Below are 104,790 nucleotides of genomic sequence, written 5' to 3'. Positions count from 1 at the left end.
AGCCCCAGCCGAATCGGCGACATCGTCAAAGCCGCACTCGTCCTCACGCACTTCGAACACGGCTACCTGAAATAAAAGTCGCTGAGATCACCTCAGTGAGAGATCAGCGGATCTGGCGCTTGTCGTAGGCCTTCACCGCGAGCACCACGCCACCGGCGGCGACCGCGATCTGGATGACCAGCTCGATCCAGTCGATCCCACGGGTGTCGGCCACTCCCAACACCGTCGCGATCGCGGTGCCGATGAACGCGGAGATGATGCCGATCACGATGGTGAGCCAGATCGGGATGGACTGACGTCCCGGGACCACCAGCCGGCCAAGCGCTCCGATCACGACACCGATGATGAGAGCGGAGATGATGCCTGTCACTTCCATGCTGCACGCTCCTGCGAGGCGGCCGTCGACTCGCGTCGGCCGAAGGCTGTGAGTCGATCACTACGCCCAACGATCTCGCGCTCGTCGCGGTTCCCTCGGCCGCTCCCGCGTTCTTCATGGTTTCCTCGCCGCCTGCCGCAGACATAGCGGCAGGCGTCGCCGGTCAGGGGGCCGGTCACAGTGCCGGTCAGGGTGCCGGTACGGGCTTTTTGAGCACCTCCGCCAGGAGTGAGAAGCTCTCGCCGCCCCGACCCGCGTCGATCGCCTGTCGGGCGACGGCGTGGGCGGCGCTCATCACGCCGGTGTCGAGGCCGCGGGCGCGGGCCGCGTGGATGACGTGTTCCATGGTGGCCGCGGCCGACACGATGGTGGACTCGTCGCCCGGGTGCTCACCGTTGTCGACCTGCTCCGCGAACTCGTCGATGATGTCGGGCAGCAGCGCGCCGATCCCCTTGGCGAGCGGGGCGAGGTCCCTGGCGGCGATGTTCTCCGCGGACGCCAGTGCGAAGGCGTGGACGAGACCGCTCATGGACGTCCAGAAGAGGTCGAGCAGGGCGAGGTCGTGCGCCGCCGCCCTTCCGGGATCCGCGCCCAGGTACACGGAGGTTCCGCCCAGGCTCGCCAGCGTCCGCCGATGGGCGCGGTGGATCTCCTCAGGTCCGCTGTACAGGACGACGGCCGCCGGTCCGCCGATGGTCTGCGTCGGGGTCATGATGGCACCGTCGAGATAGTCGACGCCGCGCTCGGCGGTCCACGTGGCCATCCGGCGCGCGTGCTCCGGGGTGTCGGCGGTGAGGTTGACCAGGGTGCGGCCCTTCAGCGCGTCGGCGGCCGGTTCGACGATCGCCCGTACGGCGTCGTAGTCGATCACACAGGCGATCGTGAGCGGGCTCGCCGCGACCGCGTCGGCGACCGTGTCGGCGCGGGTCGCGCCCCGGGCGACGAGGGCCTCGGCTTTCGCGGCCGTGCGGTTCCAGACGGTCGTGGGATGGCCGTTGTCCAGGAAGGCTCCGGCCAGCGCCTGGCCCATCGGTCCCAGGCCGAGGACCGTCACCGGTACGGGATGGTCGTAGGTCATCTTCTATTCCGATCCGAGGTCGTTCGATCTGGTGTCCGGGACCCTCGCGGGGTCCGTGCGGAGCAGGTCGATCAGGGCCGAGAGGTCGTCGCCGCCCCTGCCTGCGGCGACCCCCCGGTTGAGCAGCGCTCCCATGGGCTCCAGCAACTCGGTGCCGACGCCCTGGTCCCTGCCGGTCTCCAACAGGTTGACGAAGCCCGCCGCCTGCATCTCCAGGTTCGAGACGGTGGCCGAGTGGTCGTTCGCGTCGTACGCCTTCGCCATCTCGGGCAGGCTGGCGATCATGGCGTTGAGCCAGGAGACCACCATCGGCGTGAACTCCGTCGCCGGGACCTTCTCCGAGCCGGCCAGGGCGACGGCCTGGAGGAAGCCGCCGAACATCCCGTACATCGCGCTGAGCAGGGCGATGTCGTAGAGGGCCGCCCGGCCGGCGTCCTCGCCCAGGTAGCTGACGGCGCCCGTCGCCGACAGGGTCTCCTCGTGGGCGGCGAAGGCCCGGGGCGATCCGCTGCAGAGGATGAGCGATCCCGGACGCCCGATCATCGGGGGCACCGCCATGATGCCGCCGTCGAGGTAGTCGGCGCCTTGGGCGGAGGCCCAGCGGGCCAGCTCGCGCGCCTGGCGGGGGGTGCCGTTGGTGAGGTTCACCAGGGTCCGGCCCGCCAGGGCTTCGGACCCGGTGCCGGGGCTGCCGGTGGTTCCGGGGGCGTTCGCGAGGTCGGGCGGGCCTGGGGCGTGCGGAATGTCCGTGATATCGGACGCGCCAGGTGCAGCCGGTGCGCCGAGGGTGGCGCGTACGGCGGCGTCGTCCAGCACGCAGACCACGACGAGCGGGCTCGCGGCGATCGCCTCGGCGGCGGTGGCCGCCTCGGTCGCGCCCCGCTCCACGAGTTCCCCGCCTTTTCCGGCCGTACGGTTCCAGACGGTCGTGGGATGGCCGTTGTCCAGGAAGGCTCCGGCGAGCGCCTTTCCCATCGCCCCCAGGCCGATGACTGTCACCGGCGGACGGCCGTCGATATTCATTTATCCCCCTGTTTCATACGGTGTCGGCATGCGAAGGTCCCAGGCCCGGATTTTCGTTGTGACCCCGGGGCTGGGACGTTTTGATGCTGTCGCGCCGCTGAAACTTCCTCAAGTACCTACTATTTTGTCAGGTACTAACCTTTTTGTAAGTATGGGGAGCAGGATGAAGAAGCAGACCTACTCGTGCGGGCTCGACGCCGCCATCGACGTCGTGGGCGGCAAGTGGAAGGCGCTGATCCTGTGGGCGCTCCACTACAACCCGCTCCGGTTCGGGGAGCTGAGGCGGAGCGTGTCGGGCATCAGCGAGAAGATGCTGATCCAGCAGCTGCGGGAGATGGAGTCGTACGGCCTGGTGCACCGCGAGGTCTACCACCAGGTTCCGCCGAAGGTGGAGTACTCGCTCACCGAGTTCGGCCACTCGCTGAACGCCGCGCTCATCCCGCTCGGCGACTGGGGCGAGTCGCACATGGAGACCATCGAGGCCCTCCCCCGCCCCTGACCGTTTCCGCCGTTCCTTCTCGTCGGCACGCTCGCCGGGAGAGCCCCGACCCGCACGGGACGGGAGCTCACCGGAAGACTCCGGACGGAACGGGAGCTCACCCGGAGAGCCCGCGCGGGACAAGGATTCACCGCAGGAGCCGGGACCCGCACGGCGAGAACTCACCGGAAGGCTCCCGACAGAACGGGAGAGCCCGTACGGGACAAGGATTCACCGCAGGAGCCGGGACCCGCACGGGCGAGAACTCACGCCGAGACTCCCGCTCCGGCCGGGACGGGACGCTCGGCGTGCACCAGCAGGTCGCTGAGGACCTCGCCGAGGATCTCCACGCCGTTCCTGGTGAGCACCGACGCGGGGTGGAACTGCACCGAGACGAAGCCGGGGCCGCGCAACGCGTGGACCTCGTCGCTCGACGCCTCCCTGAACACCTCCACCGTGCCCTCGCGCTCCAGGCAGGGGAACCGGTCGGCGGAGCTGCGGGCCGCGAAGGTGTTGTAGAAGCCCACCAGCTCCGTCCGCCCCATGAACTCGATCTTCCGCTGCACCCCCTGGTTGGGGAACGGATTCCGCCTGATCTCCAGCCCGAGCAGCGTGCTGAGCACCTGGTGGCCGAGGCAGACCGACATGAAGGGGATGCCCAGCTCAAGGAGGCGCAGCGTCGTCTCCCTGAGATGAGCGATCTTGGGATCGGCGTAGTCCCTGGGGTCCCCCGGACCGGGGCCGACGATGACCAGATCGTGCTCCTCCAGCCGGTAGTCCTCGTCGAACCGGCGCACGCTGACCTCGCACCCCAGCGCGGCGAGCTGGTGCCTCGCCATCGCGGTGAAGGTGTCCTCGGCGTCGATCACCAGCACCCTGCGGCCGACCAGTCTCGGCACCAGGTGCCTCCTGCTGTCCGGTCCCTCGAACCAGAACCCGGCGAGCGGCGCGTTCCGCTCGATCAGCGCCCGCCGTACCTTCGGGTGGACGCTCATGTCCACCACCGGGGCGGAGGCGCCGATGCCGCCGCCCGGCGCGTGGCGCAGCGCCTCCAGCAGCCCTGCCGCCTTCGTCCGGGTCTCCTCCGCCTCGGAGGCCGGGTCGGAGTCGCGGACCAGCGTGGCTCCGACGGAGATCCGCATCCGGCCCGACGCGTCGATGTCGGCGGTACGGATGACGATCGCGGAGTCCAGCGCCCGCGCGCCGGTCTCGTCCCGGCCGATCAGCGCGACCATGCCCGCGTAGTAGTCCCGGCCCTCCGGCTCGTAGCGGCTGATCACCCGGCAGGCGCTCTCCAGCGGGCCGCCCGTGACCGTGGGCGCGAACATGGTCTCGCGCAGGATGTCCCGCACGTCCAGCGAGCTGCGCCCCTCGATCAGATACTCGGTGTGCGCCAGGCGCGCCATCTGCTTGAGGTACGGACCCACCGTGCGGCCACCGAGGTCGCACACCCGGCCCATCATCTTCAGCTCCTCGTCGAGCACCATGTAGAGCTCGTTCGCCTCCTTGCTGTCGGACAGGAAGCCGAGCACCCCGCACACCTCGGGGCCGTCCGCCGGATAGCGGTAGGTGCCGCTGATCGGATTCATCACCACGGTGCCCGCGTCGAGGGTGATGTGCCGCTCCGGCGAGGCGCCCACGAAGGTACGCCCGCCGGTGTGGATCACGAAGGTCCAGTGGCAGCCGGGGTCCCTGCCGACCAGCCGCCGGAAGAACGCGAGCGCCGTGCGGGTCGACCAGTTGGTGATCTCGGCGGAGAACGACCGCTTGATGACGAAGTTCGCGCCGGTCCCCCGGCCGATCTCCTCCGACAGCACCCGGCGCACGGTGGCCGCGTACTCCTCGTCGTCGGAGTCGAAGTCTCCCTCGCCCAGCTCGATCGGCCCGTCGGGGAGCCGGTCGAGGATCTCGCTCATCGGCAGTACGGCCTGGTCGACGACGGTCATCGCGAGCAGCGGGGCCTCGTCGTCGGGGAACGCGTACCCGCGCTCGCCGATCTGCCGGTACGGCAGCATCGCGAGCACCTCGTGCCGGGCACCGGCGCCCCGGGCGTCGTCGTCGGCGTTCTCAGGGGGAAGCGGGATGTCCGCGATGCGACTCACCTCGGTGGTCTCCCCGACGAGCAGGTCGAGCCGGTCCGCGCCGGTCGAGCCGGGACGGTGCAGCAGGGCGAACGGGGGTGCGTCCGGACCGAGGATCCGGTCGAGCAGGGTCGTCTCGTTCCTCGCGTCGGCTGTCGTTCCGGTCATCACTCCGGCCTCCGTCCGGGTCGTCGGTGCGGCCCCTGTCCGGGAGGGCGGAACGGTCCCCGTCCCGGTCCCCATGCCGGTCGCCGGCCCGGTCACCGTCCCGCTCCTTCCAGGGCCGCCTCGTGCAACGCCACCTCGTTCAACGCCACCTTGTCCGCGACCGCCTCGTCCAGCATCGCCAGCGCGGACCGGGTGGACAGCGTCACCGAGCATCGCGACGCCGCGTAGTCCAGCGCCTGCCGGTGGTACTCCCGCGAGAAGTCGGCCACCGCGTCCGCCACCACGAAGGTCTGGATGTCCTGGGAGAAACCCTCGTGAGCGGTCATCAGGATTCCGACGTGGGCGTACACCCCGCAGATCACCAACTGGTCGCGACCCCGCTCGCGCAACAGGTCGAGCAGGCCGGTGCGGCAGAACGCGCTGGGCCGCCACTTGGTGAGCACGACGTCGGGTCCGGCGGGGGCCACCCGGTCCAGGATCATCCGGTGCTCGGGGTCGGCGCTCATTCCCGAGCCCCAGAAGTCCTTGAGCAGGCCGCGCTGCTCGTCGGTCATCCCTCCCGGCTGCGCGGTGTAGACGACCGGCGCGCCGAGCGCGGCGAAGCGCGTCCGCAGGGCCACGACGTTCTCCACCAGGTCGGTCGTGGGGGCCTGGCCGCGCGGGAACGGGCTCAGGAAGTAGTTCTGCATGTCGTGGACGAGCAGCACCGCGCGATCGGGATCGACGGTCCAGCGCGCGATGTTCTCAGGCAGTTCGTCCTCGGTCGGCATGGGATAGGAGTCGATCGCCGGGATCGCCATGGTGTGCCTCCGTTCTTCGTGAAGTACCGGGTTCCGGCCTCGGTGGGCCGGGGTCGTGCTCATCGGGTTCGCCCGAGCGGGCCGGGGTCGTGCTCATCGGATTCGCCTGGACGGACCGAAGTCGTTCCCACCGGGTTCCGGCCTCGGCGGGTCGGGGCGTGCTCAGTTGCCGAGGGCGGCGCCGCCGTCGACCGTGAGGTCCTGCAGGGTGATGTGCGCGGCGCGGTCGGAGAGCAGGAAGAGCACCGCGTCGGCGACGTCGGCGGGTCGCGCCAGCCGTCCCATCGGGATGCCGACCCGGAAGGTCTCCGGCGCGCCCTCGATGGAGATCCGCAGCGCGTCGTCTCCGTTCCACAGCGAGGTCAGCATCGGTGTGTCGGTGGAGCCGGGGGCGACGACGTTGCACCGGATCCCGTGTTTGGCGAGTTCCAGCCCCAGGCACTTGGTGAAGCTGCTCGCCGCCGCCTTGGACGCCGCGTAGGCGGCCATGTTCCAGCGCGGGGTCCTCGCCGCGTTGGAGGCCAGCGTGACGATCGCCCCGGAGCCCCGGGGGATCATCCGGTTCGCCACCGCCCTGCTGACGTGGAACACGCCGGTCGCGTTGACCGCGAACGTGGTGTCCCAGTCGTCGTCGCTGAGCGAGGCCCCCGCGCCGACGCGCAGCACTCCGGCGGCGTTGACCAGGTAGTCGATCGGTCCCAGGTCGCGTTCCGCCCGCTCCACCATGGCGTCCACCTCGGCGCTGGAGGCGACGTCCGCGACGAAGCCCTGGACGCGGTGCCCGGCCTCGGCGAGTTCCTTGACGAGCGTGTTCAGTGCCTCGGCGTTCGCGTCCATCGCCGCGACGGCGATGCCCTCGGCGGCCAGCGCCCGCACCACCGCCTCGCCGATACCGCCTGCCGCCCCGGTGACCAGAGCTGTTTTATCGCGCATCGGTCGTGCCTCCTCATCTTCGTGCCGCACGGGTGAGCGTGGCGACCAGGTCGGGATCGATACCGAGACAGCGCACAGAGAAGGTTCCGAGTGCCTCAAGGTAGTCGGCTTCGAGTTCGTCCTCGTCGAGGCCGGTGGCCCTGCCGCCCTCCACCAGGGTCCGGCCCGCGACGATCACGGTGTCCACGTCCGCCGAGCCGCCGAGGGCGAGGAAGCTCTCCAGCGGGCGTGGGTTGAGCAGGTAGCGCCAGTCGTCGGCGGGGACGAGCAGCAGGTCGGCCTGCTTGCCGGCCTCCACGCTGCCGATCTCCCCCGCCCAGTCCAGCCCTTGGGCCGCTATCCGGGTGGCCATCGCCAGCGCGTCGGTCGGAAGCACCTCGGTCGGGTCGGCGTACATCTCGTTGTAGATCTGCCAGGTGACCCGCATCGCCTCGGCCATGCCGCCGATCGGCAGCGCGGCACCGTCTGTGGAGAGCGAGACGTCCAGCCCGGCGCGCCGGAACTCCGGAATCACCCGGGTCTCGGTGAGCGAGGACTCCCCGGCGGGGCCGTACTTCGCCGGCGAGTGGCTGATGTGCGCGTTCGCCGCGACGAGCATCTTGCGCTCGTCCTCGTCGGCGAACGCGCAGTGCACCGCCATGAACCGGTCGGAGAGCAGGCCGAGGTCGGCGAACCTGCGGACCGGGGTCGTGCCGTAGTAGCTCCGCATCACCTCGGCCTCGTTGCGCAGCGCGCCGACGTGCGTCGCGAACGGCACGTCGTACCTGGCGACGAGTTCGGCAAGACCGGCACCGAGCTCGTCGGTCATGGTGACCCCGTAGACCGAGGTCGGCCTCGCCCGTACCAGCCCGCTCGTGTCCTGCTCGCAGGCGCGCAGCAGGTCCTCGATCCGCCGCAGCACCACGTCGGCGTCGCGGGTCCTGCGGAACCGCGACTCGCCGGGGGCGCACACCGCGTCGCTCGCCCAGGTGCTGACCGAGCACCGCATGCCGAGGTGGCGGGCGGCCGAGGCGAGTGCCTCCGGCCGGTTGAACGAGCCCACGTCCCCGAGGGTGGTCGCGCCGGAGCGCAGCTGGGTCCACATCGAGTAGCGGGCGATCGCCTCGGCCTCCTCGGGGGTGAGCCGGTCGATCTGGTCGTGGAAGGAGTCGAAGACCATCGAGATCTGCCGGAGGTCGCCGCCCAGCGCCATGAAGACGGGCTTGTCGTCGCGGTCGGCGGCGGGTCGCAGCGCGCCCTTGAAGGGGAACCGCATCGCGAACAGGTCGTGCCAGTGCGCGTTGACGAAGCCGGGCAGGATCATCTTTCCCCTGGCGTCGATCGTGCGCAGGTTCTCGCGGTGCCGGGGCTCCAGCGCGGCCTCGACCTCCTCGGTGCTCCCCGCGGCGACGATCCGCTCGCCCTCGACGAGCACGGAGCCGTCGGGGACGACGCTCGCCTCGGCGTCGGCCGGGTAGAGGCAGCCGCCCCTGATCAGCAGCGCGCTCATCGGGCGGCCTCTTCCGTCTTCACCTGCCGGGCCTCCCAGGCCGCGTGCAGGTGCCGCTGCCAGGCGTCGACGGTCGGCTCGGCGGCGAGCTCGCCGAACTCCACTGCGATGCCCTGCCGGCGCCACCGGGTGACGAGCCGCATCATCTCCAGGGATCCCAGTCCGAGGAAGACGAGGTTGGCGTCGCCGGTGATCTCGCCGGGTTCGGTTCCGACGATCGTCGCGATGGACCGCCGCAGGTCGTCGGTCGTGGGCGGTGCCGAGATATCGCGTTGCATGTCTGGTTCACCTTTCCTGACGTGCGAGCGGACGCACGAGGGTCTTCTCGTGGTCGGGGATGTCCCGGGGGTCGGGGGTGGACGGCGCGGGCGCCCAGTCGCGGGTCAGGGCCGGGTCCTTCGCCGCGGCGGCGAGCACCTTCTTGTCGATCTTTCCGAGCGGGGTGAGCGGGAAGTCCTCGACGAACTCCACCCGGTCCGGCAGCTTGAACTCCGCCAGCCCGCGCTCGTGCAGCGCCCGCTTCAGCTCGGCCAGCGCCGGCTTCTCGCCCCGGTGGACGACGAACGCGTAGATCCGCTCGCCGAGGAACTCGTCGGGCACCGGTACGACCGCCGCCCTCGCGACCGAGGGGTGGGTGAGCAGATGCCCCTCCACCTCTCCGGCCGAGATCTTGTCTCCGCCGCGGATCACGACGTCCTTCAGCCGTCCCTCGATGACCAGGTTCCCCTCGGGGGTGAGGCTGGCCAGGTCGCCGGTGCGGTAGAAGCCGTCCTCGGTGAAGGCCCGCCGGTTGTGCTCCTCGGCGCGGTAGTAGCCGCGCAGGGTGTACGGGCCGCGGGTGAGCAGTTCACCGGTGACGCCCGGGGGCACCTCGGCGTCGTGCTCGTCGACGATCCGCACCTCGTCGGCCGGTGAGATCGGCCGCCCCTGGGTCTGTACGACGGACTCGGGGTCGTCGCCCTTCCTGGACATGGAGAGCAGTCCCTCGGCCATGCCGAACACCTGCTGGAGGCGGCAGCCCAGCTCGGGCTCGATCCGCGCGGCCAGTTCCGGCTGGAGCCTCGCCCCGCCGATCTGCAGCACGCGCAGGCTGGACAGGTCCGCCTCCCCCCACGCCGCCTCCTCCAGCCAGAGCTGCGCCACGGTGGGGACGACCGAGGTGACGGTGACCCGCTCCCGCTCGATCGCGCGGAAGCAGTCCTCGGCGACCGGGGTCTCGACGAGCACGACCGTGCCGCCTTGGCCGAGCGTGCCGACGACCCCCGGGCAGCCCCAGGTGAAGTTGAACTCCACCGGCAGCGCCGCCAGGTAGACGTCGTCCGCGCCGAGCTCACAGACTTCGGCCACCGCTCCTGTCTGGTAGACGTAGTCGTCGTGCGTACGCGGGATCAGCTTGGGCAGCGCGGTCGTCCCGCCGGAGAGCAGGAAGAACGCCACGTCCGAGGGGTCGCTGTCGGGAAGCGGGACCGGGTCGGCGTCCACCCGCGCGAGCGGAATCACCGTCGCACCGGCCGTGCCGGTCTCGGCGCCGCTCCCCGCGTCGCTCTCCTCGCCGTTTTCCGCGTTCAGGACGAAGATCTGGCGCAGGCTCGCCACCTCGTCGGCCATCCGCAGGGCGAGCGCGGTGTGGTCGAACCCGCGATAGACGCCGGGGACGACGTATCCGGACGCGCCGGACAGCTCGCATAGGTGCCTGATCTCGTTCGCCCGGTGCGACGCGAGGGAGAAGACGGGTTTGGCGCCCGCCCTGAAGAGCGCGAAGGCCACGATGACGAACTCGGGCACGTTGGGCAGTTGCAGGACGATCCGGTCGCCGGGCTCGACCCCGAGGCGGTGGAATCCCGCCGCCATCCGGTCGATCCGGTTCTCCAGGTCCCGGTAGGACAGGCGCAGATCTCCGGCGACCAGTGCCGTACGGTCTCCGAACGTGCGGGCCCAGGTCCGCGGGAGGTCGCCGAGGCGCTCTCCGCGCCAGAGGCCCTCACTCCGGTAAAGGGCGGCGAACTCCTCGGGCCACGGTGTGCATCCGTCAAGCATCTACCGGCCTCCGTTCTCCGGCTCGCGGTTCTCGGGCCCGTGGTCGCCGTCTCGCGGCTCGTGCCCCGGGCGTCTGTGGTCGTCGTTCTGGATCTCCTGGTCCTCGGGCTCGTGGTCGTCGTTCTGGAGCTCGTGGCTCTCGGCTCCACGGCTCGCTGCCTCGCTGCTCTCGGGCCCGTGGCTCTCTGCCTCCTGGTCGCCGGGCTCGTACGGGGCGATGATCTCCAGGACCACGCATCCGGCCTCCATGCCGGGGGCGCTGCCGATGAGCAGCACGTGGTCTCCGGGGACGACCTGTCCGCTCGTCCACAGGTGCTCCAGGCCGATGAACGGGTCGGCGGCGCCGGCGTGCCCGATCCTCCGGGTGAAGTCCCACAGGCCCCGGTCCGCGTCGATCTCCAGGGGGTCGAGGAACATCGCCTCCAGGGAATTCCGCGCGAAGGCGGTGTGGCAGACGCGGGTGACCTTCTCCATGGAGATCCCGGCCTCCTCGAGCGCCCGGTCGGCCGCCTCGGCGACGCACTCGCCGAAGTGCCCCATGGGGGGTGCGATGCCCGCCGCCCACTGCCTGCGCCAGTAGTCGCTGCGCTCCTCGAAGTTCAGCGAGCGGCCGATCGTGACGCCGGGCGGGAAGATGACCTCCCCGCCCCGGTGCAGTTCCTCCATCCCGGGGTTGGAGACCGTCCCGAAGGCGAGCACCCGGGCGAAGCCCCCGCGCCGCGAGACCACCGCGGCGGCGCCGCCGTCCGCGAGCAGGAACATCCTGGAGGCCCGCCACCGGTCCACTCCCGGAGCCGAGAAGTTGTCGCCCGCGGTCAGCAGCACAGCGTCCTTGCGGTCCCTGCCACGGTCGGCGATGAGCCGGTGCGCGGCCATCTCAAGGCTCGCGATCATGCCGAGGCAGCCCTGCCGGATCTCCAGGGCGGTGATCGGCCGGTCCAGCGTCCTGCGCAGCACGTAGTGCGGCGCCGACCAACCGTCCGGCCCTTGGTGGTAACTGTCGCTGTGCAGCAGCGCGCCGAAGTCGTCGGGGCCGTGGCCCGAGCGGCGCAGCGCGACCTGGGCCGCGCGGGCCGCCATCTCCGGTGCCGGCGTCTCGCCGGCCACCATCACGGCCTCCATCCCGGAGGCCTCGCGGTCGGCCCGGTCGTACCAGGACCTTCCGACCGCGTGCTCGGTGGTCACCACGGGGGGCAGGTACGTGCCCACCCCCGCGAGGTAGATGTCGTCGACCCTCATCGCGCGCTTCCCCCCACGGCGGAGAGCAGGTCGGCGGAGTCGTCAGCCAGGACGCCTCCCCCTGCGGCGGGGACCAGGCCCGCGTCCAGGCCCGCGTCCAGGCCTGCGTCGAGACCGGCGGAGGCGGCGAAGTCGGCCGCCAGGGCGCCTCTCCCGCCGGCGGGAACCAGGTAGCGCGCCACGCTGTCGAGCTTCTCGCAGGTCTCCTCGAACTCCCGCTCGGGAGTGGACTGCCCGACGATGCCGGCCCCGGCGCGCAGCCAGGTGCGGCCGTTCTGGCGGTAGGCGCTGCGCAGCACGAGCGCCGCGTCCATCTCGCCGTTGTGGTCGACGGTGAGCACGGCCCCGCTGTACAGGCCCCGCGACTCGGGCTCGTGCCTGCGGATCGTGGTGTACGCGGCCTCCTTGGGCACGCCGGACGCGGTCACCGCGGGGAAGACCGCGCCGAAGGCGTCCCACGCCCGAAGGCCGGGGGCGAGCTTGCCGGACACCTGGGAGGCGAGGTGCTGGACGCTGCCGCGTTCGCGGATCGCCATGAACTCCGGCACCTCGACCGAGCCGGGCACGCAGACGTCGACGAGCTCGTCGGTGCCGACCTTCACCGAGATGGCGTGCTCGTAGATCTCCTTGGCGGAGGCGAGCAGGTCGGCGCGCAGGCTCTCGTTCTCCACCAGGTCGGAGGTGAGCGCCCTCGTCCCGGCGAGCGGCTGGCTCACCACGCGGCCGTCCGCGGACACCTTGACCACGATCTCCGGGCTGAACCCCGTCGTCTCCACGCCACCGAGGTTGAGCAGGAACGACCGCGCGGGGTTGTTGCCCCGGCGTCCCGCGAGGTAGGTGGCGATCAGGTCGATGTCCTCGTCGACGTCGACGACCCGCGACAGGATGACCTTGTGCAGGTCGCCCTGGTTGATCTCCTCGACCGCGAGCCGTACCGCCGTCCGGTACGCGTCCTCGCCGCGTTCGCGCACGTCCAGCGGCTTCGGCTGGGCCTCGGAGGTCACCGCGGGGCTGGAGATCGTCTCCAGCAGCGCGGTCAGCGTCTCCTGGTCGGCGGCGCGGAGGTGGGCGTGGCCGTCCTCGATGCGGACCTCGGCCTTCGGCACCACGAGGTGCAGCAGCCGGTTGTCGCCGACGTGGTCGAGCCTGCCGTCCTTGGCGTAGGAGAGCTCGAAGGTCGCCCAGCCGTAGGCACGCCAGGCGGGGACCTTCACGATGTCGAGCAGCCGGGCCACCTGGTGCAGCGGCCGGTCGCTCCAGGGCAGGACGACGTCGGGCTCGTTCTCCTGGGTCAGCCGGGCACCGGTGCGGTCCAGCGTGACCTCGGCCCGCGCGCCTGCCGCGTAGGACCATTTGCCTCCGCTCTCGTACACGACGTACTCCGCGTACGGGCCGGAGGCGGCGAGCCTGGCCGCGACCCTCGGCGGCTCCTCTGAGAGGGGAACCTGCGTCTCGAAGTAGTGCAGCCACCTGTTGGAACTCATCTGCGGGCATCCTTTCCTGGCCGTGGGAAGCCGGCTCTTTTTGTTACCAGCAATTACGCTAAGCTGGTAACAAAATCAGGACAATGGGCCCGCGATAAGACATGCTTTTCAGGATGCGAAGACGGAATGGCGAGAAAGAAAACGGGAGAGACGAAACAGCGACCGGGAAGTCGACCGGGAAAAGGGCGGGAGGACCGGAGAAACGCGAGGTCGCGGCCGGTTCAGACCCAGCCGGCCCTGATCGGTCAGAGGCCGGTCAGATCCAGCCGACGGATGGCGTCCACCCGGTTCCCCGCGTTCAGCTTGGTGACCGTCTTGCCGAGATGGTCGCGCACGGTCCCGACCCCGGCCGGTCGGAGGCCGATCAGATCCAGCCGGCCTCGGTGGCGATACGGATGGCGTCCACCCGGTTCCTCGCGTTCAGCTTGGTGACCGTCTTGGTGAGATAGTTGCGCACGGTCCCGACGGACACGTGCATGATGGCCGCGATCTCCGGCGGCTCGGCGCCGCCCGCGGCCAGCCTCAGGACCTGGACCTCACGTCCGGACAGCGGGTTCTCCCCGACGTCCCACGCGGTCAGCGCGAGCTGCGGGTCGACGATGCGACGCCCCGCGGCCACCTCGCGGACCGCCTGGGCGAGGCGTTCCGAGGGCGTGTCCTTGAGCAGGAAGCCGGAGACCGAGACCGACAGGGCTCGGCGAAGGGTGCCGGGCCTTCCCAGGCCGGTCAGGATCAGCGTCCGGCAGGTGGGCAGCTTCGCGTGCAGCTCCTCCGCCGCGGAGAGACCGTCGAGCACGGGCAGGTCGACATCGATGATCGCGACATCGGGGCGTGTCTCGAGCGCGGTGGGCACGATCCTGTCCCCGCTGCCCACCTGTGCCACCACCGTGAGGTCGGGCTCGATGTCGAGGAGGGCCGCCAGCGCTCCGCGCACCATCGGTACGTCCTCGGCGAGGAGGATCTTCAGCACAGCGGCACTCCTGTCCGGACTTCGGCTTCAGGGCGAGAAACGACACCCGGACGCGACAGGGGCTCTCGATCTCGCGGGTGATCCCGCGATCGTCGTCACGGGGGGCTCGGTGACCAGTCTCTCGATCGACCTCGCGAGGCGACTCCCCTCCATGTACGCCTCACCACTGTTCGATCAAGCTTACTGGATCCACCGATCTTGATCCGAATAGTACCCAGTCAATTACGTTTGGCAATGCCAGCGGAATCTGACAGCTGCTTACTCTGACTTGTCAGTCAGAACGATCCGGCCGAATCACCCCCCGTCGCCGTCCGTTCCCTCCGCATCCCTCGGCATGTCCCCGGACAGGGCATCGGGCCCGTCCTCCCGCACGCTTCCGGGCATGTTCCTCGGCTTCTCCGCACGGAAGACGACGACCAGCCGGAACGTGCCGTCGACGACCTCGGCCGTCAGCCGCCCGCCGACGGCACGCAGCCGCTCCGTGAGGTCCCCCAGCCCGGAACCGTCGCGGACGTCGGGAAGCGTCCCCGGCGGCACCCCGTCGTTGGTCACGCACAGCCGCGTCCCGGCCTCGTCCACGGCCATCTCGACCACGCAGTGCCGCGCCCTGCTGTGCCGCAGCACGTTCGTGGCCGCCTCCCGCAAAACGACCGCGAGCACCGCGTCCAGATTCCCCGGGGCCACGTCCTCGGGGATCCTCACCTCGACGTCGATTCCGGCGGCGGCGAGCGTGGAGACCAACAGGTCCGACTCCGCGCTGAACGACATGTGCCGGTATCCACCGGCCACCGCCCGGACATCCGCGACCGCCCGCCGCGCGATCTCCAGCACCTCCGCCACCTCGCACTTCGCCCGCTCCGCCGACCCCGGCAGCAGCCGGTACGCCAGCTCGCTCTTGGCGATCATCACCGAGAGGTCGTTACCCAGCAGGTCGTGCAGATCCCGCGCCACCCGCAGCCGCTCCTGGGTCACCGCCATCCACGCCAGTTCCCTTCGCGCCCGGTCCACCCGCGCCACCAGGTCCGACAGCGAGCCGATGCCGAAGACCACCAGGCCGGTCAGCAGCGTGGAGATCACCAGGTACGCGGTCCACTCCACCGTGTCGCCCTGCAGCACGGACAGCAGCAGCACGCCGGCGCCGATCGCCGCGTACAGCACCCACCGCCAGAAGCTCGCCACCATCAGCAGCACCGCCCCCGCGAGGAAGCCGCCCATCGAACCCCACGGCGCGCCGATCCACAGCAGCGGCAGGAGCGTGGCGACGGTCTGCACCACCAGGGTCGCCCTCCTGAGCCACGCCGGCCACGAACGCGGCTCCCCCAGGGAGTCGACGATCTGCACGCCGACCAGCACGGCGACACAGGCGGTGAATCCCGCCAGTTCGAGCGGGCTCGTCGGCCGCGCCAGCACGTTGACCACGATGAGCAGGCCGTACCCCGACAGCACCAGCACGGCGATGAAGCGGGCCACCCGCAGATGCCACGCCCGCGCCGGGCCCCTGCCCGGTGGCCCGTCATCCCGCGCGTCCGGTCGCGCGGACTCGCCCTGCGGCGTGCCGGACATCCCCGGCGCCTGGGAAACCGCGGCCCTCGCGGTGACCGGCGCCACGGGGGCCTCCGCGGTCAGCCGGAACCACTCGTCGTCGACCGTGACCGACAGTCGTCCGCCCGCCGCCTCCAGCCGGCCCTTGAGATTCCCCAGCCCCGTACCGGCCTCGAACGAACGTGCCCTCGGCTCGGTACCGGCCTCGAACGAACGCGCCCCCAGCTCCGGCTCGACCCCGTCGTTGCAGACCCGAAGCCGCGCCCGGCCCTTCTCCACAGACGCCTCGATCTCACAGTGCTGCGCCTTGCTGTGCCGCAGCACGTTGGTGACCGCCTCCCGCAGCACGATCGCCAGCACCGTGTCCAGCGCCTCCGGCAGGCCCTCCTGTGAAACGTTCACCCGGGCCCGCATCTCGGCGACCGAAAGCATCGCCTTCGCCGACTCCGCCTCCGCCGTCAGCGACATGGGCAGATACCCGCCCGCGACCACCCGTACCTCCGCCAGCGCGCGGCGGGCGACCACCAGGACGTCGCGGAGTTCGCTGCGCGCCCGCTCGGCCGCCCCCGGCAGCAGCCGGTAGGCCAGTTCGCTCTTCAGTGTCATCGCCGAGACGTTGTAGCCCAGCAGGTCGTGCAGATCCCGCGCCACCCGCAGCCGTTCCCGCGCCACCGCCATCCGCGCGAACTCCCCCTGCGCCGCGTGGACCGCCCGCACCAGGGACGCCAGCGAGCTGACCCCGTACACCATCAGCCCGGTGAGCAGGGTGAAGTACACGCTGTAGACGACGTCCACCACCATCAGGTGCTGTTCCCTGAGCGCGAGCAGCACGCCGACACCGGCCGCGACGGCGAAGAAGAGTCCCCAGCGCCACGGCCCCGCCACCACCAGCAGCATGGACCCGGCGAGAAATCCCGCGATGGATCCCGCCTGCGGGCCGACCCATGTGAAAGGCAGGAAAGTAACAATGGCCTGTACCGAAAGTGTGAGAACACGGAGCGGTACGGGCCAGCTCAGAGCCTCCTGTGTCGAATGTGAAAGTTGCAGGAAAAGCGCGGCCAGCAGACAGCCGGCGAAGCCCGACAGTTCGGTGCTCGGCAGGCCACTTCCCCATACGAACATCAGTGCGTTGAACACGTAGCCGTACAGAACGGCGACGATGATCGCGCGTGCCACCCTGGGGGCGGCGAGTCCGCCCTCCCTGTGCCGCTTTCTCCGGGTTCTCCGAGATGAACCGGGCAGCGACCTGGCAAGTCCGCGCCAGCCCTGCGGGGAGTCGGCGTCAACCGTCATCGATCGTCTCCTTCGAAGCCCGACCGGTTTCCCGTCCACGTCATCCCGAGACCCTGAAGCAATCTATATCAGCTAAATAAGCTTAGATAGACCTATTTGCGTAGCTCTGGGTGAATCGACAGGGACTAGCAGTGGAAAACCATGCGTTGTCGCCGTACCGCATGATTCAAGCACGTCCGGCGAGAGGGCGGTGCTCACCGGACTCTCGCCGTACGCCCTCACCCATCCGTGAAACGACGGAAAAGGCGAACCCCCTGGATTACGAGAGTGCCGCCCTCGCCTGAACAACCCATTCGGCGTCATTCGCCGCGTATCGCCCGGAAAGCCGGCTCGGCTCGGGAACGAGACGGTGGCCGACGACGAACCCGCCGACACTCGACTCGACGCGCCAGTCGAGGCCGAAGACGCGTCCCGTCACCTCGATGTCGCCGCTGTCCAGCCTGCACGCCGCCAGTCCCATCGCCGTGCAGACCAGGGAGAGCGTCTGCGTCAGCGCCCCGACGTTCTTGAGGACCAGCGAGTAACTCAGCCCGTTGTACTTCCTCGACAGCCTGCGGAACCGCGCGGTGATGGTGATCAGTACGGGCGGCGTCGCGTCCAGGTTCGCCGCCACCTTGCCCGTCTCCAGCAACTCGTCCACGTCCGCCGGGTCGAACCCGATCGGCTCCAGCCGGTGCCGCAGCGGATCGTAGTGGTAGATGCCCCGGGGCACGTCGGCACACCTGTCCACCGTGGCGTAGAGCTCGAGCTCATAAGAGCTCCCGCTGCTCGGGTAGGGGCGATCGCTCGTCGCGGTCGTCGAGGACTCGTCGGGCGAGCCGACCAGCGAGCGGACCCGGGCCGTCCTGTACAGCAGCTCCCCCAGCTCACCGGCCGTCAGCTGCCGCTCACCGTAGTGCCGGGTGTGCCTGCTCGCCTCGACGACCGCGGTGAGCGGCGGATCCGCCGCGAGCAGCTCACCCCACTTCGGCCGGGGCAGCGCGACGGGAGCCGGCTCCGCGCCGACGGGAACCTCCGGAGGCCCCGGCTTCACGACGGGCTCGACGCTCCACTGATCCCCCATCGGGTACGTCGCCCCGAAGTCGTGATCGTGCCTGCCGAGGGTGGAACGGGTGTGGAACATGAGATCGACGGGAGTCCAGGCGACGAGGGCGGGGTCGACGTCCTCCTCGAACACCATCGGCTGGAAGGGGTCCTCCTCCACGGCCTGCACCACCATCCCCGCCGCCATCAGGTAGGCGACCACGGGCCAGGACTCCGGCCCGATCGCCGAGGGGGCGACCGGGCGGATCAGCGACCCGACACCGGCCATCGCGTCGGGCCGGTGCAGGATGACGCGGTGCAGCGAGAGCGGCGACTCGACGTGGTAGTTGTTGCCGTCGGTTCTGATCAGCGCGAACCTCGACAGGCGGATCGGGTGGAGCAGAGGGACCGCCGGCAGCAGGAACCGCGCCCGCTGGGTGAGCGGGATCACCGACAGCGTCGGCTGCTCGGGATCGAAGCCGAAGGAGCGCACCACCATGTGCTGGAGACCGTCGAGGATCGCCTCCAGCTCCCGCCGTTCGTCCTCCTCGCGGATGACGTTGTCGAGCAGGATGGGCCCCAGGCTCATCCGGCGCATCGCCTCCAGCACGGCGGGTCCGGGGGACGGCAGGATCACGTCCTCCCAGCGGCTGTGCACCACCACGCTTCCGTTGTGCGGCTCCGGTTCGATGTAGACGTCCTCCCGGAACGACCACTGGGGAAATATCTGGAGCGAACCGGCATCATTGCCTTGGCCGCCGACCATCCTGTTGACTCCTGATCCGTGTTGGGACGGGAAAATGGCTACATGAACAGGGGAATCGGGTTGAGATCCTCGTACGCCGTCGCCCTGTCAAGACGTCCGAGCCGGACGGGGACGTCGTACAACCGCCCGGGGCCGAACCTCGCCCAGAAATGCCGTAGACCGGGGACGACCACCTTGACGACCGGCATCCCGATGTCGGGACGCGTCTGGTCGAGGACGAGAACCTCCAGGCCCGCCCGCCCGGCCAGTGTGACGATGTGCTCGACGTCCTCCCGCAGGTCATCTCGGGGAATGTAGGCGTAATCACTCAGCGCCCGCGGCCCCCGATCCCCGCCCGGACGCAGATAGGGCTGGTTCTCCGTCGTCGCCCTGAGCCACCAGTCCTGGATGTGATGATCTGTCTCACCGTATCCCGTCCCGTCGGCGCGTGCCCCGGCGACGGCAGGAAGCAGTTGCCCGAGTTCGGTCAGCGCGCGCCGCGCGGCGATCCGGGGGTCGAAGTGGGCACCGAACCCGAGCATGATGTCCTCGGCCGGCTTGTCGACGCGCCGCGAGATCGCCGCCATCACGGGGATGCCCAGATCCGAGGTGACGTCGAGGACCCAGAACTCCCTGCCGATGCCCTCGTAGCGCGAGCGCAGGTCGGCGATCCACGGGTCGCCGAACGAGTCGAGGTCCACGGCGGGCTGACGCGTGCGGTTGTACCACCAGATGGCCACCGCGTCGCGCTCGACCAGTTCGAGGAACCCCTGGACGATCGCGTCCTCGACGCTGGAGCCCGCGGCGTTCCCGTTGGAGGTCGCGCGCAGCGAAGGATGACCGCCCCTGGTGAAGTAGAGCAGGTCGGTGGGGAGCAGGCGCTGCCGCTTCTCGGTGAGCGACCACACCGGGGTCCAGTCGACGACCTCCTCGTCGTCGAACGGCTCGGGGATGTGCTGGAAAGCCGAACTCTCGGCGTTCCAGCGGTGCCGGTCCTCGAACTGGCGCCGGTGGAAGTGCTGGCACTCGTCGGGGCGCACGGCCCGCTCACCCAGGCCGCGGAGGCTGCCGCGCACCGTCGGCTCGTCCCCGTGCCGCGATCCGCAGTGTCTCTCCACCGCCTCGCAGAGCGCGCCCACCCTCGCCTCGAGGTCGGTGCTCCCCTTGCCCCCGCTCTGCCGGCGCAGGCCGGCCCTCATCGCGGAGAGACTGTCGTCGGTGAGGGCGAGGTTCGGCCCGGAAAGGTAGCAGTGCAGGAAGGAGGGGCTGCGCGGGTCGCGCTGGATCACATCCGTGATCCCGGTGAGGGGGTCGGCCAGATGACGGTAGCGTTCCCAGACCAGTTCGGTCTCCAGCGCGCGATGCCCGTTGCCGCCCACCGCCGCCTTACTCCTGGACGCGACGGCGACGGGCCTGCCGACGCGTTCCGCGACCAGCCCGGGGTCTCCGCAGGAAGAGCACTGCGGGCGCCTCTCCACGGGGTGCCGCACCCCCTGCAGTGAGAAGGTGTCCAGCGTCCACACGGTGTCCTGGTGCTCGTCGCGCGATCCGGCCAGCCACTTGACCGCCTCCAGCGCCGCGAACCGTGCCCCGAGGGCGCGGGTGAGGGGCAGCGACGCCTCGGGCGGGCTGACGGCACCCGTCTCCGGCGTGCTCCGCAGCCGTGTCTCCCCGCGCCGGTGCGCACGCAACCGCGTGGTCAGGCAGGACAGGCAGGGTCCCCCCCTCGGGCGGAAGATCGGGCCGATCCACAGGTCGGCGCCGACCGGCTTGACGAGCAGCCAGGGCCGCCCGTCCGCCAGTCTCCGTTCGTTGAACCGTTCGAGCTCAGGGTCGAGATAGTCGTCGCAGAGCACGAGGAACAGGGTCGCGGACCCGTCACCGTCCTCCTCGACGGTGACGTCCATCGACCGCAGCGCCTCGGCCGTGGGTCTGGTGTCGACTCCCCCCAGGGAGACGAGGTGGGCGGACGACTCCGCCAGCCCCGACGCGGCCCGGTCCGCGTCCAGCCGCCCGAGGTCCCAGTACGCCTCGGCGGCGGCGTCGGCCCTCGGGGAGGGCTCCGGGCGGCGAGGCCCGACGAGATTCGCCTCCGCCAGCCGGCCGAGGAGCCGGCCGAGCTGCGCGGCCGGGATCCCGGGCGCCACCCGCCTGCGCACCTCGGCCAGGCTGTGATTACCGTCCAGCAGCGGCGCGAGCGCCTGAATCTGCTCACCGGACAGGGCGACCGTCCCCCGTGCCGAGGTGAGATAGACCGCCTCCCCCGGAACCGTCACCGCCCGCAGGTGGCGCTTGAATCCGATCAGCGGTGAGTACGCCCCGTTCTCAGTGAAGTGGTTCATCCGCAGTAGGTCCAAGCGGCAACGACGGGAGCGGGGTGGTCGAGGTCCTCGATGACGAGGTCTTCCAGGAGCGCGCGCTCCACGATCCCCGTACGCGGCTCGGCCGTCTCCTCGCCGCCGAGGAGGACGCCGAACCCCGCGAACGCGGTGCCTCCGAGGTCACCGGCGTGCCCGCCGGCGTTCTCGGACCCGGTCCAGGTCCTCATGAGGAACTCGGTGAAGCTCAGGTCCTGCTCGTTCACCCGGTCGGCCAGGGAAGCGTTCATGGTCGCCATCGCGGTCTCCTCGATCTGCGTGAGTTCGAATAAGGGAATTGTGCGCTCGACCTGGAGAGGGGAACAGTTTTCACGTCACCAAACGAACGTGAAAGTCTCACATCGCACTCGTGGCGCCGTGTGTAGGACTTCCCGCTCCCGCCGGTCTACGCTGACCGCATCCGGACCAGGAGACTGGAGGAGATCATGGAGCAGAAGCAAATCCGCCGGCCGCAGAAAAAGCTCATCCGGGTCCCCCGGCAGAAAAAGAAGCGCGCGGCCGACTCTCGCCACACCATCGACACCCGCACTCCCAGCGGGGTCTACCTGCCCTACTAGGGCACGGCCGCGAATATCCGGAAAACGAGCGACCTCTTGCCTCAAGAGCCATGCCAACCAAATGGCTTGACACTTTCCTACTAGGTTAGCTTAAGAGGAAAAATGTACCACGACCTGCAAATAAATCGACTGAGAGCGCTGGTCACCGTAGTCGATGTCGGCGGTTTCCGAAGGGCCGCCGAGGCCCTGCACATAACGCAGCCCGCCATCAGCCAGCAAATTCGCCAGCTCAGCGGCCTCATCAAGGGCCCCATATTCACCTCGACCGGCAGGAAACTGATGCTCAGCCCGCAGGGCGAGGAACTCCTCGGCTACGCCCGCCGTCTCGTCGCACTCAACGACGAGGCGGTGGGCCGTTTCATCCCCCCTCCGGGAAACCAGCGGCTGTCCATCGGGATCGTCAACCAGCTCGCGGAGGCGCTACCCGAGATCCTGCGGCTGCTCACCAAGGGCATGCCGCACACCCAGGTCAGCGTCCAGACGGGATTGAGCGAATCCCTGGAGAGCCGGGTGAGCACCGGCCAGCTGGATCTCGCGCTGCTCCTGCAGACGAGACCGCACCGGAGCGGCGCCACCAGCCAGGAGCTCGGCCACATGCGGATGGACTGGTTCGGGCGCCCGGCCCACGGTGAGGGCGCCGCGCTCCCGCTCACGCTCTTCACCGAGCCGTGCACGCTGCGCGCCCGCATCGTGGACGCGCTCGAGGAGTCGGCCGTCCCGTGGCGTGTCGGCTACGAGGGCGCCGAACTCGTCGGACTGCGCGCGGCCGCCAAGGCCGGCCTGGGTGTGGCATGCCTCGTCGCCAATGGCGACGAGCTCTGGGGCCTGCCCAAGGCGGCCAGGCTCACCCTTCCCTCCCCGCCCGGTCCCCTGCCGGTGACCATGGCCCTGTCCGCCGGCGCCGCGTCCTCGGGGTACGTCCCGATCGCCCGCAAGGCCTTCCAGCAGTCACTGCGCGACTACCCCTTCGCCGGCTGAGGCGACCGAACCCCTGCCCCCCACCGAACCGGCCGGGCCCGTCGGACCCGCTGACACCACCGAACCGACCAGGCCGACCGAGCCCCTCGCACCCACCGGCACCACCGAGCGGCCCTGAACCGGCCGGCCCTGACCCCGGTCGACCGAATCGGCCGACCTTGACCCAGTCGACCGAACCGGCCGTTCCCGTCCCTGGCCGACCGACCGGCCGGCCCCGTCCCCGAAGGTTCCCACCGGGTGACTCATCCTGAAGATGCCGGATGAATCACCCCGATGGCGCCGGGTGGCCTCACCCCGGCGGCGTCCCCTCGTCTCCTCCACCCGGGGTGAGGACCTCCACACTCAGGAAGCCTCGATGATCCCCGCCGCGCGGGTGGTCCCGTCCGCCGGGTCGATCAGCAGGCAGGAGCCCGTCGTACGGGAGTGCGCGTAGGGATCGACCGCGAGGGGCTCGGTGGTGCGCAGCACGACACTCGCGATCTCGTTCACGGCGAGGCTGTCCGCGCCCGGGGCGCAGGTGAGCTCCCCGAGCGCGGCGGAGGGCACGATGTCCTCGACGACCGCCTGGACCGTCCTGGTGGTGTGCTTGACCAGCACCCGTTCCCCGACGCGCAGGGCGCGCTCGTGCAGGTGGCAGGTGGTCACCCGAAGCTCCCAGGTGAGGGCGGGCGCCGCGTCCTCCGGCACGATGAGGGAACCCCTTGAGACGTCGATGTCGTCACGCAGGCGCACGGCGACCGACTGCGGCGCCCACGCCGTGTCGACCGGCTCGCCGAGCACGTCGATCGCCTCCACCGTGGACGTCTGCCCGCCGGGGAGCACCGTGACCCGCTCGCCGACCCGCAGGACGCCGTTGGAGATCTGGCCGGCGTAGGCGCGGCGGCCGTTCGCCCGTATCACGTACTGGACGGGAAGCCGGGCGGGCGTCCCCGAGGGGTCGGTGCCCACCCGCACGGTCTCCAGGAGCTCCATGATGGTGGGCCCGGTGTGCCAGTCCATGTTCGGCGAGGGGGTGACGATGTTGTCGCCGGTGAGCGCGGAGATCGGGATCGCGGTCACCTCGCCGATCCCGAGGCCGGAGGCGTACCGGGTGAACTCCTCGGCGATCGCCGCGAACACCTCCTCGTCCCAGCCGACGAGATCCATCTTGTTCACGGCCAGCACGACGTGGGGCACCCGCAGGAGCCCGGCGACGGCGGCGTGCCGCCTGGTCTGCGAGGCGACGCCGTTGCGGGCGTCGACGACGATGAGCACCAGCTCCGCGGTCGAGGCGCCGGTGACCATGTTGCGGGTGTACTGCACGTGTCCCGGCGTGTCGGCGAGGATGAAGCGCCTGCGCGCGGTGGCGAAGTAGCGGTACGCGACGTCGATGGTGATTCCCTGCTCGCGCTCGGCGCGCAGGCCGTCCGTGAGCAGGGCGAGGTCGGCGGTCTCCCGTCCCTGCTTGCGCGAGGCGCTCTCCACCGCCTCCAGCTGGTCGGCGAGGATCGACTTGGAGTCGTACAGCAGCCGGCCCACGAGGGTGGACTTCCCGTCGTCCACGGATCCGGCGGTGGCGAAGCGAAGCAGTGTGGTGGTCATCAGAAGTACCCCTCCCGTTTGCGGTCCTCCATGGCGGCCTCGCTCAGCTTGTCGTCGGCGCGGGTGGCCCCTCGCTCGGTCAGCCGTGAGGAGCGGATCTCCTCGATGACCTCCTCCAGGGTGGCGGCGCCGGAGTCGACGGCGCCCGTGCACGACATGTCGCCGACCGTGCGGTACCGCACGAGACGCCGCTCCAGGCGTTCGTCCCTCCTCGGGCCGCCCCACGCGCCGGGGGCGAGCCACATGCCCCGGCGTGAGAAGACCTCGCGCTCGTGCGCGAAGTAGATCGGCGGCAGCTCGATGCCCTCGGAGAGGATGTACTGCCACACGTCCAGCTCGGTCCAGTTCGACAGCGGGAAGACGCGGACGTGCTCGCCGGGCGAGTGGCGGCCGTTGTAGAGGTTCCACAGCTCGGGCCGCTGCCGTCGCGGGTCCCAGCCGCCGAAGTCGTCGCGCAGCGAGAACACCCGCTCCTTGGCGCGGGCCTTCTCCTCGTCCCGCCGCCCGCCGCCGAAGACCGCGTCGAAGCGGTTCTTCTCGATGGCTTCGAGCAGCGGCACCGTCTGCAGTGGGTTGCGTGAGCCGTCGGGCCGTTCGGCCAGCTCACCCCGGTCGATGTAGTCCTGGACCGAGGCGACCTTCAGCCGCAGCCCGTACTCGGCGACGACGCGGTCCCGGTAGGCGATGACCTCGGGGAAGTTGTGGCCGGTGTCGACGTGCAGCAGCGGGAACGGCACCGGCGCGGGGGCGAACGCCTTGCGCGCCAGGTGGAGCATGACGATGGAGTCCTTGCCCCCGGAGAAGAGGATGACCGGCCGGTCGAACTCCCCGGCCGTCTCCCTGAAGATGTGGGCGGCCTCCGACTCCAGCGCGGCCAGGTGGGACAGCTGGTAGGTGTGGCCGACGGTCTCGTCGACGGCGATCGTTGTCATCGTGATGTCCTCTCTCCTGCGGCGGCCGCGACGGTCACGAGGGCGGCGGCTTCGACGTCCTCGAAGGTGCCGGTTCCGTTCGCGGTCTCGGCGGCTTCGACGGGCCGGGCGCCGTTGACGCCCGCAGCGCTTCCCGGGCTTCCCGGGCTTCCGGGGCTTCCCACGGTTCCGGTGTCCGCGGTTCCTTCGGCGGCGGACGGCGTGGCCCGCGGGCGGCCCTCCGCCACCCAGTTCGCGACCGCCCTGGCCAGCACGGTCCTGGAGCGCCGGAACTCCTCGGCGTCGAGGTGCTCGTCCGGTGTGTGGTCGAGCGCGGCGTCCCCCGCGCCGTAGGCGACCATGGGCACTCCCCGCCAGGTGGTGGCGAGGGTGTTCATGTCACTGCTCCCCTTCTTCGCGAGGAACCTCGGGGCCACGCCCTCCTCCCTGAAGGCGCGCGAGAACGCCTTCACGAGCGGGCTGGTACGGGAGGTGATCACTCCTGGTGTGGCGCGGAGCACCTGTACGGCGACCGGCCCCGCGACCCGGTGGACGAGGTCGACGAGGTGTTCCAGGTCCAGGGTCGGCGGGACCCGCACGTCGATGACGGCCTCGCCCACCTGGACGTCCCCGCCGTTCCTGGCGTGGATGCCGAGCACGGCCACCAGCGCCTGGGGGTCGGCCGCGCCGATCTCGTCGCGGAGCCGGCTCAGCACGTCCACCAGCCGGTCGGCGGCGGTGGTGACCCCCTGCCCCGCGGTGTGCCCGACGCTGTGGCCGACCCGCAGCCGCACCTTGCACAGGCCGTAGTAGCCGATGGTGAGGGCCTTCTCGCCGCTGGGCTCGCCCACGATCACCGCGTCCGCCGGGTAGTGGTCCCTGGCGTGGAAGGCCCCCGCCGAGGTGACCTCCTCCTCGACCGCGCCGATGACGCGCACCTGCGCCCAGCTCGGCACGTCCATCTCCGCGAGGGTCTCCAGGTAGGCGACGAGGCTCGCCTTGGCGTCGACGCAGCCCCTGCCGCTGATCGTGAGCCCGTCCCAGCGCACCGGCCACCGGTGCGGCACGGTGTCGAGGTGTCCGAGCATGAGCAGCCGCCGGTCGCCCGAGCCGCGGGTGGCCACGAGGTTGCCGGCCGCGTCGATCTCCGCGTGGACGCCGCGCTCGGCGCACCACTCCACCAGGTATTCGGCGAGCTCCCGCTCGTCGGCCGACACCGAGGAGATCTCCACGGTTCGCGACAGGAGCGACAGGTCGGGTGCGGGTGGCCGGACGCGCCAGAAGCGCGTCCCCGACGCGGGGGACAGGGTGTGCGGCCCGGTTATCGCGACGTCGGCGCTCCCGTCGAGGGCGATCTCCGCCGCGCGTACCTTCTGCCGCATCCTGCCGCGCGCGAACCGTTCCCCCTCGCCGCGTACCACGTCGACGAGGCGGCTCGCCCGGTCCTCGGGATCGCCGAGCAGGCCGGGTGTGCCGGTGACGAGGCGCAGGTGGTCGGCGTCGAGGGCGTTGGCCAGCTCGGCGGCGAGGACGTCGGCGTCGACGTTGAGCGCGGAACCGCCCGCGCCGTCGGCGACGGGCGGCGAGAGGCACACCACGTCGAACGCGTCGAGCAGCGCCTGGACGCGGTCCACGGCCACGTCGGTCACGGTGCCGGCCCGGTGGTCGCGGACCACCGTCGTCCTGCCGTCCACCACGGCCCGCAGCGGCCGGTTGGCCAGGGCGCTCACCAGTGCCCCGTCCCGCGCGACCGAGGTGAAGACGGTGAGTCCGCGCGCGGTGAGCGCGTCGCGCACGCGCGGCAGCGTCACCCGCTCGTACGCGTCCACGATGTGCGGCATCTCCTCGGGAGGGCAGTAGCGCACCGCGCTGTCGCCTCGCAGGCTCAGCGTCCTGACGGGACGGCCGATGTCGGCGTAGTGCCGCGCGATGCCGGCCGCGCCGCCCGCGACGAGGAGCACGCGGGCGCCACGGCGGCGCAGCAGGGCCACCTCGTCGAAGAGCGCGTCGTGGCCGAGACTCGCGCTCCCTATCTTGACTACGTAGAGTGCCGCCTTGCGCGTGCTGGCGACGTGTCCGAGTACGGACATCTTTCGCTCCTCCTCAGCTTTCCGGCCCTTCAGCCGATGTCTTCGACCGGTGCTTCCGTCCGATGCCTTCGGCCGACTCTTCGGTCGGCGCCTCCGGCCGACGTCTTCCGTCGACGTGTCCTGTCGGCGTCTTCCATCGGCGTGTCCTGTCGGCGTGCTCCGTCGGCGTTCGGCCGGCGCCTTCAGCCGATGCCGCGGGTGTTGCCTCCGTCGGCCACGAAAACCGTGCCCGTGACGTACGAGGCCTGGTCGCTGGCGAGCATGGCGGCCAGCGCGCCGAAATCCGCCACGTTCCCGATCCTGCCGAGGGGGATCCGCTCGGCGACGCGGGCGATCTCCGTCTCCACGTCCGCGCCGAACTGCTCGTCGAGGATGGGGGTGCGGTGGAAACCCGGGGCGAGGATGTTGACCGTGACCCCGTTCGCGCCGAGCGCGTGCACCAGGCCCTTCATGTAGCCGAGCAGGCCCAGCCGGGCCACCGACGACAACCCGCTCTCGGGGTGGGGCTGGCGCACGGACTCGGAGGCGATCATCAGCATGCGCCCCCAGCCGCCCTCCTTGACGAAGGGCAGCGCCGCGAGGGTGATGCTCACGTGCGGCAGGAGGTTCCCGTCGATCGCCGCGCGGTAGTCGGCGACCTGGAAGCTGTCGACGGGTCCGAACGGGACCCCGCCGGTGTTGGTCACCACGACGTCGAGGCCGCCGAACGTGTCCGCGGTCCGCCGCACCCATTCGGCGGCGGCCCGCTCGTCGCACAGGTCCACCGGGGTGCTGAGCACCTCGCCCGTTCCCATCGCGTTGACCTCGACGTGGGCGAGGGCGAGCCTCGCGGGGTCACGACCGCAGATCGAGACGTTCGCTCCCTCCGCAGCGAGGGCCTTGGCGACGGCCAGCCCGAGCCCGCTGCTCGAAGCCGCCACCAGTGCCACGCGCCCTTTAAGCCGAAGGTCCATGAGATGGCTCCCTAATTCTCGTGCCTACCTGGTCGGCAGGATCGGGTACCCGTAGCGGGTGAGCAGCGGCAAGGCGGGCGCGGTCGCGGCGGCGATCTCCCGTGCGGACAGCCTGGTGCGCCAGCGCTCGTCGGAACGGATCACCGTGTCGCCCTTGGACAGCCGGTCGGGGTTGCCGGTCACCGTGTGGTTCTCCCCGAGCGAGACCAGGCCGGTCTCGTCGACCGGCGGCTCTCCCGCCAGCCCGGCGAAGCTCATGACCCGCGCCAGGACCTCTCGCGGCCGGGCGCAGAGGTCCTCGTGCACGACCCTCAGGTAGCGGTCGGGGGCGGCCGCTCCGACGAGTTCGGAGGCGGTGTTGAACGCGCTCCAGTACCCGCTGCTGCGGGCGGGGCTCATCGGGTCGATGTAGTCCTTGGCGTTCTTGTAGGAGAAGGCCGTCGCGCGGGGGTCTCGCACCATGTGCAGCACCCGGACGTCCAGGTCCGCGCGTCCCAGCAGCGCGGCGGCCTCGGCGGGATACTTCGAGCCGTCCACGATCAGGCGCTCGCCGCCTCGCTCCGCCAGCGTCCGGTAGATGGAGGCGGTGCGTCCGAGCGCCTCCTCGACCCCGGGCGCCGTCCTCGCCTTCCCCCTCGCCTCGGCGAGGCGGTCGCGGGTGTGGCGGGTACGCAGCAGGGAGCGCTGCAGGATCGTCATCCGGCGCGCGGCGCCGATCCCCGCCACATCGCCGTCCCCGAGGACCGGGGACCAGACGTCGCACGCGGTGAGGTCCCTGCCGCAGCCGCAGGTGGAGTTCGTCCCGGCGTTCAGCACGCCGTTCTGCCACAGGTAGTGCAGCTCGCCGGCGTGCAGGACGCCGGGAAGCTCGCCGAGGACGTTGCCGAGCAGGGTGCTGCCGCTGCGCATCCACCCGGTGATGTACAGGATCCGCGGGTCACCCACGGCGACCACCCCACGAGAGCGTGATCAGGTGCTGCGGCAGGTGCACGGCGAGGCCGACGCGGCTGCTCGCCTCGACGAGGTCGGCGCCGTCGCTCCCGGCGCCGCGTCGCAGCGTGATGGAGGAGACGCCCGGCAGCAGCAGGGTGAACGCGGCGCGGAAGTCTCCCATGAGCAGGGTGTCCTTCGGGATCATGCGTGTCCTCGACACGGTGATCCCGGCGACGGCGAGGCGGGCGAGCATGCCCGTCCGCACCATCTCCCAGTAGACGGCGGGGTGGGCGACGATGCCGTCGCACGAGCCCCCGGTCTCCTCCACCTCGGCGGCGGTCTGGGTGACCGCCTCCTCAAGGGCGAGGTCGGTCTCACGGTGGCGGGTGCCCGGCAGCCGGAGCAGCCCGGTGATCGCGCCGTCGCCGGTGCCGTGCAGCAGCGCCTCGTTCTCCGCCACCGACAGCCGGACGAGCACGCGGTAGTCGACGTACGGGGCGAGCAGGGCGGGCTTGTCGAGGATTCCCTCGGGGAGCGGAACGGAGACGGTGAGGTCGGTGAGCCGCGCCTCCTCCAGCCTCGGCGCGAAGGCCGCCTCGGGGGTGGCGGCGTAGGAGACGCCCGACTCGCTCACCGCTCCCCGAGGGGGCTCGTAGACGTAGGGCGCCGGGTCGCCGGCCACGGGCGCGGTCTTCAGCAGGTGGCGTACCGGATAGCGGGGACGGGAGGCGAAGAGCGGGAACGACGCGGGCAGGTGCGTGCCGAAGGACACCACCAGGTCCTCGCGCTCGTCGGTGTCGGCACGGTCGCGGGCCACGCCCACGGCCGCCGCGAACTCCTCGCCGGGGGTGCGCGCCACGGTTCCGAGGTCGAATTCAAGATCGGATGGAGCCGGGTGGGCACCGTTGCCGTTGACGGCAGGACTCTCTGCGATTCCTCGCATTACCCCTCCTTCTGGAGCTGTTCCGGAGACGCCCTGCGTCGGTGCTCCGGACGTTCGCCTGGTGTGCCGGCGATGAGGAAAAAGCCGGAAATAATCATCACTAGCGAGCTTAATCATCCGACATGGACATTTTCGGCCCCTAGCCAAGAAGCGATGCTTATGAGGTAATAGCCCGATAGTTATGAGATCGTCCTATAAGCGAGCACATTCATTCCGAACAAAAGCGCTTATTAGATGTTTTATGCGGAATCGGGTTACGGTTTATGCGAGAAATAACTCACATCAACCGACAGGGATGAGCCCATGCAGAAAGTTCTGAACGGTCCGGAGTGCCCCGAGTGCTCGGCCGAGGTGCCGATCGACGGGGACGCCCGGGTGAGCGAGATCGTCGAGTGCCTGGACTGCCGGAGCGAGCTGGAGATCGCCTCCGTCCAGCCGCCGACGCTCATGCTCGCACCGGACGTCGAAGAAGACTGGGGCGAGTGACACAGGGAGCTGTGCCGTGGATTCCGTAGCACCCCACCTCGCCGTCCTCGCCTCGCGAGTGCGGTTCGAGGAGAAGAACATCATGGCCGCGCTCGAACGGCGCGGCGCCAGGTTCGAACATCTGGATCCCAGGTCGCTGTTCGTCGCGAACGGCTCCCCCTGGAGCGGACCGAACCTCGTCCTCAACCGCGAGGTCGGGCACTTCCGCGCCCTGTACGCGGCGAGCGCCCTGGAGTCGGCGGGGGTGACGGTGCTCAACAGCGCCGCCGCCACGCATCTCAGCGGCGACAAGTGGCACACGTCGGCGGCCCTGCTGAAAAGCGGGCTGCCGACGCCCAGGACCGCGCTGGCGATGACGTCGGAGGCGGCGCTGGAGGCCCTGGACACGATCGGCTACCCGGCCGTGATCAAGCCACTCGTCGGCTCCTGGGGCCGGCTGGTGACCAGGGTCACCGACCGCGCCGTGGCGACGGCCGTGCTCGAACACGTCGCCGCACTGCCCTCGCCGCAGTCGCACGTGATCTACCTGCAGGAACAGGTGCCCAAGGCCGACCGCGACATCCGCGTGCTCGTCGTGGGCGGCGAGGCGCTCGGCGCGACCTACCGCAAGGGAGAGGAGTGGCGTACCAACGTGGCGAGGGGCGCGGTGAGCGAGTACTGCCCGCTCGGCCCCGACCACGTCAAGCTCGCGGTCGCCGCCGCGGAGGCGGTCGGCGCCGACATCGCGGGCGTCGACCTCATCGAGGACATGGACGGGCACCTCACCGTGCTCGAAGTCAACGACCGGGTGGAGTTCCGGGGCTTCCAGCAGGCCCACGGCTCCAGGGTCGACGTGGCGGACGCCATCGCGGCCCATCTCATCGCGAGGGGGGAGACATGACACGCGTCGCGGTCGTCGGGGCCGCCGGCTACATCGGCGGCGAGCTCCTGCGCATCCTGACCACCCATCCGAAGGTCGAGCTGGCCGCCGCCACCTCGCGGCGCCTGCAAGGCCGCCAGATCGACGGCGTCCACCCGAACCTGAGGGGAAGGACCCGGCTCACCTTCTGCCCCGAGGACCGGCTCGACCACTACGACGTGCTGTTCCTCGCCACCCCGCATCGGGAGACGATGCGCCGGATGCCGGAGTTCCTCGACATGGCCGACACGGTCATCGACCTGTCCGGCGACTTCCGGCTGCGGTCCACCGACACCTACGAGAGCTACTACGGGCTCCCGCACGAGGCCACCGACCTGCTCGGCACCTTCGTGCCCGGCATACCGGAGTTCCACCGGGACCGCCTGCGGACGGCCGACCGGATCAGCGTGCCCGGCTGCATGGCGAACGCCGGGATCCTCGCGCTCACCCCGCTGGCCGAGGCCGGGCTGATCAGGGACGAGATAACGGTCGACGCCAGGACCGGTTCCAGCGGTGCCGGCGCGACCGCGGGCTCGGAGAACCTGCACGCCGAACGCAGTGGCGCGCTCAGGGTCTTCGCCCCGACGCGACACCGGCACGAGGCGGAGATCTCCCAGGCGACCGGGCTCCCGGTCCGGATGACCGCGACCGGAGTGGAGGCCGTACGAGGAGTGCAGCTGGTCTGCAGGGCACGCCTCGCCGACGGCGTCACCGAGCGCGACATCCGCTCCGCCTACCGGGGACGCTACGGCGACGAGCCGTTCGTCCGGGTGGTCGCCCAGCGGCGCGGCCTGCACCGGTTCCCCGACGCGAAGATCCTGTCCGGTTCCAACTTCTGCGACGTCGGCTTCGCCCTGGACCCGGGGGCGTCCGACGTGACGGTGATCGCGGCCCTGGACAACCTGGTCAAGGGCGGTTCCGGGAACGCGGTGCAGTGCATGAACATCCGGCTCGGCCTGCCCGAGCCCCTCGGGCTCGACTTCACCGGCCTGCATCCGAACTGACCGAGGCGAAAGGAGTAGACATGAGCGGCATCTCCACCCTGCCGGGTGCGATCCGAGCCGGGCAGAAGGCCGATCCGGCCGCGATGACCGGCCGGATCAGGGAACACATCGTGAACATGTGCGCGAGTCCCGAGGGCGGGCACCTGGGGGGTTCCATGTCCCTCGTCGAGGTCCTCGCCACCCTGTACTTCCGGATCATGCGAATCGACCCCCGGGATCCGGGCTCGCCCGACCGCGACATGCTGCTGCTGAGCAAGGGGCACGCGGGCATCGCCCTGTACGCGACCCTCTGCGAGGCCGGCTTCTTCCCCTCAGAGCGGCTCACCGACTACGCGCGGCCGGGCAGCGCCTTCATGGCCCACCCCCACGCCGAGGTCCCCGGTGTGGAGATGCCGTCCGGCTCCCTCGGTCACGGCCTCGCGCTGGGGGTCGGGGTGGCGCTCGCGGCCAGGCTCGACGGCTCCGACCGCCGGTGCTTCGTGGTCATGGGCGACGGCGAGCTCCAGGAGGGCTCGGTCTGGGAGGCGGCGAGCGTGGCCGCGAGCCACGGGCTGGAGAACCTCACCGCCGTGGTCGACCGCAACCGCCTCCAGATCACCGGCGCGACGGATTTCGTCAACAACCTGGAACCCCTCGCCGACCGGTGGCGGGCCTTCGGCTGGCACGTCAGGGAGGCGGACGGCCACGACGTCGCCGCGCTGACCGAGGCGCTCACCGCGCCGCCCGAGCCGGGACGTCCCACCCTGATCATCGCCCACACCGTCAAAGGCAAGGGCCTGCCCTTCATCGAGGGCCAGGCACGCAGCCACTACGCCAAGCTGGGCGACCGCCAGCACCGCCGCGCGCTCTCCGCCCTGCGTGCCACCCCGGAAGGAGAACGGCGATGACCGCCACCACCCTCAAGACGCGCTCGTCCCGCGAGGTCTACCGCGACGTGCTCGTGGAACTCATGCCGGACGACGAGCGGCTGGTCTGCCTGGACAGCGACACCGGCCTGTTCGGCGGGGTCGACTTCGGCGAGGCGGCCGACAGGTACCTCAACCTGGGCATCGCCGAGCACACCCTCATGGGCGCCGCCGCCGGGCTCGCCAAGGAAGGACGCGTGCCCGTCGTGAACACGATGGCGGCGTTCGCCTCCACCCGGGCGCTGGAGGCCGTCAAGGTCGACATTGCGCTCAACAACCTGCCCGTCCGCATCGCCGCGACCCACTCCGGAGTGTCGGGCGGCCATCTCGGCCCCACCCACCACTCGCTGGAGGACCTGGCCGTGATGCGGAACCTGCCGAACATGACCGTCGTCGTCCCCGCGGACGAGGCCACCACGGACGAGCTGTTCCGCCAGGCCCTCGCCCTGCCGGGTCCCGTCTACTTCCGGCTGGGCCGCAACGCCACCCCCGACCTCCCGGAAGGGCCGCCCGTGCGAATCGGGCAGGCCCAGATCCTGCGGGAGGGCGGCGACGTCACGCTCGCCGCCTGCGGCCCGTACCCGGTGCTCGCCGCCCTCGACGCCGCGGACCTGCTGGAGCGGGACGGCATCGCGGCGTCGGTGATCCACGTACACACGGTCAAGCCGCTGGACACGGCGACGCTCGCCGCCGCGGCGGGCGCGACCGGCGTCGTGGTCACGGTCGAGGAGCACTGGCGCGCCGGCGGCTTCGGCGCCGCGGTCGCCGAGAACCTCTCGGAGATCCTGCCGGTCAGGGTGTGCCGGGTGGCGATGCCCGACGCGTTCGTCCCGGTCGCCGGGAGCCAGAAGTACCTCCTGGAGCGGGGCGGCATCACGCCCCAGGCCGTGGCCGCGCGGGCCAGGACCGCCCTGGGCAGAACGAGGAGGAGCCGATGAAGGAGGACTTCCGGCGCTCGGGCCAGTGGCGCGACGAGACCGTCCTCGACGACCTCCGGCGTTCCGTCGCGAACCACCCGGACAAGCCTGCGCTCGTCTGCTACCGGGACGGCGCCGCGGAGACGGTGACCTACGCCGAGCTCGCCCGGCGCGTCGACCGCCTCGCGGCGAGCCTGGTGCGGCTGGGCGTGGGACGCGGTGACGTGGTGACCCTGCAGCTGCCCAACTCCTGGCAGCTCGTCGCGTCGATCCTCGCGTGCGCGCGGATCGGCGCCGTGGCGGGCCCGGTCGTCCCCATCATGCGCAGGCGCGAGGTCGAGTTCATGACCCGGCTCACCGAGAGCCCGGTCTACATCGCGGCGACGGAGTTCCGCGGCTTCTCGTACGCGGACATGAGCGCCGAGGTCGCCCGCGCCGTCCCGAGCCTGCGCCACCGGGTGCTGCTCGGCGGCGGTGCCGGCAGCGGCGAGGGCGACGGCGGTAGGGGCGGGGCGCTGGACTTCGACCGCGACCTCCTCGGCCCCGAGCCCACCGCCGAGGAGATCGAGGCCCTCGACGCCCTCGAAGCCGGCCCGGACGACCCCGCCCAGGTCGTGTTCACCTCGGGCACGACCGGTGAGCCGAAAGGCGTCGTGCACAGCCACAACACCCTGTACTCGATGAACAGGGCACAGGCCGACGTGCTTCACCTCACCGGCGACGAGGTGACGGCGATGGGGTCCCCCACGACCCACCAGGCCGGTTACACCTGGAACTTCCTCATGCCGCTCATCCTCGGCGCGACGGCCGTGCAGGTGGACGCGTGGGACCCGGCCGTGATGCTGCGGATCCTGGAGGAGCGGAGGGTCACGTTCTTCATGGGCGCGCCCACGTTCCTCTCCGACCTCATCGAGGCGCAGCGCACCGGTCCGAGGGACCTGTCGGCGCTGCTCACGTTCGCCACCGGCAGCGCGCCGATCGCGCCGCTCCTGGTGGAGGACGCGCGGGAGGTCCTCGGCTGCCGGGTGTACGCCCTGTGGGGCATGAGCGAGAACGGCTGCGTGACGATCACCCGTCCCGAGGACCCGCCGATGCGCGCGGCCGAGAGCGACGGCACCCCCGTACCGGGGATGGAGGTCCGGATCGTCGGCCGAGGGGGCGAGCCGGTGGCCGCGGGACAGCCCGGCCTGCTCCAGGTCCGCGGCGCCGCCCAGTGCCTCGGCTACTTCCGCCGCCCCGAGGTGTACGCCGAGTCGCTCACCGAGGACGGCTGGTTCGACACCGGGGACCTGGCCCGCGAGGACGGCTACGGAGGCATCCGGATCACCGGCCGGGTCAAGGACGTCATCATGCGCGGCGCGGAGAACATCCCCGTCGTGGAGGTGGAGGCGGCCCTGCTGCGGCACCCCTCCGTCAAGGACGTCGCGGTCGTCGGCTACCCGGACCGGCGGCTGGGCGAGCGCGCCTGCGCGATCCTCGTCACGGCGGACTCCTCGGCGGCCTCCCCGCTCACCCTCGACGACATGCGCGGCCACCTCTCCGGCCTCGGCATGGCCAAGCAGTACTGGCCCGAGCGGCTGGAGATCGTGCCGTCGCTGCCGAGAACCCCCTCCGGGAAGATCCAGAAATTCGCCTTGCGCGACCGGCTCCGGGCTTAGGACACCACATGGACTTCGAATTCACCAGTGATCAGCAGGCGCTCGCCAAGCGGGTGCGGGAGTTCGCGGCCGACAGGATCGCCCCGTACCGCCGGGAGAGCGACGTGCGACGCGAATACCGTCCGGGGCTCCTCGCCGAGTTGGGCGAGGAGGGTCTGTTCGCGCTCCGGATGCCCGAGGAGTACGGAGGGCTCGGGCTCGACGCGACGAGCGCGGGCATCGCCCTTGAGGAACTGGCGGCGGCGGACCTGTCCGTCTGCTATCCCGTGCTCAACGCCGCCCTCATCGGCGGTGTCCTCGCGGCGAACTGCGCTCCGGAGCAGCTGGCGGGCTGGCTGCCGCCGATCTCCCGCGGTGAGTCGATCGTCGCGCTCTGCCTCACCGAGCCCGGCCACGGCACCGACGCCGCGGGCATCGAGATGCGCGCCGAGCCCGACGGCGACGGATGGGTGCTGAACGGCGAGAAGACCTCCATCATGATCGCCGCCTACGCCACGCACGGCCTCGTCTTCGCGCGTACGGGGGAGGCCGGAGCGCACGGCATCACCGCCTTCTACATCCGGCTCGACCAGGCCGGGGTGAACCGCGAGACCCTCCCCGACCTCGGCTGCCGGTCCGGCGGGCGCGGCAGGTTCGTCTTCGACGGCGTCCGCGTCGGCCCCGAGGACGTGGTCGGGCAGCCGGGACTCGGCTTCGCGGCGGTCATGCGCGGGTTCGGCGTCTCGCGGGCGTACATCTCGCTGATGGCGCTCGGGGTCGCCAAGGCCGCGCTCGACGAGGCCATCGCCCACGCGGGCGCCAGGGAGGCGTTCGGCCGGCCCATCGGCACCTTCCAGGCGGTCGCCTTCCCCCTGGTCGAGCACGCGACCATGCTGCACGCGGCGCGGCTGGTGTCCTTCGAGGCGCTGTGGCGCGCCGACAACGGCATGGACCCGCGGATCCCCTCCAACATGGCCAAGTGGTGGGCGCCGAAGGCGGCGATGGAGGCCGTCCACCAGTCCCTGCTGACCATGGGCCACCTCGGCTGGGCCGAGGACGGGCCGATCGCGCAGCGGCTCAGGGACGTCATCGGCCTCCAGCTCGCGGACGGCACCGCGGCGGCCACCAAGCTCGTCGTCGCGAGGAAGCTCCTCGGCCGGGAGAACGCGCCGTGACTCCCGGACGACACGACCGGTGGGGGCGGCCGGACCGCCCCCACCGGCATGATCGCGGGCGTCGCGGCGGGCCGGTGTCGTCCCACGGCTCCCGAGACGTGTTCCCGCTCCCGGCCCACGCCCGAGGTGACGCCACCTGACCCGGACATGCCTGACCTGCACGCGAGGTGACACCGCCTGACCCGGACGTGTCCCCCTGCCCCCGCGCGAAGTGACGCCGTCGGAGTCGGACGCGAGGTGACATCGGCGGACTCGGACATGCCTGACCTGCACGCGAAGTGATGCCGCCTGACCTGGGCGTATCGCCTTTCCCGGCCCACGCGCGAGGTGACGCGCCGGACGTACCCGGCAGGGGACCACGTGGTCCGCGCGGCTCAGCCGCTCTCGCTGTGGACCCGCTTCGTCTCGCGGTAGGTGCGCATCTTGGACCGCGTCCCGCACACCGCCATCGAGCACCAGCGGCTGCCCTTGTTTCGCGACCGGTCGTAGAAGATCCACTCGCATCGGTGCTCGCCGCACGCCTTGAGACGCTGCCAGGAGCCGTCGGCGACGGCGCCGGCGACGGCCGCGAGCACCCTGGCCAGGGCTCCGCGCACATCGGTGAGCGCGGGCCGCAGGCCGAGCTCCCCCGTCTCCCCTTCGAACCCCACGACGAGCGGGCAGTCACGCGCGATGTGCTCGATCGTGCGGCGGGCCTGGAGGTCGGGGGGGCCGCCGTTGTTCTCCCGCAGGAGCGCGCGCAACGCCTCCCGCAGGGTCACGGCGTCGCGGCGGTCGAGCTCGCCCGGCTCCACCCTCGGGTCACCGAGGCCGTTGCGCTCCAGCCAGATGGTGAGACCCTCCACGGTGGCCAGATAGTCAGGCCCGAACTCCACGTTCACGCTGTTGACGAACGCCTGCACCAGTGCGAGCGGGCCCGGTGCCACGGCCCTGTCTCCCGGTTGTCGCTTCATCCTGACAATTTTACTATTGAACTACCTTTGCCGGTAGTGCGCTACCGATGATTTAACGGCGATCCGACAGGACGCACGAAGCAGGATCCCCTCCTTTCCTCAACATGCGACGTTCGCATCCCGAAAAGGAGCTCTTATCACACCCCCGTTGCCCTACTCCTGTTACCGCCTTAGCGTAATTGCTGGTAACCGAGAAACGGCCAACCGCGAGTTCCGGAGCGCGAAGGGAAACGACGTGACAACCGAGGTCCACCCCGCCCGCATCGGCGGCAGGCAGATCACCGGCGACACGCGTCTCCCTGGAACGTCCCGAGGCCTCGGCACGGAAAGGACTCTCAGCGATGCGGTTCGATGACATCTGGATCTCCGGCACGGGCGGCACGCTCGGCGACCGGGTGCCCATAACCCGGGCCGTCGAGGACGGCTCGTACTCGGCCGAGGTCGCCGAGAGCACCGGAATGATCTCCGTCGCCCAGTCCTCGCAGGCTCCCCCCGAGATGGCCGTGACCGCCGGCAGGCAGGCGCTCAAGGAGGCCGCCGCCCACGGGACGGAGATCGGCCCCGACACCCTCTACCTGCACAGCCACAGCCACTTCCAGGGCATCGACATGTGGCCCGCGGCCTGCTGGATCGGCGGGGAGCTGCTGGGCACCCGGATGGCCGGGATGCCGATGACCGTCTCCGCGGCGTCGAACGGCTCCCTCGCCTGCCTGGAGATCGCGGCGAGCATGCTGGCGGGACGCCCCGAGCTCCCCTCCGCCCTCATCACTGTCGCGGACCGCTTCGCCCCTCCCACCGACCGCTGGTACCTCTCCCCCGGCATGGTCTTCGGTGACGGCGCCGTCTCGGCGGTGGTCACCCGGGGCCGTGGCCGGCTGAGGCTGCTGTCCTGCGCCTCGCAGACCGACACCGCCCTCGAAGGACTCTCGCGCGGCGACGAGCCGTTCCGTACGGCTCCCGAACCGCACCCCGACATGAGGCGCAGGACCCGGGAGTTCCTGACGCGCGGCGAGCTGTCGCTGCGCGACGTCCGCGCGAGGTCGGCGGCCGGGACCGCCGGCGTCGTCTCCACGGCACTGGCCGACGCCGGCCTGTCCATGGACGAGATCGACTGGCTCGTCACACCGTTCGTCGGGCGGACCCTGTTCAGGGAGAGCTTCGTACGACCCCTGAAGAGCATTCCCGGCAACACCCTGGCCGAACTCGGGCTCACGATCGGGCACCTCGGTCCCGCCGACCAGCTCTACGGCCTGCACCACCTGTTGAACGAGGACCTGCTGGAGCCGGGAGCACGGGTGCTCCTCATCGGCACCGGAATGGGATTCACCTTCTCCGCGGCGGTTCTCGCGGCGGACAACGCCTGACCACTCCACCGGAAGGAACCCCGCAATGACCATCACCCACACCCCCGACGTGCTGCCCTCCCTCATCGACTCCCTCGACTCCCGCGTCACCCCGGTCGACCGGCTCTTCTCGCCCGCGGCGCTGCGGGAGGAGATCCCGGTCTCCTCCACCGCCAGGGAGACCGTCCTCGGCGGCCGGTACGGGGTCACCCAGGTGCTGAACGGCGAGGACGACCGGCTCGTCGTGGTCGCCGGCCCGTGCTCCATCCACGACCCCTGCGCCGCCCTGACCTACGCCGAGCGGCTCTCCGAGCTCGCGCGGCAGGTGTCAGGCTCGCTCGTGGTCGTCATGCGGGTCTACATGGAGAAACCGCGGACCCGCCTCGGCTGGAAGGGTCTCATCAGCGACCCCCACCTCGACGGTTCGCACGACCTCAACAGCGGGCTGCGCCTGGCGCGAGGGCTGATGCTGGACATCCTGGAGACCGGCCTGCCGATCGGCTGCGAGTTCCTCGACCCGCTCACCCCCCGCTACTTCGCCGACGCCGTGTCCTGGGGCTCGATCGGTGCCCGCACCGTCCAGAGCCAGGTGCACCGGCAGCTCACCAGCGGGCTCAGCATGCCCGTCGGCATCAAGAACGCGACGAGCGGCCACGTGGAGGACGCGGTCGACGCCATCGTCGCCGCCTCGAAGGGACACGTGTTCCCGGGCATCGACGACGACGGCGTCGTCTCGATCGTCTCCACCAGCGGAAACCCCGACTGCCACGTCGTCCTGCGCGGCGGCAGCACGGCCCCCAACTACAGCCCCTCCGACGTGGCCGGCGCCCTCGCACTGCTGAAGAAGGCGGGCCTGCCCCAGCGCCTCTTCATCGACGCCAGCCACGGCAACAGCGGCAAGGACCACATGCGGCAGCCCCTCGTCGCCGCGGACATCGCGCACCGTATCGCCGGCGGGGAGACCGGCATCGCCGGGATCATGCTGGAGAGCTTCCTCGCCGCGGGCCGGCAGGACCTGATCCTGGGCCGGACGGACGCCCTCGCGTACGGGCAGAGCGTGACCGACGCCTGCGTGGACTGGGACCAGACCACCCGCATGATCCACGGACTCGCCGAGGCCGTCGAGGCCGGGCGTGCCCTGCGGCGGGCCGGTGCCGAGGGCATCTCCTCGCAGGTCGAGCTCGCCCTCCCCACCCCGCTGCCGGCTCTCGCCTGAGACCTCCGACCCGCTATTTCGAGAGGAACGATTCTCATGGAAACGACCAACTCGTCGCTTCCCCTAGCCCGTCCCGCCGGTGACGGCCCGCCCGGAGTTCCGCACCGGCACTCCATCCCGGTCCCGGAGAAGGCCCTGCCACACCGGGAGACGTTCGCGGTCGCGGCCCTGGCGGGCCTGCTCCACCGCTACACCGCCGAGACCGACCTGCTGATCGGGCGGGCGGGGCGGGGTCCCGCCGAGACCGTCCGGGTGCGGGTGTCCGGCGACACGACCGCAGCGGAGCTGCTGGCCGCGATCGCGGCCGGCACCGCGGAGCCCGCCACCGGCGAGCCCTGCCACGCCGTCGTCTCCACCGGCGACGCCCTCGCGAACGGCGCCCCCGCGGGTGACGTCTCCGCGAACGGCCTCTCCGCCGGTGCCGTCTCCGCGAACGGTGAGCAGCCGGGGCCGCGCGCCGCGCTGACCGTGTTCACCCGGGACGCCGACGGCCTCGACCTCGTGATGTCGCGGGCGGAGTTCGACGCGGACGCCGCCGCCCAGTACGCGCTGCACCTGGGACGGGTCCTCGACGCCCTCGCCGCCGACCCGGCCGTCACGCTGCGGGACATCCCCCTGCTCACCGAGGAGGAGTCCCGGCGCATCCTCGTCGACTGGAACCAGACCGACGAGCCCGTACCCGCCCTCTTCTTCCACGAGGTCGTCGCGGACATCGCGCGCCGGACGCCCGACACGGTCGCGGTGGCCTGGCCCGGTGGCCGGCTCACCTTCCGCGAGCTCGACGACCAGGCCAACCAGCTCGCCCACCGGCTCGCCGCACAGGGGGTCCGCCCCCGCGACCGGGTCGGGGTCTGCTTCCCACGCGGCGCCGAGAGCCTGATCGCGCAGCTCGCCTGCTTCAAGACGGCGGCGGCGGCGATCCTGCTGGACCCCGAGTTCCCCGACGACCGCGTCCGCTTCATGATCGAGGACGCCTCGGCCGTGGTGGTGCTCACCATGAGGGCCCACGAGTTCAAGGTGTCGGGGATCTGCCCGGTGCTCTCGCTCGACGGCACCGACTGGCGCGACGAGCCCACCACCCCCGTCAGCGAGCCGGTGAAGGCATCAGACCTCATCCACATCTGCTACACCTCCGGCTCCACGGGCGTGCCCAAGGCCGTGATGGTGCCGCACGGCGCGGCCCGCAACCTCATCTACAGCATGCGCGTGATCTGCGGTATCACCGAGGAGTCCCGAGGGACGTGGCTGGCGGCGCCCGGCTACGGCATGGTGGAGGTCGAGTGCTTCTCGGTCCTGGCCGCGGGCGCCACGGTCCACATCCCCGAGCCGTCGGTCGTGACCTCGCCCGAGTGGCTGCGCGACTGGCTCGTCTCCGAGCGGATCACCCACACCCTGCTCATGAAGGCGATGGCCGAACGGCTGTGGACGCTTCACTGGCCCGCCGAGACCGAGCTGGTCAACATCAGGATCTGCGGCGAGCGCGTGCAGTCGTGGCCCTCCGCCGACCTTCCCTTCCACGTGTTCAACCTGTACGGCTCCGCGGAGGCGACGGTGGTGGCCACGTGCGACATCACCCAGCTCGGCGTGGACCTCGGTGAGGAGGGACGCGCCCACCGCCTGCCCCCGATCGGGCGGCCGACGCCCAACGTCAAGGCGTACGTGCTCGGTGAGAACCTCGAGGTCCTCCCGCCGGGAGTCGTCGGTGAAATCTTCGTGGCCGGAGAGAGCCTGTCGGAGGGATATCTGGGCCGGCCGGAGGCCACCGCGGAGAAGTGGCTCGCCAACCCGATGGACCCGGTCCGCCACCCGGTGCTGTACCGGACGGGCGACGTGGCGCGCTACTGGACCGACGGGAGCATCGAGATCGTCGGCCGTACCGACAACCAGATCAAGGTCCGCGGCAACCGGGTGCACCTCGGCGAGATCGAGGCCGTCCTGGCCGCACAGCCGGGTGTCGGCCAGGCGGCGGTGCTGGCCAGGAAGGACGGTCAGGGAGACGTCCAGCTGGTCGCCTACATCGAGCCGCGCCCCGGGCCCGTCCCCGAGGTGCGGGACCTTCGAGCGGCGCTGCGCCAGACGCTTCCCTCGTTCATGGTGCCGGCGGCGTACGTGGTCGGCGGCCTCCCGACGACGACGAACGGCAAGATCGACCGGACCGCGCTCCCCGAGCCGCCCCGGTCCCGCCCGGACGTCGGCAGCCCCTACCAGGAGCCGCGCAACGACATCGAGCGGACCCTGCAGCAGATCTGGGCGAAGACGCTGGAGCTCGAAGGCATCGGCATCCTCGACAACTTCTTCGAGCTGGGCGGTGACTCCCTGCGCGCGGCCCGCCTGACCGACCGGATCCGCGAGGCCTTCGACGTCGACGCCGACATCGACGACCTGTTCGACGAGGCGAGCATCGAGCGGATGGCCTGCACCATCGCGGCGGCGCAGAAGGGCTGACCCCTGATTTTCATGGAACGGCGCCGACGAAGCCGCCGACTTCCGTGAAACTGCACCGCTGAAAAAGGACCGGCCCCGGCATTTGCCGGGGCCGGTCCTCGTGTCTAGGCCCCCGGAGCCCGCACATTCGTTCCGCCAACCTTTTTCTGCGACCCCGCTTATCGTTCACATCCTGAAAAGAATGCCTTATCGCAGGGCCGTTGTCCCGCCCTTAACGGCGACCTACCGTAATAGACAACAGTCACAAGAATGGCCGTAAAACCGGAGTCGAAACCCGTTTCCTATGCGGGAAAAACGTCGTCGGCGACAACGGCATAAAGGCATTTGATTCCGGAGGTGTCAAGCGCATGCAGGCCGTCGTCGTCTGGTGGGACCTACGGGAGTCGGACCAGACCGTCGAATCGCTCCGCGCGTTCCTGCGCGACGAGGCGGTGGACCGCTTCGCCGGGATTCCCGGGCTGCGCCTGAAGTTCTGGATCTCCGACCGGAGCAGCGACCGCTGGGGCGCCGTGCTGCTCTGGGAGTCGGCGGAGGCCGCGGCGGTCCCGCTGCCGGCCAGGGCCGCCGAACTGATCGGATTCCCGCCCGTCCAGCGCTCCGTCTTCGATGTGGAGGCCACCACCGAGGGCATCTTCGACGTCGCCGAACTGGCGGGCCGTGGCCTGGCCCTGGAGGGATGACGAGGACATGGCGAGGATTCTCATTGCCGGTGGTGGCATCGGCGGTCTCGCGGCGGCGTTGAGCGTCGCCGATCGGGGACACCGGGTGATCGTGCTGGAACGCCAACCCACGTTCGCCGAACTGGGCGCCGGCATCCAGCTGGCACCGAACGCCTTCCACGCGCTCCGCCACCTCGGTGTCGGCGAGGCCGTACGCGAGCGGGCGGTCTTCATCGACGAGTTGCGCTTCATGGACGGCACCACGGGCGAGCGGGTGGCCAGCATGCCGCTGACCGACGGCTACCGGCGCCGGTTCGGCGACCCGTACGCGGTGGTCCACCGAGGTGACCTGTACCAGTCGCTGCTCGACGCCTGCCGTGCGTCCGGCGACATCGAACTGCTCGGCAGCCGATGGGTCACCCGCTACGAACAGGACCCGACCGGCGTCACCGCCGTCACGGACACCGGAGAGCGCTTCACCGGCGCCGCCCTCATCGGGGCCGACGGCATCCGCTCGGCCGTCCGCCGTCAGCTCGTCGGGGACGGCAGGCCACGGATCTCCGGGCACACCATCTACCGTTCGGTCATCCCCATGGAGAAGGTCCCCGCGGAGTTGCGGTGGAACACCGTCACCCTCTGGGCGGGCCCGAAGTGGCACTTCGTCCACTACCCGATCGGCGGCGGAAGGTTCCTGAACCTCGCCGCCACCCGGGACGACGGCGCCCGCGAGGAACTGGCGGGCGAGCCCGCGGACAGGTCCCACGTACTGGGCGAGTTCCCCGGCCTGAGCGAGACGGCCCGCGCCCTGCTGGAGCTGGGCGAGGAGTGGCGGACCTGGGTCCTGTGCGACCGCGACCCGGTCGACCGCTGGACGGACGGGCGGGTCGCCCTGCTCGGCGACGCCGCGCACCCGATGCTGCAGTACGCCGCCCAGGGCGCGTGCATGGCGCTTGAGGACGCGGTGGTGATCGGCAGGCTGCTCGACTGCGACGAGGACGCCTTCACCCAGCGCCTGGAGAAGTACAACGCCGAGCGCCGCGAACGCACGGCCAGAACCCAGCTGGTGGCCCGCGCGATGGGGGAACGCCTCTATCACCCGGCGGGCGCCGAGGCACTGGCGCGGAACGCGATGCTGTCCTCCCTCACGGTGGACGACCTGCACGACAAGGTGGCCTGGCTGCACGGCGCCCGCCACTTCGGATCCGGCCTGGACTTCGGCTCGGGCTCCGATTTCGGCTCCGGTGACCTCGGCGTGTCCGGGGAGCACCTGGTGTCCGACGACCTCCGCGAACTCAGCCTCAGCAGTGAAGGAGTGGCCCGGTGAGCAGGTTGCGTTGGCTGACCGCGGGAGAATCGCACGGCCCCGCCCTCGTCGCGACCCTGGAAGGGCTGCCCGCCGGTGTGCCGGTCACCACCGGCATGCTGGCCGACGCGCTCGCCAGACGGCGGCTGGGTTACGGCCGGGGCGCGCGAATGCGGTTCGAGATGGACGAGGTGACCATCCTCGGCGGCGTACGGCACGGGCTGACCCTGGGCTCGCCGGTCTCGATCGTGGTGGGCAACACCGAGTGGGCCAAGTGGGAGCAGGTGATGGCGGCCGACCCCGTCGGCCCCGAGGTGCTGGAAGGGCTGGCGCGCAACGCCCCGCTGACCCGGCCCAGGCCCGGCCACGCCGACCTGGCGGGCATGCAGAAGTACGGCTTCGGCGAGGCCCGTCCGATCCTGGAGCGGGCGAGCGCGCGGGAGACGGCCGCGCGGGTGGCGCTGGGGGCGGTGGCCCGCTCCTACCTGCGGGAGACGGCCGGGATCGAGCTCGTCTCGCACGTGGTGGAACTCGCCTCGGCCAAGGCCCCCGACGGGGTCCTTCCCGTCCCCGCGGACGCCGGGAGGCTGGACGCCGACCCGGTGCGCTGCCTGGACGCGGACGCGAGCAAGGCGATGGTCGCCGAGATCGACCGGGCCCACCGGGACGGCGACACGCTGGGCGGCGTGGTCGAGGTCCTCGCGTACGGGGTCCCCGTGGGGCTCGGCTCCCACGTGCACTGGGACAGGCGCCTCGACGCGAGGCTGGCGTGCGCCCTGATGGGCATCCAGGCGATCAAGGGCGTCGAGGTCGGGGACGGCTTCGCGCTCGCCCGTACGCCGGGGTCGAGAGCACACGACGAGATCGTGCCGACCCCCGAGGGCGTGAGGCGGACCTCGGGCCGCTCCGGCGGGACCGAGGGCGGTCTGAGCACGGGCGAGGCGCTGCGGGTGCGCGCGGCGATGAAGCCGATCGCGACCGTGCCACGGGCCCTCGCCACCGTGGACGTCACCACCGGCGCCCCGGCGCGGGCCCACCACCAGCGGTCGGACGTGTGCGCGGTCCCGGCCGCGGGGATCGTCGCCGAGGCGATGGTCGCGCTGGTCCTGGCGGACGCGGTGGCGGAGAAGTTCGCCGGGGACTCGGTGGCCGAGACCCGCCGCAACGTCCGCGGTTACCTCGACCACCTGCCCATCAGCTGACGGGCAGGTGGTCGCCCACCCGCGTCATCGCCCCCTGGCTTCCAGACCTGCCACGATTCGACGGCGGCACGGCCAACGCTCCACGTGGGACAGCCCGGTGACGTCGCCGCCCTTCGGGCGTTCTCCGTACTCTTGGACGTCTGTTCCTCTAGGACCTCTATTCGCATTTCTCGACCGGGCTGACGGAGATCACCCGGCTCAACGTCACGCGCCGTAGCCCCCTCTCCTTGATGATCAGCTCGCCATCGGCGCTCCCGATCAGTTCCCCGCAGAGTCTTCCCGCCGGGCCGACGACCTCGACCATCGATTTGACGGCCTTGGCATCGGGCCCGAACCAGGTAAACCCCAGCGCGGTCACCAGCATGGCCAGCGCCAGAACGGTCAAGGCCGCCGCACCACGTATCCGCCAGCCGACGGCTCGCACCTCGTGCCGCGTCCACTCCTGGAGATCCTCGCCCGTCAGCAGGATCTCCGAACCGGGTGTCCCTGAGGCGGCCCTGATCGCGAGCATGGTCGCCGCGACCAGCGCCGCGAACGCGGCGGTCAACAGGATGGCGACCGTTACCTTGGCCCAGTCTTCCAGGCCGGTCACCGTGTCGCGGCCTTTAACCAGCAGCACGGCGCTCAGTAACGCGGTCAACCCGCTAAGCCCGATCCGCCAGCCCTCGGCCTGCTTCCGAACAATCGTGAGCTGCTCGAACCGTAGTGCCTGGGCGCGCTGCGCCCAGCGCTTTCGCTCGATGCTCATCCGATGTCAACCGACCAGTACGCCCCGCACCCGGTGTCCGGTACCTCGGGCGGCCGTTCCGGATGCGGATAACCGCATTCGCAGTAAACGGTGACCTTCGTGGCTCGCACCGGCGGCTTCCGCCGGAGGCCCCCCTTGGTCCCCTGTGGCGTCCCATGCGAGAACGTCGTCGAGGTCCGCGCCCCGCATCCTGGGCAGTTCCCCGTGACGACCAGCCCTTTGTCGATCTCCGCGACGGTGAAGGTGACCTGCCCGTCGAACTCGGCCTCCGTGAACGGGACAGGACGATGCTCAGCCATCAACGGACTCCTCGGGCAGGGTGAGCGAGAACAACGGCGCGTAGATCCTCAATCTGTCGGACAGCCACCCGACCGACTCTCCGGTCTCCCCCGCGACCCGCCGCAGATGCCCCTGATCGACGCGACCGCTCACCGCGGGCGCCTGCCCGTCCAAGTAGACGGTCAGCAACAGCAGGTCGTACCACCACACGATTCCTTCGGGGACGGCCTCGGCTGCGTAGTCGAGCCGCAGGCCGAGGGGGACCATCTTGCTGAGCCGCTGATGCGCATCGGTCAAGGTCATCCCGAGCCGCCCCGCGATCTGCACCAGCCGCAGCGCGTCGATCTCTGCCAGGTAGCCAATGTCGTCGAAGTACGCCGTTTCCACATCGGGGATCGTGAGCATGTCGGCGTCATACGGATCGGGATGCCAGTCGGCCAGTTCGGCGGACGCCTCCGGCTCGAGGTCGGGTATCGGGGCATCGAACTGGCGGTAGGGGTCCAGGAGTGCCAGGAACTCCCCGACGGTGACGCCGAGATCCATCGCGCCTTTGACGATGTGTCCCGCGCTCAGGCTCCAGTCCGGCCGGGCCCAGCTCCAGAGCGGAGTGATTAGGTAGGCCGAGAGCACCCAGGGTTGCAGGTCGTCACAACTGCGATCCGCCTCGGGAAGGGGCACATCGGGATAGGCCGCGGAGAAGGCACGCCGCGCATCGCCGATCGACCCATAGATCATCGTGGCGAGACGGATGATATCGACATGGGTGATCTCCGTCTCCGGAGCGGTGAAAGGAACGAGATCCTTGATCGGGCCAACCGGGCCTCGCCGCCAGTACCGGCCGGACAGCGCCCCGGCCACCGCCAGGCACGGCTCCCGGAGAACGAAATCCTGTCGCCGGGTCGAACCGCGAACCGCCCGCATCGTCGAGTTGATGAACCCGATCACGTCGGCGTCGAGTGTCAGGTCCAGCTCGGCAGGAATCTCCGGGAGCCGGAGGAGTCCTCGCTCCTCCAGCGAGGCGAGTGCCGACCTGGCCTCCTGGACGCTCATTCCGGCCACTCCCGCGACGTTCATAAGCTTGATCGGGGTCAACCGGTCTCCGACGTGTTGGAGGTGCCGCAGCGCCTCCGCCTCCACCCGCTCGAAGGTCTCCGGATAGCGGTCGCGGCCCGCCACCGCGACCCCGAGCGGTCCGAGCCGGTCGCACATCTGAAGGATCTGCGAGATGTCGCGCCCGAGTTCGCCCGCCGCATGCGCGATGTGGTCGGGCGAGAGCTCCCCCTCGATCCACGGCGCTCTGCCGTTGAGACGCCGCGAGACGAGCTTAGTCTCCGCCGTCGTGCATATCTCGTCACCCAACCTCGCCAGATCCAGTTCGGGCGCGGACCAGCCGGGGGGTGCGATCTCGGCGGCTCTCCGCAGAACCTCCTTCAACGGCTGGTCCAGGTGAGCGGACGCCCTCACGAGCCACCCGGCGACGATCGGCGCGTGGGAAAGGCCCAGCAGGGTCCATGCCGCCAACGCGCCAGCGAGCGGCGCGTCCTCCTCCTTGAACGTTCGGGACACAGGCGGACAGCAGCGAAGATGACGTAGGTCCAGACCGGTGATCGCGAACCTGCGCATTCGCCGCAGCAGATCCGACATCCGCTGTTTCGGATGCGCGGTCGCGAGAATGATCTCCTCCACGGGAACCGGGGTGTCGTAGGTGCTCCAGTTCAGCCTGCTCAGAAGGGCACCGTCGATGGGGCCCGCGACCGGAAACCCCTCGACGGACAGGGCGCTCGGGATGCGCCTGAAAGTACGCTGGCCGCCGACAAGGCGCTTCCAGACACCGGACCGCCAGGTCATGAACCAGCCCGCGTAGAAGGAGTGCCAGTTCTTCGGGTCGAACAGTTCCCTGTCCTCGGGCACACAACCGACTTGTGCCGCCGGGACCGTCGTGCCCTGCCCCCAGCCGCCACCGGCCTGGATCTCGGTCCCGCTCCTCACCAGGTGATCGAAGACCCGCTGGGCCACCTCCGGCGTCGATTCCGTGACATCCCACAACCAGGACAGCGACAGTCCCGGCCAGTCCATGAGCATCGGCAGTGACTTGTCAATCCTTTCGTTGACCCACTGCTCGTGCCAGGTGCGGAGCTTCTTACGATCGACGGTGAACTGCGGGCGGTGCTCGTCACGAAGGTTGACGACGAGTCCGTATATCTCCTCGTTGGTCCGCAGGCCGTCGGCCGCGAGCCCGCCTTCGCCGGACACCCACCACAGGTCACGGTCGTATTCGAGCGACTCGGCGGACTCGTCCTGGTAACGGAGCTTCCTGGGTGACCACTCCTCAGGGGCCGAGTCGTGCTCCGAGGCCACCACCCGATACTCGGCGATCCACAGCAGCCGGCGCAGCGTCTGCAGGACGGAGATCTTTTCCTCTTCCTCGTCGCCGGTCAGGTAAAGCCGGATCCGGGTGCCGCCGCCCAGCATCTCCTCCGACGGGGTCACCTGCATGAGGCTGCCGCTGCTGGCGATCTGAACGGTGAATCCCTCGGGGGAGGGAATACCCTGTTGATCCACCGGCCGGGTGACCAGCAGGATCTCATCCGCGATCATGAAATAGCTAAAGACGCCGACGCCGAACTGGCTGTTGGACACCATCCGCAGCGGCGGGTCAAGTTCCTGCCAGAGCGCGTGCTCGGCGCGGTACTCCTGTAGGTGGACGAAGCGCTCCCCTGCGTGGGCGAAGACCTGCTCCAGCACCTCCCGGCCCATGCCGACACCGTTGTCCTCACACTCGACGTACTCGCGGCCGTTCTCGAAGCCCTGCCGGAAGGTCACCGCTCCCTCCCACACCGCCGGTCGCCTGCCGCGTCTACGCAGCCCCTCGAGCCGGGTGTCGCGGTATCTGCAGGCGTCCAGGGCGTTCTGGTAGAGCTCGCGGATGGCCAGCGACGGGTCGTCGTAGAGCTGGCGACCCATCAGCAATTCCCGGATCTTGTCCTCGGAGAGCCTGAACCGGGTGAGCGGCACCTGGTAGACGGGAGCGCCGTCAGCGCTAGGCCGGTCGGCCCGCACCCCCTCATGGGTGATCCGTACCGGAAGCGCGTCCTCGACCGGCCCCAGATGGCCCAGACAGCGGAGGCGCCCGAGGATGTGCTGGGCCGCGACGGCCACCGCCTCGAACGCGGCGTGCTGGGCCGGGTGCTCGCAGATCAGGCTGAGGTCGAGAGCGCTCTTGCGCTGCTGGATGCGGAGAAGCCCGGCGGCGTTTTTGACCGAGGTGAGTGGCAACTCCAGCCCGGTGCCGATGTGATCGGCGATCACCGTCGGCATTCGCCGGGGGTCTGCGGCCAGCGTCCCCGCTAGCCAGAGCACTCCGACATGCCCGCGCCAGCTCTCCGGCAGCAGCCCGATCCTGTCTTCGAGCTTCGGGTCGACCGGCGCTGCGGCGATCGCACGCATGAGGGTTTCCATCAGCCGTCGGCACTCGCGCAGGCTGAGCTCCGAGACGGCACCGGACAGCAGGGACGCTCCCCGCTCGATGAACCGCTCTGACCGATCGCACTTCCACAGGCCGTCCACCTCTGTGAGCCAGCGATGGACCAGCCACATGACGAGCGTCTCCGCGGCCTCCTGTTGGCCACGGCGCGCGAGCCCTTCCGCGCGCCGGATCACCTGCGGATACATCTCATGAGTGAGTTCGAGGTCGGTGCGCTCGCCAGTCTCATAGCTGCGCTTGAAATCGCCGGGCCGAATGCCGGCCGCCAGCCACACTCCCTCGGCGAGCACCGTTTCCCGCAGAAAAGGGGCGGCGATCAACGCCGCTGCTTCTTCGGGCCTAACCGGCACATGTTCCCCGAAGAGCTGCGCGGTGAAGTCGATGACCCGCTCCGGATAGTTCGGGTCGAACCAGTGGTCCACCATTACGGTCTTCTCACGGAGGTGGTCGGCGACCTCGAGATGTTTTCTGGCGCAGTCCTCCGCGAGGGCCGCCACCTTCTCCCGCAACGACTCGGAGGCATCGGCGGCCAGGTTCCAGAGTTTGTTGCCGGCCGCGGCGCGACGCCACGCCGAAACCAGTTGATCGCCCTCACAGATCACCGTGTCGGCCGAATGGCGCGCCATAACCTTCGGATAGGCGTTCGGAAGCTGGACACGGTCGTCGCCGAGGCCGGTCGTCCGGCTCATCTCCTTTCTCACCTCGGCCAGCACCGCGCTGAGCGTCCGGGCCGGATTGCGCCGGTCGAGCACTTTGGCGAGTGTCCGAGTGAAGACGCTGCCATCCTCGCCGTAGCGGCAGAACTGTCCGGGCTCGCACCCCGCGACCATCACCTGGGAGCCACCGGCCGGATAGTGCAAGACGCCGCCCCAGGCCCCCTCGGACGGCCGCCCGGCCGGGTCGTCACGACAGGCGTCGACGAAAAAGACGACCAGCTTGGCACGGCACTTGCTGAGGTCGGGAATCACCGGCACGAGACTCTCCGGGACGAGCACGCCGTTCTCCCGGTACGCGTCGCTGGGAACCAGGTAGTCGACGCCGTTGATGCTGATGCCGTGGCCGGAGAAGTAAAGGAGCAGAACGCTTCGCTCCGGAGCCCCGGCGCACGCCTTCCTGATGGCGGCGCGAACGCGGCTTCCGCTCGGGTCCTGTCCGTCGTTACCGATCGAATCGATCGAGTAGGCAGAAGAAGCCAGCGCCGAGCGCATTTTCTGGATATCGTTCCGCACCACCTGGGAAATGGACGAGAAAGTCGTGTCATCGCATTCCGGGACACCGATGAGCAGCGCTCGACGTTCGGTCATCGAACCATCGTAATCAGCCGATCCGCGATATCGGCCTGCTTTCGCCGACAACCGGGGCGCGGAGCGCGGGCTCGACGACCACGCCCTCGGCGCTACCTTTCCCCATATCCAGAGTCGTTCCCGCGATCGTTTTCCGGGTGGGCGTCGTTCGAACGAACGCCGAGCCGGGACGGGGAACAACCGATTGCGCGCCCAAGGTGGACGGCGCGCCGCTCCCGGTGAGTACGCAGACGTTCAGAAGCCCGCGGCCGAGCGATGCCGTGCGCCACGACTCGGCAGACCTCGCCAGAACGGAGCCGCGGCGAGCATTGCGCGGATAGACGCCGCGGTCGCGGAACGGGCCATGAGGTAGTACCAGCTGTACCAAGGATCTCCAGTTCGCGGGATCGAAGCGATGACCTCCCTCGCGACATGCTTCAGAGGTCGGAAAGCACCCCCTCGAACAAGGAGTTCCAATGTTCACCCCCTCCTCTCCCCGATCCCGCTTCCTCGCCTGCGGGCTCGCCGCGCTGATCGCCGTAGGTGCCGCTGCCGCGCCGGTCGCCGCCTCGGCCTCGGCAGGGGCGTCGGTCTCCTCGGCCGCCGGTCTCGACGACGGCGTGCAGAAGGCGCTCGACGGGCTGGTCGGCAAGGAGTTTCCCGGCGCGCTCGCCTCGGTGCGCGGCCGCGAAGGGCGCGTCACCGACTACACCGCGGGCGTCGGGAACCTGGAGACCCGGGAGGAGGTGCCGGCCGACGGCCGGGTGCGCATCGGCAGCAATACCAAGCCGTTCGTCGCCACCGTCGTGCTGCAGCTCGTCGGCGAGGGCAGGATCAAGCTGGACGGGCCGATCGAGAAGTACTTGCCCGGGATGATCCGCGGCAAGGCCGGCGATGGGCGTAAGATCACCGTCCGCCAGCTTCTCCAGCACACCAGCGGCCTGCCCAACTACACCCGCTACATACACGGGGACTTTTCCAAGATCCAGCATCGCTATGTCGAGGCCAGGGACATGATCGACGTGGCGCTGCGCCACAAGGCGTCGTTCAGGCCGGGCAAGAGCTGGGAGTACAGCAACACCGGCTACCTGCTGCTCGGCCTGATCGTGCAGAAGGTCACCGGCCGGCCGATCGCCGAAGAGGTCACCAAGCGGGTCATCGACCGTGCCGGGTTGCGTGACACCTACTGGCCGGGCGTCGGCGACCAGACCGTCAAGGGCCCGCACCCCCGCGGTTACACGGTGAGCGAGCCCAAGGGTAAGTTCATCGACGTCACCACGATGGACCCGTCCTGGGGCGGCGCGGCCGGCCAGCTCATCGGCACCCCGGACGACCTCAACACCTTCTTCCTCGCCCTCCTGGACGGCAAACTGCTCAAGTCCGCGCAACTGGCGGAGATGAAGAAGACGGTGAAGGCCCCTGGGCTCCCCGAGGGCTGGCGGTACGGGCTCGGCGTGGTCAAGATGAAGCTGAGCTGCGGCGACACCGGATGGGGCCACGGCGGCGACATCGACGGCTACGAGACCCGCAACGCCGCCACCACAGACGGCCGGGCGTCCGCGCTCGCGGTGACCGCCCTGCCCAGCAGCGAGGCCGGAGCCATGAAGGTCATCAAGGCCCTCGACACCACCCTGTGCGGGTAACGGGCGGCCGCCCTCTCGCCTCCGCGCCGTCCTGACGGCACGCGGAGGCGTCGCCGTTCCGGTGACACGGGACGCGGAGGCGCCGGTGACACGGGGGACACGCAGGCCACGGGCGCGCTCGTCCGGACGTCAGCCGCGCTCGTAGGGGATCTTCTCGCCTGCCTCGATCGCGACCGGCAGCCGGTTCTCCTCCGGCGGCAGCGGGCAGGTGGCGAGGTCGGTGTAGGCGCACGGCAGGTTCGTGGCCCGGTTGAAGTCCACGGTCACCTGGTTGTCGACATCGGGCACCCCGAGCTGCAGGACGCGGTTGGCGGCGTAGGTGGTCACGCCGGAGGTCGCATCGGTGAACAGGGCGATCAAGCTGCCCGGCGCGTGACCGTTGAACACCGTCAGGCTCAGCGTCTGCCCGTCGAGTTTGAACTCGACCCGCCCTGGCGCGTCGTAGACGTGCCTCAGCCCTTCCACCGCCGCCCCGACGTCCGTCGGCCGGGGCTCGTCGAACGGCAGGTAGCGGCCGACGACCAACCATCGCGGGTCCGGAGGGAACACCGGAGTGCCGGCGAACGCGACACGCAGCGGGTGATCCGGGTGTCTGGGCCTGACGATGTCATGCCCGCCCCGCTTGGCCACCTCGATCACCGCTTCACCCCAGGCGGCATTGATCGAAGCGCGTTCGGGGATGTGGCCGAACACGTACCGGCCACGCACAGGCGTGCCGTCCACGACCAGCTCCTCCGCGTCGCCGAGGGTCACAACTACGCCCTCGCCGCCGGTCGACCACTCCCCTGGGGCATCCGGCAGGCGCTGCGGTTCAGGCGTCAGCCAGTGCAGGTTCGTGACGGCGAGGAACCCGTGGGGATCGGCCAGCGCTCTCTCGTGCCGGTGGTGCCAGTCCTGCCATTCCTGGACGTACGCGGCCAGGTCGATCAGTTTGGCTGTCATGGCTGCTCCTCAAGATGCGCGAGACGTTTCATACTATTCCTACCTTTTAGATTGGTTTATGTCCAGCGTTGACCTTCGGACGACCAGAACACACTCAACCATCAGGTCCATCCCCTCGCGAGGCGACCACTGGACACTCGCCCCCCTCGAAGGAAACAACGGCGCACCACCGTGTGAAGGCCACGGACCGGGCGGCTCGGAGCCCTGAAGGTGATCAATGCCGCCGACACCACCCGGTGCGGGTAACGGGCGAGGCCCACTCGCCGCCGCCCGCCTGACAGCACGCGGAGGCGTCACCGTTCCGGTAAGTGGTGGCCTGTGACCGGAGGAGATATCACTGGGGATCAGAATCCCTCGGTGGTCACCATGGGGCCACCTGTCAGGTAGTTGATCAGCGCGGTGCGAGTGGTGGACACGAATGCCTGAGGTATCCGGTCTGCCGGGTGCCAGGCGACGCGTGCGTGTTTGCGAGGTTCGGCGTTGACCGGGGTGCCGCTCCAGGTGTCGGCGACGAAGACAACGGTGACGAAGCCGTTCGGCGCCTCGACACCCCAGGAGCAGTGGATGAGACCGGCTACTCGCAGGTCGGCGGGGTCTACGACCAGTCCGGTCTCCTCTTTCAGCTCGCGGACCGCGGTTTGGGTGATCACTTCGCCCTTGCTCGCCTTGCCGACGGGAAGGTCCCAGCGATTGGGGGCGAACTTCGCTCTGGCCGCTCGCTGTATGAGGAGGACTCGTTGCCGCGTCTGGTCGTGGACGATGACGGCGGCGACGAGGAGGGTGTGTGCTTCGAGCGCGGGCGGCAGGGCGGCGCCGGGCGCGGGCATGAACATGATCCTTTCACGCGGCGGTGGCCTCGTGCCGGATGCGCGGATGAAGCTGGGCGAACGGGCGGGCTGAATGCGAACAGCGCATCCCTTTATGATCAAGGAATGCGCTGTTCGGAACCGCTGTGCGCCGCCAGGGACTCGAACCCCGGACCCGCTGATTAAGAGTCAGCTGCTCTAACCAACTGAGCTAGCGGCGCTTGAAGCCCTTGAACAATAGCGCACATCGGGCGTGGCGTTGAAATCGTGACGGCCGCCGGCCGAGGGCGGACGGCGGCCGACGATGATCACCGGTTAAGGTAGAACAACATTCGGTCCTGTCCTGGGAGCACACATGTGGTTCGCCTCACCGAGCGACGCCGGAGAGCGGCTCGACGCCGCCGACTACCTCCCCGACGACTCCATCTCGACCTCGGTCTTCCTGGCGGGCGCACTCGGCAAACCACTGCTCACCGAGGGGCCCGCGGGGGTGGGCAAGACCCAGCTGGCCAAGGCCGTGGCGGCGACGACCGGCGCCCGGCTCGTCAGGCTGCAGTGCTACGAAGGGCTGGACGAGGCCAGAGCGCTGTACGAGTGGAACTACAAGAAGCAACTGCTGCGCATCCAGGCCGGTCAGGGCGAGGACTGGGACGCCACGCACGACGACATCTTCACCGAGGAGTTCCTGCTGGAGCGGCCGTTGCTCGCGGCGATCCGCTCGGAGACGCCGACGGTCCTGCTGATCGACGAGATCGACAAGGCCGACGTCGAGGTGGAGGGGCTGCTGCTGGAGATCCTGTCCGACTACCAGGTGACGATCCCCGAACTCGGCACGATCACCGCCGTACGGAAGCCGTACGTGGTGCTGACCTCGAACGCGACCCGCGAGCTCTCCGAGGCGCTGAAGCGGCGCTGTCTCTATCTGCACCTGGAGTATCCGACGCCGGAGCGCGAGCGCGACATCGTGCTAGCCCAGGTGCCCGCGATCGAGGCGAGCCTCGCCGAGCAGCTCGCCCGCACGGTCGCCACCCTGCGCACCCTGGAGCTGAAGAAGTCGCCCTCGATCGCCGAGACGATCGACTGGGCCAACACCCTGCTCGCGCTGGGCAGGACCGAGCTGGACGAGGAGGCGATCGGAGCGACCCTCGGCGTCGTCCTCAAGCACGCCTCCGACCAGACGCGCGCCCGCAAGGAGCTCGCTCTGTGAAGGGCACGAGAAACGGCGCGGGAAACCCGCTCCACGGAGCGCGAGGCGCGAGAGGCTCGACTCACGGCGTGGGCGGCGCTCTTCGCGAGGCGGGGGGCCGAGGGTGAGCCTGCTCGACCGGCATGTGGGGTTCGTGCACGCGCTGCGCGAGGCCGGGCTGCCGGTGTCACCGGCCGAAGGACTGGACGCGGCCAGGGCGCTGGAGGTGATCGACCTGACCGAACGGGAGTCGGTGCGGGCCGCGTACGCCGCGACGTTGGTCAAGCGGCCCTCGCACCGGCCGGGCTTCGACACGCTGTTCGACCTGTGGTTCCCCGCCTCGACGACCGGCCTGCGCGCGCCGCGCGAGGCCGAGCCCGGCCTGCCGGCCCCGGAGAGCGCCGAGGTTCCCGAGCTGCGCGACCGGCTCGCCGAGCTGCTGCTGGGCGCCGAGGGCATGAACGAGTTCGTACGCGCGATGGTGGAGCGTTTCGGCCGCGTGCCCGCCGGTCCCGGCAGGCAGAACTGGTTCTCCTACCCGGTGATGCGGGCGCTCTCCCCCGAGACGCTCATGGCGCGGCTGCTCGCCGAGGTCCTCGCGGGCCGGGAACGCGGCGGGCTCGCCGAGAAGGTGGCCCGGCAGCGGATCACCGAGAACACCGAGCGCTTCAAGGAGGCCGTCTCAGGGGAGGTGCGCCGCCGGATCGCCGAGGACTCCGGGATCGAGCGGATCGCCCGCGCCTCCGTACGCCCTCCGCTTGAGCGGCTCGACTTCCTGCGGATCACCAAGGCCGACCTGGCGAGGCTCCGCAGGGAGGTGCATCCGCTCGCCCGCCGCCTCGCCGCCCGGCTCACGGTCAAGCACCGGCTCGGCCACCGTGGCCGCCTCGACTTCCGCAGGACCGTACGGGCCTCGCTGTCCAGCGGCGGGGTGCCATTGACCACCTTCAACAGGCCGCGCCGACCGCACAAGCCCGAGCTGGTCATCCTCTGCGACACCAGCGACTCGGTCGCCTCCTTCGCGCACTTCACCCTGCTGCTCACGTACGCGCTGCGCGAGCAGTTCACCAAGGTGCGCGCGTTCGGGTTCGTGGACACCGTGGACGAGATCACCCGGTTCTTCGTGCCGGGCGCGGACGTGGTGGAGGCGATGACCCGGCTCACGCAGGAGGCCGACATGGTGCGGTTCGGCCGGACCGACTACGGCCACGCGCTGGAGGTGTTCGCCGAGCGGTACGGCGACGCCGTCGGGCCGAAGACGTCCCTGCTGATCCTGGGTGACGCCCGGTCCAACTACCGGCCGCCCGCGCTGGAGACGCTGCGCCGCCTGGCCGACGGCGCCCGGCACTCCTACTGGCTCAATCCGGAGCCGACCAACCAGTGGGACAGCGGCGACTCGCTGGCGACGGCGTACGGCGGGATCGTGCCGATGTACGAGTGCCGGAACGTCGAGCAGCTCGCGGCCTTCATCGAGGACCTCGTCTGACGAACGGGCCGGGCGCGTTGAGGACCTTGTCCGAAGAACGAACCGGACGCGTTGAGGACCTTGCGCGAAGAACGGGCCGGGCGCGTTGAGGACCTTGTCCGAAAAGGCCGGACGCACTCGGGAACTCGTCCGGAGAACGGGCCGGGCGCGCTCAGCTCATCCGGCGCAGCACCCGGGCCGCGGTCCTGGCCAGGACCTCGACCTGGGCCTCGTCGAAATCGGCCCGGGGACCCTGCAGGATCCAGCGCGAGACGAGGCGGGGCTTGAGAAGGGTGATCCCCTCCGCGGTGACCGACCGTCTGATCTCCCCGCCGTGCACGGCGATGAGGGGTTCGATGGTGACGGGGATGCCCGACTCGCGGGAGAGCACCTCGGCCAGCGAATCGGCGACCTCCACGAGCGCCTTGGCCACCTTCGTGCCGTACTTCTCGCCCAGGAACAGCCGCTCGCCGTAGCGGGCGATCTCGGTGTCGGGGTCCCACGCCTCGTTGTCCACCACCCAGACGCCACCGGGGCCGATGACGAGGTGGTCGACCGATGCCTTTCCGGGAATCGCCCGGCCTTCGAGGATCTGGTAGCCCGCCCTGCGCAGCTTGCGGCGGAGCAGCCTGGCGGTGATGGTCTCGCCTCTGCGCTTGCCGCGCCAGACGGCGGTGGCGTCGTACTGCCTCCAGGTCCAGTACGTGTCCGCGCCCGCGACGAGCAGGCCGCCCAGCAGCCCGAGGATCACCGGGGACAGGCCGAACCGGTAGGCGAGCGCGACGCCCACCACCAGGCCCGCCGCGGCCTTGACCGCGCGCACCTTCCTGCGGTGGACGACTTCCTTGATCCAGAACTGCTCGTACATGACCTGCGGCGACAGGCCGTGGACCTGGTCAACCGGCGTCACGTAGATAGATCCGCCCGGCATAGCGAACCCCCATGGCTGAAACGGTCGGCAAGGAGAAGGGTGGGGGGACCTGCCACATTGAAGATCCTTAGACTATGAAATACCCAACCGGGGGCTCCAGCCATCCCTGAGCCGCGAAGGTGACGCAAGTAACACGTATTCGCCAGTCACCGGCGACGTAACCGACCAGTCGGTATGCTTTCCCACACCACACCATGGGGGACGCATGACTCAGGACCAGGAGCCGGTACGACAACGCCTGCTCAGCGAGGCCACCCGCCTGTTCGCCGAGCATGGCTTCGAGAGCACGTCGGTGCAGGAGGTCGTCTCGGCGGCCGGCGTCACCAAGGGCGCCATGTACCACTATTTCGACTCAAAGGACGACCTGCTCCACGAGATCTACGGGCGGGTGCTGCGCCTGCAGATGGAGCGTCTGACGCACTTCGCCGACGGCCCGGGGCCGGTGTCCGAGCGTCTGTACTCCGCCGCCGCGGACGTCGTGACGACCACGGTCGACAACCTGGACGACTTCAAGATCTTCTTCCGCTCGATGCACCTGCTCGCGCCCGACACCAGCAAGGTCGTACGCGCCGAGCGGCGCCGCTATCACGAGCGCTTCCGCGACCTGGTCACCGAGGGGCAGCGCGAGGGCGTCTTCAGGAGCGACATCCCCGCCGACATCGTCGTCGACTTCTTCTTCGGCTCCGTCCACCACCTGGGCACCTGGTACAGCGCGGAGGGCGCGCTCTCCGGCCCCGAGCTGGGGGCGCACTTCGCCGACCTGCTGCTCACCTCGCTGCGCCCGAACCAACGGACGCTCCCCGCCTGACCCCCGGTCAGACCGGCGCGGGCAGGTCCGCGAGAGCCGCCAGGGCGTCCCGGTGGGCACCGGGAGTGCCGAGCGCGACCTCGGCGGACTTGGCGCGCTTGAGATAGAGGTGCAGGGGGTGCTCCCAGGTCATCCCGATCCCGCCGTGCAGCTGCACGCTCTCCTCCGCGACGCGCACCGCCACCTCCGAGCACCACGACGCGGCCACCGCCACCGCCAGCTCGCGATCCCGGACCGCCTCCTGCCCGCCGGACGGTCCCGGGTCCGTGGCGAGCAGGTCGGCCGCGTTCCTCGCGGCGGCGCGGGCGCGCACCACGTCCAGCCAGAGATCGGCCATCCGGTGCTTGATCGCCTGGAAGGACCCCACCGGGCGGGCGAACTGCCGACGCTCCTTGATGTAGGCGAGCGTCGTGCTCAGACACCACTCGGCGACCCCGAGCTGCTCCGAGGCGAGCAGTCCCGCGCCGAAGCTCAGCACACTTCGCACGTCGAGCCGGCCGATCGCCTCACCGGCGGGAGTGTCGGAGAACGTGACGGTGGCGACCGGACGCGTCAGGTCGAGCGACGGCACCACCTCGATCCGGACATCCGCCGCCTCCACCTGGTAGAGCGCCGTTCCGACGGGCACGAGCAGCACGTCCGCCACCTCCGCGCCCGCCACCGCCCTCACCTCGCCGTTCAGGATCCCCCCGTCCGCGGTGACGGTCTCCGGCAGCGGCCGGTACGGCGAAGCCGCCAGCGACACCGCGAGCGCCGCCGTCGTCTCCCCCGAGGCGAGCTCCTGGATCAGATCCTCCTCGCCGACCTGCAGCAGGGCCTTGGTCGCGAGCACCGAACCGGTGAGGAACGGCAGCGGCGCCACCGCCCGCCCCAGCTCCTCCAGCACCACCGCGACCTCCCGCGCCGACGCCCCCGCCCCGCCGTAGATCTCGGGCACGAGCAGGCCCGCGACCCCGATCTCCCGCGACAGCGTCTTCCACAGGTCCACGTCGTACGGCGTCCCGGACTCGACCCGCCTCAACACGGCGGCGGCCCCGCAGCGGTCCGCGAGAAGATCCCGCACGGAGGCGCGCAGCTCCTCCTCGACCTCGGTGTACAGCAGCGTCACAGCTCACCACTCCTCATTCGCCACGCGGACCACTCGTACCTCGCGACCCGCTCCGCTCACCGCGCCGGGTTCACTCCCGTCACAACCGCTCACCGCTCCTCATGCACCACGCGACCCGCTCCGCTCACCGCGTCGAGCCCGTTCCCGTCATCGCGGAAGATCCTTCCAGGGCACGTCCTTGTCGACGCGGGGCTCCGAGGGAAGGCCGAGCACGCGCTCGGCGATGATGTTGCGCAGGATCTCCGAGGTGCCGCCCTCGATGGAGTTGCCCTTGGCGCGGAGGTAGCGGTATCCGGGCCCCCTGCCGAAGAAGTCGACGGTGTCGGAGCGCCGGAAGGTCCAGTCGTCGTAGACCAGGCCCTCCTCGCCGCGCAGTTCCACGTCCAACCCTGAGAGAGCCTGGTTGAGGTCGGCGAAGGCGAGCTTCATACCGGAGCCCTCGGGCCCCGGCTGCCCGGCGGAGAGCTGTTCGCGCAGGCGCGTCCCGGCCAGGCGCGTCACCTCCGCCTCCACCCACAGGCGCAGCAGCCGCTGGTGCAGGTCGTGGGTGCGCAGCTCGGGCCGGGAGCGCCAGGTCTCGGTGACCAGGCCGACCATGCCACCGCCCCGCCGGACCGGCGCGCCGCCGATCGCGACCCGCTCGTTCATCAGCGTGGTCTGCGCGACCCGCCAGCCGTCGCCGACCTCCCCCAGCCGCAGGTCGTCACCGAGCCGTACGCCGGTGAGGAAGACCTCGTTGAACTCGGCCTCGCCGGTGATCTGCCGCAGCGGCCTCACCTCGACCCCGGGAGCGTGCATGTCGCACACGAAGTACGTGAGTCCCCGGTGCTTGGGCACGTCCACGTCGGTCCTGGCGACCAGGATCGCCCACCGGGCGTGGTGGGCGCCGGAGGTCCACACCTTCTGCCCGTCCACCACCCACTCGTCGCCGTCCCGCACCGCGCGGGTGCCGAGCGTGGCCAGGTCGGAACCGGCACCGGGCTCGCTGAAGAGCTGGCACCAGATCTCCTCGCCCGTCCACAGCGGACGCAGGAACCGTGCGCGCTGCTCGTCGGTGCCGAACGTCAGGATCGTGGGCGCCGCCATCCCCAGCCCGATCGTCTGCACCCCGAGATCGAGCTGCGGTGTCCCCTCCAGTTCGCGCTCCACCACGTTCTGCAGCTCGCGTGCGGCTCCGAGCCCGCCGAGCCCTTCGGGGAAGTGCACCCAGGCGAGTCCGGCGTCGAACCTGGCCCTCAGGAACTCCAGCCGATCCCCGGCGGGGTCGTGCCCGGCCAGGAACGCGGCGGCGCGCTCCCTCACCGCCTTCTCGTCCAGCGCCACGAACGGCTCCCTTCGTCGATCTCCGTCGACCCGCGTCAATCTTGGCCGACTCGCGTCGGTTCGCGCACCCCACGCCCGGCCTTGGAACGCCTCACACCGCCCGCCGATCCACGTCGGTTCGTGCTCTCCCCAGCTCGGAGACACCACCCACCGCCCCTGGCGTGCGGGACGGCCGACGGGCGGCGCCGGATCACATGTGCTTCTTGAGCTCCCGGTAGGCGAGGGAGCGCTTGTGGACCTCGTCCGGGCCGTCGGCCAGCCTCAGCGAGCGCGCTCCGGCCCAGAGCGCGGCCAGCGGGAAGTCCTGACTCACGCCTCCGGCGCCGTGGGCCTGGACGGCCTTGTCCAGGATCCACTCCACGTCGCGCGGTGTGGCGATCTTGATGGCCTGGATCTCCGCGTGGGCGCCCCGGTTGCCCACGGTGTCCATCAGCCAGGCGGTCTTCAGCACGAGGAGGCGGAGCTGCTCGATCCTCACCCGTGACTCGGCGATCCAGTCCTGGACGACGCCCTGCTGGGCGATCGGCTTGCCGAACGTGCTCCGCGACAGGGTGCGGAGGCACATCATCTCGACGGCCCGCTCGGCCATCCCGATGAGCCGCATGCAGTGGTGGATGCGGCCGGGTCCGAGGCGGGCCTGGGCGATCGCGAAACCGCCGCCCTCCTCGCCGATCAGGTTGTCGACCGGCACCCTGGCGTCCTCGAACACGATCTCGGCGTGTCCGCCGTGGTCGGAGTCGGAGTAGCCGAAGACGTGCATCCCGCGCTTGATGTGCATGCCGGGCGTGTCGCGCGGCATCAGGATCATCGACTGCTGCCGGTGCGAGGACGCCTCGGGGTCGGTCTTGCCCATCACGATGAAGATCGCGCACTTGGGGTTCATCGCGCCGGAGGCGAACCACTTGCGGCCGTTGACGACGTACTCCGAGCCGTCCCGCACGATCGACAGCGCGATGTTGGTGGCGTCGGAGGAGGCGGTGTCGGGCTCGGTCATCGCGAACGCCGACCGGATCTCGCCGCGCAGCAGCGGCTCCAGCCACTCCTTGCGCTGCCACTCGTTGCCGAACATGGAGAGGACCTCCATGTTGCCGGTGTCGGGGGCGGCGCAGTTGGTCGCGGTGGGAGCGATCTTCGGCGAGCGGCCCATGATCTCGGCCAGCGGCGCGTACTGCAGGTTGCTCAGGCCCGCGCCGTGCTCACCGGGCAGGAAGAGGTTCCACAGGCCCCGCCTGCGCGCCTCCTCCTTGAGATCCTCCATCAGCGGCGGGCTGGCCCACCCGCTCTCGGCGGCCTGGGCCTCGAACGCCTCCTCCGCCGGATACACACACTCGTCCATGAAACCGAGCAGCCGTCCCCGCAGCTCCTCGGTCTTGGCGTCGAACGCGAAATCCATGGACCCTCCTCACAGTCTCCCGCGAGAGTACCGACCGGACGGTATGCCTGTCGACACACCCCCTACCCTTGAACCCCATGGACCCCGTCTTCTTCGCCACCCCCGAGGAGTTCCGCGCCTGGCTGGAGGCACACCACGAGACCGAGGCGGAACTGCTGGTGGGATTCCCCAAGAAGGGCTCAGGCCGCCCAGGGCTCACCTGGCCCCAGTCCGTCGAGCAGGCCCTGTGCTTCGGCTGGATCGACGGCGTACGCAAAGGCATCGACGCCGAGAGCTACAGCATCCGCTTCACCCCGCGCAAGGCGCGCAGTACGTGGAGCGCGGTCAACATCGCCAAGGTCGCCGAGCTGACCGAGCGCGGTCTCATGCGTCCGGCGGGGCTGCTCGCCTTCGAGCGGCGCACCGAGGACAACTCGGTGATCTACTCCCACGAGCAGGCCGAGACCGCCATGCTGGACGAGGAGCAGGAGCGCCGCTTCCGTGCGGAGAGCACGGCGTGGGAGTGGTTCCAGAGCCGGCCGCCCGGTTACCGCAAGACCGCGCTGCACTGGGTGACCACCGCGAAGCGGCCCGAGACGAGGGAGAGACGTCTCACGCTGTTGATCGAGGATTGCGCGGCGGGCCGCAGGCTGGCCCACCTCGAGCGCGGAGTGGTCCCCGGGAACACCTCCTGAGTGGACCTTCGGACAGGTCCACTGTGGGTTCTAGGGTCGTCCCCATGACCGCGAAGATGCCCGCGCCCGTCACCCTCGAAGGCGAGAACGTACGACTGGAGCCGCTGACCGGCGACCACGTGCCCGACCTGTTCCTGGCCGGTGGCGGTGACGACGAGGTGTGGCGCTGGATGCCCGCCCCGACCCCGCGCACCGAGGCCGCACTGGCGGAGATCGCCGCGCGGCTGGCCGGGACGCCGGACCACGTGCCGTTCGCGGTGATCCTGCGGGAGACCGGCCGCGCGGTCGGCTGGACCACTTACATCGACACCCCCGGGTACGCCGACAGCATCGAGATCGGCTGGACCTGGTACGGCAGGTCGGTGTGGCGCTCCGCGGTGAACACCGAGTGCAAGGTGCTGCTGATCGACCACGCCTTCGACAAGCTGGGCGTGAACCGGGTGCAGCTCAAGACCGACAACCTGAACGTCCGCTCGCAGAACGCGATCATGCGCATCGGCGGCGTCCCCGAGGGCGTCCTGCGCCGCCAGCGCCGTCGCACCGACGGCACCTGGCGCGACACCGCCTATTTCAGCATCCTCGACGACGAGTGGCCCGCCCACCGCGCCCGCCTCACCGGCCTGCCCCGCTGAACCGCGTCCCCGCGCCTATGCGGCTCCCTCGCCGAGCATGCCGCGCAGGAATTCCCGCACCCCCAGCCGGAGGTCGTCCAGGGCCGGTTCGGCTCCGGCGCCGATGAGCGCGTCGAACATCACCCCCTCGCCAAAGGCGACGAACTGGCGCCCGTGCCGTACCGGGTCGGACGACCCCGCGGCGGAGAGGATCGCGACCGCGAGGTCGCGGAAGCGCTCACCGGCCCTGTCGTAGATCGTGCGCAGCTCCGGTCTGCGGTTGGCCTCGAAGGCCAGCTCGTAGCGGGCGATCGTCTGCCGACGGCCGACCGTCAGCTGTGTCCAGAGCGCCTGGGCCGTCATCTCGGCGAGGGCTTCGACCATGTCCGCCCCGGGGGGTGCGGGGGCCGCCGCGAACGCGGTGGACTCCAGCTGGGTGAGACGCGCGAGGGTCAGCTCCAGGAGCGCGGACCGGGTGCGGGCCAGGTTGGAGGTCGATCCCGGCGGCAGTCCCGCCGCCTCGTCCACCGCTCGATGGGTCAGACCGCGCATTCCACGATCGGCGAGCAGGTCGATGGCGGTATCGGCGACGAGCTCGGCACGCTGGGACTTCACCCCTCGATACTACATTTGTAGTCTAACTACAGGCGTAGTAATATTCACTACATTCGTAGTAAAGGAGAGGGTCATGGCGCGTGCGACGGTCATCGGAGCGGGCATCGGCGGGCTGGCGGCGGCGGTGGCGTTGCAGCGGCGGGGCTGGGACGTGACGGTGTTCGAGCGGGCGGCGTCCCTGGAGTCGGTCGGCTCGGGACTGGCCGTCGCCGCCAACGCGCTCAAGGCGCTCGACACGTTCGGGGCCGGTGACGAGATCCGCGAGCTGTCGGCGGTCCAGGGCAGCGGCGGCATCCGGCGCTCCGACGGCAGATGGCTGGTGAAGACGAGCGCGGAGGCCGCCTCCGCGCGCCACGGCGGCGACTCCGTGGTGCTGCTGCGCCGCGCGGACCTGATCGCCATGCTCTTCTCCCGCCTCACCCCCGGCACGGTTCGGCTGAACGCCAGGGTCTCGGGGGTCCACGCGGAGAGCGGTGTGGTGACTCTCCCCGGCGAGCAGGTGGAGGCGGACCTGGTGGTGGCGGCCGACGGCATCAACTCCGTCATCAGGTCGGCCCTGTTTCCCGGCCACCCGGCCCCTCGCTACGCGGGCGTCACCAGCTGGCGGGTGCTCATCCCCGCCGCGGGCGCCCCGGGTGAGGCGTACGAGAGCTGGGGGCGCGGCAGGGTCTTCGGCGTGATGCCACTGGTCGGCGGCACGTCCTACTGCTACGCCACCGACACCGTCCCCGCGGGCGGCGGTGGTGGAGACCAGCTGGCCGAGCTGCGACGCCTGTTCGGCGACTGGCACTCCCCTATCCCCGAGCTGCTCGCCGCGGCCTCATCGGAGAAGGTCCTGAGAAACGACATCCGCCACCTCGCCACCCCCCTGCCCGCCATGCACCGGGGCAGGGTCGCCCTGCTGGGCGACGCCGCGCACGCCATGACTCCCAACCTGGGTCAGGGCGCCTGCCAGGCGATCGAGGACGCGGTGGTGCTGGCCCACGTGGTCGGCGACGGCGAGGGGTTCACCGGAGCGAACGGCGCGAGTGCCGTACCTGTGGGCGAGAGCCGCGAGGCGACGGGCGGGAGCGCCGGGACGACGGGGAAGGGGCGTGGAGCATACGCCGGAAACGACAGAGCCACCGGTGGGAGCGGCGGAGTCGACCCCTTGGCCGGTTACACCGCCGCTCGGCTTGAGCGTACGTCCAAGATCGTGGCCAGGTCCGCCGCGATCTGCCGCGTCACCCGGATACGCGGCCCGCTCGCCGTGCGGCTGCGCGACACGATGACGGCGCTCAGCTGGCGGCTCGCCCCCTCAGGCGTGAACGGCCCGATGGACGAGGTGTTCGGCTGGACACCCCCCTCCGCGTGACCGCCGCGTGCGGGTGTCTCCGGGCTCTCAGCGGAACGCCTGGGCTCCGATGACGGACAGCATCTGCAGCTTCTCGTAACTCTCGCTGCCGGGTGTGGCGGTGTAGACGAGCAGCGAGTGGGCCTGGCCCGGGTCGACCAGTTTCTGACAGGTCAGTTCCAGGGCTCCGACCTCGGGGTGATTGAAGTGCTTGACGTCGTGGGGTCGTATCCCGATCTCGTGGGCGTCCCACACGCGCCGGAACTCCTCGTTGCGGGCGAGGAGCAGGTCGGCGAGGTGCGCGGCCCGGGATCCGGGGCCGCGGAGGGTGACGAGCTCGCGCAGTCCCGAGGCGAACATCCGGGTGAGGAACGGATGTTCTTGCGGCGCGTAGAGATCCCGTGCGGCCGGATCGGTGAACCACCGGTATCCCAGGCTGCGGGCGGGCCCGGTGTATCGGGTCGTGTCCCCGGTGAGCGCGACGCCCATCGGGCTCTGCCGCAGGGTCTCGCCGAGTTCGGTGACGATCTCCGCGGGAGTGTCGTCCAGCCGGTCGAGCACCCGCTGCAGGCCGGGACTGATGTGCTCGGTGGACGCTCCCCTGGCCGGTGGGTTGTGCCCGGCGAGGCGGAACAGGTGGTCGCGTTCGTCGAGCGACATGTGCAGCCCCTGGGCGATCGAGGCGAGCATCATGGGCGACGGCTGCGGACCGCGTTCCCGCTCCAGGCGGGAGTAGTAGTCGACCGACATGTGACACAGCGACGCGACCTCCTCGCGCCGTAGCCCGTTCGTCCTGCGCCGCGGCCCGCGCGGGAGGCCGACGTCCTCGGGTTGCAGTGCCTGTCGGCGATTGCGGAGGAACTCCGCCAGTCCGCTGCGATCGATCACGACGCTCCTCCTTCTCGGGTACTGCCCCGTTTCTACCGTCTGCGGGCGGCGGTATCCACGGCCCACCGATCCCCCCCTCAGGGCGGAGCGGTGCCCTGGCGAGCCTGTGATCGGGAGGTCCTGGATACGGCCGGGCGATCCACCGAGGATCGATGCCACGGCCCGAGCGGGGCCCGAGTCCGCGATCACCACGATCCGGCGGGCCGTGCCCCGCTCGTCGGGCGGGCCGCACGCCCGGGTCCGCGGCTGATCGGCCCCGGCCGACGAGCCACCGGATCCGACGACTGCCGCACCGTCCCCTGCCCGACCTTGCCATCAGACCCGGAGGAGAGAGCCGATGAATTCCGACGACAACGCGGGCCCCGGCGGGCCGGAGGTGTCCCGAAGAAATTTCCTGGGCAGCGGCCTCGCCGCCGCGGCGGTGACGCCGCTGCTGGCGACAGCGGCAACGGCGGCGTCGGCGGCACCGGCTCCCGCCTCGGGGAGCGACGGTCTCGTGACCGTGGGGCTCAAGGTCAACGGCAGTCCGGTCACGATGCGGGTCGACCCGAGGGCCACCCTGCTCGACACGCTCCGCGAACGGCTGGAGCTCACCGGAACGAAGAAGGGCTGCGACCGGGGCCAGTGCGGGGCGTGCACCGTGCACGTCGACGGCCGGCGCGTGCTGTCCTGCCTCACCCTGGCCGCCGCGACCGACGAGCGTGCGGTGACCACGATCGAGGGTCTCGCGAAGGGCGACCGGCTGCATCCGATGCAGCAGAGCTTCATCGAGCTCGACGGGCTGCAGTGTGGATTCTGCACTCCCGGGCAGATCATGTCGGCGGTCGCGATGGTCGGCGAGGGCCGCGCGAGCTCCGATGACGAGATCCGCGAACGCATGTCGGGCAACATCTGCCGCTGCAGTGCCTATCCGTTCATCGTCGCGGCGATCCGCGACGCGCAGAAGGTGATGCGCTGATGCGGTCCTTCGCCTTCACCCGGGCGCGCTCGGTACCCGAGGCCCTCCAGGACGCCGGTCAGGACACCGCGTTCCTGGCCGGCGGCACGACCCTCGTCGACCTGATGAAGCTCGACGTGACGGCCCCTGCCCGCGTCGTGGACATCAACCGGCTTCCGTTGCACGGCATCACCCTTGACCGCGATGGGCTGCACATCGGCGCGCTCGAACGGATGAGCGACGTCGCCACCGACCGTACCGTGCGCCGACACTATCCGATGATCGCGCAGGCGCTGGAGCTGAGCGCCTCCGCCCAGCTGCGCAACATGGCGAGCATCGGCGGGAACCTGCTGCAACGCACCCGCTGCGGCTACTTCCGGGACGTCACCACCGCCTGCAACAAGCGGGAGCCCGGCAGTGGCTGCTCGGCACTGACCGGGGTGAACCGCGGCCACGCGATTCTCGGCACCAGCGACGCCTGTGTGGCGACCCACCCCAGCGATCTGGCCGTCGCGCTGGTGGCGCTGAGCGCGGTGGTGCGTCTGACCTCGGCACAGGGCATGCGTACCGTGCCGCTCGACGCGTTCTACACCCTGCCCGGCACCACACCCCACGTCGAGAACGTGCTGCGACCCGGCGAGCTCGTCACCGGTGTCTCCGTCCCTCGCTCACCGTGGGCCGAGCACTCCGTCTACGTGAAGGTCCGCGACCGGCAGTCGTACGAGTTCGCCCTCACCTCGGCGGCCGTCGCGCTCGAACTGCACCGCGACACCGTCAAGCAGGCCAGGATCGCCGCCGGCGGGGTGGGGACCAGACCGTGGCGCCTGACCGCGGTCGAACAGGCGCTGACCGGCCGGCCCGCCACCGCCGAGACATTCGAGTCGGCGGTCGCCGACGCCGCGGACGGCGCCCGGCCGCTGGCGCACAACGCGTTCAAGCCCGCACTGCTGCGACGCACGCTGGTCCGGGCCCTGACGGTCCTGCGTGAGCGCCGATGACACCGGCCCGTCGTCCCCGTCGTCGCCCACCCGCACGGCGGCGCCGGAGCACCCACCCACCGCCGCGATGCCCCGCGGGCGGACACCGTCCGGACGGCCCGGGGGTCCGTGCGCCACGCCCCCGTGGCCGGCCACAAGGTCATGACGCACGACCGGAAGCCTTCGTCAACCATCGGGAGCCACGATGACGTATTCCCCCGTCGGACGCGAGACGGACCGCGTCGACGGCCGACTGAAAGTCACCGGCGCCGCCCGGTACTCGGCCGACTACCGTGCCCCCGGCATGGTGTACGCCCACGTCGTCACCAGCACGATCGGGAGGGGCACCGTGACCCGGATCGACACCGGGGCCGCGCTGGCCTCTCCCGGAGTCCTGCGCGTGTACGCCGCGCCGGACCCGCGACTGCGGCTGTACCCGGTCGCGCCCCAGTTCCGCAACTTCGTCGAGAACTACGTCCCCCTGCAGGACGCGGAGGTGCGCTTCCACGGACAGATCATCGCCATGGTCGTCGCCGAGAGCGTCGAGCAGGCGCGCGACGCCGCGGCGCTGGTCACCGCGACCTACGCCGCGCAGCCGCCGCGCACCTCCCTCACGGACGAACCCAGCGTGCCGTCCGGTCCCACGGTCAGCGGGACTTCGGGCGACATCACGATCCTCGCCCCCGGCGTCGAGTCGATCGACGCGGCACTCGCCGCCTGCGACGTCGTCGTGGAGGCCGACTTCCACCAGCCGGTGCAGCATCACGTCGCGATGGAACCCCATGCCACCCTCGCCGTCTGGGAGGGCGACGTGGTGACCGTCTACTCCGGCGCGCAGATTCCACCGGCGTACGCGCTCGGGATGTCCCAGCGGCTCGGCGTCCTCCCGCAGCAGGTCCGTCTGATCACGAAGTACGTCGGCGGCGGCTTCGGCGCCCGGGTCGTCCTGTGGAGCGACGCTCCCCTCGCCGCCGTGGCGGCCCGCGAGCTGGGCCGCCCCGTCAAGCTCGTTCTCACCAGGGAACAGGTGTTCACCCTGACCGGCCACCGCTCGCACCTCACCCAAACCGTCAGGCTGGGCGCCTCTCGCGACGGGGTCCTCAACGCCGTCAGCCACGAGAGCGACGTCGAGACGCCGGCCGTCGTCGCCTTCAACCTGACCCCGGCCCACGCCACCTCGGACACGCTCTACCGCACGCCGAACCTGCGCACCAATCCGCGGATGGTCATCCTCGACCTGCCCGGCAGCCGGGCGATGCGGGCACCCAACGAGGCCCCGGGGGCGTTCGCGCTGGAGACGGCGATGGACGAGCTGGCGGTCGCCACCGGTGTCGACCCGGTCGAGTTGCGGCTGCGCAACCACACCGCCGTCAGTCCCGTCACGGGCCTGCCGTGGTCGAGCAAGCACCTCGACGAGTGCTACCACGTCGGTGCCAGGCGTTTCGGCTGGTCCCGCCGCCACGCCACGCCTCGCGCGCGCGTCGACGGGCAGTGGCTGATCGGCGTCGGCATGGCCAGTGCCGTGTACCCGGCGACCCGCCACCCCGCGAGCGTCCGGATCCGGCTGCTCGACGACGACACCGCGGTGGTGTCGACCGCGACCTCGGACCTGGGCACCGGCGGGTGGACCATGGTGGCGATCGCCGGCGCCGACGCCCTGGGGATCCCCCTGAAGCGGGTGACGCCCGAGATCGGTGACACGGCGCTCCCCCAGGGCGCACCCGCTGTGGGCTCCAGTGCCACGCACTCCACCGTGCCGTTGATCGTGGACGCCGCCCGCGACACGATCGCCGCGCTCAAGCAGCTCGCGGCGACCGACCCCCGGTCGCCGTGGCACGGAGCGAACGCCGAGGACCTGCGCTACGAGGAGGGCCGCCTGCACTCGCGGGGACGCTCGATGTCCTTCGGCCGCCTGCTCACCGTCATCGGATCACGGGGCGTCGACGCCACCGCCTCCGCGCCCGGCGGCGCTCCCCCCGAGTACGCCTACCACAGCTTCGGCGCCCACTTCTGCGAGGTGAAGGTCAACCGGTTCACCGGCGAGACCCGCGTCACCCGGTTCACGACGGTCGCGGACGTCGGTCGCGTCATCAACGCCAGGGCCGCCCGGAGCCAGCTCGTCGGTGGCGTCATCTTCGGTATCGGATACGCCCTGCTGGAGGAGAACCCGCTGGAACTCGACACCGGGCGCCTGGCCGGCAGCACTCTCGCCGACTACCTGGTGCCGGTGAACGCCGACATCCCCGACATCGACGTGCATCTGCTCGACCGGCCCGACCCGGTCCTCACCGGGCCGCTCGGCGATGGCGGGGAGGTCGGGACCAGAAGTCTCGGCGCCCGCGGCCTCGGGGAGATCGGCAACGTCGGTTCGGCCGCCGCGGTCGGCAACGCCGTCTTCAACGCCACCGGCATCCGGGTACGCGACGTCCCCATCACCCCCGACAAGCTGCTGTAGAGACCCGCTCCGGATACTCGGCGACCTGGCCCGGACGGTCGGAGCGGGTCTGGGGCCCGATGCCCGTACGACGACAACGCCGCCGGCGACACACCCGGCCGATCCGCGCCCCGGGGCGCCGCCGACGGCGTGAGATGCCGGATCAGCTCATCTGGGCGACGCCCGCCTTCTCGCGCACCGCGGCGGGAATCCCCCGGTCGGGGGAGAGCCGCCCCAAGGTGATCGTCCCCCAGACGAGCAGCGCGGCGGCGAGGAGGGCGGGGATCACGTTCAGCCAGCCGCTGGGCACCGCCTCGTCGAGCAGGAGCGCCCCCGCGAGGATGGAGACGATCGGGTCGACGATCTGGACCGCGGCGTAGGACATGCCGAAGTAGCCCACCTCGTAGGTCTTCTGCAGCAGCACGACCGCGCAGACGAGCAGCACCGGGATGGCGAGCGTGAACCAGTTGAGCAGCGTGCGCAGGTCACCGTCGAAGCCGCCGCCCACCACCCGTACGAAGGTGGAGACGCTCGCCGTCACGGCGCCCGCCGCGACCGACAGCACGAGCGCGTGGGCCTGGCCGGTCATCCTCCGCCCCACCAGATGGGTCACGAGCACGACCAGCCCGACGCAGCCGAGGAAACCCAGCGCCTCCGAGTTCGTCATGTGCGGTTTCACCGGGTGCACGGGGACCAGCAGCAGCAGTCCGAGCAGTCCGACGGCCACCGCGCCCGAACCGACGAGCTCCGCCCTGTGCGGGCGCCTGCCGTGCAGCATCGCCGCCAGCGGTACCGCGAACACCAGCGTCAGCACACTGATCGGCTGCACCATGATGAGCGGCGCGAAGCTGAGGGCGACGGCGTGCAGGGACGCCCCGGTGAAACCGACGATGCCGCCGATCCACCAGCGGGGCCGCCTCATCAGTTTCAGCGAGGCGCCCTCGGAGACCGCCTCGAACTGCTGGAGCGCGGCCCCCAGGGCGTAGCCCAGCGCCCCGACCAGGGCGATGGATATCCCGACCCAGGTCATCGCCACCCCACATAACGGACAAGGCATCCAGAAAGAAGCGAATCACGGGTCATCCCGCAAGCTTAGAGCGCCCGGCGAACGGGTAGGGAATTTCGCCGATTTGCACGAGACCCTGTCTGTGGTGGTCACTGACCGCTCGGCGGGCAGACGCAGAACAGGTGCCCCTCGGGGTCGGCGAGCACGACCCACTTTCCCTCGCCCGGCTGGAAGTCGGGGCGGGTGGCTCCGAGCTCCAGGTAGTCCCTGACGGCCTCCTCCAGGTCGGAGACGCGGACGTCCAGGTGGAACTGCTTGTCGGGGCCGGGCCACGTGGACGGCTTGCGGTCGAGATTCTGTTGGAAGTAGATGCTCATCGTGCCGTCGCCGATGCCGGCGTAGGTGTCCTCCGCGTACTGAACCTCGTAACCGAAGACGGCCGCGTAGAACTCGGCGAGCCGCCTGGGCTCGGCGCAGTCGATGGTCACGGCGATGAATTGCGCTTTTGCGGTCATGGAGCGATCGTCTCGCCCATACCTGTCAGCTGCTGTCACGTTTGCCGGGACATCTCCATCCGTGGTGGTGACCGCCGTGAGGGCACCTGATACGTAGGCGGGGAACCTGCGAAGAGGATCCGGTCCACAGGTGATGCCCGCCGTGACAGACGCCCGGCCCGTGAGCGGTCGCCGCCGCGAGGGGCTCCTGCCCCACAGGTGGGACCCTCGCAAAGGGCATCTGTCCCACAGGGGAGACCCTCGCAAAGGGCACCTGTCCCATGAGCAGTGACCTGTGTGAAGGGCAGCGGCCCATAAGCGGTGGCCGCCGCGCAGAGCACCTGGCTAGGGTTACCCCGTGCTTCCGATCATTTCCCCGCCCCCCGCCCTCTAGCGGGCGGCCCTTCTCTCCTGACGACCGGACCCGAGTGGTCCGGTGGGTGCTTGCCGTCCGCATACGTGCGACCTGACGACGACCACCTCATCTGGAGAGATCTCCATGACGCATGTCTCCGTACGGCGGGGCCTGCTGTACGTGTCCATCGCGGCGACCGCCTGGGGCACCGGCGGCGCGGCCGGCGCGCTGCTCCACCAGACGGGCGGGCTCGGCCCCGTCGCCGTCTCCTTCTGGCGGTTCGCCGCCGGAGCGGCCGTGCTCCTGCTGGCCAGGTTCCTGTTCGGCCTCGGCAGGCCCGGGACCGCCGAAACGTCCACCACCATCCGGCGAAACCGTCCCACCCGATGGAACCGGCCCCCCGGAAAAACCCAACGCACCGAACCGCTCGCCACCACCCCGCGGAACCGTCCCGCCGAACCGCTCATCACCGACCGGCGAGACCGTCCCACCCGATGGAACCCGGCCGCCGAAGAAACCCGACAGCCCCGACCACTCACCACCACCTGGAACCAGGCCGCCCAAGAAACCCGACGTACCGGACCGTTCTCCGTCCTTCGGCGGGCCCGCGCCGCCCGGCGGGGCTCGATGCTCCGGCGGATCCTGGTCACCGGCGTGGCGATGGCCGTCTACCAGACGGCCTACTTCGCGGCGATCGCCGAATCGGGCCTGGCCGTGGCGACCGTGGTCACGATAGGCGCCACCCCCGTCCTGGTGGCCGCGGGCGGGTTTCTGCTGCTGGGCGAACGCCTGAGCGCCACGGGACTGGGCGCGGTCGCGATCGCCCTGACCGGCCTGGCCATGCTCACGCTCGACGGCGGGTCGGCGACGTTCTCCGCGGCCGGTATCGGCTGGGCGCTGCTGTCGGCGGCCGGGTACGCGGGGGTGACCCTGCTCAACCGGGCCTCCACCGACGAGCCGTACGTCACCGCGATGGGTGGCTTCGTCGTCGGCGGGCTCTGTCTGCTTCCCGTCGCGCTCGCCCAGGGTCTGCTGCCCTCGGGTGACCCACTCGCCTCCTGGGCGGTCGTCGTCTACCTGGGTACGGTCCCGACGGCCCTGGCCTACGGGCTCTTCTTCACCGGCCTCGTCGCGGTACGCGCCACGACGGCCGCCGTGATCTCCCTCGTGGAGCCGGTGGGCGCGGCGATCCTGGGGATCCTGCTGCTCGGCGAGCGGCTCACTCCGGCGGCGGCGTGCGGGAGCGCCCTGCTGCTCGGCGCGGTCGCCCTGCTCGCCCTGAAGGAGAGGGGTGATCGCGTCGGTGTAGCCGCGTAAAAGTCGGTGAGGGTCCCCGTACGAGGAATTCGTACGGGGACCCTCGCGGCGCCTCGGGCCGTCCCGACAGATCCGTGGGAGACCTCGCGACGCCCCAGGTCATCCCGACGAATCCGCACGGGCCCCTCGCGCGCCCCGGCCACCCGGCCCCTGGGCCGTCCCGTGGCATCCCGGCCCCTGAGCCCTGGGCCCTGGGTCACCCGGAAGGCCCGCCTTTTATTGGGGCGTATTGGCTAAAATCGCGTCCGACTTATCATGCTAAAGCGTGACAAGTCGCCGGTGCCCCGAAAGTTTGGCGGACGCACCGCGATCCTGAACGGCCGATCTTTGCACCACAATGTGCGAAGAGACGGAACGCGAGCCCGGAACCGGGCGTTGGAGGGAACGTGGCCTCGATTACCCAGCTCTTCCGGCGTTTCCTGGAACGCCCCGGCACCATCGACCTCTCGAAGTTCGAGCGGGTCGTCGCCGAGGCGGGGACCCGCGAGGAGCGGATCCGCGCGCTCGACGAGCTGCCCGCGCCCTCGGTCGACGACCTCCCCGAGTTCTGCGCGATCGTGCGGGAGGCCGCGCGCCGCACGCTCGACCTGCGCCCCTACGATGTGCAGCTGGTCGGCATGCTGGCGATGCTGTCGGGAAACGTCGCGGAGATGGCGACCGGCGAGGGCAAGACCCTGTCCGGTGCGATGGCCGCCGCCGGATACGCCCTGCAGGGCAAGCGCGTCCACGTCATCTCGGTCAACGACTACCTCGCCCAGCGTGACGCCGAGTGGATGGGCCCGCTGTACGAGGCGCTCGGCGTCTCCAGCGGCTGGATCGGGCAGAACTCCACGCCCGCCGAGCGCCGGGCGGCCTACGCGGCGGACGTGACGTACGGCTCGGTGAGCGAAATCGGTTTCGACGTGCTGCGCGACCGGCTGAGCACCTCCGTGGACGACCTGATCGTGCCCGCGCCGGCCGTGGCGGTGATCGACGAGGCCGACTCCGTGCTCGTCGACGAGGCCCGGGTGCCGCTGGTGCTCGCCGGTGCCGCCGACCCCGGCGACGCCGTTCCGGAGATGGCCGTGCTGGTCAGGCAGCTGGTCAAGGGCTACCACTACGAGCTCGACGACCAGGCGCGCAACGTCCACCTCACGAGCAAGGGCATCGACACCGTCGAGCAGGCGCTCGGCCTCGACCTCTACGACACCCCGGCCACATTGACCGAGGTGAACCTCGCCCTGCACGCGCACGCCCTGCTGACCAAGGACGTCGACTACATCGTCCGCGACGGCAAGGTGCACCTCATCAACCCCTCGCGGGGCCGGGTCGCCCTGCTGCAGCGCTGGCCCGACGGACTGCAGGCGGCGGTGGAGGCCAAAGAGGCGCTCTCGCCCTCGGAGACCGGTGAGATCCTCGACTCGATCACCGTCCAGGCGCTGATCACCCGCTATCCGGAGAAGTGCGGCATGACGGGCACCGCCGTCGCGGTCGGCGACCAGCTGCGGGAGTTCTACGACCTCAAGGTGGCCGTGATCCCCTCCAACCGGCCGTGCGTGCGCACCGACGAGCCCGACCGGCTCTTCGAGTACCGGATGGAGAAGGACCTCGCGCTGGTCGAGGAGATCGTCGAGGTGCACGCCACCGGACGGCCGATCCTGATCGGCACCATGGACGTGGCCGAGTCCGAGCGTCTCGCGCTCACCCTGAGCGGGCGCGGGCTGGAGTGCGTGGTCCTCAACGCCAAGAACGACGCCGAGGAGGCGGCCATCATCTCCCGCGCCGGGGAGCGCGGCGCGCTCACCGTCTCCACCCAGATGGCCGGGCGCGGCACCGACATCCGCCTCGGCGAGGGCGTCGACGAGCTCGGCGGCCTGTACGTCATCGGCTCGGGCCGCCACACCAGCAGCCGCCTGGACGACCAGCTCCGCGGGCGCGCGGGCCGCCAGGGCGACCCCGGCGGCTCGGTCTTCTACGTCAGCGGCGAGGACGAGCTGATCGCCCACTACGTCGCCGACGAGTACGCCAAGGGCGTGCCCGAGCACTCCCTGGTGGGCCACGCCCAGCGGGTCGCCGAGGGCGTCAACATGGAGATCCACCGCAACACCTGGCGCTACACCCGCCTGCTGGAGCGCCAGCGCGGCCAACTGCTGGAGCGTCGCGACCGGGTCCTGCGCGAGCGGGTGGCCGGTGACGCCCTCGCCGCCGCGGCCCCCGAGCGCTGGGCGGAGCTTCGCGAGAGCGTCGAGGAGGACGTGCTGCACGAGGCGGCCCGCCAGATCGTGCTCTTCCACCTCGACCGCGGCTGGGCCGAGCACCTGGCCTACCTGGGAGAGCTGCGAGAGGGCATCCACCTGCGGGTCCTCGGGCGGCTCAACCCGATCGACGAGTTCCACAAGGACGCCGTCCCCGCCTACCAGCGACTGCTGGCCGAGATCGAGTCACGCTCGGTCGAGACCTTCGAGACCGCGACGGTGACCGCCGACGGCCTGGACCTCGAAGGCGCGGGCCTCAAGCGTCCCACCGCCACCTGGACCTACCTCGTCCAGGACAACCCCTTCGGCACCGAGTGGGACCGCATCCTCAACCGCCTCACCACCAAGGTCCGCCACCGCTGACGCCTCTTCAGGGGCGGCCTTCACACCACTGAGGGCCGCCCTTCAGGCACTGATACGGTCCGGCGCCTCCAACAAATCCGGTTCCCCAGGCGGTCCGGTTCCACCACAGATCCGGTTCCTCCAGGAAAAGTCAGCCTCGACTTCAGGTCCTGGACATCATGATGTGCGTTACGCGCGCGGTAATGGTTTCACCGCACTCTCCCGGTTATCGTGACCTTCATGACCACCACCAGCGCGTCCCGGCCGGTAGGTGAGCTCCTGCGCCAGTGGCGGGAGCGCCGGCGTATGAGCCAGCTGGACCTCTCGATCCAGGCGGACATCTCCACCCGGCATCTGAGCTTCGTGGAGACCGGAAGGTCCAAACCGAGCAGGGACATGATCCTGCGCCTCGCGGAGGAGCTGGAACTCCCCCTTCGCGAGCGCAACCACCTGCTGCTCTCCGGCGGCTTCGCGCCGCTCTACTCGGAGACGCCGCTCACCTCGCCGCACATGGCGTCCGTACGGGAGGCGCTGGGGCAGGTGCTGAGCGGGCACGAACCGTACCCCGCGGTCGTCGTCGACCAGCACTGGAACCTCATCGACCGCAACGCCGCGACCGGGCTGCTGCTGCGCGGGGTCGCGCCGGAGCTGCTCGTCCCCCCGGTCAACGTGATGCGGCTGAGCCTGCACCCCAAGGGCATGGCTCAGCGGATCATCAACCTGGGCGAGTGGCGGGCCCACCTCCTGCACCGGCTCCGCCGCCAGATGAGCCTCACCGCCGACCCCGACCTCGCGGCGCTCTGGAAGGAGCTCGACGACTATCCCTGCGACCAGCCGGAGCCGGAGATAGACCGCCCAGGCCCCGGTGACATCGTGATTCCCCTGCGGCTGCGCCGCGGCTACCGGGAGCTCGCCTTCTTCAGCACCATGGCCACGTTCGGCACCCCGCTCGACATCACCGTCGCCGAGCTCGCCATCGAGGCGTACTTCCCCGCCAACCCCGAGACCGCCGCCTACCTGCAGCACCAGCACCACCCCGACTGACCGGGGGCGGGGGTGCGGCGTGCGCCCCACGCCACACCCCCGCCGGCCGAGCCGGTCCCGGCCGATGCCATCCGGTCTCGGCCGGTCCGGGTCCTGGAAGGTCTTCGCCGTGTCCTCAGCCGGGGATTCCGGCTCCGGACTCACTGGACTCGCCGACTTCGGCCTTCCCCGCCCGCGACGCCGCGATCCTGCCCAGGACGACGTCGATCACGAGGAACGCGAGCAGCGAGATGCCGAGCAGCGGGAGGAACACGCCCACCGCGATCGCCACGGCCGCCAGGGGCAGGGCGACGGCGAGGGGCAGCCGCCGCAGGCCGCCGCGCGCGTAGGGCGTGCCGAAACCGCGGGTCGGGCGGCGCAGCCACCACATGCGGTAGCCCCACACGATGACCGAGATCAGCGAGATCGCGAGCACGGCGAGGACGATCTGGTTGACCAGGCCGAACAGCACCCCCATGTGCACGTCGATGCCCCAGCGGGTCAGCTTGGCCCCGATGGGGAAGTCGGCGAAGCGCAGCTCGGCGCTCACCTGGCCGGTGGCGGCGTCGACCGCCACCTGGTCGTTGCGCTGCGGCCAGAGGCGGTCCGCCTCCTTGACGACGTACGGCTTGCCGGACTCGGCGGGCCAGACGATCTCCAGGGGTCCCGACAGGCCCTTGCCCGCCGCCGCCTGGACGACCTGGTCGGCGTCGGCTACCGGCGCGGCGCCCGCCTCCTGCCCGGCGGCGTGGCCGCCGTGGTCGCCGTGGCCGCCGGAGACGGGCAGCGACGGGGTGGACCAGCCGATCGAGGTCTGCAGCACGTCGATGTTGGCTCCCGCGTACTTCGACCAGGTCAGACCGGTCGCCGAGAGGGCGAGCAGGCCGATCAGCGCCCACGTGCCGACCGAGCCGTGCCAGGAGAGGGTCTTGCGCAGGCCGCGGGCGCCGCGCTCGGGAGCGACGACGCGCCGCAGCCGCTGTCCGGCGCGGCGACGGCGGGTGAGCCACAGCACCAGGCCGCCGACCCCGACCAGCCACAGCCAGCTGGCGGCCATCTCGCTGTATATACGTCCCGGCTCGCCCAGGTGCAGGTGACGGTGGAGCTGGGAGATCCAGGTTCGCACGGGCAGGGCGCCCGAGCTGCCGTAGCTCTCCAGCGCGCCGCGGACCTCGCCGTTGTACGGGTCGACGAAGACCGCGAGGCGGGTGCTCTCCGGAAGGCCGGGCACGTCGAGCAGCACCTGGGTCGTCGCGTCCGGCTCGTCATAGGTCCGTACGAGCGCGAGGGTCCCCTCCGGATGCGCCGCGGTGGCGGCGGTGACCTGCTGGGCGAGGGGAAGCCGCTGCTGCCCGGCCGGTACGGAGGTCGTCAGCTCCTTGGAGTGGACGATGTTCTCCAGCTGGAAGGAGGCGGCGTACAGCAGGCCGGTCGTCGCCGCCACGAGCAGGAAGGGGGCGACGAGGATTCCGGCGTAGAAGTGCAGGCGGAGCAGGAGTGAGCGCAGCGTCACCCAGGTGGAGGGCTCCCTGGGTGCGGGGGCCGGGGAGGGACCGGCCGGGTCGGCCGGGTCGGCCGCGGGCGGGATGTCGACGTCGGATGTCATGGGGGGTTCTCCGTTCGCAGGGAACGCGCGCACCGTCAGGTACGCGCCACCGCGGTGTGAGGTTCGGTTCGGCGTAGCGCGGGGCAGGCGGAATTCCGGCTCTCACCAGCGGGAGGGCATGCTGGGAGCCGGGCTCGCGGGCCCGTACGGCATAGGGGAGACAGGAACCTGCGGGTACCGTCAGGCGCCGATGGGACGGCGCTCGGGTTCACCGGCCGGGAAGGACGCGACGGCGCGACGATCCACGGTCGGGGAAGGTACGGCGCTCGGAGACGCGGGCCCGGCAGGGCACGGCGGCGTCCGGGCGCGACGGCCCGATGTCAGACGGCGTGCGAGGGAGCGGGCGGCCCGCGGCGCGAGACGGCGGCGGCGAGCAGCCGGGCGACCGGTGAGACCCGGTCGTCGGGCGCGGCGGAGAGGAAGGTGAGGCGGCAGGCGACGGGCGCGTGCCATCGCAGCAGGGTGAGAAGCGAGGCGAAGAGCAGGTAGAGGAGCGTGGTCAGACCGCGCTCCCCCCGCTCCAGCCAGTGGGCCGACAGCAACGCCATCACGGCGTGCACCAGCACCATGAACAGGCCGGTGGACAGGCCGCCGGCGCCGTGCTCATGCCCGGTCGACGGCGGCAGCGCACCGGAGGTGAACCACAGGTGCATGCCGTACTGGGCGGCGAAGCTCGCCCCCAGCAGCATGCCGAAACCACGCCGCCGCCGGGCGAGCACGAACGCGCCCGCCGCGGTCGGCAGCACCGCCCAGACCAGCACACCCGGCCCCACCGGGCTGCCTCCGGCCAGCACGTGCATGACCAGCGACGCCGTCACGCACACGACCGCGAAGACCGCGGCGCGAACAAGACGGAAGGCGTGCATGGGGCAATGGTGGCAGAGAATGACGGATTCGCCACCCCCTTGTTCCATGATTAAAAGTGTGGATTAATACCCCTCGGGCTGTGTGTCACGATTGAGCGGTCTGTGCTATTCAGGTGTCGAAGCGGGTGCGGCCACCTCGGGCGCGCGGTCGGCCACCTCGACCTTCAGCTGCGCCGTCGAGCTCAGCAGGGTGCCCTCGGGCGCTCCCGCCGCGCTCTCGTCCACCACGACGACGCGCTCGCCCAGGTACAGGTAGGTGACGGGGTCGAAGATGTACTCGTGCCGCACCCCGCCGAGCCGGTTGACCATGGCCACCGCGACCCCCCTGCGTCCGGCGGCGTCCTCGGCCTCGTCGACGGTCTCGACGCCGGGGATCGTCCCCGCCGCCCTGAACAGCGCGGCCCGCTGGGCGGACGGCAGGTACGCCTGAGTGATCATCGAGCCGACGCTCCCCCACGCCTTGTAGTCGGCGAGGGGATCGCGTCCCAGGCCTCGGTAGAGGTGTTCGCGCATCCCCTCGGGATCGGTGGGCAACCGGCTCAGCGAGACGTAGTCGGTGCGCTGGTGGTCGGGACGGATGTCGTAACCGGTGAGCTTCGACGGCGCCCCGGCGCCTCCCTTCCGCCGTTCGGCCTCGGCGGGCAGCGGTTCCCCGGGGAACGGCCTCGGCTCCAGGTGCTCGCTCGTCATGACCCCGCCGTCCAGGGGGGAACCCGCGACGGGCAGCCACACCTTGAACCGGCTGCGGTCGAGGTAGCGGACGTCCTTCCCGCCCTCCTTGAGCTTGACCGGGAACATGACCTGCAACTCGTAGGCGAGGAACTGCCCCGGCTTCGGGCGCAGCTCGTCCCGCAGGCTCACGGTGTCGGCGGCCCGCTGGAGGACCGCCGACATCGCCACGGGCGCCATCTGGACGGTCCTCTCCCGCTGAAGGTACGAGTCGGCGCCGACGAAGCCGAGTCCCACCACCACCGCGGCCCCGGCCCCCACCGCGAGACTCGTCCTGAGGCTCAGCCCGAGGTTCCCGGTGAGGCTCGCCGGGCGGAGTGCCCTGCGTGCGGGCGGTGCCGTCGGCGCCGCGCCGAGGGCCGCGATCTCCGACAGCAGCCGCGACTCCTCGGCGCGCAACTCCGCCGGGCCCGGCCGGGGCACCTCGCAACGCAACCGGTTCACCTGGGTCATCTCATCCATGAAAGGTCTCCTCGCTGACGGACGTGGGATCGATCCCGCCGAGCTCCTCGCGCACCCTGCCTCTCGCCCGGTTGACCCGCGAACGGACCGTGCCCACCGGGACGCCCATCGCCCGGGCGGCCTCCGGGTAGGTGAGACCGCCCCAGGTCACCAGCAACAGCGCGTCCCGGTGGCCCGCGGGCAGCCGCGCCAGGGCGGCCGCCAGCCTGCGCCGCACGGCGTCGGCGCTCAGCCGCTCGTCGCTGCGCTCGGTGAACGGAACGGTCACCGGATCGACACCGGTCCGTTCGAGAACGCGCAGCCGCCGCACCTCGACACGCTTGTGCCGCCTGATCAGGTTGGTCGCGATGCCGTACAGCCACGGGCGCGCGCCGGGCTGCGAGAGGTCGTAGCCCTCCCTCCCCCGGAACGCCGCCAGGAAGGTGTCCGCCACGACGTCCTCGGCCACGTCCGCTCCCAGCCGCCGGGTGACGTAGCGCTTGATGTCGGGCGCGTGCCGGTGGAAGACCGCGGCGAACACCTCCGGCTCCCGCAGGGACCGCCCGATGAGGGAGGCGTCGTCGGCCTCCGCCTCGTCGGCGGGAAAGGTGCCGCCCGCCCCCGTCCGGGTTCGGCTCGTTTCGCTCATATCCGGCCTCTCGGCTCTCGGTTAGGACACCCGTTGTTGCTCTCCCGCGTGCCTGCGGTTCCCGAAAAGCGCCATGGCGGTTCCGCGCCACTCGGACGGACGCGCGTGCCCGTCACACCGGGGTGAACTCCAGGTAGGAGACGGCGGGCATCCCCGCATCACGCCAGGGTGAACTCCAGATAGGAGACGGCGGGCATCGGCAGGGTGAACTCCAGCCGCAGGGTCCCGTCCTCCGCGCGGACGGTACGGGCGGGCTCCAGCTCGTCCAGGTTGTTCGCGGCGCGGAGCCGGTCCCACTGCCCGCCCTCCGGCCAGTCGGCGCCCCCGCCGATCTCCGCCCATACCGCCCGGATGTTGGAGTGCCGCTCGTCGATCCGGTGGTGGCCGACCGTGTACTCCCCCTCGGCGAGTCCCTCGACCGTGAGGGTGACCTCGCGTGACAGGATCGCCGCGCCGCCGGCCCTGTCCTGGTCGAGGGTGCCGTTCCACACCAGTACCCCGACGGTGCCGGTGGCCGAGCGCGCCGCCCACACTTCGACTCCCGCGACGTCACCGGTGGCCGAGCAGGCGAGCTCGTCCTCGCCGAGACGGTCGGCGAGGGTGAGCGCGAGGTAGCGGGGCTTGCGCAGGTTGCCGACCGTGAGCAGGCCGAACCCGCCGTGGAAGAGCGCCGGTGGGCGGCCCAGCTCCTCGAAGTGGTCCGAGGCCACCCAGTGGGAGAGCGCGTCCACCCGCCCGGCCGCCGACCTCATCCCGTGCAGCAGGAACGTCGCCCCGAACGGCCCGTCGCCGATGCCGTGGAAGTGCGTGGGGGTGGGGCCCCACTCCGTCCACCAGATCGGCGTGCCCTCGCGGCCGTGCCGTTCCAGGACGGGCCGCCAGTCGAGCGGGGCGTTGCCGTAGGTGTGGGTGGAGACGAAGTCGAGCGCCGCACCCGAGGTGTCCACGTGGTCGATCAGCTCCTGGACCCAGCCGTTCGCCGCCGACGACGGGCCGCCGACGCGGATGTCGGGGTGGACGTCCTTGACCGCCGCCGCCGACACGTCGTACAGCCGGAAGAACTCCTGCGGCGTGCCGCTCCAGAAGACCTCCAGGTTCGCCTCGTTCCACACCTCGAAGGCCCAGTTGTCGACCACCTCGCGCAGACCGTACCGTTCGACGAGGTGGCGGGTGAGGTCACGGACCAGGTCGCCCCACCGGTCGTAGTCCCTGGGCGGCGAGATGATCGCCTCGTAGCCGAAGACCGTCTTCGACGGGTCGGAGGCGAGGTCGTGCGGCATGAACGACAGCTCCACGATCGGCCGCATGCCGAACGCGGTGATCGTGTCGTAGACCTCGTCCACCCGGGTGAAATCGTGCACGGGCCTGCCGTCCACCTCCCGGTAGACGCCGAGGTCGTCGCAGAGGATCGCGTGGGCGCGCACGGTCTCGACGCCGAGTTCCTCCCGCGTCGTCCACAGTGCCTCGGTCAACTCGGGGCCGATCGGGCGGCCGCCCACGGTGTCGGCGGAGAGCATGTACGACAGGTGCTCGGAGCCGATCATGTACTTCCACGGCCTGGGCAGGAGCCGCGTGCTGGTCGAGGCGTCGACCCGCAGGACCGTCGCGCCCGGCTCGGCGAGCGGCGCGGCGAACACCGCCTCGGTGAAGGGGCCGGCCCGTTCCATCGTGGTGACGGCGGCAACTCTGTACCAGGCGGGCTCCCCGTGCGTGTCGACGTAGCGCGGATCCGGCACGGCCGGTACGTCGATGTCGGGCTGCTTGGTGGAGGTGTACGGCCCCGCCTCGGCGGGCGCGCGGTGGACGAGGTAGCCGATGGCCCCGGCCACCCGTTCCCAGGTCAGCGTGACCTGTCCGCCTCCGCTGTCGGCGCGCAGCCCTCGGGGGGCGGTGACCTCGACCCGTCCGGCCGCGGTCACCTCCCCCGACGCCCGGTAGATGCGGGCCTGCCAGTCTCGGCGTGCGGCGTCGGCCGTGCTCATGGATACGTCTCCCCGATGGTCGGTGTGGGTGGGGTGGGTGTGCGGCTCACGCGCGAGGAACAACGCGCGTGAGCTGCACGATTCACTTGGCGGGCACGACGGTCACCTGGGAGGCACGACGGCCCATTCCTCCTGCCTCAGGACGGGCGCGAGCTTCGCCGTGACGTCGCGGGTCGCGAAGTGGCGGCGCAGGCTGTCATCGGCGAGCGCGTTGCCGAGCGCGATCATGATCATTCCCTGGTCGAGGGCGAGATACTGCTTGGCGACCTTGCCGCTGCGCACCGCGACCGCGTCGTAGAAGCCGCCCGGCCCGTAGGCGTCGAAGTTCGTCCTGAGCCTGGCGAGGTTGTCGAGGGCCGCACCGGGCGTGTGGCGCAGCGCGAGGAACGACGCGTGCGGGGTGACCACGCCGTCGCCGTAGGACTCCGGCTCCGGCTGCCCCTCGCGGCATCCCTCGAACCCGTAGTCGACGGAGGTGCGCTCCTGGTCGGAGGTGTAGCCGGGGGTGTCCATGCCGATCGCGTCCACGCCGTACTCGCGGTAGCCCCCGGCGGGGTCGTTGGACGGGGAGAAGCCCCAGTAGCCGTACTTCGCCTCGTTCATGCCGTGCTCGATCTGGGCGGCGATGTAGACGGGCTGGTTGCGGCCCCAGCTCTTGGCACCCCAGACGTCCTCGGGTACGAGCTGGGTCACCATCAGCTCCTCGAACATGCTGCCGCCCCAGGTGGGCACCAGGCGCATGCCCCGGTAGCCGTACGTGCCCTCGAAGACGTTGACGCCCATGTAGGTGCGCCAGGTGCCGACCGGCTTCTGCTCGGCCCACGACCAGTCGCAGGTGTCGGGGAAGGTTCGCCACATGCCGTAGTAGTGCTGGGGCGGGAGCTGGCCGAGGGCGATGCCGACGTAGCTCGCGATCCTCGCCTCGGTGAGCGCGCCGTAGTGGTGGCAGGTGGAGTGGACCGTGGTCCCCGAGTCGTTGTAGTCGCTCTCGACCGAGCAGCCGGTGGGCTTCTCCGGCCAGAACCCGCCGCGCAGCAGGCCGGTGCCCGCGTCCGGCCGGGCCTGCGGGTCGTAGTAGGACTCGAAGTCCATGCCGCTCAGCAGCGCCCCGGCCTGCTTGGAGACCTCGGGCACGGCACTGCGGATCATCATGAGGGCGGCCGCGAGCCAGCCGTTGTCGACGCTGGACAGGAACGGCTGTACGACGGAGCCGTCCTCGGGCCAGGTGCGCACGACCTGCAGCGTGCGCGGGTCGTACCAGTTGTAGAACTGCCCGGTGGGGGCGTGACGCTCCAGTTTCGCCGTCGAGGCGAGCGTCGCGGCGACGCGGCGCCGGGCCTCGTCCTTGGAGATGAGGCGGACCTCGCGGGCGGCCACCGTACTCCACAGGTAGGTGGCGATGTTGGTCGGCGAGGTCACCTTGGCGCGGGTGCCGGGGGCGAGTGAGCCGTCGATCTTGTCGGAGGGCAGGCCGGTCGCCGGGTCGGTCATCGCGGCCATGGACTTCCAGGTGTCGGCGGCGTAGCGGCGCAGCACCTCCCGCTGCCGCCCCGCCGTCGAAGCCGTCGCGGGTGTCGACGTTGTCAAGGGGACATCGGGGGATACCAGGGGAGACGCGGAGGGGGCGGGGGAAGGGGCGGCCGAGGCGGGAGAGGGGGCTGCCGCGATCAGGGCGAGACAGGCCGCCAGGGCGGCCGCGTGACGACGACGCACGGGGGCTCCTTACGTGGATTACTTGAGTCCGGTGGAGGCGATTCCCTGGGTGAAGAAGCGCTGCAGGAAGACGAAGAGGACGAGGACCGGCAGCACGACGACCACCGCCCCGGCGATGAGCAGCCCGTACTGGGTGCCCTGGTAGCCGTTGAAGATCGCCAGCGCGACGGGCAGCGTGTATTTGTCCTCGCTCTGGGCCACCACCGCGGGCCAGAGGAAGTTGTTCCACGAGCCGAGGAACGTGATCAGGCCGAGCGTGGCGAGGGCGGGCCTGCACAGCGGCATCACGATCCTGAAGAAGATCCGAAACTCCTTGGCGCCGTCGACCCGCGCGGCGTGGATCAGCTCGTCGGGGATGTCCGCGATGAACTGGCGCATCAGGAAGATGCCCAGCGGGGTGACGAGGCCGGGCAGGATGATCCCGAGGAAGGTGTTCACCAGGCCGAGCTTCGCGATGAGCACGAACTGCGGGATCATCACCACGATGGCGGGCAGTGCCATCTGCGTCAGGACCAGCGCGAACAGCACGTTCTTGCCGCGGAAGGCCATCTTGGCGAAGGCGTATCCGACCATCGAGCAGAACAGCAGGTTGCCCGCGACGGTGGCGAGGGCCACCACCGCGCTGTTGAAGAACACCTGCGTGATGTTCATCTTCTCCAGCAGCTCGCCGTAGTTGCCGAGCGTCCACTGCGTCGGCAGGAACTCCGGCGGATCCCGCCTGATCTCGGTCTCCGGCTTGAACGAGGTAAGCAGCGTCCAGACGAACGGGAGCACGACGAGCACGAGCCCGGCGCTGAGCAGCGCGTACGTGGAGAAGCGGCGTTTCACCAGGGCCCCGCGCCCCGGCCTCTCGGAAGCCTGGCCTCTCGCGGGGGCCTTACGAGCCGAAGCGGTTGTCATCTGGACCTCCCGACCCGGAACTGCAGGACCGCCAGCGCCACGATCACGGTGAACAGGACGCTCGCCGCCGCGGCGGCGTAGCCGTAGTTGCCCGAGCCGAACTGGTTGTAGATCGCGAGCGAGGCCGAGGTGGTCGCTCCCGCCGGGCCTCCCCGCGTCATCACCAGCGGCTCCTCCATGAACTGGGCGAACCCGATCGAGCTGTAGACGGTGCAGAACAGCAGCGCCGGACGGAGCATCGGCAGCGTGATGGAGCGGAAACGCTCCCAGCGACCGGCCCCGTCGACCTCCGCGGCCTCGTACAGCTCCCTGGGGATGCCCTGCAGGGCGGCCAGCAGGACGACCATGTCGAAGCCGAAGCTCCGCCAGGCGGTCATGACGATGATCACGGGAAGCGCCAGGTTCTCGTCGGCGAGCCAGCGGGGGCCGTCCACGCCCACCGCCGCGAGCACCTGGTTGACCAGGCCCGCGTCGGGTTCGAGCAGGAACCTCCAGGCCACCGCGACGCCGATGATGCTGGTGACGTACGGCAGGTAGTAGCCGAGCCGGAAGAACGCGGCCGGCAGCCGGGCGATCCCCGAGTTCAGCGCCACGGCCGCGCCCAGGCCCAGGGCGATGGTGAGCGGGAGCGCGGTCACCACGAAGATCAGCGTGTTCAGCGCCGCCTGGCGCATGAGCTCGTCGTCGAAGAGCCGCAGGTAGTTGTCGAGTCCGACGAGGTTCACCGCCAGGGGGTCGCGCACGTCGGTACTGCGCATGTCGGTGAAGCTCATGCCCAGCTCGACGAGGAGCGGACCCGCCCAGAACACCGCGAACATCACGACGAAGGGTGTCACGAAGATCCAGGCCAGACCGGTGCGGCGGAATCCGCCCCGGGGGCTCCACTGCCTGGCGGGGGCCGGTGCGGTGGACTCACGCGAGTCCACCCGCTCGCTGACCACCATGGTCAGACCCCGGTCCCGATGGTCTCGGCCTGCTCCTGGACGCGCTTGGCCGTCTCCTCGGCGGTCTGCTTGCCCAGGGCCATCTTCTCGACCTCGGTCTCCATCACCTTGGCCACCTGCTCCCAGGTCGGGACGGCGGGCACGGCCTTCGCGTCCTTGAGCTGCTCACCGAAGACGGTGACCCGCTCGTCGGCGGTGAGCGCCGGGTCCTGCCAGGCGGCCTCGACGCTGGGCAGCGCGTTGACCTTGGTGTACCAGGTGGCCTGGACCTTGGGGTCGACGAGCCAGCTCAGGAACTTCCAGGCCGCGTCGCGGTTCTTCGCGTCCTTGAAGACCACCATGTCGCTGCCGCCGACCAGGCTGGGACCTCCCGCGCTGCCCTTCGGGTAGGGCGCGACGGCGAACTTGTCCCCGAAGCCGTCGCCGCCCTCCTTCTCCAGGCCCGCGATCATCCACGGCCCCGAGTAGAAGGCGCCGACCTTCCCCTTGACGAACGTCTGCGGGAAGGCGCCGGTCGGCTGGTCGGTGCTGGAGAGCCCGCTCTCGAAGAACGAGCCGTACTGCTTGAGCGCCTTGACCATCTCGGGCGTGTCCAGCGTCCACTTCCCGTCGGAGACGATCTCGCCGCCCGCCTGCCACACCAGCGGCAGCACCTCCTGCCAGGAGCCCTGCCGGAAGTTCTGCTCCACGCCGAGCGAGGCGCCGCCCTTCTCCTTGAGCGCCTTCACGAAGGCGGTGGTCTCCTCCCAGGTGACGGGCGGCTTCACCGACGCCTTCTCCGCGAGGTCCTTGCGGTAGTACAGGGCGCGGGTCTCGACGTACCAGGGCACGCCGTACGCGGTCCCCTCCACCTCGACCGTGCCCCACGCGCCGGGGAAGAACGCCGACTTGTCGATCAGGTCGGCCGGGGTGGGGTCGAGGGCGCCGGTCTTCGCCATCTCACCCATCCAGGTGCTGCCCAGCATGGTGACGTCGGGGGTGGCGTTCCCCGCGATGGCCGCGGTGATCTTGTCGTGGGCGACGTCCCAGCCGAGCGGGGTCACGTTGATCGTGATGCCGGGGTTCGCCGTCTCGAAGTCCTTGGCGAAGGCGCCCAGCGCCTCCCCCTCCGCCCCGATCGCCCAGACCGTGACCTCCCCGGTGGCCTTGCCGGTGTCGACCTCCCTCGCCTGTTCCGCGGCCCCGTCCCCGCTCCGGCCGCACCCGGCGAGCACCAGTCCCAGCGCGAGGATCCCGACGGCGTACTTCTTCACTTTTCCTCCAGGGGGTGAGGACCGCAGCTGGATCGGACGATCAGCTGGGTGGGGAGAATCTCGGACTTCGGGACGTTGCGAGTGCCCCTGATGAGTTCGTCCAGCGCGCGGGCGGCACTGGCGCCGAGCAGGCGCATGGGCTGGCGCACCGTGGTGAGGGCGGGCCTGGCGTGGCGGGCGGCCATGATGTCGTCCCAGCCGGTGACCGCCACGTCGCCCGGCACGTCGAGGCCGAGTTCCTCGGCCGCCAGGATGACGCCGAGGGCCACCTGGTCGTCGGCGCAGATCACCGCCTGCGGCCGGCCCGCTCCACCGGCTCTTCCCGCCTTCCCCGCTTTCCCCGCGAGCAGGGTCCGCCCCGCCTCGTACCCGCCCTCCACGGTGAACTCGCAGGGCAGCGGCTCGGGGGGCCGGATCCCGTGGTCGGACAGGACCCGTCTCACCCCGGTCCAGCGCTGGGTGACGTCGCCCCCGTCGTCGTCCCCGGCCATCGCGAAGGTGGAGTAACCGTGGCCGAGCAGGTGGGCGGTGAGCGCCTCGGCCGAGGAGGTGTTCTCGCTGCAGACCGCGTCGGCCCGCTCGACGGGGTCGCGTGCGAGCAGGACCAGCGGCGTCCTGCTCCTGACGATCTCGTCCACCACGGCGTCCTCGACGGTCCTGCCGAAGATCACCATGCCGTCCACCCTGCCGACCAGGTCCCTGACCAGGTCCTGTACGGCGGCCCGCCCGCGCGTGGACAGGATGAGCACGGAACGGCCGAGCTCGGAGGCCACCTCCTCGTAGCCGAGGAGGACTTCGGCGAAGTAGGGGCCCGACAGGTCGGGGAAGACGATTCCGTTGGCCGCGTGGCGGCCCTGGGCGAGGGAGACGCCGAGGCGGCTCGGGGTGAAGCTGAGCTCCTCGACCGCCCTCAGCACCTTCTCGCGCGTCCCGGCCGAGACGGGTCCGGTGTTGCGCAGAGCCCGGGAGACGGTGGCGATGGAGACACCCGCCCGCTGCGCGACCTCGTAGATGGTCGCACCCTGACCTTCGTCGCTGTTTGCCACCTGTCGTCCGATCTCCCTGCCGAGTGGAAGCGCTTACACTCAACGACGACTGAAGGTGGAAGCGCTTACAGTGGATGCTCGGAGTCAACCACCGAACGTAATCACCGGTAAAGGTCTGTTACATCACCGTTACCAAACGAGCACGGTGCCATACCAGGACCCGTGAGGTCCGGCCGGGAGGTTCACAGGATCCCGACCTGGGGCCTCGCAAGACCCGAACGAGAGCCTCATGAGGCCCTGCCCAGGAGTTCCACACCGATCTCACCCCGTCAGCCCGGCGGAGTCGGCGACCGCGAATCCCGCGTCACGGAACGGTGATCACGATCTTGCCGAGGAGATGTCCCTGCTCACTGAGACGGTGCGCGTCGGCGGTCCTTTCCAGCGGGAAGGTCCTCTCGAGCGGCACACGCAGCGCGCCGCGCTCCAGCAAGGGGAGGACCTCGGCGAAGACCTCCTCCAGAGGACTCCCGCCGACACCGCTGGAGAAGCGCACACCATACTCGGCGGCCCGTCCGTCGGCGATGGTGACCACTCTGTCCGGCCCACCGGCCAGTTCTACCGACATGGCGAGCACGTCGCGGCCGGAGGCGTCGAGGACCGCGTCGACACCTTCCGGGGCCGCGGCGCGCACCCGCTCGGCCATGTCCTCGCGGTCCTCGCGGTCCTCGCCGTACTCGCCGTACTCGACCGGCCGCACGCCCAGGTCGCGCAGGAAATCGTGACGGGCCTGGCTCGCCGTGCCGACCACCCGCACCCCCCTGGCCCTGGCGAGTTGCGCGGCGACCAGCCCGACGCCGCCGGCGACCGCGTGGATCAGCAGCGTGTGTCCCTCCGTCACGTCGAGCTCCCGCAGGGCACGCCAGGCGGTTTCCACGGCCACCGGCAGCGCGGCGGCCTGCTCGAAGGAGAGCCAGTCGGGCATGGCCAGCAGGTTCCCGGTGTCGGCCAGGACATGGGTGGCCGCGGCACCGGAGGGGACTCTGCCGAAGACGGCCTGACCCGCGCTCCAGCCCCCGACACCTTTACCCGAACCGACGCCGGCGCCAAGAGCATCGATCGTTCCGGCGAACTCGACACCGACGCCGGTGGGCCCGACCGGCCGCCGACCACGATCCATGAACCCGCTGCGGAGTTTCCAGTCGATGCCATTGACCCCGGTGGCCCGTACCGCGACCCGTACCTGACCTGGGCCGGGATCGGGGAGGGGAACATCGTCGAGAGTGAGCACCTCGGGACCGCCATAGCGGACATAGCGGATGGCCTGGGACATGGTTTTCTCCCCCTGAGCGCTTGTGTGCCCGGTTGACGACATGAACCCCGGGCTCACGACCCCGGTGCGCCACGACGAGGGCACTGCTAGAAGTGGGGCCCGGCCGGTGAACCTCTCAGACCAGCAGCAGGGTCTTCCCCACGGTGTCGCGTGCCTCGATCGCGGCGTGCGCATCGGCGGCCCGATCGAGGGGGAAGGTCTGTCCGATGACCGGCCTGATCCGGCCCGCCGCCGCCTCGGACAGCGCCAGCCCGGCCAGCCGCCTGCCTTTCTCCGGGGCGAACTGCACCTGCTCCATCCCGTGCACACTCACCCCACGCCGTTCGGCCTTTCCGGGATCGATCTGCGCGGAGCTCCCGCCGGGCACGCCATACGTGAAGAACCTGCCCCCGCGCGCGGTGACCTCGAACGAGTCCTGACCGATCCGGCCCCCGGCACCGTCGAAGACCACGTCCACCCCGGCACCGCCGGCCACACTGGGCAGCCGCCCGCCGCCGGCCGCCTCCCGGACCCGCTCAAGCCACCCCGGCTCGGAGTAGTCGACCACGATCTCGGCTCCCAACTCCCGAGCCAGGTCGAGTTTGCGCCCGCCCCGGGCGGTCGCGATCACGTGGGCACCGACCGCGTGGGCGAGCTGCACCAGTAGGGTGCCGAGCCCTCCGGCCGCCGCAGTGACCAGCACTCGCTCTCCGGGCTTGACCTCGGCCGCGCCGGCCAGGCTCAGCGCGGCCGGGCCGATCTGGAGAAGCGCCGTCGCCTCCCGCACACCCAGCTCATCCGGTACGGGGACCAGCGCCTCCAGCGGAACCACGACCCGCTCGGCGTACCCTCCGTCGCCGGTCATGGCGATGACGTCGCGGCCGACCCAGCCGGGATCAACCCCCTCCCCGACGGAGACCACTCGCCCGCCCACTCCACCCCCCGGCACGTACGGTGGCTTCTGGCCGAAGAATTCGGTACCCCAACCGGTGCGAAGCTGCGTCTCAAGGGACAGCACATCCACCACGGACACCCCGACCACGACCTGCCCGGCTCCGGCGACCGGCTCCGCTGCCCGGCCCACCACCAGCACCTCCGGCCCTCCGAACGCCGTTACCTGGACAATGCGCATATCAACCACTTTCTCTCGATCTCCTCGCGCACAGTCTCAAACCTAAAGTTTGCTTGACGTCAAGCGGGCCGCACAGAGCACAGGACACGGACTGACCGTCCTTCGCAAAAGCAGCGCTCAAACCGGCTCTCCGAAGTTGAACAAGGTTGAGACATCCGCGGCTCTTCCGAGTGGCGGCACAGTGGATAAGCAACCGCCGACATCCAGGGGGGCGGCCGTGACGCAGGAGAGTGCGTCCCGCCATCGCTCACGACTTCAGTTTCAGCTTCTTCCTCGACGCCCCCGGGAACACGACGACCAGGTGCTCCTCCTCCTCCGCGTCACTGACCCGCACGTAGACACGGAGCCGGTAGTGGCCCTTTCCCGCGATCGCCAGGTTCGGCATCGGGGCACCCGCCCCCACCTCTCCATCGCCCATCTCCGGCACGGTGAGCCGGCCGCTGCGGCTGACGATCGGCATCTCGGTGACCTGATCCCACCCGGCCGTCCGCCGTGGCGGTGCAGTGCGGAAAGCCTTCACCGTAAGACACAGATCGACGACGTCGGCGACGTGTCCGATGAGCACCGCACCGTCGGCCTCCCCGCCGAGGGCGCTGTCGTCGTAGAACTCGCCTATCGCCTCTTCCTCCGCCTCTCCGGAGTCGTGGACCAGATAGCCGGGATCGCCGTCGACGAACAGGAAGTATTTGGCCGTGGCCTGGGCGACCCCCTTCGTCCGAGGCCACGGGTCGCGGCACTTCGCGTTCTCCTCGGCGATGTAGGCGGTGCCCGCCGCCTCCGCCTCCGCGGTCGACCACAGCAGTTGGGGATGAGTCGCACCGACGATCTCCGGGCAGACGTAGACGAGGTCCCACGGGTCCGCGCCCCGCGCGGGCCACGCGCTCCCGGCCCGCGTCAGAATCGTCTCCTGCTCGTCGCGGTTCTTCGCGTGGCACAGTGCCCGCCCGTACGCGAGGACCCCCTGGTCCGACAGGCTGTCGGGAAACATGGGCGAGACTCCGCCCTCTGCGCTCCGCGCCCGGCACAGGAACTCGGCGTCGCGTTCCGCGGGTTTCAGGTCGCCGAAGTTGCGCCGGTCGTAGCAGTCCGTCGACCAGCCGGTGTAGGTGAGGTGCGGGGTCTGCTCCGGATGGATCATCGCGATGATCGGCAGTACGGCCACGGCCGTCACCGCGACGCGGATCACGCGCCGCCGCGCGGGCGGAAGGTCCGCCGGACGGCCCTCGCCGGACAGTTCACGGGCGGTCGCCGCGATCCACACGACGCTGACGAGCCCGACCGCGCCCATCATGATCGGCACCGCCGGACCGCCGTCGGCAATCTCCGCAAAAAACATGTTGAACGGGTTCACCAGCGCGTAGACGCCCACCGACAACCATCCGGCGACCTGCGTGCCGCGGCTCCACCGGCCGTCACGCCACTGTCCGACGACCGTGATGGCCGTCGCCGCCACTCCGCCGAACGTCAGAAGGCCCAGTTCGGCGAGGCGGCCCGATCCGAACTCCGTGAGGCCGAGTTCGGCGAGCAGTTGACTGACTGTCCCGGCCAGTTGGGCCGCGAACGTCGCTCCGGCCGCCACGCGCAGCACGCGGGACCGCCAGCGGATAACGAGCAGGTAGAGGACGTCGATCGCGGTCCACAGCACGAGCTGGAATACCGTGTCGACCACGCCGGGGATCAGCATGATCGGATACCACAGCACGAGGGTGTACGCCACCGCCAGATACAGCAGTCGGCGCAGCGCCTTCTCTCGGCGGTCCAGCGGTCCCGGCGCGGGGGGACGCAGGATCAGCCACAGGAGCGCGGCCTTCACCAGGGCGACCACGAGCAGCACCACGGTCGTCGGGGTGTCGAACTCGTCGAAACCGTAGAACGGCGACCATTCGACGGCCACCCAGAGCCAGGCGTCGCCGAGCAGCAGGCCCGCGACCGCCGCCGCAAGAACCAGACCTACTACCCAAATCCTGGTAATACGCCATAAATTATTCGGAAGCACGAGACGCGATCTTAGCGCGGCACTGCCGTATAAGCGGACAGAACAAAACAAGCGGTCCCGTCCCGCCGATCAGATTCCGTAATCTCCCGCGCGAAGCTGTTTCGCTGACGGCGAGGCGCCGGTCGCCCAGCAGGTCGCAGGCGAGATAGTCAGGGAAGGGGTGGTCCAGCAGGGATGGACATCCGGGATTCCACCTCTTGAATATGAGAGTCTCGGCGAAGAAAATCCGTGTGCACTTTTTATAGCATGATGTTCCCGACGCCTCTGGAGTCCATCGACCATCAGCAGCGATCACCGACAAACCGGTTGCTGGAAAATGCGGCCATAGCGTTAAACCGGAAAGGCCCATCACGGTCTACATCCGGCCACCCAAGCTTGACCCGGCGTAAAGGCACCATAACTCTGCGCATCGATAATCGGCGAAGCGGTGGGGCGAAAATTTTCAATCGGCCCGCCTTGCTCCCGTTTCGGTCGACCGTTTGTTCTTCCAGCTGTTTTCACGCGTCAATCCGCTCATCCCGTTGTCCCGGAGAAGCGTCCGACATATGCTCCGCACAGGTGAAACGCTCAGCCAAGCCGAGTGGAGGCGGGCATGACTCGTTCCTGGGAAGCCGACTCTTCCGCGTTGTTCGAACGGCGACTAGGAAAGTCCGCCGAAGAGTTAGGTTACTCGGACGGCCGTGACGAATGCCCAGACATCTGGCGACTCAGCAACGGTGACATCGCGGTGATCGGCAGGGACCTCACGGCCGCCTACGGCCCTCACCTGCCGGAAGGCGTGTCCCTCGCTCCGGATGAGCGCCTGGTCGTCATCCCGGGCATCATGCTCAGCGCGGCGAAGGCGGACATCCCCGACGCTTGATCCCGACGCCTTCTTCCCCGCTCCCCCCTCGCCCGGGGAACACCGAGCAGGTCAGACCGAATGCCAACGCCGTCGCGGGGACGGCCCAGGAGGAGTGACCGGGAGAGTCGGTGATCGCCCAGTCCCACGGTGATCCGGTGCCGGATCCGCCGCCCAGGAGCATCGCGGCGATCATGTAGGCGGCCGGCACCGCGGTGGCCGCGTCACGCCGCCACCGGGAGGCCACCAGTGCCAGCCCCGTGAAGCCCGCCAGGTTGCGGGCCGCCGCCATCCCGTACGGCACCGTACCGGCGAGGAGAAGTCCCGCCAGCAGTGGCGCCGCGCAGGCGGCGGCGACCAGGCCAGCGCGGTAGGCGCCGGTGGGACGGACCGCGACGGCCTCAAGGTCCGCGGGGCCCGCGGACACGCCGCGCACGAGCACGGCGCTCGCCGCCAGCGGCGCGATCAGGGCGAGCGGCACGCCGTCCAGGTCCCCTCGCGAGAGGTTCGGGACCGGTACGAGGACGTCACCGGCCACCGCGACCACCCCCGCCGTCATCGCGAGAGCGAGTGCCGACCAGGCGACGTGGTGCACGTGGAGCCAGGTCCTCACAGTGGGGTCACCTCCCGGGGAGGGATGTCACAGCGGCGCAGCGCCGCGAGGTTGTGCCGGAACCACCGGGCCTGCTCGGCCGACGGCAGTGCCAGTGCGCGCTCGGCGACGCCGAGGGAGGCCGAACCGGTCCTGCGCGCGACCGAGTCCCGCCCGGCACCCGCCGTCAGGGCCAGCCAGGCGCTCAGCGGCGCGTAGGCGTCGGCACCGGACCAGTCGGGCCCGCACGACGGCGGCTCTGCGGGCAGCAGGCCGATGGCCAGGCCGAAGAGCACGTCATCGCCACCGGCCCCCGGTGGCACCGCGAAGCGCCAGGACGTCCGGCCGTCGGCGGGCCCCTCCGTGACGCGGCCGGGTGCGGGCAGCCCGGTCGCCGCCGACAGCCGCCGCACCGCGGGCAGGGCGATCCCGGCGGCGAACGCGAGCCGTTTCCCTCGTTCCGGCCACACGCACACCTCGGCCCCGTCCCACCGGGAGCACACCAGGCCGCCGGTGCGTGGCACCTGCGCCTCGGGGCCCATGTCCCGTACGAGGGGGAAGGCCACCAAGCCCGCCGCCAGGGGGAGGCCGACGATCCCCGCCCACGCCCGGCGCGTGCCCCTGTGACGCGCCCAGGCCAGAAACGCCGCCCCGGCGACGGCCAGGGCGAGGATCGTCTGGGCGCTCAGGGCGCCCGGGTGGAACGTCGTGCCGGTCTCGCAGCAGAAGCCCAGGTTGTTGCCGGTGAGGTGGCGTACCCAGAAGGTCTCCAGGGCGGCCGGGTAGGCCAGCCACAACCACGTGCCCGCCAGCAGCAACGGCACGCCGAGGAGCGGGGACAGGAAGCGGCCGACGGCGAACCCGGCGAGAGTCCAGGCGGCGATCACCAGGAGCGCCACCACGAGAACCGAGGGTGCCGGCGCCCCCGGGACGTCCGCCATCGCGATCGCCACCAACGAGAGCGCGCCCAGCAGTCCGAGCACGGCGGCGCCCAGGATCGGGAGCAGCGACCAGGCGAGGATCTCCGCTGGAGACCGTACCGGGGCGGTGCCCTCCACCCGGCCGCGCGACAGCCTGGCCCCCTCCCAGGCGCCCGCCGCCGCGCACACCGGGCCCATCGCCATCACCCCGGCCGACGCGGCGAGCACGGTGGCGGACAGCCAGTTGTCCTCCAGGGAGTTCGCCGAGTCGCCCAGCACGAGGAACAGGTAGACGGCCATGAGAGGAAGGGCTGTCAGGGCCGCGGAGGAGCGCAGCCGGCGACGCAGCGGCACGGGTCAGACCTCCCTCGTCACGAGCCGCCGGTAGGCGCGCCCGACCTGGTCGGAGAAGGAGCCGCGGACGGATCCGCCGGCCGATGTCACCAGGCCCGCGAGCGGCCCGGCGTAGCCCACCCCGCCCGCGTCGAGCACCACGGCCGAGTCGTACGTGCCTGCCAGGTCCGCGATGTCGTGGGTGGCCACGACCAGGTGGGCGCGCTCCCCCGCCCGTGCGACGATCTCCCGGAACCGCTCGCGCTGGTCCGGGTCCAATCCCGCGGTGGGCTCGTCCAGCAGGATCACCTCGGCGTCGTGCACCAGCGTCTGAGCCAGCCCGACCCTGCGGAGCTGGCCGCCCGACAGCTCCGCGCAGGGGCCGTCCGCCAGCGTGCCCAGCTCCACCACCTCCAGTGCCTCCAGTGACCTGCGCCAGGCCTCCCGTTGCGACAGTCCCTTGAGCCAGCCGGCGTAGCCGACCTGCTCGCGCACCGTCAGTCCGGGCAGCGGCCGGATCTCTTGCGGCATCCAGCCGACCAGCGACCGGTAGCGTGCCCTGTCCCGGCGGCGGGCGGGATCGAGTCCCCGGTAGAGGACCCGGCCCGTACGCGGGCGCAACAGCGAGGCGGCCAGTCCGAGGAGCGTCGACTTGCCGGACCCGTTCGGTCCGAGCAGCACCGTGCGGCCCTCGGGAAGGGAGAGATCAAGACCGGTGAGAACGAGGGAGCCTCGGCGGTGGCCGAATCCGCACCCCTGAAATGAGATCGGCATTTCTTCCTCGACGGGATCGCGTCGGCGGGGGTCACGGCCGGCTCCCGAATCGTGCGAAACCTTGAACGGCCGTGACCCCGCGCGCTCTTTACCAGTAGACCTGGACCCTGCGGGCGGAGATCCGGTAGAAGTCCGCGCCCATGTTCTTCACGGTGAAGTGGTACTTACCGGAGCGGACGTCTCCCCAGTCGCCCCGGACCTTCCGCGAGCCGCAGCCGCCGTAGCCCTTGGTGCCGTAGTGCGTGTCCGGGCCGGTGCGCTCCCGGTACAGCCCCAGGCTCGGCACCGCCGCTCTTGAGTTGGCCGAGCAACCGGACAGCTCGACCGCCGTCCTCCAGTGGTCGCTGTTGGCATCCTTCCAGGTGCGGGACTCGAAGCCCGCGGCGACGTTCTCCAGCCTGGTGGTGAACTGGCCCTCCGCGTGGGCGAGGGTCGCGCCGGAGGCGCCCAGCGCGCAGACGGCGGCGGCGGTCACCACCCCCCTGCTGAGAAGGCGCCTGCTCAGGAACGCCATGTGAACCCCTTTCCTCGGTGGTTGGAGCCCGGAATCCGGGTCCGGCGTTTCACCGGACGGGTCCCGGGATTCGCTGACGTCCCAAGGGTGCGACGCGAGCGGATCGGTCCACATCGGCCGCGTCGCGGAATTCGTCGTCGGCGGATCTACGTAGCCCCGATGGGCGCACACCGGCCGGAAAGGGAAAAGTCCCTGCGGATGCCCCGGCGAGACGATCGGCGGCGAAGGAGAAGACGGACGCGCGCTCGGCGCGCATCCGTCTCACGGCCGATTCTCCCCGGGGCGGATAGGCAGGCGAACCTACGCGGGACGGACGATGCCTGCGCGGAGATCCTGCCGTAGCGTCGGGGACATGGTGCGGCGCCTGCTGGTGTGGTGGAGCGGTCACCCGCAGGTGTCCGACGCCTTCCTCGCCGTCGCGGCCTGCACGTACCTACTGATCGAGGTGCCCTACTACGACCAGAGCATCGCCGACTTCACCCGGCTGCCGATGATGTTCTGGGGTGACCTGCTGGCCTACGCCAGTCTGGCGTGGCGGCGCAGGTTCCCGCTGTCGGTGCTGGCCCTGGTCTGGACGCTGTGGTTCGTCGGCGGAAGGTGGGACATCTGGACGGAGTGGAACGCCTCGTGGGCCGACCTGAGCACCCCGACCGCGCTGATGCTGATGTTCTACACGGCGGGACGGTGGGTCTCTTCCAAACGGGTCGGCTTCTTCCTGGCCGGCATGCTGCTGCCCCTCGCGTTGACCGCTGTCCGGATCTGGGGCGGTCTGGAGCTGACGCCGCTCCCGCGGCCCGTACCTCCCGAGGATCTGTTCGCGATATCGGCCGTCGTGTGCGTCGCGGCCTGGGGGCTGGGCAGGCTCAGGCACACCGAGGCCGAGGCCGTGGCCCACGCGCGGGTGAAGCTGGTGCTGGCCCAGGAGCGGGTGCGGATCGCGCGGGAGTTGCACGACATCGTGGCGCACAACGTGAGCGCGATGGTGGTCCAGTCGGACGGCGCCTCGGCCGCGTTGCTGGACGACGACCGCGCCGAGGTGGAGCAGGCGCTGGGCGCGATCGGGAAGTCGGGCCGGGTCGCGCTGGGCGAGCTGCGGCTGCTCCTGGGGGTGTTGCGTGAGGCCCCCGTAGCACCGCAGCCCGGCATCGAGGCGATAGAAAACCTGGTCGAGCGGCTGCCGCTGAGGGTACGGTTACGGGTCGAGGGACGAGTTCGTGAACCACCGGCCAGCTTGGGCCTGGCCGCCTACCGGATCGTGCAAGAGGCTCTGACCAACACGCTCAAGCACGCTGGCAAGGAAGCGAACGCCGAGGTGCTATTACGCTACGCCGAAGACGGACTGCACATCCAGGTCACCGACGACGGTGCCGGTGAGAGTCGTCGCAGGTCGGCGACATCGCCCGACCCCGGCGGGGCCGGGTACGGCCTGGTCGGCATCGCCGAGCGCGCCGCGATGTTCGGCGGTACGACGCGGGCCGCGCCGTTGCCCGGCGGCGGCTTCCAGGTCGGGGCGACCATTCCCTGGACGTGATCCGTGGGCGAGATGATCCGCGTGCTGCTCACCGACGACCAGGAGTTGGTCCGCACCGGCTTCCGGCTGGTGCTGCGCCGAGAGCCCGGCATCGACGTCGTCGGTGAGGCGGCGGACGGTCGGCAGGCCCTCGACCTGCTGGACGAGGTCGAGGTCGACGTGGTGGTGATGGATGTGCGAATGCCCCGCATGGACGGGATCGAGGCGACCCGGCGCATCTGCGCGCGCGGCGGCCCCAAGGTGCTCATCCTCACCACCTTCGACCTGGACGAGTACGCCTTCGGCGCGATCAAGGCCGGTGCCAGCGGTTTCCTGTTGAAGGACACCGGGTCGGCCTCCTTCGTCGAGGCGATCCGCACCGTGCACCGTGGCGACGCGGTCATCGCCCCCTCCACCACGCGGCGGCTCCTGTCGCACTTCGTCCCCCGCCTTCCCGACGCGGGCAAGTCCCCGGACAGACGGGCCGCGCTGCTCAGTCCGCGCGAACACGAGGTGCTCACCGAGATCGCCGGTGGTCTGACGAACGCCGAGATCGCGGCCCGCCTGCACCTGTCGGAGGGGACGGTCCGCACGCACGTCAGTCACATCCTCACCAAACTCGACCTCCGCGACCGGGTCCAGGCCGTCGTCTTCGCCTTCGAGCAAGGGCTCGTCCGCTTCGGCTGACCCGCTCGCGCCTGACTACGACCCGGGTTCCTCCGTCCGGCACCGGGCGAAGACGCCGAACCTCCTCGCCGACTACGACGACCGGCGGGCGGCGGCGGTACGCACCCGCATCGAGTCACGGGTGACGGGGACGAGCCGGGTCCGGCTCGGGTGGCCCGGTGCCGCTCGGTGGTGGGACGCGGTCGGCCGCTGCCGTCGCACGCGACAAACCCGGCGACTTCGACGATCATCCCCGGGATACTGGCTGCCCATGGATGAGGTCGAAGTAGTCGTCGCCCATTCCGAGCGCGCGACCCTGCGCGTCGGGGACATCTTCCTGAAGGTGGACGCCGATCAGGCGCGCATCGACGTCGAGGTCGAGGCGATCGCCCTGGCGCCGGTCCCGACCCCGAAGGTCCTGTGGCACAAGCCGCCGGTGCTCGCGATCACCGCGGTCCCGGGAACGGCCCTCGGTCGCCTCGGCGAGCCGTCGACCGCGTCCCCGGCGGCGTGGGCCGCGGCGGGCGCCGCCATCCGGAAGCTGCACGACGCGCCGTTGCCGCCCCGGCTCGGCCAGGCCGGCCGGGGCATCGAGGAGTTGGCGGCGGATCTCGACCGCGAGTGCGCGTGGCTCGTGACGAACGGCGTCCTGCCCGCCGACCTGGTCACCCGCAACCGCCAGGTCGCCGAGGTCGCGCTCCGGCCGTGGACTCCGGTGTTCACGCACGGCGACCTGCAGATCGCTCACGTGTTCGTCGACGGCGACGAGATCACGGGCATCATCGACTGGTCCGAGGCGGGCCGAGGTGACGCCCTCTTCGACCTCGCCACCTTCACGCTCGGACACGAGGAGCACCTCGGCGACGTCGTCACCGGCTACGGCACCGATGTCGACCTCGACGTGATCCGCGCCTGGTGGTCGTTGCGGAGCCTGCTGGTGGTTCGCTGGCTGGGCGAGCATGGCTTCGACCCGTTCGCGCCGGGCTGTGAGGTCGACGTGCTGAGGTCCCGGATATGAGGTGGCGCGGGCCCGAATGCCGTTGGAGCTGGGCTTTCACGAGGCGGCCCGCGCGACGGCGTTCGGGAAGGCGCTGTCGCGCACCTTCCGGATGCCAGGGCCGCCTTTAAACAATGATCGGCCGATCCTGTGCCTTACTGTCTTGCAGACATGAATCAGCTCACGTCGCCGCCGGTGAACACGTACGACCAAGCACCCGAGCGCTTTTCGCGCGCCCCGCGTCCGGTTCAGCGTCGGCCGTTTAGCTGTAACATGTCTTGTTACAGACAGGAGGGCCGATGGCCGCGAACAGCCGGCTGACGATCGCCGTACACGCGCTGACCTGGATCGCGCTCGCCCAGCGACGCGGGCAGGAGTGGCTCACCTCGGAGCAGGTCGCCGCCAGCGTCAACACCAATGCGGTGATCATCCGACGCAGCCTCGGCGATCTGCGCCGGGCGGGCCTGGTGGAGGTCCGCCACGGGGCCGGGGCCGGCTGGAGCATGGCCCGCGCGCCCGAGGACATCACCCTGCTTCAGGTGTACGACGCCGTGGAGCGAGAACCGCTCTTCGCCATGCACCGCACCGAACCCAACCTGGAATGCCCGATCGGCAGGGGAATCCGGCCCGTGCTGGACGTGGTCTACAACCGGGCCGACCAGAGCCTGCGCCGCGAACTCGCTCTCACCTCGATCGCCGACGTGCTGCGGGACTGCCTGTAGGCGCACCGACGCCCGCCTTCGGATAACACGCGCCTTCAGTAGTAACAATGTTTGTTCCATCAAAACGGAAGGAGCCTCACCGGTGGAGGACAGTCGATACCCGATCGTCGAGCTCAGGCAGTACACCCTGCACGAGGGTGAACGCGACGTACTGATCGACCTCTTCGAGCGGGAGTTCGTCGAGCCGCAGGAGGCGACGGGAATGACCGTCATCGGCCAGTTCCGCGACCTCGACGCCCCGGACCGATTCGTCTGGCTCCGCGGATTTCCCGACATGGAGCGCCGCGCCGAGGCGTTGCGTTCCTTCTACGGCGGTCCGGTCTGGAAGGCGAACCGCGATCGGGCCAACGCGACGATGATCGACTCCGATGACGTGCTGCTGTTGCGCACCCGAGAGGACTTCCCGGCAGCGGCGCGGCCTCCACTCGGCGATGCCACTCCGACGTCGATCGTCGTCGCGACGCTCTGTCACCGCGACCGGCCGTTCGACGACGCGTTCGCGGACTTCTTCGACCACTTCGTACGACCGGTGCTGACCGAGACCGGAGCACGACCGCTCGCCTGCCTGCGAACCGAGTACGCCGAGAACACCTTCCCCGCCCTGCCGATCCGCATCGGGGAGAACGTCTTCGTGTGGTTCTCCCGGTTCGCCGGTCCCGACGATCTCGCCGATCATCAGGAGCGGCTGGCCGGCTCACGCACATGGCGCGATCGGGTGCTCCCGGAACTGTCGGAAACCCTCACCGGCGCTCCGCGGCGACTCCGGTTGGCGCCCACGGCCAGGTCATCGTTGCGCTGAGGCGTGCGGCCCCATATCTCGGGATGGAGCGCGATCCCGGGATGGAGCACGCGAAACCGAAGGCAGAGTCAGAGCGTCAGTGCCAGCACCGCCCACGCCACGCCCGCCCCGGTCACCGCACCCACGAGGGTCTGGGCGGGCGTGTGGTGGGAGACCTTCACCCGAGCCCACCCGATCACGCCGACGAGGACGGCACCCACCGCGAGCGTCACCGCGGCGGGCAGCACATGTGCCAGCACGACCACCGCCCCGGCGGACACCCCCGTGTGAAAGGAGACCTTCCACGTCAAGGTGATCGCCCCCATGACCAGGATCCAGCCGAGCATCACCCCTGCCGTGGCCGTCACGATGAGCGGCGCGTCCAGCAGGACCAGCACCACCAGACCGACGACCACCGCGATCAGCCCGGTGAGCATCGGCCCCCTACGAGAATTCCGGTCGACCAGATGCATCGAGTCCAGGCGGCCCCGCCGCACGCCGACCGCGATCACCCCAACGGGCACACCGGCGCACAGCGCCGACGCGAGCAGACCCCACAGCGCGCCCACCCATCCGTGGGCGAGCAGACCGGCCACCGGCGGCAACGCGACCGCGACGTACTGGGGCGCGGCCATCTCGGTCACCGCCCACGCGAGACCGCCGCGCTCCGCCGCGGCACCCGCGCCCCGCTCAGGCACTCCCACACCGTCCACTCATGCGCCTGACAAAAGTGGCCGGAACGGCGGTGGCCGTCACGCCGCGGCCTCGTCGA

90 protein-coding genes and 1 tRNA gene (1 of these 91 only partly in view) are annotated in these 104,790 nt (G+C 70.4%); 35 read left to right on the top strand and 56 right to left on the bottom strand.

Annotated elements, in window-relative coordinates:
- Positions 1-103: 103 nt before the first annotated feature.
- From AB0B96_RS23680 to AB0B96_RS23670, 3 genes are all read right to left on the bottom strand, one after another.
- Positions 104-376 (bottom strand): GlsB/YeaQ/YmgE family stress response membrane protein, encoded by a 273-nt coding sequence (locus AB0B96_RS23680; RefSeq protein WP_350945207.1) that lies wholly within the window; start codon positions 374-376, stop codon positions 104-106.
- A 187-nt stretch (positions 377-563) separates the two neighbouring features.
- A complete protein-coding gene (locus AB0B96_RS23675) occupies positions 564-1,454 on the bottom strand; it encodes an NAD(P)-binding domain-containing protein (RefSeq protein WP_362901851.1) in 891 nt (296 codons plus the stop codon).
- Positions 1,455-1,457: 3 nt separating this feature from the next.
- Positions 1,458-2,477, bottom strand: a complete 1,020-nt coding sequence (locus AB0B96_RS23670) for an NAD(P)-binding domain-containing protein (protein ID WP_362901849.1) — start codon at positions 2,475-2,477, stop codon at positions 1,458-1,460.
- A gap of 163 nt (positions 2,478-2,640) precedes the next feature.
- Here AB0B96_RS23670 and AB0B96_RS23665 point away from each other — a divergent pair, with 163 nt between their 5' ends.
- Entirely contained in the window at positions 2,641-2,976 is a 336-nt protein-coding gene (locus AB0B96_RS23665; RefSeq protein ID WP_362512388.1) for a helix-turn-helix domain-containing protein, read from the top strand.
- A gap of 245 nt (positions 2,977-3,221) precedes the next feature.
- Here AB0B96_RS23665 and AB0B96_RS23660 read toward each other — a convergent pair whose 3' ends face one another.
- The 13 genes from AB0B96_RS23660 to AB0B96_RS23600 all read right to left on the bottom strand — a co-directional run bounded on the left by AB0B96_RS23660 (position 3,222) and on the right by AB0B96_RS23600 (position 21,376).
- Complete coding sequence (locus AB0B96_RS23660; protein ID WP_350945204.1) at positions 3,222-5,204, bottom strand: chorismate-binding protein; 1,983 nt, start codon at positions 5,202-5,204, stop codon at positions 3,222-3,224.
- A gap of 92 nt (positions 5,205-5,296) precedes the next feature.
- Positions 5,297-6,004 carry an isochorismatase family protein gene (locus AB0B96_RS23655; RefSeq protein WP_362901846.1) on the bottom strand — a complete coding sequence of 236 codons (708 nt, stop codon included), beginning with the start codon at positions 6,002-6,004 and terminating at the stop codon, positions 5,297-5,299.
- A 162-nt stretch (positions 6,005-6,166) separates the two neighbouring features.
- Entirely contained in the window at positions 6,167-6,937 is a 771-nt protein-coding gene (locus tag AB0B96_RS23650) for a 2,3-dihydro-2,3-dihydroxybenzoate dehydrogenase (RefSeq protein WP_362901844.1), read from the bottom strand.
- A 13-nt stretch (positions 6,938-6,950) separates the two neighbouring features.
- Positions 6,951-8,426, bottom strand: coding sequence for an amidohydrolase family protein (locus tag AB0B96_RS23645; protein WP_362901842.1), 1,476 nt, complete (start codon positions 8,424-8,426; stop codon positions 6,951-6,953).
- Entirely contained in the window at positions 8,423-8,704 is a 282-nt protein-coding gene (locus AB0B96_RS23640; protein ID WP_362901840.1) for a phosphopantetheine-binding protein, read from the bottom strand. Before AB0B96_RS23640 ends, AB0B96_RS23645 begins: the two co-directional genes overlap by 4 nt.
- A 7-nt stretch (positions 8,705-8,711) precedes the next feature.
- On the bottom strand, positions 8,712-10,463 hold the full coding sequence (locus AB0B96_RS23635) for an AMP-binding protein (protein ID WP_362901838.1): 1,752 nt from the start codon (positions 10,461-10,463) through the stop codon (positions 8,712-8,714).
- Positions 10,464-11,702 carry a ketoacyl-ACP synthase III family protein gene (locus AB0B96_RS23630; RefSeq protein WP_362901836.1) on the bottom strand — a complete coding sequence of 413 codons (1,239 nt, stop codon included), beginning with the start codon at positions 11,700-11,702 and terminating at the stop codon, positions 10,464-10,466.
- Positions 11,699-13,186, bottom strand: coding sequence for a salicylate synthase (locus AB0B96_RS23625; protein ID WP_362901834.1), 1,488 nt, complete (start codon positions 13,184-13,186; stop codon positions 11,699-11,701). Before AB0B96_RS23625 ends, AB0B96_RS23630 begins: the two co-directional genes overlap by 4 nt.
- 364 nt (positions 13,187-13,550) lie before the next feature.
- A complete protein-coding gene (locus AB0B96_RS23620) occupies positions 13,551-14,156 on the bottom strand; it encodes a response regulator transcription factor (protein WP_350945196.1) in 606 nt (201 codons plus the stop codon).
- 294 nt (positions 14,157-14,450) lie between these two features.
- Positions 14,451-16,991: a histidine kinase gene (locus AB0B96_RS23615; protein WP_362901831.1), complete on the bottom strand. Its 2,541-nt coding sequence runs from the start codon at positions 16,989-16,991 to the stop codon at positions 14,451-14,453.
- 259 nt (positions 16,992-17,250) lie between these two features.
- A complete protein-coding gene (locus tag AB0B96_RS23610) occupies positions 17,251-18,780 on the bottom strand; it encodes a SagB family peptide dehydrogenase (RefSeq protein WP_362901829.1) in 1,530 nt (509 codons plus the stop codon).
- A 38-nt stretch (positions 18,781-18,818) separates the two neighbouring features.
- A complete protein-coding gene (locus tag AB0B96_RS23605; RefSeq protein WP_362901827.1) occupies positions 18,819-21,101 on the bottom strand; it encodes a TOMM precursor leader peptide-binding protein in 2,283 nt (760 codons plus the stop codon).
- Positions 21,098-21,376 (bottom strand): hypothetical protein, encoded by a 279-nt coding sequence (locus AB0B96_RS23600; RefSeq protein ID WP_362901825.1) that lies wholly within the window; start codon positions 21,374-21,376, stop codon positions 21,098-21,100. The genes AB0B96_RS23605 and AB0B96_RS23600 overlap by 4 nt, the downstream gene beginning before the upstream one ends.
- A gap of 186 nt (positions 21,377-21,562) precedes the next feature.
- Between AB0B96_RS23600 and AB0B96_RS23595 the strand changes: the two genes are divergently transcribed.
- Complete coding sequence (locus AB0B96_RS23595; protein WP_350945191.1) at positions 21,563-21,694, top strand: hypothetical protein; 132 nt, start codon at positions 21,563-21,565, stop codon at positions 21,692-21,694.
- Positions 21,695-21,796: 102 nt separating this feature from the next.
- Complete coding sequence (locus tag AB0B96_RS23590) at positions 21,797-22,672, top strand: LysR substrate-binding domain-containing protein (protein WP_362901823.1); 876 nt, start codon at positions 21,797-21,799, stop codon at positions 22,670-22,672.
- A gap of 342 nt (positions 22,673-23,014) precedes the next feature.
- Here the strand turns inward: AB0B96_RS23590 and AB0B96_RS23585 are convergent, their stop codons facing one another.
- From AB0B96_RS23585 to AB0B96_RS23560, 6 genes are all read right to left on the bottom strand, one after another.
- A complete protein-coding gene (locus tag AB0B96_RS23585; protein ID WP_350945189.1) occupies positions 23,015-24,253 on the bottom strand; it encodes a GTP-binding protein in 1,239 nt (412 codons plus the stop codon).
- Positions 24,253-25,185, bottom strand: a complete 933-nt coding sequence (cysD, locus tag AB0B96_RS23580) for a sulfate adenylyltransferase subunit CysD (protein ID WP_350945188.1) — start codon at positions 25,183-25,185, stop codon at positions 24,253-24,255. The genes AB0B96_RS23585 and cysD overlap by 1 nt, the downstream gene beginning before the upstream one ends.
- Positions 25,182-27,254: a M20/M25/M40 family metallo-hydrolase gene (locus tag AB0B96_RS23575; protein ID WP_362901820.1), complete on the bottom strand. Its 2,073-nt coding sequence runs from the start codon at positions 27,252-27,254 to the stop codon at positions 25,182-25,184. The genes cysD and AB0B96_RS23575 overlap by 4 nt, the downstream gene beginning before the upstream one ends.
- Before the next feature lie 182 nt (positions 27,255-27,436).
- A complete protein-coding gene (locus tag AB0B96_RS23570; protein WP_350945186.1) occupies positions 27,437-28,207 on the bottom strand; it encodes an SDR family oxidoreductase in 771 nt (256 codons plus the stop codon).
- 24 nt (positions 28,208-28,231) lie between these two features.
- Entirely contained in the window at positions 28,232-29,152 is a 921-nt protein-coding gene (locus tag AB0B96_RS23565) for a sulfotransferase (protein ID WP_362901817.1), read from the bottom strand.
- Positions 29,145-30,083 carry a family 3 encapsulin nanocompartment shell protein gene (locus tag AB0B96_RS23560; RefSeq protein ID WP_362901815.1) on the bottom strand — a complete coding sequence of 313 codons (939 nt, stop codon included), beginning with the start codon at positions 30,081-30,083 and terminating at the stop codon, positions 29,145-29,147. The genes AB0B96_RS23565 and AB0B96_RS23560 overlap by 8 nt, the downstream gene beginning before the upstream one ends.
- A 303-nt stretch (positions 30,084-30,386) precedes the next feature.
- On the opposite strand from AB0B96_RS23560, the gene AB0B96_RS23555 reads away from it, so the two are divergent.
- Genes AB0B96_RS23555 through AB0B96_RS23525 form a run of 7 tightly spaced genes read left to right on the top strand, consistent with a single transcriptional unit; the run spans position 30,387 to position 37,105 of the window.
- Positions 30,387-30,569: a lysine biosynthesis protein LysW gene (locus AB0B96_RS23555; RefSeq protein WP_350945183.1), complete on the top strand. Its 183-nt coding sequence runs from the start codon at positions 30,387-30,389 to the stop codon at positions 30,567-30,569.
- A 16-nt stretch (positions 30,570-30,585) separates the two neighbouring features.
- A complete protein-coding gene (locus tag AB0B96_RS23550) occupies positions 30,586-31,449 on the top strand; it encodes a RimK family alpha-L-glutamate ligase (RefSeq protein WP_350945182.1) in 864 nt (287 codons plus the stop codon).
- On the top strand, positions 31,446-32,471 hold the full coding sequence (gene argC / locus AB0B96_RS23545) for an N-acetyl-gamma-glutamyl-phosphate reductase (RefSeq protein WP_350945181.1): 1,026 nt from the start codon (positions 31,446-31,448) through the stop codon (positions 32,469-32,471). Before AB0B96_RS23550 ends, argC begins: the two co-directional genes overlap by 4 nt.
- A 20-nt stretch (positions 32,472-32,491) precedes the next feature.
- Positions 32,492-33,358: a transketolase gene (locus AB0B96_RS23540; protein ID WP_362901812.1), complete on the top strand. Its 867-nt coding sequence runs from the start codon at positions 32,492-32,494 to the stop codon at positions 33,356-33,358.
- Positions 33,355-34,314, top strand: a complete 960-nt coding sequence (locus tag AB0B96_RS23535) for a transketolase C-terminal domain-containing protein (protein WP_362901810.1) — start codon at positions 33,355-33,357, stop codon at positions 34,312-34,314. The genes AB0B96_RS23540 and AB0B96_RS23535 overlap by 4 nt, the downstream gene beginning before the upstream one ends.
- The gene (locus tag AB0B96_RS23530) at positions 34,311-35,951 is read left to right on the top strand and encodes an AMP-binding protein (protein ID WP_362901808.1); all 1,641 of its coding nucleotides are present in this window, start codon (positions 34,311-34,313) and stop codon (positions 35,949-35,951) included. Before AB0B96_RS23535 ends, AB0B96_RS23530 begins: the two co-directional genes overlap by 4 nt.
- An 8-nt stretch (positions 35,952-35,959) precedes the next feature.
- Positions 35,960-37,105 carry an acyl-CoA dehydrogenase family protein gene (locus AB0B96_RS23525; protein ID WP_362901806.1) on the top strand — a complete coding sequence of 382 codons (1,146 nt, stop codon included), beginning with the start codon at positions 35,960-35,962 and terminating at the stop codon, positions 37,103-37,105.
- A 374-nt stretch (positions 37,106-37,479) separates the two neighbouring features.
- Here the strand turns inward: AB0B96_RS23525 and AB0B96_RS23520 are convergent, their stop codons facing one another.
- Positions 37,480-38,058: a CGNR zinc finger domain-containing protein gene (locus tag AB0B96_RS23520; protein ID WP_350945176.1), complete on the bottom strand. Its 579-nt coding sequence runs from the start codon at positions 38,056-38,058 to the stop codon at positions 37,480-37,482.
- 341 nt (positions 38,059-38,399) lie between these two features.
- Here AB0B96_RS23520 and AB0B96_RS23515 point away from each other — a divergent pair, with 341 nt between their 5' ends.
- From AB0B96_RS23515 to aroC, 6 genes are all read left to right on the top strand, one after another.
- Positions 38,400-39,422, top strand: a complete 1,023-nt coding sequence (locus AB0B96_RS23515) for a ketoacyl-ACP synthase III family protein (protein WP_362901803.1) — start codon at positions 38,400-38,402, stop codon at positions 39,420-39,422.
- Between the two features lie 25 nt (positions 39,423-39,447).
- The gene (locus tag AB0B96_RS23510; protein WP_362901801.1) at positions 39,448-40,617 is read left to right on the top strand and encodes a 3-deoxy-7-phosphoheptulonate synthase; all 1,170 of its coding nucleotides are present in this window, start codon (positions 39,448-39,450) and stop codon (positions 40,615-40,617) included.
- Positions 40,618-40,653: 36 nt separating this feature from the next.
- Positions 40,654-43,062 (top strand): amino acid adenylation domain-containing protein, encoded by a 2,409-nt coding sequence (locus tag AB0B96_RS23505; protein ID WP_350945173.1) that lies wholly within the window; start codon positions 40,654-40,656, stop codon positions 43,060-43,062.
- A gap of 347 nt (positions 43,063-43,409) precedes the next feature.
- Complete coding sequence (locus AB0B96_RS23500) at positions 43,410-43,742, top strand: hypothetical protein (protein WP_350945172.1); 333 nt, start codon at positions 43,410-43,412, stop codon at positions 43,740-43,742.
- A 7-nt stretch (positions 43,743-43,749) separates the two neighbouring features.
- Entirely contained in the window at positions 43,750-45,045 is a 1,296-nt protein-coding gene (locus AB0B96_RS23495) for a 3-hydroxybenzoate 6-monooxygenase (protein ID WP_362901798.1), read from the top strand.
- Positions 45,046-45,050: 5 nt separating this feature from the next.
- Entirely contained in the window at positions 45,051-46,226 is a 1,176-nt protein-coding gene (gene aroC / locus AB0B96_RS23490; protein ID WP_362901866.1) for a chorismate synthase, read from the top strand.
- A 157-nt stretch (positions 46,227-46,383) separates the two neighbouring features.
- Here aroC and AB0B96_RS23485 read toward each other — a convergent pair whose 3' ends face one another.
- From AB0B96_RS23485 to AB0B96_RS23475, 3 genes are read right to left on the bottom strand one after another with little or no spacing between them, the layout of a single operon-like run.
- Positions 46,384-46,974 (bottom strand): hypothetical protein, encoded by a 591-nt coding sequence (locus AB0B96_RS23485; RefSeq protein WP_362901796.1) that lies wholly within the window; start codon positions 46,972-46,974, stop codon positions 46,384-46,386.
- Entirely contained in the window at positions 46,971-47,273 is a 303-nt protein-coding gene (locus AB0B96_RS23480; RefSeq protein WP_362901794.1) for a hypothetical protein, read from the bottom strand. The genes AB0B96_RS23485 and AB0B96_RS23480 overlap by 4 nt, the downstream gene beginning before the upstream one ends.
- Positions 47,266-52,041, bottom strand: coding sequence for a caspase family protein (locus AB0B96_RS23475; RefSeq protein WP_362901792.1), 4,776 nt, complete (start codon positions 52,039-52,041; stop codon positions 47,266-47,268). The genes AB0B96_RS23480 and AB0B96_RS23475 overlap by 8 nt, the downstream gene beginning before the upstream one ends.
- 455 nt (positions 52,042-52,496) lie before the next feature.
- On the opposite strand from AB0B96_RS23475, the gene AB0B96_RS23470 reads away from it, so the two are divergent.
- A complete protein-coding gene (locus AB0B96_RS23470) occupies positions 52,497-53,663 on the top strand; it encodes a serine hydrolase domain-containing protein (RefSeq protein ID WP_362901790.1) in 1,167 nt (388 codons plus the stop codon).
- Positions 53,664-53,792: 129 nt separating this feature from the next.
- Here AB0B96_RS23470 and AB0B96_RS23465 read toward each other — a convergent pair whose 3' ends face one another.
- From AB0B96_RS23465 to AB0B96_RS23455, 3 genes are all read right to left on the bottom strand, one after another.
- Complete coding sequence (locus tag AB0B96_RS23465; RefSeq protein ID WP_362901788.1) at positions 53,793-54,605, bottom strand: DUF1684 domain-containing protein; 813 nt, start codon at positions 54,603-54,605, stop codon at positions 53,793-53,795.
- A gap of 344 nt (positions 54,606-54,949) precedes the next feature.
- Complete coding sequence (locus AB0B96_RS23460; RefSeq protein WP_362901786.1) at positions 54,950-55,432, bottom strand: NUDIX domain-containing protein; 483 nt, start codon at positions 55,430-55,432, stop codon at positions 54,950-54,952.
- Positions 55,433-55,558: 126 nt separating this feature from the next.
- A tRNA-Lys gene (locus tag AB0B96_RS23455) sits at positions 55,559-55,632 on the bottom strand.
- 134 nt (positions 55,633-55,766) lie between these two features.
- On the opposite strand from AB0B96_RS23455, the gene AB0B96_RS23450 reads away from it, so the two are divergent.
- Entirely contained in the window at positions 55,767-56,618 is an 852-nt protein-coding gene (locus AB0B96_RS23450) for a MoxR family ATPase (protein WP_362901784.1), read from the top strand.
- A 103-nt stretch (positions 56,619-56,721) separates the two neighbouring features.
- On the top strand, positions 56,722-58,083 hold the full coding sequence (locus AB0B96_RS23445; RefSeq protein WP_362901782.1) for a VWA domain-containing protein: 1,362 nt from the start codon (positions 56,722-56,724) through the stop codon (positions 58,081-58,083).
- A 151-nt stretch (positions 58,084-58,234) separates the two neighbouring features.
- Here the strand turns inward: AB0B96_RS23445 and AB0B96_RS23440 are convergent, their stop codons facing one another.
- Positions 58,235-58,972, bottom strand: coding sequence for an NERD domain-containing protein (locus AB0B96_RS23440; protein ID WP_350945162.1), 738 nt, complete (start codon positions 58,970-58,972; stop codon positions 58,235-58,237).
- A 226-nt stretch (positions 58,973-59,198) separates the two neighbouring features.
- Here AB0B96_RS23440 and AB0B96_RS23435 point away from each other — a divergent pair, with 226 nt between their 5' ends.
- The gene (locus AB0B96_RS23435; protein WP_362901779.1) at positions 59,199-59,801 is read left to right on the top strand and encodes a TetR/AcrR family transcriptional regulator; all 603 of its coding nucleotides are present in this window, start codon (positions 59,199-59,201) and stop codon (positions 59,799-59,801) included.
- 7 nt (positions 59,802-59,808) lie between these two features.
- Here the strand turns inward: AB0B96_RS23435 and AB0B96_RS23430 are convergent, their stop codons facing one another.
- The 3 genes from AB0B96_RS23430 to AB0B96_RS23420 all read right to left on the bottom strand — a co-directional run bounded on the left by AB0B96_RS23430 (position 59,809) and on the right by AB0B96_RS23420 (position 63,625).
- Complete coding sequence (locus AB0B96_RS23430; RefSeq protein WP_362901777.1) at positions 59,809-60,909, bottom strand: acyl-CoA dehydrogenase family protein; 1,101 nt, start codon at positions 60,907-60,909, stop codon at positions 59,809-59,811.
- 147 nt (positions 60,910-61,056) lie between these two features.
- Entirely contained in the window at positions 61,057-62,226 is a 1,170-nt protein-coding gene (locus tag AB0B96_RS23425; protein ID WP_362901864.1) for an acyl-CoA dehydrogenase family protein, read from the bottom strand.
- A gap of 196 nt (positions 62,227-62,422) precedes the next feature.
- Positions 62,423-63,625, bottom strand: a complete 1,203-nt coding sequence (locus tag AB0B96_RS23420; RefSeq protein ID WP_362901775.1) for an acyl-CoA dehydrogenase family protein — start codon at positions 63,623-63,625, stop codon at positions 62,423-62,425.
- Between the two features lie 77 nt (positions 63,626-63,702).
- Between AB0B96_RS23420 and AB0B96_RS23415 the strand changes: the two genes are divergently transcribed.
- A complete protein-coding gene (locus AB0B96_RS23415; RefSeq protein ID WP_362901773.1) occupies positions 63,703-64,299 on the top strand; it encodes a YdeI/OmpD-associated family protein in 597 nt (198 codons plus the stop codon).
- A 44-nt stretch (positions 64,300-64,343) separates the two neighbouring features.
- Positions 64,344-64,931: a GNAT family protein gene (locus AB0B96_RS23410; protein ID WP_362901771.1), complete on the top strand. Its 588-nt coding sequence runs from the start codon at positions 64,344-64,346 to the stop codon at positions 64,929-64,931.
- A 15-nt stretch (positions 64,932-64,946) separates the two neighbouring features.
- Here AB0B96_RS23410 and AB0B96_RS23405 read toward each other — a convergent pair whose 3' ends face one another.
- Positions 64,947-65,525, bottom strand: coding sequence for a TetR/AcrR family transcriptional regulator (locus AB0B96_RS23405; RefSeq protein WP_362901769.1), 579 nt, complete (start codon positions 65,523-65,525; stop codon positions 64,947-64,949).
- A gap of 73 nt (positions 65,526-65,598) precedes the next feature.
- Here AB0B96_RS23405 and AB0B96_RS23400 point away from each other — a divergent pair, with 73 nt between their 5' ends.
- Positions 65,599-66,879 carry an FAD-dependent monooxygenase gene (locus AB0B96_RS23400; protein WP_362901767.1) on the top strand — a complete coding sequence of 427 codons (1,281 nt, stop codon included), beginning with the start codon at positions 65,599-65,601 and terminating at the stop codon, positions 66,877-66,879.
- A gap of 27 nt (positions 66,880-66,906) precedes the next feature.
- Here the strand turns inward: AB0B96_RS23400 and AB0B96_RS23395 are convergent, their stop codons facing one another.
- Positions 66,907-67,746, bottom strand: a complete 840-nt coding sequence (locus AB0B96_RS23395; RefSeq protein ID WP_362901765.1) for a helix-turn-helix transcriptional regulator — start codon at positions 67,744-67,746, stop codon at positions 66,907-66,909.
- A gap of 337 nt (positions 67,747-68,083) precedes the next feature.
- Here AB0B96_RS23395 and AB0B96_RS23390 point away from each other — a divergent pair, with 337 nt between their 5' ends.
- The 3 genes from AB0B96_RS23390 (at position 68,084) to AB0B96_RS23380 (ending at position 72,115) form a co-directional block, all read left to right on the top strand.
- Positions 68,084-68,704, top strand: a complete 621-nt coding sequence (locus tag AB0B96_RS23390) for a (2Fe-2S)-binding protein (RefSeq protein ID WP_362901763.1) — start codon at positions 68,084-68,086, stop codon at positions 68,702-68,704.
- The gene (locus AB0B96_RS23385) at positions 68,704-69,681 is read left to right on the top strand and encodes a xanthine dehydrogenase family protein subunit M (protein ID WP_362901761.1); all 978 of its coding nucleotides are present in this window, start codon (positions 68,704-68,706) and stop codon (positions 69,679-69,681) included. Before AB0B96_RS23390 ends, AB0B96_RS23385 begins: the two co-directional genes overlap by 1 nt.
- Before the next feature lie 184 nt (positions 69,682-69,865).
- Complete coding sequence (locus tag AB0B96_RS23380; protein WP_362901759.1) at positions 69,866-72,115, top strand: xanthine dehydrogenase family protein molybdopterin-binding subunit; 2,250 nt, start codon at positions 69,866-69,868, stop codon at positions 72,113-72,115.
- Positions 72,116-72,257: 142 nt separating this feature from the next.
- On the opposite strand, the gene AB0B96_RS23375 is transcribed toward AB0B96_RS23380, so the two are convergent.
- On the bottom strand, positions 72,258-73,124 hold the full coding sequence (locus AB0B96_RS23375) for a DMT family transporter (protein WP_362901757.1): 867 nt from the start codon (positions 73,122-73,124) through the stop codon (positions 72,258-72,260).
- A gap of 125 nt (positions 73,125-73,249) precedes the next feature.
- Entirely contained in the window at positions 73,250-73,615 is a 366-nt protein-coding gene (locus AB0B96_RS23370) for a VOC family protein (protein WP_362901754.1), read from the bottom strand.
- A gap of 478 nt (positions 73,616-74,093) precedes the next feature.
- Here AB0B96_RS23370 and AB0B96_RS23365 point away from each other — a divergent pair, with 478 nt between their 5' ends.
- From AB0B96_RS23365 to AB0B96_RS23355, 3 genes are all read left to right on the top strand, one after another.
- The gene (locus AB0B96_RS23365) at positions 74,094-75,266 is read left to right on the top strand and encodes an EamA family transporter (RefSeq protein WP_362901752.1); all 1,173 of its coding nucleotides are present in this window, start codon (positions 74,094-74,096) and stop codon (positions 75,264-75,266) included.
- A 395-nt stretch (positions 75,267-75,661) separates the two neighbouring features.
- Positions 75,662-77,863, top strand: coding sequence for an accessory Sec system translocase SecA2 (gene secA2, locus AB0B96_RS23360; RefSeq protein WP_350945389.1), 2,202 nt, complete (start codon positions 75,662-75,664; stop codon positions 77,861-77,863).
- 219 nt (positions 77,864-78,082) lie between these two features.
- Entirely contained in the window at positions 78,083-78,886 is an 804-nt protein-coding gene (locus AB0B96_RS23355; protein ID WP_350945146.1) for a helix-turn-helix transcriptional regulator, read from the top strand.
- A 115-nt stretch (positions 78,887-79,001) separates the two neighbouring features.
- Here the strand turns inward: AB0B96_RS23355 and AB0B96_RS23350 are convergent, their stop codons facing one another.
- The 13 genes from AB0B96_RS23350 to AB0B96_RS23290 form a co-directional block, all read right to left on the bottom strand.
- Positions 79,002-80,471: a PepSY-associated TM helix domain-containing protein gene (locus tag AB0B96_RS23350; protein ID WP_362901750.1), complete on the bottom strand. Its 1,470-nt coding sequence runs from the start codon at positions 80,469-80,471 to the stop codon at positions 79,002-79,004.
- A 320-nt stretch (positions 80,472-80,791) separates the two neighbouring features.
- Positions 80,792-81,337, bottom strand: coding sequence for a hypothetical protein (locus tag AB0B96_RS23345; RefSeq protein WP_362901748.1), 546 nt, complete (start codon positions 81,335-81,337; stop codon positions 80,792-80,794).
- A gap of 105 nt (positions 81,338-81,442) precedes the next feature.
- A complete protein-coding gene (locus tag AB0B96_RS23340; RefSeq protein ID WP_362901746.1) occupies positions 81,443-82,528 on the bottom strand; it encodes a CU044_5270 family protein in 1,086 nt (361 codons plus the stop codon).
- Positions 82,521-83,156 (bottom strand): RNA polymerase sigma factor, encoded by a 636-nt coding sequence (locus tag AB0B96_RS23335; RefSeq protein WP_362901744.1) that lies wholly within the window; start codon positions 83,154-83,156, stop codon positions 82,521-82,523. Before AB0B96_RS23335 ends, AB0B96_RS23340 begins: the two co-directional genes overlap by 8 nt.
- Positions 83,157-83,314: 158 nt before the next feature.
- Positions 83,315-85,138 carry a hypothetical protein gene (locus AB0B96_RS23330; protein ID WP_362901742.1) on the bottom strand — a complete coding sequence of 608 codons (1,824 nt, stop codon included), beginning with the start codon at positions 85,136-85,138 and terminating at the stop codon, positions 83,315-83,317.
- 102 nt (positions 85,139-85,240) lie between these two features.
- A complete protein-coding gene (locus tag AB0B96_RS23325) occupies positions 85,241-86,851 on the bottom strand; it encodes a glucoamylase family protein (RefSeq protein WP_362901740.1) in 1,611 nt (536 codons plus the stop codon).
- Between the two features lie 18 nt (positions 86,852-86,869).
- Positions 86,870-87,751, bottom strand: coding sequence for a carbohydrate ABC transporter permease (locus AB0B96_RS23320; protein ID WP_362901738.1), 882 nt, complete (start codon positions 87,749-87,751; stop codon positions 86,870-86,872).
- Positions 87,748-88,695, bottom strand: coding sequence for a sugar ABC transporter permease (locus AB0B96_RS23315; protein WP_362901736.1), 948 nt, complete (start codon positions 88,693-88,695; stop codon positions 87,748-87,750). The genes AB0B96_RS23320 and AB0B96_RS23315 overlap by 4 nt, the downstream gene beginning before the upstream one ends.
- Positions 88,696-88,697: 2 nt before the next feature.
- Positions 88,698-89,948, bottom strand: coding sequence for a sugar ABC transporter substrate-binding protein (locus AB0B96_RS23310; protein ID WP_362901734.1), 1,251 nt, complete (start codon positions 89,946-89,948; stop codon positions 88,698-88,700).
- Positions 89,945-90,994: a LacI family DNA-binding transcriptional regulator gene (locus tag AB0B96_RS23305; protein ID WP_362901732.1), complete on the bottom strand. Its 1,050-nt coding sequence runs from the start codon at positions 90,992-90,994 to the stop codon at positions 89,945-89,947. The genes AB0B96_RS23310 and AB0B96_RS23305 overlap by 4 nt, the downstream gene beginning before the upstream one ends.
- 304 nt (positions 90,995-91,298) lie before the next feature.
- A complete protein-coding gene (locus AB0B96_RS23300) occupies positions 91,299-92,264 on the bottom strand; it encodes an NADP-dependent oxidoreductase (protein WP_362901730.1) in 966 nt (321 codons plus the stop codon).
- A gap of 115 nt (positions 92,265-92,379) precedes the next feature.
- Positions 92,380-93,375 (bottom strand): zinc-binding dehydrogenase, encoded by a 996-nt coding sequence (locus tag AB0B96_RS23295; protein WP_362901728.1) that lies wholly within the window; start codon positions 93,373-93,375, stop codon positions 92,380-92,382.
- Between the two features lie 247 nt (positions 93,376-93,622).
- Positions 93,623-95,371: a hypothetical protein gene (locus tag AB0B96_RS23290; RefSeq protein WP_362901726.1), complete on the bottom strand. Its 1,749-nt coding sequence runs from the start codon at positions 95,369-95,371 to the stop codon at positions 93,623-93,625.
- Between the two features lie 592 nt (positions 95,372-95,963).
- Between AB0B96_RS23290 and AB0B96_RS23285 the strand changes: the two genes are divergently transcribed.
- A complete protein-coding gene (locus AB0B96_RS23285; protein ID WP_362901724.1) occupies positions 95,964-96,233 on the top strand; it encodes a hypothetical protein in 270 nt (89 codons plus the stop codon).
- Here AB0B96_RS23285 and AB0B96_RS23280 read toward each other — a convergent pair.
- The 4 genes from AB0B96_RS23280 to AB0B96_RS23265 all read right to left on the bottom strand — a co-directional run bounded on the left by AB0B96_RS23280 (position 96,199) and on the right by AB0B96_RS23265 (position 99,345).
- The gene (locus AB0B96_RS23280) at positions 96,199-96,825 is read right to left on the bottom strand and encodes a hypothetical protein (protein WP_362901722.1); all 627 of its coding nucleotides are present in this window, start codon (positions 96,823-96,825) and stop codon (positions 96,199-96,201) included. The two genes, AB0B96_RS23285 and AB0B96_RS23280, sit on opposite strands and share 35 nt — an antisense overlap.
- Positions 96,822-98,078 carry a hypothetical protein gene (locus tag AB0B96_RS23275; protein WP_362901720.1) on the bottom strand — a complete coding sequence of 419 codons (1,257 nt, stop codon included), beginning with the start codon at positions 98,076-98,078 and terminating at the stop codon, positions 96,822-96,824. Before AB0B96_RS23275 ends, AB0B96_RS23280 begins: the two co-directional genes overlap by 4 nt.
- A gap of 3 nt (positions 98,079-98,081) precedes the next feature.
- The gene (locus AB0B96_RS23270; RefSeq protein ID WP_362901718.1) at positions 98,082-98,831 is read right to left on the bottom strand and encodes an ATP-binding cassette domain-containing protein; all 750 of its coding nucleotides are present in this window, start codon (positions 98,829-98,831) and stop codon (positions 98,082-98,084) included.
- A gap of 88 nt (positions 98,832-98,919) precedes the next feature.
- Positions 98,920-99,345: a hypothetical protein gene (locus AB0B96_RS23265; protein ID WP_362901716.1), complete on the bottom strand. Its 426-nt coding sequence runs from the start codon at positions 99,343-99,345 to the stop codon at positions 98,920-98,922.
- Positions 99,346-99,697: 352 nt separating this feature from the next.
- Here AB0B96_RS23265 and AB0B96_RS23260 point away from each other — a divergent pair, with 352 nt between their 5' ends.
- From AB0B96_RS23260 to AB0B96_RS23240, 5 genes are all read left to right on the top strand, one after another.
- A complete protein-coding gene (locus tag AB0B96_RS23260; RefSeq protein WP_362901714.1) occupies positions 99,698-100,876 on the top strand; it encodes a sensor histidine kinase in 1,179 nt (392 codons plus the stop codon).
- 12 nt (positions 100,877-100,888) lie between these two features.
- Positions 100,889-101,542, top strand: coding sequence for a response regulator transcription factor (locus AB0B96_RS23255; protein ID WP_362901862.1), 654 nt, complete (start codon positions 100,889-100,891; stop codon positions 101,540-101,542).
- Positions 101,543-101,792: 250 nt separating this feature from the next.
- On the top strand, positions 101,793-102,539 hold the full coding sequence (locus tag AB0B96_RS23250) for an aminoglycoside phosphotransferase family protein (protein ID WP_362901712.1): 747 nt from the start codon (positions 101,793-101,795) through the stop codon (positions 102,537-102,539).
- Between the two features lie 278 nt (positions 102,540-102,817).
- The gene (locus AB0B96_RS23245) at positions 102,818-103,240 is read left to right on the top strand and encodes an Rrf2 family transcriptional regulator (RefSeq protein ID WP_362901710.1); all 423 of its coding nucleotides are present in this window, start codon (positions 102,818-102,820) and stop codon (positions 103,238-103,240) included.
- Between the two features lie 82 nt (positions 103,241-103,322).
- Positions 103,323-104,039 carry an NIPSNAP family protein gene (locus AB0B96_RS23240; RefSeq protein ID WP_362901708.1) on the top strand — a complete coding sequence of 239 codons (717 nt, stop codon included), beginning with the start codon at positions 103,323-103,325 and terminating at the stop codon, positions 104,037-104,039.
- Positions 104,040-104,107: 68 nt separating this feature from the next.
- On the opposite strand, the gene AB0B96_RS23235 is transcribed toward AB0B96_RS23240, so the two are convergent.
- Positions 104,108-104,716 carry a hypothetical protein gene (locus AB0B96_RS23235; protein ID WP_350945117.1) on the bottom strand — a complete coding sequence of 203 codons (609 nt, stop codon included), beginning with the start codon at positions 104,714-104,716 and terminating at the stop codon, positions 104,108-104,110.
- Between the two features lie 54 nt (positions 104,717-104,770).
- Positions 104,771-104,790 carry the final stretch of an alpha/beta fold hydrolase gene (locus AB0B96_RS23230; RefSeq protein WP_362901705.1) on the bottom strand. It continues 679 nt past the right edge of the window, so the window shows 20 of its 699 coding nt (coding positions 680-699); its start codon lies beyond the right edge, outside the window — the gene reads right to left on this strand; the stop codon is at positions 104,771-104,773.

The sequence above is a fragment of the Streptosporangium sp. NPDC049046 genome (genome assembly GCF_040649155.1).
In the GTDB taxonomy this organism is placed as follows: Bacteria; Actinomycetota; Actinomycetes; order Streptosporangiales; family Streptosporangiaceae; genus Streptosporangium.
This window is presented reverse-complemented; position numbering and strand designations above follow the sequence as displayed.

Coding starts and splice junctions, on each gene's coding strand:
- AB0B96_RS23680 (WP_350945207.1), bottom strand. CDS start 376: ATGGAAGTGACAGGCATCATCTCCGCTCTCATCATCGGTGTCGTGATC.
- AB0B96_RS23675 (WP_362901851.1), bottom strand. CDS start 1,454: ATGACCTACGACCATCCCGTACCGGTGACGGTCCTCGGCCTGGGACCG.
- AB0B96_RS23670 (WP_362901849.1), bottom strand. CDS start 2,477: ATGAATATCGACGGCCGTCCGCCGGTGACAGTCATCGGCCTGGGGGCG.
- AB0B96_RS23665 (WP_362512388.1), top strand. CDS start 2,641: ATGAAGAAGCAGACCTACTCGTGCGGGCTCGACGCCGCCATCGACGTC.
- AB0B96_RS23660 (WP_350945204.1), bottom strand. CDS start 5,204: ATGACCGGAACGACAGCCGACGCGAGGAACGAGACGACCCTGCTCGAC.
- AB0B96_RS23655 (WP_362901846.1), bottom strand. CDS start 6,004: ATGGCGATCCCGGCGATCGACTCCTATCCCATGCCGACCGAGGACGAA.
- AB0B96_RS23650 (WP_362901844.1), bottom strand. CDS start 6,937: ATGCGCGATAAAACAGCTCTGGTCACCGGGGCGGCAGGCGGTATCGGC.
- AB0B96_RS23645 (WP_362901842.1), bottom strand. CDS start 8,426: ATGAGCGCGCTGCTGATCAGGGGCGGCTGCCTCTACCCGGCCGACGCC.
- AB0B96_RS23640 (WP_362901840.1), bottom strand. CDS start 8,704: ATGCAACGCGATATCTCGGCACCGCCCACGACCGACGACCTGCGGCGG.
- AB0B96_RS23635 (WP_362901838.1), bottom strand. CDS start 10,463: ATGCTTGACGGATGCACACCGTGGCCCGAGGAGTTCGCCGCCCTTTAC.
- AB0B96_RS23630 (WP_362901836.1), bottom strand. CDS start 11,702: ATGAGGGTCGACGACATCTACCTCGCGGGGGTGGGCACGTACCTGCCC.
- AB0B96_RS23625 (WP_362901834.1), bottom strand. CDS start 13,186: ATGAGTTCCAACAGGTGGCTGCACTACTTCGAGACGCAGGTTCCCCTC.
- AB0B96_RS23615 (WP_362901831.1), bottom strand. CDS start 16,991: ATGACGGTTGACGCCGACTCCCCGCAGGGCTGGCGCGGACTTGCCAGG.
- AB0B96_RS23610 (WP_362901829.1), bottom strand. CDS start 18,780: ATGGTCGGCGGCCAAGGCAATGATGCCGGTTCGCTCCAGATATTTCCC.
- AB0B96_RS23605 (WP_362901827.1), bottom strand. CDS start 21,101: ATGAACCACTTCACTGAGAACGGGGCGTACTCACCGCTGATCGGATTC.
- AB0B96_RS23600 (WP_362901825.1), bottom strand. CDS start 21,376: ATGGCGACCATGAACGCTTCCCTGGCCGACCGGGTGAACGAGCAGGAC.
- AB0B96_RS23595 (WP_350945191.1), top strand. CDS start 21,563: ATGGAGCAGAAGCAAATCCGCCGGCCGCAGAAAAAGCTCATCCGGGTC.
- AB0B96_RS23590 (WP_362901823.1), top strand. CDS start 21,797: ATGTACCACGACCTGCAAATAAATCGACTGAGAGCGCTGGTCACCGTA.
- AB0B96_RS23585 (WP_350945189.1), bottom strand. CDS start 24,253: ATGACCACCACACTGCTTCGCTTCGCCACCGCCGGATCCGTGGACGAC.
- cysD (WP_350945188.1), bottom strand. CDS start 25,185: ATGACAACGATCGCCGTCGACGAGACCGTCGGCCACACCTACCAGCTG.
- AB0B96_RS23575 (WP_362901820.1), bottom strand. CDS start 27,254: ATGTCCGTACTCGGACACGTCGCCAGCACGCGCAAGGCGGCACTCTAC.
- AB0B96_RS23570 (WP_350945186.1), bottom strand. CDS start 28,207: ATGGACCTTCGGCTTAAAGGGCGCGTGGCACTGGTGGCGGCTTCGAGC.
- AB0B96_RS23560 (WP_362901815.1), bottom strand. CDS start 30,083: ATGCGAGGAATCGCAGAGAGTCCTGCCGTCAACGGCAACGGTGCCCAC.
- AB0B96_RS23555 (WP_350945183.1), top strand. CDS start 30,387: ATGCAGAAAGTTCTGAACGGTCCGGAGTGCCCCGAGTGCTCGGCCGAG.
- argC (WP_350945181.1), top strand. CDS start 31,446: ATGACACGCGTCGCGGTCGTCGGGGCCGCCGGCTACATCGGCGGCGAG.
- AB0B96_RS23540 (WP_362901812.1), top strand. CDS start 32,492: ATGAGCGGCATCTCCACCCTGCCGGGTGCGATCCGAGCCGGGCAGAAG.
- AB0B96_RS23535 (WP_362901810.1), top strand. CDS start 33,355: ATGACCGCCACCACCCTCAAGACGCGCTCGTCCCGCGAGGTCTACCGC.
- AB0B96_RS23530 (WP_362901808.1), top strand. CDS start 34,311: ATGAAGGAGGACTTCCGGCGCTCGGGCCAGTGGCGCGACGAGACCGTC.
- AB0B96_RS23525 (WP_362901806.1), top strand. CDS start 35,960: ATGGACTTCGAATTCACCAGTGATCAGCAGGCGCTCGCCAAGCGGGTG.
- AB0B96_RS23520 (WP_350945176.1), bottom strand. CDS start 38,058: ATGAAGCGACAACCGGGAGACAGGGCCGTGGCACCGGGCCCGCTCGCA.
- AB0B96_RS23515 (WP_362901803.1), top strand. CDS start 38,400: ATGCGGTTCGATGACATCTGGATCTCCGGCACGGGCGGCACGCTCGGC.
- AB0B96_RS23510 (WP_362901801.1), top strand. CDS start 39,448: ATGACCATCACCCACACCCCCGACGTGCTGCCCTCCCTCATCGACTCC.
- AB0B96_RS23505 (WP_350945173.1), top strand. CDS start 40,654: ATGGAAACGACCAACTCGTCGCTTCCCCTAGCCCGTCCCGCCGGTGAC.
- AB0B96_RS23500 (WP_350945172.1), top strand. CDS start 43,410: ATGCAGGCCGTCGTCGTCTGGTGGGACCTACGGGAGTCGGACCAGACC.
- AB0B96_RS23495 (WP_362901798.1), top strand. CDS start 43,750: ATGGCGAGGATTCTCATTGCCGGTGGTGGCATCGGCGGTCTCGCGGCG.
- AB0B96_RS23485 (WP_362901796.1), bottom strand. CDS start 46,974: ATGAGCATCGAGCGAAAGCGCTGGGCGCAGCGCGCCCAGGCACTACGG.
- AB0B96_RS23480 (WP_362901794.1), bottom strand. CDS start 47,273: ATGGCTGAGCATCGTCCTGTCCCGTTCACGGAGGCCGAGTTCGACGGG.
- AB0B96_RS23475 (WP_362901792.1), bottom strand. CDS start 52,041: ATGACCGAACGTCGAGCGCTGCTCATCGGTGTCCCGGAATGCGATGAC.
- AB0B96_RS23470 (WP_362901790.1), top strand. CDS start 52,497: ATGTTCACCCCCTCCTCTCCCCGATCCCGCTTCCTCGCCTGCGGGCTC.
- AB0B96_RS23465 (WP_362901788.1), bottom strand. CDS start 54,605: ATGACAGCCAAACTGATCGACCTGGCCGCGTACGTCCAGGAATGGCAG.
- AB0B96_RS23460 (WP_362901786.1), bottom strand. CDS start 55,432: ATGCCCGCGCCCGGCGCCGCCCTGCCGCCCGCGCTCGAAGCACACACC.
- AB0B96_RS23450 (WP_362901784.1), top strand. CDS start 55,767: ATGTGGTTCGCCTCACCGAGCGACGCCGGAGAGCGGCTCGACGCCGCC.
- AB0B96_RS23435 (WP_362901779.1), top strand. CDS start 59,199: ATGACTCAGGACCAGGAGCCGGTACGACAACGCCTGCTCAGCGAGGCC.
- AB0B96_RS23420 (WP_362901775.1), bottom strand. CDS start 63,625: ATGGATTTCGCGTTCGACGCCAAGACCGAGGAGCTGCGGGGACGGCTG.
- AB0B96_RS23415 (WP_362901773.1), top strand. CDS start 63,703: ATGGACCCCGTCTTCTTCGCCACCCCCGAGGAGTTCCGCGCCTGGCTG.
- AB0B96_RS23410 (WP_362901771.1), top strand. CDS start 64,344: ATGACCGCGAAGATGCCCGCGCCCGTCACCCTCGAAGGCGAGAACGTA.
- AB0B96_RS23400 (WP_362901767.1), top strand. CDS start 65,599: ATGGCGCGTGCGACGGTCATCGGAGCGGGCATCGGCGGGCTGGCGGCG.
- AB0B96_RS23390 (WP_362901763.1), top strand. CDS start 68,084: ATGAATTCCGACGACAACGCGGGCCCCGGCGGGCCGGAGGTGTCCCGA.
- AB0B96_RS23385 (WP_362901761.1), top strand. CDS start 68,704: ATGCGGTCCTTCGCCTTCACCCGGGCGCGCTCGGTACCCGAGGCCCTC.
- AB0B96_RS23380 (WP_362901759.1), top strand. CDS start 69,866: ATGACGTATTCCCCCGTCGGACGCGAGACGGACCGCGTCGACGGCCGA.
- AB0B96_RS23375 (WP_362901757.1), bottom strand. CDS start 73,124: ATGACCTGGGTCGGGATATCCATCGCCCTGGTCGGGGCGCTGGGCTAC.
- AB0B96_RS23370 (WP_362901754.1), bottom strand. CDS start 73,615: ATGACCGCAAAAGCGCAATTCATCGCCGTGACCATCGACTGCGCCGAG.
- AB0B96_RS23365 (WP_362901752.1), top strand. CDS start 74,094: ATGACGCATGTCTCCGTACGGCGGGGCCTGCTGTACGTGTCCATCGCG.
- AB0B96_RS23355 (WP_350945146.1), top strand. CDS start 78,083: ATGACCACCACCAGCGCGTCCCGGCCGGTAGGTGAGCTCCTGCGCCAG.
- AB0B96_RS23350 (WP_362901750.1), bottom strand. CDS start 80,471: ATGACATCCGACGTCGACATCCCGCCCGCGGCCGACCCGGCCGACCCG.
- AB0B96_RS23345 (WP_362901748.1), bottom strand. CDS start 81,337: ATGCACGCCTTCCGTCTTGTTCGCGCCGCGGTCTTCGCGGTCGTGTGC.
- AB0B96_RS23340 (WP_362901746.1), bottom strand. CDS start 82,528: ATGGATGAGATGACCCAGGTGAACCGGTTGCGTTGCGAGGTGCCCCGG.
- AB0B96_RS23335 (WP_362901744.1), bottom strand. CDS start 83,156: ATGAGCGAAACGAGCCGAACCCGGACGGGGGCGGGCGGCACCTTTCCC.
- AB0B96_RS23330 (WP_362901742.1), bottom strand. CDS start 85,138: ATGAGCACGGCCGACGCCGCACGCCGAGACTGGCAGGCCCGCATCTAC.
- AB0B96_RS23320 (WP_362901738.1), bottom strand. CDS start 87,751: ATGACAACCGCTTCGGCTCGTAAGGCCCCCGCGAGAGGCCAGGCTTCC.
- AB0B96_RS23315 (WP_362901736.1), bottom strand. CDS start 88,695: ATGGTGGTCAGCGAGCGGGTGGACTCGCGTGAGTCCACCGCACCGGCC.
- AB0B96_RS23300 (WP_362901730.1), bottom strand. CDS start 92,264: ATGTCCCAGGCCATCCGCTATGTCCGCTATGGCGGTCCCGAGGTGCTC.
- AB0B96_RS23295 (WP_362901728.1), bottom strand. CDS start 93,375: ATGCGCATTGTCCAGGTAACGGCGTTCGGAGGGCCGGAGGTGCTGGTG.
- AB0B96_RS23285 (WP_362901724.1), top strand. CDS start 95,964: ATGACTCGTTCCTGGGAAGCCGACTCTTCCGCGTTGTTCGAACGGCGA.
- AB0B96_RS23270 (WP_362901718.1), bottom strand. CDS start 98,831: ATGCCGATCTCATTTCAGGGGTGCGGATTCGGCCACCGCCGAGGCTCC.
- AB0B96_RS23265 (WP_362901716.1), bottom strand. CDS start 99,345: ATGGCGTTCCTGAGCAGGCGCCTTCTCAGCAGGGGGGTGGTGACCGCC.
- AB0B96_RS23260 (WP_362901714.1), top strand. CDS start 99,698: ATGGTGCGGCGCCTGCTGGTGTGGTGGAGCGGTCACCCGCAGGTGTCC.
- AB0B96_RS23255 (WP_362901862.1), top strand. CDS start 100,889: ATGATCCGCGTGCTGCTCACCGACGACCAGGAGTTGGTCCGCACCGGC.
- AB0B96_RS23250 (WP_362901712.1), top strand. CDS start 101,793: ATGGATGAGGTCGAAGTAGTCGTCGCCCATTCCGAGCGCGCGACCCTG.
- AB0B96_RS23245 (WP_362901710.1), top strand. CDS start 102,818: ATGGCCGCGAACAGCCGGCTGACGATCGCCGTACACGCGCTGACCTGG.